General features: G+C 61.8%; 107 protein-coding genes and 1 tRNA gene (2 of these 108 running past the window's edge). 55 read left to right on the top strand and 53 right to left on the bottom strand.

The genetic code is table 11. The features are described 5' to 3' along the window. From PXK07_RS03930 to PXK07_RS03890, 9 genes are all read right to left on the bottom strand, one after another. A protein-coding gene (locus tag PXK07_RS03930; protein WP_274846883.1) for an acetoacetate--CoA ligase crosses the window boundary here: on the bottom strand, nucleotides 1–1510 show its 5' portion. 458 nt of this gene lie to the left of the window's left edge; only the first 1510 of its 1968 coding nucleotides appear in the window; its start codon is at nucleotides 1508–1510; the stop codon falls past the left edge of the window. Then, nucleotides 1507–2718, bottom strand: coding sequence for a serine hydrolase domain-containing protein (locus PXK07_RS03925; protein ID WP_274846882.1), 1212 nt, complete (start codon nucleotides 2716–2718; stop codon nucleotides 1507–1509). The genes PXK07_RS03930 and PXK07_RS03925 overlap by 4 nt, the downstream gene beginning before the upstream one ends. A gap of 45 nt (nucleotides 2719–2763) precedes the next feature. Next, nucleotides 2764–3561, bottom strand: coding sequence for an enoyl-CoA hydratase/isomerase family protein (locus PXK07_RS03920; RefSeq protein ID WP_274846881.1), 798 nt, complete (start codon nucleotides 3559–3561; stop codon nucleotides 2764–2766). A gap of 147 nt (nucleotides 3562–3708) precedes the next feature. Beyond that, on the bottom strand, nucleotides 3709–4740 hold the full coding sequence (locus PXK07_RS03915; protein ID WP_274846880.1) for a phosphotransferase family protein: 1032 nt from the start codon (nucleotides 4738–4740) through the stop codon (nucleotides 3709–3711). 11 nt (nucleotides 4741–4751) lie between these two features. After that, nucleotides 4752–5402, bottom strand: coding sequence for a histidine phosphatase family protein (locus PXK07_RS03910; protein WP_274846879.1), 651 nt, complete (start codon nucleotides 5400–5402; stop codon nucleotides 4752–4754). 3 nt (nucleotides 5403–5405) lie between these two features. Further along, nucleotides 5406–6416 (bottom strand): NAD(P)H-dependent flavin oxidoreductase, encoded by a 1011-nt coding sequence (locus PXK07_RS03905; RefSeq protein ID WP_274846878.1) that lies wholly within the window; start codon nucleotides 6414–6416, stop codon nucleotides 5406–5408. A 31-nt stretch (nucleotides 6417–6447) separates the two neighbouring features. Further along, nucleotides 6448–7263 (bottom strand): SDR family NAD(P)-dependent oxidoreductase, encoded by an 816-nt coding sequence (locus tag PXK07_RS03900; RefSeq protein WP_274846877.1) that lies wholly within the window; start codon nucleotides 7261–7263, stop codon nucleotides 6448–6450. A 12-nt stretch (nucleotides 7264–7275) separates the two neighbouring features. Next, on the bottom strand, nucleotides 7276–8391 hold the full coding sequence (locus tag PXK07_RS03895) for an acyl-CoA dehydrogenase family protein (protein WP_274846876.1): 1116 nt from the start codon (nucleotides 8389–8391) through the stop codon (nucleotides 7276–7278). A 5-nt stretch (nucleotides 8392–8396) separates the two neighbouring features. After that, complete coding sequence (locus PXK07_RS03890; protein WP_274846875.1) at nucleotides 8397–9572, bottom strand: acyl-CoA dehydrogenase family protein; 1176 nt, start codon at nucleotides 9570–9572, stop codon at nucleotides 8397–8399. A gap of 154 nt (nucleotides 9573–9726) precedes the next feature. Here PXK07_RS03890 and PXK07_RS03885 point away from each other — a divergent pair, with 154 nt between their 5' ends. The 3 genes from PXK07_RS03885 to PXK07_RS03875 all read left to right on the top strand — a co-directional run bounded on the left by PXK07_RS03885 (nucleotide 9727) and on the right by PXK07_RS03875 (nucleotide 12048). Continuing rightward, nucleotides 9727–10722 carry an NADPH:quinone oxidoreductase family protein gene (locus PXK07_RS03885; protein ID WP_274846874.1) on the top strand — a complete coding sequence of 332 codons (996 nt, stop codon included), beginning with the start codon at nucleotides 9727–9729 and terminating at the stop codon, nucleotides 10720–10722. Nucleotides 10723–10840: 118 nt separating this feature from the next. Then, a complete protein-coding gene (gene aroQ, locus PXK07_RS03880) occupies nucleotides 10841–11296 on the top strand; it encodes a type II 3-dehydroquinate dehydratase (RefSeq protein WP_274846873.1) in 456 nt (151 codons plus the stop codon). Then, nucleotides 11293–12048 carry an autoinducer binding domain-containing protein gene (locus PXK07_RS03875; protein WP_274846872.1) on the top strand — a complete coding sequence of 252 codons (756 nt, stop codon included), beginning with the start codon at nucleotides 11293–11295 and terminating at the stop codon, nucleotides 12046–12048. Before aroQ ends, PXK07_RS03875 begins: the two co-directional genes overlap by 4 nt. A 482-nt stretch (nucleotides 12049–12530) precedes the next feature. Here PXK07_RS03875 and tsf read toward each other — a convergent pair whose 3' ends face one another. The 5 genes from tsf to PXK07_RS03850 form a co-directional block, all read right to left on the bottom strand. Next, a complete protein-coding gene (gene tsf / locus PXK07_RS03870; RefSeq protein ID WP_274846871.1) occupies nucleotides 12531–13406 on the bottom strand; it encodes a translation elongation factor Ts in 876 nt (291 codons plus the stop codon). 77 nt (nucleotides 13407–13483) lie between these two features. Beyond that, a complete protein-coding gene (gene rpsB / locus PXK07_RS03865) occupies nucleotides 13484–14251 on the bottom strand; it encodes a 30S ribosomal protein S2 (protein WP_274846870.1) in 768 nt (255 codons plus the stop codon). A gap of 156 nt (nucleotides 14252–14407) precedes the next feature. Beyond that, the gene (locus PXK07_RS03860) at nucleotides 14408–15247 is read right to left on the bottom strand and encodes a lysophospholipid acyltransferase family protein (RefSeq protein WP_274846869.1); all 840 of its coding nucleotides are present in this window, start codon (nucleotides 15245–15247) and stop codon (nucleotides 14408–14410) included. A gap of 7 nt (nucleotides 15248–15254) precedes the next feature. After that, entirely contained in the window at nucleotides 15255–16013 is a 759-nt protein-coding gene (locus PXK07_RS03855) for a GNAT family N-acetyltransferase (protein ID WP_274846868.1), read from the bottom strand. 104 nt (nucleotides 16014–16117) lie between these two features. Next, nucleotides 16118–16300: a DUF3553 domain-containing protein gene (locus tag PXK07_RS03850; RefSeq protein ID WP_274846867.1), complete on the bottom strand. Its 183-nt coding sequence runs from the start codon at nucleotides 16298–16300 to the stop codon at nucleotides 16118–16120. 29 nt (nucleotides 16301–16329) lie between these two features. On the opposite strand from PXK07_RS03850, the gene PXK07_RS03845 reads away from it, so the two are divergent. Then, on the top strand, nucleotides 16330–16926 hold the full coding sequence (locus PXK07_RS03845) for a histidine phosphotransferase family protein (protein ID WP_274846866.1): 597 nt from the start codon (nucleotides 16330–16332) through the stop codon (nucleotides 16924–16926). Nucleotides 16927–16989: 63 nt separating this feature from the next. Here the strand turns inward: PXK07_RS03845 and PXK07_RS03840 are convergent, their stop codons facing one another. From PXK07_RS03840 to PXK07_RS03810, 7 genes are all read right to left on the bottom strand, one after another. Beyond that, entirely contained in the window at nucleotides 16990–18255 is a 1266-nt protein-coding gene (locus PXK07_RS03840) for a glutamate-5-semialdehyde dehydrogenase (protein ID WP_274846865.1), read from the bottom strand. A gap of 70 nt (nucleotides 18256–18325) precedes the next feature. Then, nucleotides 18326–19432: a glutamate 5-kinase gene (proB, locus tag PXK07_RS03835; protein WP_274846864.1), complete on the bottom strand. Its 1107-nt coding sequence runs from the start codon at nucleotides 19430–19432 to the stop codon at nucleotides 18326–18328. Then, entirely contained in the window at nucleotides 19420–20454 is a 1035-nt protein-coding gene (obgE, locus tag PXK07_RS03830) for a GTPase ObgE (RefSeq protein ID WP_274846863.1), read from the bottom strand. Before obgE ends, proB begins: the two co-directional genes overlap by 13 nt. Before the next feature lie 124 nt (nucleotides 20455–20578). Then, nucleotides 20579–21115 carry a GNAT family N-acetyltransferase gene (locus tag PXK07_RS03825; protein WP_274846862.1) on the bottom strand — a complete coding sequence of 179 codons (537 nt, stop codon included), beginning with the start codon at nucleotides 21113–21115 and terminating at the stop codon, nucleotides 20579–20581. A gap of 208 nt (nucleotides 21116–21323) precedes the next feature. Beyond that, nucleotides 21324–21593: a 50S ribosomal protein L27 gene (gene rpmA, locus PXK07_RS03820; protein ID WP_192966544.1), complete on the bottom strand. Its 270-nt coding sequence runs from the start codon at nucleotides 21591–21593 to the stop codon at nucleotides 21324–21326. Between the two features lie 11 nt (nucleotides 21594–21604). Continuing rightward, a complete protein-coding gene (gene rplU / locus PXK07_RS03815) occupies nucleotides 21605–22165 on the bottom strand; it encodes a 50S ribosomal protein L21 (protein WP_274846861.1) in 561 nt (186 codons plus the stop codon). Between the two features lie 259 nt (nucleotides 22166–22424). After that, nucleotides 22425–23276: a DUF2059 domain-containing protein gene (locus tag PXK07_RS03810; RefSeq protein ID WP_274846860.1), complete on the bottom strand. Its 852-nt coding sequence runs from the start codon at nucleotides 23274–23276 to the stop codon at nucleotides 22425–22427. A gap of 119 nt (nucleotides 23277–23395) precedes the next feature. On the opposite strand from PXK07_RS03810, the gene PXK07_RS03805 reads away from it, so the two are divergent. Beyond that, nucleotides 23396–23485 (top strand) — tRNA-Ser (locus PXK07_RS03805). A 358-nt stretch (nucleotides 23486–23843) separates the two neighbouring features. Here PXK07_RS03805 and PXK07_RS03800 read toward each other — a convergent pair. Both PXK07_RS03800 and PXK07_RS03795 read right to left on the bottom strand, forming a co-directional pair. Continuing rightward, on the bottom strand, nucleotides 23844–25967 hold the full coding sequence (locus tag PXK07_RS03800) for a TonB-dependent siderophore receptor (RefSeq protein ID WP_274846859.1): 2124 nt from the start codon (nucleotides 25965–25967) through the stop codon (nucleotides 23844–23846). A 94-nt stretch (nucleotides 25968–26061) separates the two neighbouring features. Continuing rightward, nucleotides 26062–26922, bottom strand: a complete 861-nt coding sequence (locus PXK07_RS03795; protein WP_274846858.1) for a helix-turn-helix domain-containing protein — start codon at nucleotides 26920–26922, stop codon at nucleotides 26062–26064. Between the two features lie 284 nt (nucleotides 26923–27206). Between PXK07_RS03795 and PXK07_RS03790 the strand changes: the two genes are divergently transcribed. The 14 genes from PXK07_RS03790 (at nucleotide 27207) to PXK07_RS03725 (ending at nucleotide 41899) form a co-directional block, all read left to right on the top strand. Continuing rightward, complete coding sequence (locus PXK07_RS03790; protein WP_274846857.1) at nucleotides 27207–28403, top strand: MFS transporter; 1197 nt, start codon at nucleotides 27207–27209, stop codon at nucleotides 28401–28403. A 358-nt stretch (nucleotides 28404–28761) separates the two neighbouring features. Continuing rightward, complete coding sequence (locus PXK07_RS03785) at nucleotides 28762–29697, top strand: ABC transporter substrate-binding protein (RefSeq protein ID WP_274846856.1); 936 nt, start codon at nucleotides 28762–28764, stop codon at nucleotides 29695–29697. Between the two features lies 1 nt (nucleotide 29698). After that, nucleotides 29699–30769: a FecCD family ABC transporter permease gene (locus tag PXK07_RS03780; RefSeq protein WP_446728349.1), complete on the top strand. Its 1071-nt coding sequence runs from the start codon at nucleotides 29699–29701 to the stop codon at nucleotides 30767–30769. Beyond that, on the top strand, nucleotides 30766–31782 hold the full coding sequence (locus PXK07_RS03775) for a FecCD family ABC transporter permease (protein ID WP_274846854.1): 1017 nt from the start codon (nucleotides 30766–30768) through the stop codon (nucleotides 31780–31782). Before PXK07_RS03780 ends, PXK07_RS03775 begins: the two co-directional genes overlap by 4 nt. Continuing rightward, nucleotides 31782–32585, top strand: a complete 804-nt coding sequence (locus tag PXK07_RS03770; RefSeq protein WP_274846853.1) for an ABC transporter ATP-binding protein — start codon at nucleotides 31782–31784, stop codon at nucleotides 32583–32585. The genes PXK07_RS03775 and PXK07_RS03770 overlap by 1 nt, the downstream gene beginning before the upstream one ends. A gap of 10 nt (nucleotides 32586–32595) precedes the next feature. Next, nucleotides 32596–33645: a siderophore-interacting protein gene (locus tag PXK07_RS03765; protein WP_274846852.1), complete on the top strand. Its 1050-nt coding sequence runs from the start codon at nucleotides 32596–32598 to the stop codon at nucleotides 33643–33645. Continuing rightward, complete coding sequence (locus PXK07_RS03760; RefSeq protein ID WP_274846851.1) at nucleotides 33642–34592, top strand: MotA/TolQ/ExbB proton channel family protein; 951 nt, start codon at nucleotides 33642–33644, stop codon at nucleotides 34590–34592. Before PXK07_RS03765 ends, PXK07_RS03760 begins: the two co-directional genes overlap by 4 nt. Before the next feature lie 4 nt (nucleotides 34593–34596). Next, complete coding sequence (locus PXK07_RS03755) at nucleotides 34597–34974, top strand: ExbD/TolR family protein (RefSeq protein ID WP_274846850.1); 378 nt, start codon at nucleotides 34597–34599, stop codon at nucleotides 34972–34974. A 9-nt stretch (nucleotides 34975–34983) separates the two neighbouring features. After that, nucleotides 34984–35367 (top strand): ExbD/TolR family protein, encoded by a 384-nt coding sequence (locus PXK07_RS03750; RefSeq protein ID WP_274846849.1) that lies wholly within the window; start codon nucleotides 34984–34986, stop codon nucleotides 35365–35367. A gap of 113 nt (nucleotides 35368–35480) precedes the next feature. After that, nucleotides 35481–36290, top strand: coding sequence for an energy transducer TonB (locus PXK07_RS03745; protein WP_342455856.1), 810 nt, complete (start codon nucleotides 35481–35483; stop codon nucleotides 36288–36290). 376 nt (nucleotides 36291–36666) lie between these two features. Beyond that, nucleotides 36667–38226 carry an ABC transporter substrate-binding protein gene (locus PXK07_RS03740; protein WP_274846848.1) on the top strand — a complete coding sequence of 520 codons (1560 nt, stop codon included), beginning with the start codon at nucleotides 36667–36669 and terminating at the stop codon, nucleotides 38224–38226. Between the two features lie 51 nt (nucleotides 38227–38277). Next, on the top strand, nucleotides 38278–39246 hold the full coding sequence (locus tag PXK07_RS03735; RefSeq protein ID WP_274846847.1) for an ABC transporter permease: 969 nt from the start codon (nucleotides 38278–38280) through the stop codon (nucleotides 39244–39246). Further along, nucleotides 39246–40181: an ABC transporter permease gene (locus tag PXK07_RS03730; RefSeq protein WP_274846846.1), complete on the top strand. Its 936-nt coding sequence runs from the start codon at nucleotides 39246–39248 to the stop codon at nucleotides 40179–40181. Before PXK07_RS03735 ends, PXK07_RS03730 begins: the two co-directional genes overlap by 1 nt. Then, a complete protein-coding gene (locus PXK07_RS03725; protein WP_274846845.1) occupies nucleotides 40178–41899 on the top strand; it encodes an ABC transporter ATP-binding protein in 1722 nt (573 codons plus the stop codon). Before PXK07_RS03730 ends, PXK07_RS03725 begins: the two co-directional genes overlap by 4 nt. Before the next feature lie 18 nt (nucleotides 41900–41917). Here the strand turns inward: PXK07_RS03725 and PXK07_RS03720 are convergent, their stop codons facing one another. The 8 genes from PXK07_RS03720 to PXK07_RS03685 form a co-directional block, all read right to left on the bottom strand. After that, nucleotides 41918–43138, bottom strand: coding sequence for a cysteine desulfurase (locus PXK07_RS03720; protein WP_274846844.1), 1221 nt, complete (start codon nucleotides 43136–43138; stop codon nucleotides 41918–41920). After that, on the bottom strand, nucleotides 43131–43715 hold the full coding sequence (locus PXK07_RS03715) for a YIP1 family protein (RefSeq protein WP_274846843.1): 585 nt from the start codon (nucleotides 43713–43715) through the stop codon (nucleotides 43131–43133). Before PXK07_RS03715 ends, PXK07_RS03720 begins: the two co-directional genes overlap by 8 nt. Continuing rightward, nucleotides 43712–44197, bottom strand: a complete 486-nt coding sequence (locus PXK07_RS03710; RefSeq protein ID WP_274846842.1) for a YIP1 family protein — start codon at nucleotides 44195–44197, stop codon at nucleotides 43712–43714. The genes PXK07_RS03715 and PXK07_RS03710 overlap by 4 nt, the downstream gene beginning before the upstream one ends. Beyond that, on the bottom strand, nucleotides 44197–45477 hold the full coding sequence (locus PXK07_RS03705; protein WP_274846841.1) for a SufB/SufD family protein: 1281 nt from the start codon (nucleotides 45475–45477) through the stop codon (nucleotides 44197–44199). The genes PXK07_RS03710 and PXK07_RS03705 overlap by 1 nt, the downstream gene beginning before the upstream one ends. Further along, nucleotides 45478–46233, bottom strand: a complete 756-nt coding sequence (gene sufC / locus PXK07_RS03700) for a Fe-S cluster assembly ATPase SufC (protein ID WP_274846840.1) — start codon at nucleotides 46231–46233, stop codon at nucleotides 45478–45480. It lies immediately after the preceding gene. Between the two features lie 128 nt (nucleotides 46234–46361). After that, nucleotides 46362–47882 (bottom strand): Fe-S cluster assembly protein SufB, encoded by a 1521-nt coding sequence (gene sufB / locus PXK07_RS03695; RefSeq protein WP_274846839.1) that lies wholly within the window; start codon nucleotides 47880–47882, stop codon nucleotides 46362–46364. Nucleotides 47883–47897: 15 nt separating this feature from the next. Next, complete coding sequence (locus PXK07_RS03690; protein WP_274846838.1) at nucleotides 47898–48941, bottom strand: cysteine desulfurase family protein; 1044 nt, start codon at nucleotides 48939–48941, stop codon at nucleotides 47898–47900. A gap of 70 nt (nucleotides 48942–49011) precedes the next feature. Continuing rightward, nucleotides 49012–49494 carry an Rrf2 family transcriptional regulator gene (locus PXK07_RS03685; RefSeq protein WP_274846837.1) on the bottom strand — a complete coding sequence of 161 codons (483 nt, stop codon included), beginning with the start codon at nucleotides 49492–49494 and terminating at the stop codon, nucleotides 49012–49014. A 189-nt stretch (nucleotides 49495–49683) separates the two neighbouring features. Here PXK07_RS03685 and PXK07_RS03680 point away from each other — a divergent pair, with 189 nt between their 5' ends. From PXK07_RS03680 to PXK07_RS03670, 3 genes are read left to right on the top strand one after another with little or no spacing between them, the layout of a single operon-like run. After that, nucleotides 49684–50337 carry an alpha/beta hydrolase gene (locus PXK07_RS03680; RefSeq protein WP_274846836.1) on the top strand — a complete coding sequence of 218 codons (654 nt, stop codon included), beginning with the start codon at nucleotides 49684–49686 and terminating at the stop codon, nucleotides 50335–50337. Next, on the top strand, nucleotides 50337–50594 hold the full coding sequence (locus PXK07_RS03675) for a hypothetical protein (RefSeq protein ID WP_274846835.1): 258 nt from the start codon (nucleotides 50337–50339) through the stop codon (nucleotides 50592–50594). Before PXK07_RS03680 ends, PXK07_RS03675 begins: the two co-directional genes overlap by 1 nt. Then, nucleotides 50591–51760, top strand: a complete 1170-nt coding sequence (locus tag PXK07_RS03670) for an HD domain-containing protein (RefSeq protein ID WP_274846834.1) — start codon at nucleotides 50591–50593, stop codon at nucleotides 51758–51760. The genes PXK07_RS03675 and PXK07_RS03670 overlap by 4 nt, the downstream gene beginning before the upstream one ends. 98 nt (nucleotides 51761–51858) lie before the next feature. Here PXK07_RS03670 and PXK07_RS03665 read toward each other — a convergent pair whose 3' ends face one another. Both PXK07_RS03665 and PXK07_RS03660 read right to left on the bottom strand, forming a co-directional pair. After that, a complete protein-coding gene (locus tag PXK07_RS03665; protein ID WP_274846833.1) occupies nucleotides 51859–53460 on the bottom strand; it encodes a methyl-accepting chemotaxis protein in 1602 nt (533 codons plus the stop codon). A gap of 27 nt (nucleotides 53461–53487) precedes the next feature. After that, entirely contained in the window at nucleotides 53488–53766 is a 279-nt protein-coding gene (locus PXK07_RS03660; protein WP_274846832.1) for a hypothetical protein, read from the bottom strand. A 285-nt stretch (nucleotides 53767–54051) separates the two neighbouring features. Here PXK07_RS03660 and PXK07_RS03655 point away from each other — a divergent pair, with 285 nt between their 5' ends. The 3 genes from PXK07_RS03655 to PXK07_RS03645 all read left to right on the top strand — a co-directional run bounded on the left by PXK07_RS03655 (nucleotide 54052) and on the right by PXK07_RS03645 (nucleotide 57012). Then, a complete protein-coding gene (locus PXK07_RS03655) occupies nucleotides 54052–54387 on the top strand; it encodes a DMT family transporter (RefSeq protein WP_274846831.1) in 336 nt (111 codons plus the stop codon). A 123-nt stretch (nucleotides 54388–54510) separates the two neighbouring features. After that, nucleotides 54511–56331, top strand: coding sequence for a translational GTPase TypA (typA, locus tag PXK07_RS03650; protein ID WP_274846830.1), 1821 nt, complete (start codon nucleotides 54511–54513; stop codon nucleotides 56329–56331). A 99-nt stretch (nucleotides 56332–56430) separates the two neighbouring features. Next, the gene (locus PXK07_RS03645; protein ID WP_274846829.1) at nucleotides 56431–57012 is read left to right on the top strand and encodes a VOC family protein; all 582 of its coding nucleotides are present in this window, start codon (nucleotides 56431–56433) and stop codon (nucleotides 57010–57012) included. A 66-nt stretch (nucleotides 57013–57078) separates the two neighbouring features. Here PXK07_RS03645 and PXK07_RS03640 read toward each other — a convergent pair whose 3' ends face one another. The 3 genes from PXK07_RS03640 to recA all read right to left on the bottom strand — a co-directional run bounded on the left by PXK07_RS03640 (nucleotide 57079) and on the right by recA (nucleotide 61232). Continuing rightward, on the bottom strand, nucleotides 57079–57366 hold the full coding sequence (locus PXK07_RS03640; protein ID WP_274846828.1) for a DUF1330 domain-containing protein: 288 nt from the start codon (nucleotides 57364–57366) through the stop codon (nucleotides 57079–57081). Nucleotides 57367–57368: 2 nt separating this feature from the next. Further along, complete coding sequence (gene alaS, locus PXK07_RS03635; protein ID WP_274846827.1) at nucleotides 57369–60020, bottom strand: alanine--tRNA ligase; 2652 nt, start codon at nucleotides 60018–60020, stop codon at nucleotides 57369–57371. Between the two features lie 144 nt (nucleotides 60021–60164). Further along, nucleotides 60165–61232: a recombinase RecA gene (gene recA, locus PXK07_RS03630; RefSeq protein ID WP_274846826.1), complete on the bottom strand. Its 1068-nt coding sequence runs from the start codon at nucleotides 61230–61232 to the stop codon at nucleotides 60165–60167. An 18-nt stretch (nucleotides 61233–61250) separates the two neighbouring features. On the opposite strand from recA, the gene PXK07_RS03625 reads away from it, so the two are divergent. Next, on the top strand, nucleotides 61251–62060 hold the full coding sequence (locus tag PXK07_RS03625) for a gamma-glutamyl kinase (protein ID WP_342456558.1): 810 nt from the start codon (nucleotides 61251–61253) through the stop codon (nucleotides 62058–62060). Between the two features lie 286 nt (nucleotides 62061–62346). On the opposite strand, the gene PXK07_RS03620 is transcribed toward PXK07_RS03625, so the two are convergent. The 3 genes from PXK07_RS03620 to guaB form a co-directional block, all read right to left on the bottom strand. Then, a complete protein-coding gene (locus PXK07_RS03620; RefSeq protein ID WP_274846825.1) occupies nucleotides 62347–64656 on the bottom strand; it encodes an ATP-binding protein in 2310 nt (769 codons plus the stop codon). A gap of 96 nt (nucleotides 64657–64752) precedes the next feature. Then, nucleotides 64753–65928, bottom strand: coding sequence for an RsmB/NOP family class I SAM-dependent RNA methyltransferase (locus PXK07_RS03615; protein WP_274846824.1), 1176 nt, complete (start codon nucleotides 65926–65928; stop codon nucleotides 64753–64755). A 37-nt stretch (nucleotides 65929–65965) separates the two neighbouring features. Further along, complete coding sequence (gene guaB / locus PXK07_RS03610) at nucleotides 65966–67414, bottom strand: IMP dehydrogenase (RefSeq protein ID WP_274846823.1); 1449 nt, start codon at nucleotides 67412–67414, stop codon at nucleotides 65966–65968. Nucleotides 67415–67679: 265 nt separating this feature from the next. Between guaB and PXK07_RS03605 the strand changes: the two genes are divergently transcribed. The 6 genes from PXK07_RS03605 to PXK07_RS03580 all read left to right on the top strand — a co-directional run bounded on the left by PXK07_RS03605 (nucleotide 67680) and on the right by PXK07_RS03580 (nucleotide 75215). Continuing rightward, nucleotides 67680–69728, top strand: coding sequence for an ASKHA domain-containing protein (locus PXK07_RS03605; RefSeq protein ID WP_274846822.1), 2049 nt, complete (start codon nucleotides 67680–67682; stop codon nucleotides 69726–69728). Between the two features lie 79 nt (nucleotides 69729–69807). Continuing rightward, nucleotides 69808–71019 carry a DUF2235 domain-containing protein gene (locus tag PXK07_RS03600; protein WP_274846821.1) on the top strand — a complete coding sequence of 404 codons (1212 nt, stop codon included), beginning with the start codon at nucleotides 69808–69810 and terminating at the stop codon, nucleotides 71017–71019. Between the two features lie 329 nt (nucleotides 71020–71348). Further along, nucleotides 71349–71702, top strand: a complete 354-nt coding sequence (locus PXK07_RS03595; protein ID WP_274846820.1) for a response regulator — start codon at nucleotides 71349–71351, stop codon at nucleotides 71700–71702. A gap of 161 nt (nucleotides 71703–71863) precedes the next feature. Further along, nucleotides 71864–72394, top strand: coding sequence for a response regulator (locus PXK07_RS03590; RefSeq protein ID WP_274846819.1), 531 nt, complete (start codon nucleotides 71864–71866; stop codon nucleotides 72392–72394). Next, nucleotides 72391–73251: a phosphate/phosphite/phosphonate ABC transporter substrate-binding protein gene (locus PXK07_RS03585; RefSeq protein ID WP_274846818.1), complete on the top strand. Its 861-nt coding sequence runs from the start codon at nucleotides 72391–72393 to the stop codon at nucleotides 73249–73251. Before PXK07_RS03590 ends, PXK07_RS03585 begins: the two co-directional genes overlap by 4 nt. Then, a complete protein-coding gene (locus PXK07_RS03580) occupies nucleotides 73236–75215 on the top strand; it encodes an ATP-binding protein (protein WP_274846817.1) in 1980 nt (659 codons plus the stop codon). Before PXK07_RS03585 ends, PXK07_RS03580 begins: the two co-directional genes overlap by 16 nt. A gap of 279 nt (nucleotides 75216–75494) precedes the next feature. Here the strand turns inward: PXK07_RS03580 and PXK07_RS03575 are convergent, their stop codons facing one another. The 3 genes from PXK07_RS03575 to PXK07_RS03565 are packed head-to-tail and all read right to left on the bottom strand — an operon-like array spanning nucleotide 75495 to nucleotide 77815. After that, nucleotides 75495–76556 (bottom strand): methyltetrahydrofolate cobalamin methyltransferase, encoded by a 1062-nt coding sequence (locus tag PXK07_RS03575; RefSeq protein WP_274846816.1) that lies wholly within the window; start codon nucleotides 76554–76556, stop codon nucleotides 75495–75497. Between the two features lie 3 nt (nucleotides 76557–76559). After that, nucleotides 76560–77492: a methylenetetrahydrofolate reductase gene (locus PXK07_RS03570; protein ID WP_274846815.1), complete on the bottom strand. Its 933-nt coding sequence runs from the start codon at nucleotides 77490–77492 to the stop codon at nucleotides 76560–76562. A 26-nt stretch (nucleotides 77493–77518) separates the two neighbouring features. Beyond that, on the bottom strand, nucleotides 77519–77815 hold the full coding sequence (locus PXK07_RS03565; RefSeq protein WP_274846814.1) for a virulence factor: 297 nt from the start codon (nucleotides 77813–77815) through the stop codon (nucleotides 77519–77521). A gap of 331 nt (nucleotides 77816–78146) precedes the next feature. Between PXK07_RS03565 and PXK07_RS03560 the strand changes: the two genes are divergently transcribed. Next, the gene (locus tag PXK07_RS03560) at nucleotides 78147–79259 is read left to right on the top strand and encodes a Ppx/GppA phosphatase family protein (protein ID WP_274846813.1); all 1113 of its coding nucleotides are present in this window, start codon (nucleotides 78147–78149) and stop codon (nucleotides 79257–79259) included. 82 nt (nucleotides 79260–79341) lie between these two features. Then, nucleotides 79342–80073 carry an RlmE family RNA methyltransferase gene (locus tag PXK07_RS03555; protein ID WP_274846812.1) on the top strand — a complete coding sequence of 244 codons (732 nt, stop codon included), beginning with the start codon at nucleotides 79342–79344 and terminating at the stop codon, nucleotides 80071–80073. Between the two features lie 35 nt (nucleotides 80074–80108). On the opposite strand, the gene PXK07_RS03550 is transcribed toward PXK07_RS03555, so the two are convergent. Next, nucleotides 80109–80276, bottom strand: a complete 168-nt coding sequence (locus tag PXK07_RS03550; RefSeq protein ID WP_274846811.1) for a hypothetical protein — start codon at nucleotides 80274–80276, stop codon at nucleotides 80109–80111. A 123-nt stretch (nucleotides 80277–80399) separates the two neighbouring features. Next, nucleotides 80400–81290 (bottom strand): YihY/virulence factor BrkB family protein, encoded by an 891-nt coding sequence (locus PXK07_RS03545; protein WP_274846810.1) that lies wholly within the window; start codon nucleotides 81288–81290, stop codon nucleotides 80400–80402. Between the two features lie 183 nt (nucleotides 81291–81473). Between PXK07_RS03545 and cls the strand changes: the two genes are divergently transcribed. From cls to PXK07_RS03525, 4 genes are all read left to right on the top strand, one after another. Next, nucleotides 81474–82892, top strand: coding sequence for a cardiolipin synthase (gene cls, locus PXK07_RS03540; RefSeq protein ID WP_342455854.1), 1419 nt, complete (start codon nucleotides 81474–81476; stop codon nucleotides 82890–82892). A gap of 111 nt (nucleotides 82893–83003) precedes the next feature. Further along, on the top strand, nucleotides 83004–83660 hold the full coding sequence (locus PXK07_RS03535) for an ABC transporter ATP-binding protein (RefSeq protein WP_274846809.1): 657 nt from the start codon (nucleotides 83004–83006) through the stop codon (nucleotides 83658–83660). After that, complete coding sequence (locus PXK07_RS03530; RefSeq protein ID WP_274846808.1) at nucleotides 83657–86089, top strand: FtsX-like permease family protein; 2433 nt, start codon at nucleotides 83657–83659, stop codon at nucleotides 86087–86089. Before PXK07_RS03535 ends, PXK07_RS03530 begins: the two co-directional genes overlap by 4 nt. Beyond that, nucleotides 86079–87155: a lipocalin-like domain-containing protein gene (locus PXK07_RS03525; protein ID WP_274846807.1), complete on the top strand. Its 1077-nt coding sequence runs from the start codon at nucleotides 86079–86081 to the stop codon at nucleotides 87153–87155. Before PXK07_RS03530 ends, PXK07_RS03525 begins: the two co-directional genes overlap by 11 nt. A gap of 72 nt (nucleotides 87156–87227) precedes the next feature. On the opposite strand, the gene PXK07_RS03520 is transcribed toward PXK07_RS03525, so the two are convergent. The 3 genes from PXK07_RS03520 to PXK07_RS03510 form a co-directional block, all read right to left on the bottom strand. Further along, nucleotides 87228–87659, bottom strand: coding sequence for a universal stress protein (locus tag PXK07_RS03520; RefSeq protein WP_274846806.1), 432 nt, complete (start codon nucleotides 87657–87659; stop codon nucleotides 87228–87230). Continuing rightward, nucleotides 87656–90265 carry a TRAP transporter permease gene (locus PXK07_RS03515; protein ID WP_274846805.1) on the bottom strand — a complete coding sequence of 870 codons (2610 nt, stop codon included), beginning with the start codon at nucleotides 90263–90265 and terminating at the stop codon, nucleotides 87656–87658. The genes PXK07_RS03520 and PXK07_RS03515 overlap by 4 nt, the downstream gene beginning before the upstream one ends. Before the next feature lie 130 nt (nucleotides 90266–90395). Further along, nucleotides 90396–91361 carry a TAXI family TRAP transporter solute-binding subunit gene (locus PXK07_RS03510; protein ID WP_274846804.1) on the bottom strand — a complete coding sequence of 322 codons (966 nt, stop codon included), beginning with the start codon at nucleotides 91359–91361 and terminating at the stop codon, nucleotides 90396–90398. 586 nt (nucleotides 91362–91947) lie between these two features. Between PXK07_RS03510 and PXK07_RS03505 the strand changes: the two genes are divergently transcribed. The 11 genes from PXK07_RS03505 to PXK07_RS03455 all read left to right on the top strand — a co-directional run bounded on the left by PXK07_RS03505 (nucleotide 91948) and on the right by PXK07_RS03455 (nucleotide 103255). Further along, on the top strand, nucleotides 91948–92238 hold the full coding sequence (locus PXK07_RS03505; protein WP_274846803.1) for a hypothetical protein: 291 nt from the start codon (nucleotides 91948–91950) through the stop codon (nucleotides 92236–92238). A gap of 172 nt (nucleotides 92239–92410) precedes the next feature. After that, nucleotides 92411–93520, top strand: coding sequence for an S-methyl-5-thioribose-1-phosphate isomerase (gene mtnA / locus PXK07_RS03500; protein ID WP_274846802.1), 1110 nt, complete (start codon nucleotides 92411–92413; stop codon nucleotides 93518–93520). Then, complete coding sequence (locus PXK07_RS03495) at nucleotides 93517–94182, top strand: class II aldolase/adducin family protein (protein ID WP_274846801.1); 666 nt, start codon at nucleotides 93517–93519, stop codon at nucleotides 94180–94182. Before mtnA ends, PXK07_RS03495 begins: the two co-directional genes overlap by 4 nt. A gap of 114 nt (nucleotides 94183–94296) precedes the next feature. After that, nucleotides 94297–95355 carry a dipeptidase gene (locus PXK07_RS03490; protein WP_274846800.1) on the top strand — a complete coding sequence of 353 codons (1059 nt, stop codon included), beginning with the start codon at nucleotides 94297–94299 and terminating at the stop codon, nucleotides 95353–95355. 50 nt (nucleotides 95356–95405) lie between these two features. Then, the gene (locus PXK07_RS03485) at nucleotides 95406–97001 is read left to right on the top strand and encodes an ABC transporter substrate-binding protein (protein WP_274846799.1); all 1596 of its coding nucleotides are present in this window, start codon (nucleotides 95406–95408) and stop codon (nucleotides 96999–97001) included. Beyond that, nucleotides 97002–98060, top strand: a complete 1059-nt coding sequence (locus tag PXK07_RS03480) for an ABC transporter permease (protein ID WP_274846798.1) — start codon at nucleotides 97002–97004, stop codon at nucleotides 98058–98060. Then, nucleotides 98057–98974 (top strand): ABC transporter permease, encoded by a 918-nt coding sequence (locus PXK07_RS03475; protein WP_274846797.1) that lies wholly within the window; start codon nucleotides 98057–98059, stop codon nucleotides 98972–98974. Before PXK07_RS03480 ends, PXK07_RS03475 begins: the two co-directional genes overlap by 4 nt. Then, nucleotides 98971–99828 carry an ABC transporter ATP-binding protein gene (locus PXK07_RS03470; RefSeq protein ID WP_274846796.1) on the top strand — a complete coding sequence of 286 codons (858 nt, stop codon included), beginning with the start codon at nucleotides 98971–98973 and terminating at the stop codon, nucleotides 99826–99828. The genes PXK07_RS03475 and PXK07_RS03470 overlap by 4 nt, the downstream gene beginning before the upstream one ends. Nucleotides 99829–99836: 8 nt before the next feature. Next, on the top strand, nucleotides 99837–100592 hold the full coding sequence (locus PXK07_RS03465) for an ABC transporter ATP-binding protein (RefSeq protein ID WP_274846889.1): 756 nt from the start codon (nucleotides 99837–99839) through the stop codon (nucleotides 100590–100592). Between the two features lie 16 nt (nucleotides 100593–100608). Further along, nucleotides 100609–101379 (top strand): N-acyl homoserine lactonase family protein, encoded by a 771-nt coding sequence (locus PXK07_RS03460; RefSeq protein ID WP_446728348.1) that lies wholly within the window; start codon nucleotides 100609–100611, stop codon nucleotides 101377–101379. 127 nt (nucleotides 101380–101506) lie between these two features. Then, the gene (locus PXK07_RS03455) at nucleotides 101507–103255 is read left to right on the top strand and encodes an alpha-amylase family glycosyl hydrolase (RefSeq protein WP_274846794.1); all 1749 of its coding nucleotides are present in this window, start codon (nucleotides 101507–101509) and stop codon (nucleotides 103253–103255) included. A 10-nt stretch (nucleotides 103256–103265) separates the two neighbouring features. On the opposite strand, the gene PXK07_RS03450 is transcribed toward PXK07_RS03455, so the two are convergent. From PXK07_RS03450 to PXK07_RS03440, 3 genes are read right to left on the bottom strand one after another with little or no spacing between them, the layout of a single operon-like run. Beyond that, on the bottom strand, nucleotides 103266–104486 hold the full coding sequence (locus PXK07_RS03450; protein ID WP_274846793.1) for a glycosyl transferase: 1221 nt from the start codon (nucleotides 104484–104486) through the stop codon (nucleotides 103266–103268). 9 nt (nucleotides 104487–104495) lie between these two features. After that, on the bottom strand, nucleotides 104496–105278 hold the full coding sequence (locus PXK07_RS03445; RefSeq protein ID WP_274846792.1) for an HAD-IIB family hydrolase: 783 nt from the start codon (nucleotides 105276–105278) through the stop codon (nucleotides 104496–104498). Then, nucleotides 105275–106246 (bottom strand): DUF808 domain-containing protein, encoded by a 972-nt coding sequence (locus tag PXK07_RS03440; protein ID WP_274846791.1) that lies wholly within the window; start codon nucleotides 106244–106246, stop codon nucleotides 105275–105277. Before PXK07_RS03440 ends, PXK07_RS03445 begins: the two co-directional genes overlap by 4 nt. Nucleotides 106247–106497: 251 nt before the next feature. Between PXK07_RS03440 and gap the strand changes: the two genes are divergently transcribed. Beyond that, nucleotides 106498–107499, top strand: a complete 1002-nt coding sequence (gene gap / locus PXK07_RS03435; RefSeq protein ID WP_274846790.1) for a type I glyceraldehyde-3-phosphate dehydrogenase — start codon at nucleotides 106498–106500, stop codon at nucleotides 107497–107499. A gap of 87 nt (nucleotides 107500–107586) precedes the next feature. Continuing rightward, a complete protein-coding gene (locus tag PXK07_RS03430; protein WP_274846789.1) occupies nucleotides 107587–107730 on the top strand; it encodes a hypothetical protein in 144 nt (47 codons plus the stop codon). A gap of 111 nt (nucleotides 107731–107841) precedes the next feature. Here PXK07_RS03430 and coaD read toward each other — a convergent pair whose 3' ends face one another. The 3 genes from coaD to PXK07_RS03415 form a co-directional block, all read right to left on the bottom strand. Then, a complete protein-coding gene (gene coaD / locus PXK07_RS03425; RefSeq protein WP_274846788.1) occupies nucleotides 107842–108336 on the bottom strand; it encodes a pantetheine-phosphate adenylyltransferase in 495 nt (164 codons plus the stop codon). Nucleotides 108337–108475: 139 nt separating this feature from the next. Continuing rightward, a complete protein-coding gene (locus PXK07_RS03420) occupies nucleotides 108476–108910 on the bottom strand; it encodes a CBS domain-containing protein (RefSeq protein WP_274846787.1) in 435 nt (144 codons plus the stop codon). 147 nt (nucleotides 108911–109057) lie between these two features. Then, a complete protein-coding gene (locus PXK07_RS03415) occupies nucleotides 109058–109954 on the bottom strand; it encodes a LysR family transcriptional regulator (RefSeq protein WP_274846786.1) in 897 nt (298 codons plus the stop codon). Between the two features lie 160 nt (nucleotides 109955–110114). Between PXK07_RS03415 and PXK07_RS03410 the strand changes: the two genes are divergently transcribed. The 4 genes from PXK07_RS03410 to PXK07_RS03395 form a co-directional block, all read left to right on the top strand. Next, nucleotides 110115–111614, top strand: coding sequence for a CoA-acylating methylmalonate-semialdehyde dehydrogenase (locus PXK07_RS03410; protein ID WP_274846785.1), 1500 nt, complete (start codon nucleotides 110115–110117; stop codon nucleotides 111612–111614). 212 nt (nucleotides 111615–111826) lie between these two features. Next, nucleotides 111827–112423, top strand: coding sequence for a L,D-transpeptidase (locus tag PXK07_RS03405; protein ID WP_274846784.1), 597 nt, complete (start codon nucleotides 111827–111829; stop codon nucleotides 112421–112423). A 163-nt stretch (nucleotides 112424–112586) separates the two neighbouring features. After that, nucleotides 112587–113732 (top strand): acyl-CoA dehydrogenase family protein, encoded by a 1146-nt coding sequence (locus PXK07_RS03400; RefSeq protein WP_274846783.1) that lies wholly within the window; start codon nucleotides 112587–112589, stop codon nucleotides 113730–113732. Nucleotides 113733–113740: 8 nt separating this feature from the next. Beyond that, on the top strand, nucleotides 113741–114777 hold the 5' portion of the coding sequence (locus tag PXK07_RS03395; RefSeq protein WP_274846782.1) for an enoyl-CoA hydratase/isomerase family protein. 4 nt of this gene lie beyond the right edge of the window; only the first 1037 of its 1041 coding nucleotides appear in the window; its start codon is at nucleotides 113741–113743; its stop codon lies beyond the right edge, outside the window.

Raw genomic sequence — 114777 nt, 5'->3', positions numbered from 1 at the left:
AATCCCCATGGCGCCAGATGCCCGGATAGGTGTCGAAATAGCTGGAGTGCAGCCGCGATCCGTCTTCATCTCCCCAGAAAAACAATGGCATAGAGGGCAAAGGTTCAGTACAGACCAGCTCACCCACAATGCCCGTGACCTCCTGTCCGGCTTCATCAAAGGCCCGCACCGCATTGCCCAGGGCGCGGCATTGCATTTCTCCGGCGCGCACCGGCAGCATGACATTGCCACAGACAAAGGCACCGCAAAGATCGGTACCACCCGAAATCGGTGCCAGCCAGATATCCTCTTTGATCTCCGAGTAGATCCAATCGTATCCATCAGAGGTCAGCGGCGATCCGGTGGTGCCGAGCGAGATCAGCGCCGAAAGATCAAGCTCCTTACCCGGCTTTATACCGGATTTGACGCAAGCCGTGATATAGGCGGCGCCGACCCCCAGATAGGTGAGCCGCTCGTCTGCGGCGCGGCGCCACAGATCCAGCATGTCCGGGTGATTGGGGGCACGGTCGTAGAGCATGGTGGTGGCACCCTGCCCCAAGGCCACGAATTGTGCGTTCCACATCACCCAGCCGGATGAGGTCATCCAGCAGAACCGGCTTTCATCGCTCAGATCCTGATGCAGGGATTGCTTCGCGCCCTCCAGAAGAATACCCCCGTGCCCGTGCACGATGGGTTTGGGATTGCCGGTGGTGCCAGAGGAATAGACCACCCAGAGCGGATGATCGAAGGAGACCGCGGTGAATTCCAGCGGCGCCTCGTCACCAATCAGGTCGCGCCAATGGGTGGCGTCCTCGGGCAGATCGCCAACAACCGGGAGAACGATCCGCTGCTCGACGCTGGGCAGGCCCTCTGCGATGACCGACAGCACCTCGCGGCGGTCGATGGTCTTGCCCGCATGAACGTAGCCGTCCTGATAGATCAGCACCTTGGGTTCGATCTGGCGGAATCGGTCAAGGATCGCCACATGCCCCATATCGGGCGCGCACAGAGACCAGATCGCCCCGAGGCTGGTGGCGGCGAGACAGGCGATCACCGCAGTTTCCGTATTGGGCAGAACCGCCGTGACGCGATCCCCCTGCCCGACCCCCATGGCGCGCAGGTGTTTGGCAACACTGGCCACCTGGGCCGCAAGTTCACCCCAGCTGAGCTCTGTTCGCCCAAAGGTTTCAGAATGCACCACAAGTGCCTGCGCATCAGGGGTTTTCTCGACCTGGCGCAGCATATGCCGTGCCCAGTTCAGCTGGGCGCCGGGGAACCACTCTGCATCCTCGACGCCGCGCTTACCAAGAACGCGCGTCGCCGGGGTGGTGAACTCTAGGTCAAAGAACGTGACCAGCGCGCTCCAGAAGGCGTCCAGATCCGTAACGCTCCACTCCCAAAGCGCGTTGTAATCCGAAAAGGACAGCGATCTATTTTCTTCCAGCCAGGTCTGGAACTGCGCCATGCGGCTTGCGGCGGCGCGTTCGGCACTGGGCTGCCAGAGGATTTCACGTTCGATCGTTTCGGTCATCGGCAGACGGCTCCATGAACAAGGGCTTTCAGCTCGGCACGCGACGGGTAAGAGCTGGAGGGGGACAGTTGCGTGAAGAAGACGACCGAGAGATCCAGCACCGGATCCACCCAGAAGAAGGTGGAGGCCATGCCGCCCCAGCTGAAATCCCCCACCGATCCCGGACAGCGCGCGCGGCCCGGATCCAGAACCACGGCACCGCCAAGACCAAATCCCATGCCCTCCATCGGCTGCTCGGCAAAGCTTTGCGGTCCCATCGAGGCGATATCGCCCGGCAGGTGGTTTCGCATCATGAAATCAGCCACTTGCGGACTGATGATAAAGCCGCCCTCGCAGGCGCCACGCTGGCGCAGCATTTCTGCGAACTTCATGTAGTCATCAATCGTGCCCACCAGACCGCCGCCGCCGGACATCATGTCGGCCGTCTCGAACGGGGATCCGCCATGAAGGTCGGTCAGCCGCAGGCTATCCCCGCCGGTCTTGGCGGAATTCAGCGCCATCGCATCGCCTGCAAGCGGTGTGTAGAGCGAGGCAAAGCGATCCCCGGTGCCGCGCGGCACCCGGAAAGCGGTTTCACTCATGCCGAGCGGCGTAAAGATCTCGCTTTGAAAGAAATCACCAAGGCTTTGACCGGACACCACTTCGACAACGCGCCCCAGCACATCGATGCTGACGGAATACTCCCAGCGTGTACCGGGCTGGAACGCCAGCGGATAGGCGGCCAGCTCCGCAGCCATCTTGGCCAGAGATCCCTGGTTCGGCTTGAACATCAGCTGACGCTCTTCCATCGCGGCGGGAAGAACACCGGGATTGAACGGGTAGCTCAATCCGCTGGTATGGGTCAGCAGCTCGTGCAGGGTCGGCGCGCGGCTTGGTTCGGTCTGATCGATGGAGGTCGCCCCCGGCACCAGCGCCCGCATATCGGCAAATTCGGGAATGAAGTCAGAGACCGGCGCATCAAGGTGAAACAGCCCCCGTTCCAGCAGCATCATCACGGCGAGCGAGGTCACCGGCTTGGTCATGGAATAGATCCGAGCCACCGTATCGCGGGTGAAGGGAAGAGACTCCTCGACATTGCGCAGGCCCGCCGCATTGAAGAACACCTCTTCGCCGCGCTCTTTTATCAGAACCGCGCTACCGGCATATTTTCGTTGATCGACATAGCGTTGCTGCCAAGCCTTCAGGCGCTCCAGCCGGTTGCGGTCCATCGATTTCTCCCTGTTTGCCACGTGTTTCGTCACGCGGGTCTTGGCTTAGCGATCTGCGCCGCTCAGCATTCTTTCCATGGCGGGTTTGGTTTCGTCATTGAACCATCCCCCCGCAGGCTCATTGGCCCCTGCGGCAATGGCCGCCTTGATCCGGTCAATGGTCTCACCACGCAATTGCATCTTGATCGCGGCATAGGCCTGCCCTGGCAGATCCGCCAGTTTGCGCGCCTCGCGCAGGCTGTAGATCTCAAGGTCTTCCATATCCTCAGCGATGATATCGACGATCCCATAGTTCCGCGCCGCGATAGGGCCGATCGGTTGCCCCGTCAGCATCAGCCGCCGCTGGGTGTTGGTATCCAGGGTTGCCTTGGCCACCTCCAGCGGTGCTACCGGGAAATCAACCCCGACGCGGATCTCGGCCAGACCGTAGGCCGATTTCGAATAGCCGATCCGCACATCGCTGCCGAGCACGAAGAACAAGCCGCCAGCAATCGCGGCGCCGCCAACGGCAGCCACAACCGGCTTGGGACAGGCATAGAGTGCCAGCACAGATTCATTCAGACCCCGAACCATTGCCTGCTGCTGGGCAAGGGTGAATTCCTTCGCCTCCTTCAGGTCAACCCCGGCAGAGAACACCTTGAACGGGCTCTTTAAAATGATCGCGCGCACCTCTGGGTCGCGGCCCAGACCGGCGATCATCTCGGCAAAATCCATCAGGAATTCTGCGCTCAGCGCGTTGACCGGCCCGCGCCCCAATTGCAATTCAACGATGCCATCCCCCAGGTCACTGGCGTTCAACCAAGTGTCCTGTCCGTCCGCGACCTGCCCCTCCGGCTGTGTCATGGGTACAATCCTCCCGATTGGCCGCAGAAGATCACGGCCAGCTTTCCGTTCCATAATGCTTGGCCTAGCCTTACGGGTCGAGTGTTAAGGCATACGTAAAACCACGCAACCCGACTGCCACGGCCAGCAATCCGACGCCAGATTGGTCTAGCGCTTCTGCAAGGCTGTCAATCCACTCTGCGCAAACACCGGCACAAAGTCCCCCAGCTTCATCGCTCTTTCCGGGTTAGATGCATTGCCGTCCAAGGCCCGCTTCAACACCCCCTGCAGAATGCCCGCCATGCGGAAGAAACTGAAGGACAGGTAGAAGCCGAAGTTGTCGATGCCCGGCAAGCCGCGGCGGCGACAATAGGCTTCGATGAAGGCCGCGTCCGAGGGAAGCCCAAGCGCCTTGCGATCGATCCCGGCAAGGCCGCGTCCCTCCTGACCCGGCGGCATCTGCCATTGCATGATCACCCCGGCCAGATCGGCATAGGGATGGCCGATGGTCGACAATTCCCAATCCAGCACGGCCAGGCATTTCGGAGCCTCGGCGCTGAAGATCATATTGTCGATCCGGTAATCGCCATGCACCAATCCCCGTTGACCATCGTCTGCGGGCATGCCCTCTTCCAGGGCGGTGATCAGCTCATCCATTTCCGGGATGCTGCGGGTTTCCGAGGCGCGGTATTGCTTGGTCCACCGACCCAGCTGACGTTCGAAGTAATTGCCGGGCGGGCCGTAATCCGACAGGCCGACACTGTCGATATCCACGTCATGCAGCGCGGCCAGCACCCGATTCATGTCATCGATCACCGCACCGCGCTCTGCCGGGGCCAGGTCGCCCATCACCGGATCGGTGAAGTTCCGCCCCGCCACATGGTCCATGATATAGAAGGACGAGCCGATGACCGCATCATCCTCACACAACAGGTGCATCTTCGCGACCGGAACCTCGGTGTCGGCCAGCGCCCTTTGCACCCGGAACTCCCGATCGACCGCATGGGCGGATTTCAGCAGCACCCCTGGCGGTTTGCGGCGCAATACGTAATTCCCGGCAGAGGTCTTCAGCAGGAAGGTCGGGTTGGATTGCCCGGTTGCGAATTTCTGCACCTCCACGGCGCCGTCAAACCCCGCAAGACGGTCACCGACGTAGGTTTTGATGGCCTCGATATCCAGTGTCTGGGTGTCGCTGCTCATGTCTTGCTCCTTCAGCTATAGCTCATCAATTCAGCACGCTTCGCATCATGAAAATGCGGCACTGCATTGAATTCATGCAAAAAGAACCGCTCTTTCGAGGAGATGAAGCGGGTCAGGGAGGTGTTCTTCACCTGCAGGTTCAAGGTGATCATCTGCGCATCCGGCACCTGCAAGGTGGCAGCAACGAGGCGCGCGATCACGCCGCCGGAACTGACCACCAGCACGCGCTCTGCCGCGGTGTCGGCGGCATGCTGGCGCGCATCCTCAACGCGGGCGGTGAAGTCTTTCCAGCTTTCGGATGCGCCAGTCACCCCGCCCTGCTGCCATTCGGCCAGGGTTTCGCGCAGGGCCCGAAAATGGCTCTTGCGATCGGTGATCACCTCATCCGGAGCCTTGCCGCCGTATCGTTGATGCAGCAGGTCGTGGAAGTCATATTCGTTCCATCCCGCGTGTTCTTCCGGCTCCAGGGAAAACCCCATTTCCTCCAGCGTCTGCTGTTGCCGGGCCAGGCTTCCCGTGATCGCCCGATCCGGATGCCAGCCCATCGCACGCAGTGTCTCCCCCAAGAGTTGCCCCTGCCTGCGCCCCAAGTCGCTCAGCTGATCGTAATTGTCGGCGCCAAACGACGCCTGCCCGTGGCGCACCACCAGTATTTCTGCCATGGCTCAGCCCGTGAACTCGGCCGCAAGGCTCGCGCCCGCTGCCCGGTATTCGCCATCGATCCGCGCCACCAAATCGGCCACAGAGCACACCTCGGTCACCGCGCCGATCCCCTGCCCCGATCCCCAGATTTCCTTCCAGGCCTTGGGTTTGGAGGAGCCGCTGCCAAAGTTCATGGAGGAGGCATCCGCGGTGGGCAGATTGTCGGGATCAAGCCCGGCGCGGCTGACGGATTCTTTCAGGTAGTTTCCCCAAACCCCTGTAAACAGGGAAGAATAGACAATATCTTCGGCACCGCCGTCGACGATCATCTGCTTGTATTCACTTTGGGCGTTGGCCTCATGCGTGGCAATGAACTGCGATCCCGCATAGCCGAAATCGGCTCCCATCGCCCGCGCTGCCAAAAGCGACTCTCCCGTCGCGATGGCACCCGACAGGGCAAGCGGGCCGTCAAACCAACTGCGGATCTCCCGGATCAGGGCCAGTGGCGACTGTTGGCCGGCATGGCCCCCGGCCCCCGCGGCCACGGCCACAAGACCATCGGCGCCCTTCTCGATGGCCTTCTTGGCGAAGCGGTTGTTGATCACATCATGCAGGACCACGCCGCCACAGGAATGCGCCGCCTCGTTGACCTCGGGACGCGCACCCAAGGAGGTGATCCAGACCGGTACCTTCCAGCGCGTGCAGATTTCCAGATCCCGCTCCAGACGGGTGTTGGAGCGATGCACGATCTGGTTGACCGCAAAAGGTGCGGCCGGTCGGTCGGGATTTTCCTGGTTGTGGCGGTCCAGCTCTTCGGTGATCTGTTTCAGCCAAGCCTCCAAGAGCGGCGGCTCACCTTCGCCTTCGCGGGCGTTCAGCGCCGGAAAGGCACCGATGATGCCCGCCTTGCATTGCGCGATTACCAGTTCCGGTACCGAGATGATGAAAAGCGGCGAGGCGATCAGAGGAATACGCAATCCACGCAGCGCCGCAGGCAGATGATCCTCGTTCCGGGACCAGGTTGTTTCGTTCATATTCAGCCCTCTAGGGTTCGATGTTCACGCTTCAGTCCATGGCGCTTTGAAACAGGTTGTGCCCCGACATCACATTGATGCCGCCGGAGACCGGGATCACGGCCCCTGTCACATAGGCCCCCCCGCGCCCGGACAGGAACAGCACCGCGCCGGCAATATCCTCTTCCCGGCCCACGCGACCCAGCGGCACATCACGGCCCACCTTTTCGCGTTTCTCCTCATCGCCGGTCGCAAAGGCGGTCATGCGCGACACAAAAGGTCCCGGCGCCAGGGCGTTGACCGTAACATGGCTACGCGCCAACTCCTTGGCCAGGATTTTCGACATATGGATCACCGCGGCCTTGGAGGCAGCATAGCTATAAGCGCCGTCGCCCATCGGGATTTCCCCCATGACCGAACCCACATTGATAACGCGGGCCGGGTCATCGGCATTCGACGAGGCGATCAGCATGGGCAACAGCTTTTGCGTCAGGTCGAAGACCCCTGCCACATTGACAGACATCACCTTTTCCCAGGCCTGATGCGGGAATTGTCCCAGCGGCGCGCCCCAGGTGATGCCGGAGTTGTTCATCAGGATATCCAGCTTTTCGGTGCGGGATTTGACCTCTGCCACCAGGGCGTCGATCCCTTCGGCATCGCCCACGTCTCCAGCAAAGCCTTCGGCCCGCCCCGGTGCATCCAGCGCATTCAGGTCTGCCGCAACCGCCTCGCAGACTTCACCCTTGCGAGAGGCGATCAACACGCGTGCGCCAGCCCGGACCATGGCTTCGGCGGCCATCCGGCCAATCCCCGTCGCCCCGCCCGTGACCAAGGCGGTTTTTCCTTCCAGTGAAAATAGTTCCTGCATTTTCCTCATCCCTCAAAAGCCGCGCATCCGCGCCACCTGTGCCGCGTGATACCCGTAGTCGCCCAACCATTCTGCGGCGACTCGGGCACGTTTCATGTAAAATCCCATATCATAGGCATCGGTCATCCCGATCCCGCCATGCATCTGCACCCCTTCGCGCACCGCCAATTGTGCCGTGTCGGTAGCCCGGGCCTTTGCCAGGGAGACCGCAAGGGTCGCATTGCCCGGATCCAGATCCAGCATACGCCCCACATGCAAGATCGCGGAAGAGGTCAGCTCCAACTCGCACCACAGGTGCGCCGCGCGATGCTGCAACGCCTGGAAGCTGGCAATCGGCACGCCGAATTGCTTGCGCTCTTTCAGATAGTCCGTGGTCATGCCAAAGGCCGCCTGCGCCAACCCTGTGGTTTCCGCCGCCAGCGCCGCCTGCCCGGCTTCCAGCCCGAAGCGCAGCAAACTGGCGCCATCGCCTGCGGCGCCCAGCAGTTCATCGCCCGAAAGTTCGACATTCTCAAAGGTCAGGTCGGCGGCATCGCGGCTGTCGATCATATCGGTCGAGCTCCGCGTCAGCCCCTCTCTGTCGGCGGCCAGATCGAACAGGCAGAGCCCGTCATCGCTTTGGGCCAGGACAAGGACACGATCCGCCGTGCCGCCATCGACGACAAAGCGTTTTTCGCCGTTCAGCACATAACCATTTCCGCGTTTTTCCGCTTTGAGTTCAATCCGGTCGGGGTTGAACTTCGCGCCCTCGTCCAGGGCCAGCGCATAGGTATGCGCGCCTTCGGCAATGGCTTTCAGCGCCGCCTGGCTGCGGCTGTCCTGCAGCTGGCGCAGCACGGATACGGCAATCACCGCGGTGCTCAGGAAGGGGCTGACGGTCAGTGTCTTCCCCATTTCCCGGGCCAGCACATGGGCCGCTGCATGGCCCATATCCACGCCGCCTGCAGCTTCGGGCACCAGGATCCCGGCCCAGCCGGCCGCAACCATTTCCTGCCACAGCGCATCGTCACGGGTTTGCCCTGCATCGCGCAGCGCGCGTAGGCGCGAGACCGGCGCGGAATTGTCCAACAGCGCCCGCGCGGCGTCTTGGAGCATGGTTTCTTCTTCGGTTTGAATGAGTTTTGCCATGGTCTTCATGCTCCGAGCCCAAGAATACGACGGGAAATGATCGACAGCATCACCTCGGAGGTCCCACCCTCGATCGAATTTGCCTTGGTGCGGAGCCAGGTTGGCGCGCGGCCATCCTCCCAATTCAGCGCCTCGCTGCCGGCAGCAGCCATCACCAGCTCCAGGCGGCGTTTGTTCAGCTCGGTTCCGGCATATTTCAGCATCGCTGACGCATCACCCACGCCCTGCCCGCCTTCGGCCTGATCCTTGTAGCGCTCCAGCGTCAGTTCCATCGCCAGCGCGTCGACTTCGGTGCGCATGGCATCGGCGCGCAGTACCGGATCGCTGAGCCCGGTTTCCGAGTTCGCCAGAACCGCGCCCAGGGCCCGGCCCGATCCCATCACCTGCCCGCCTGCGCTGATCATCTCGCGCTCATGGGTCAGCAAGTATTTTGCCACATCCCAACCGCGGTTCACCTCGCCAACGACCTGCTCCTTCGGGGCCTTCACATCGTCAAAGAACGTCTCGCAAAAGGGCGATGCGCCAGAAATCAGTCGGATCGGTCGGGTCGAGATACCTTCGCTGCGCATGTCCATGAGCACAAAGGAAATTCCCTTGTGCTTGGGCGCGTCGCGATCGGTGCGAAGCAGGGCAAAGATCCAATCTGCCTTGTCCGCGTAAGAGGTCCAGATCTTTTGCCCGTTGACCAGCCAATGATCGCCCTTGTCCTCGGCCCGGGTCTGAACGCCGGCCAGATCGGAACCCGCCCCCGGTTCGGAGTAGCCCTGGCACCAGCGGATCTCACCACGGGCGATCGGTGGCAGGAATTCCTGTTTCTGCGCTTCTGTGCCGAATTTCAGCAAGGCCGGGCCCAGCATCCAGATGCCAAAGCTGTTGAGCGGGGAGCGTGCGCCAATCGCCGCCATTTCTTCCTTCAGGATCTTCTCTTGATCGCGGGACAATCCGGCGCCACCATAGGCTTTGGGCCATGTCGGCACCGTCAGACCCACCGCGGCGCAGCGTTCCAGCCAGGTCCGCTGTCCTTCCGAGGAAAACACCCAGTTGCGCCCGCCCCAGCAGTTAGCGCCTTCGCCGCTGGCGCCATCGCGCATATCCGCAGGACAGTTATCCTCTAGCCACGCGCGGATTTTCTTGCGAAAATCAGGCGTATCGGCAAACTCAATGCCGGTATCTGTGGTCATCTTTCCCCCCATGTTCTCCCCCATTGACGCAACGTGGCGTCAATTGTTTCGCATAGCAGAATTGCATTTCGCTATTGCGTTGACAACGCTCGGCCGCAGAAGAAGACTTAACGTAATTTCAGCCCCAACAGGCGGCACGGAGAGGACAGACACCATGAAAGCAATGCTCAGCACCACACCTGGCGGACCGGAAACCCTGGCCTGGACCGAGCAACCGACGCCAAAACCTGCCAAGGGCCAAATGCTGATCGAGATCCATGCTGCGGGCGTCAACTACCCCGATACGTTGATCATCCAGGATCTCTACCAGGTGAAACCGCCGCGCCCCTTTGCGCCCGGTGGCGAGATTGCCGGCGTGGTTTCTGCACTCGGTGACGGGGTCGAGGGCTTCTCGGTCGGGGACCGGATCCTTGCCCTCACCGGCCACGGGGGCTTTGCCACGCATCTGTGTATCGACGCAGGCCGGGCGGTGAAGATCCCGGATTCGATGCCCTTTGAGGACGCCGCCTGTTTCATCTTTACCTATGGCACTTCTTATCACGCCCTGAAAGATCGTGCCCATATCAAGCCGGGTGAAAGCCTGCTGGTCCTGGGCGCTGCCGGCGGTGTCGGAATTGCTGCGATTGAATTGGGCAAGGCCATGGGCGCCGAGGTCATCGCGGCGGTCTCCTCGGACGACAAGGCCTCCTTTTGCCGCGAGAGCGGAGCCGACCAAACCCTGGTTTACAAGCGCAGCCTCGACAGGAATGAACAGAAAGAGTTCTCATCCCAGATCAAGGAGTTGTCCGGCAAAGATGGCGTTGATGTGATCTATGATTCCGTCGGCGGCGCCTATTCCGAACCGGCCCTGCGTGCCATGGCCTGGGAAGGGCGTTTCCTGGTCGTCGGCTTTCCGGCCGGCATTGCGCAGATCCCGATGAACCTGCCCCTGTTGAAGGGCTGTGACATCGTCGGCGTATTTTGGGGGGCATCGGTGTTTCGGGATCCGAAAGGGCATGCCGAAAACATGGCAGAACTGTTTGCAATGTACGACAGCGGCGCCATCAAGCCCCGCATCAGCCAGACCTTCCCGATGGAGGATGCGGCCCAGGCCCTCGAGCTGGTGCAGGACCGCAAGGCCCTTGGCAAGATCGTCCTGGTCAACAGTTGATTGCAAATCCGGGCAAAGGGCCAAGAAGCGACATTGTTCAAAAAGGAGTCTTTCGGGCGTCGCATTCTGCGCATTCTTCCTGTAGTTTCCGGCACATAAACCACACAGGAAATCCGCGATGCCCAGCATTCTGCTCTTGAATGGTCCAAACCTCAATCTGTTGGGCACCCGACAACCCGAAGTTTACGGGCATGAAACCCTTGCCATGGTCGAGCAGGGCTGCATCTCCCATGCTGAAAACAAATGGGGGATCAAGCTGGAATGCCTGCAGTCCAACCATGAAGGCGCCCTTTTGGACGCCATTCACGCGGCACGGGGGCGCCACGACGGCATTATCCTGAATGCGGGCGCCTATACCCATACCTCCATCGCCCTGATGGATGCGCTGTTTTCCGTTGAACTGCCTGCGGTTGAGGTTCATCTTTCAAACATCCATGCGCGGGAAGAGTTTCGGCATCGCTCCTATATCTCCCGCGCGGTGATTGGGCAGATCTGCGGATTTGGCAGCACCGGCTATCTACTGGCGATCGATGCGCTGGCCGAACGGTTTCAAACGGAGGCAAAGCCTGAATGAAGCTCTCGGAGTACCTGCATGTGGTGTGCGGCGCCAGATCCCTTGAGGAGTTATGGCATGCCCATGTCGCACAGATGGCCGAGTTCGAGTTTGACAGGCTGATCTACGGCTATACGCGCTACAAGACGGAAACCTCTCTCGGGGATCCCGATGACTTTGTCATCCTGTCCAATCACAGTTCCGAATATCTCAACGGGTTCCTGCACAAGGGGCTGTATTCCAGCGCCCCGATGCTGCGCTGGGCGCTTGAGAATGAAGGGGCGGGCAGCTGGCGGCTAATCCAGAAGATGCTCGAAGACGGCAAGCTGGGACCGGAGTCCGAACGCATGGTCGAGTTCAACAAGAAGATGAACATGCAAGCGGGCTATACGGTCAGCTTCTACTCCACCTCTGCCCGTTTCAAGGGGGCAATCTCCCTTGGTGCCCGTTGTGATCTGAGCCAGGACGATGTCGAAGCCATCTGGCAGGACCATGGCGAGGAAATCGTCCTGATGAACAATGTCGTCCATCTGAAAATCCTCACCCTGCCCTATGCGCCGCCCAACCGCGGGCTGACCAAACGCCAGAAAGAGGCGCTGCAATGGGTGGGCGACGGCAAGACCACCCAGGATATTGCCCTGTTGATGGGGCTGACCCCGGCGACCGTCGAAAAACACCTCCGTCTTGCACGCGATGCCCTGGCTGTCGAAACCACGGCCCAAGCCGTGCTCAAAGCCGCGCTGCAAAACCAGATGTACGTGATGGAGACCTGAGGATCCCGGCAGCCTGCCGGTGATTCCCGGATTTCTGCCCGCCGAAAACGGATCGCAAGACCGAATAGACGCCATTTAGCGTCAAATAGGTAAGGAATCCACTACTACCTTTATCGTATTGAAAACTGCACTCTACACCCGTTCCGTGAGTGGTGGCTTTAGCCTAGGAACTTTGGGAAACGATCCTTGTAATATCAGGGCTCTCTGACCTGTGTGGACACCGGCGTTTATAGTCAGCGCCGGTTTCCATGTTTTTGGGGTCCCATCCATCCCCATCAATGGGGCCCCATTCCCCCACCCTATCCCCGCAAGTGAAGATCACTGCCGAGCACACTGGTGTTTTGGCCTTCCAACCAAAGAACCGCATTCGGCCACCTGCTTCCGCCGCGCAGGCACACAAAGTCCAGCGCAGCGTGCCAGCGCAAAGGAAAAGGCCGACGGGTTGCCCCATCGGCCTTCGCATGTGCTTGATGCTTGAGCGATCAGCCCTGAGCAGCCTTTGCAACCTCGGCTGCGAAGTCTTCCTTCTCGACCTCGATGCCTTCGCCGACTTCGACGCGCACAAAACCGGTGACGGTTGCGCCCGCTTCCTTGGCTGCGGCTTCGACGGTCAGGTCCGGGTTCACCACGAACTGCTGGTTCAGCAGGGTGGATTCAGCCACGAATTTCTTCATACGGCCGACGATCATCTTCTCGATCACCTGCTCGGGCTTGCCGGATTCGCGAGCGATATCCATCTGAACCTGCTTTTCCTTCTCGACAACGGCCGGATCCAGGTCATCTTCGCTCAGCGCAGCGGGGTTCACCGCGGCGATGTGCATTGCGACCTGCTTGCCGAAGGCTTCGTCGCCGCCGGTCATCGCGACCAGAACGCCGATCTTGCCCATGCCGTCAGCGGCCGCGTTGTGCACATAGGACACAACGGTTTCGCCTTCGATCTTGGCCATGCGGCGCAGGGTCATGTTCTCACCGATGGTGGCGATCTTGTCGGTCAGGGTATCGGCAACGGATTTGCCGCCCAGGTCGGCTGCGTTCAGACCGTCAACGTCCGCGACGTTCAGGGCTGCCTTGGCGATGCCGGCAACCATGGTCTGGAATTCGCCGTTCTTGGCAACGAAGTCGGTTTCCGAGTTCACCTCGACCGCGACGCCGGTGCCACCTTCGACAACAACGGCCACCAGGCCTTCTGCGGCGGTACGGCCGGATTTCTTGGCCGCCTTGGCCAGACCCTTGGTGCGCAGCCAGTCAACGGCCGCTTCCATGTCGCCATTGGTTTCGGTCAGCGCTTTTTTGGCGTCCATCATGCCGGCGCCGGTGGAGTCGCGCAGTTCTTTTACGAGTGCAGCTGTGATTGCCATCTTTGGCTCTCCTCAAATCGAAACGGATTGGGGCAGGAGATACCCTGCCCCTGATGTCAAATCTATGACAGGTGGGATCAGGCTTCGGCTTCCTCGGAAACGGCTTCCTCTTCCGGAGCCTCTTCCAGGGCGCCCAGATCCACACCAGCCGCGCCCAGCTGGGCGGTCATGCCGTCCAGAGCTGCACGGGCAACCAGGTCGCAGTACAGAGCGATGGCGCGCGATGCGTCGTCGTTGCCGGGGATGATGAAGTCAACGCCATCGGGCGAGCAGTTGGTGTCGACAACAGCCACAACCGGAATACCCAGTTTCTTGGCTTCGGCGATGGCCAGGGCTTCTTTTTTTACGTCGATGACGAAGAGCAGATCCGGCACGCCGCCCATTTCGCGGATCCCGCCGAGCGAGGCCTGCAGTTTGGTCTGGTCGCGTTCCATGCCCAGGCGCTCTTTCTTGGTGAGGCCTTCTGCACCGGATTCCATGCGCTCGTCGATTTCCTTCAGACGGTTGATCGACTGGGAAACGGTTTTCCAGTTGGTGAGCGTGCCGCCCAGCCAGCGGTGGTTCATGTAGTACTGAGCCGACTTTTCAGCCGCTTCCGCGATCGGCTGTGCCGCCTGGCGCTTGGTGCCGACGAACAGGATGCGGCCGCCCTTGGCGACGGTGTCACGAACGACCTGCAGCGCCTGGTCCAGCATCGGAACGGTCTGGGTCAGGTCCATGATGTGGATGCCGTTGCGCGCGCCATAGATGAAGGGCGACATGCGCGGGTTCCAACGCTGAGTCTGGTGGCCGAAGTGAACGCCAGCTTCGAGCAGCTGACGCATGGTGAACTCGGGAAGAGCCATGCTATTCTATCCTTTTCCGGTTTTATCCTCGGCGGGGGTCTCAGAGCGGATGCTCCAACCGGCGGTCTGTCAGGGATGTCTCCCCTGAATCAGACCAAACCCCGCCTGCGGGTTCGATGGCGCGCGTATAGGACACCTGTGGGCCCGGGGCAAGGGCTATTTTGCCGCCGTCCGGCGCAACATCTCATGCCCCTGACGCACCGCGTCTTCGCAATGGGCGGCCAGGGCCTTGCGACTGGGGAAATCGCGCACCCGGACGGGCGGATGATAAAGCAGCTCCACCCGCCCCTGGCGCAGGGCGGCAAGGGTTTTCAGCAGATGCGGGCCGAATTCCATATCGCCCCACCAGCCATAAAACCGCTCCTCCTGGCCTTTGGGCGCAAAGAAAACCACCGAAACGGGCTGAACATGCATGAAGTCATGCAAATGGTCATTGAAGAAGGCTGCAAACAGCGTGGTCTTGAAAGGCAGTACCCGCAGCCCATCGGTCGAGGTGCCTTCGGGGAAGAACAACAGCTTATGCCCCGCCTTCAGGCGTTCTTCGAACAGGAGTGTCTGTTTGCGGGCCTGTCTGGGGTCGCGGTCGATAAAAACCGTTCCCGTGGCCCGGGCCAGCCAGCCGATGCCCGGCCATCCCGCAACTTCGGATTTTGATACGAAATAGATCCGCTTGCGCGCATTGAGCGCGAAGATATCCAGCCAGGAGGTGTGGTTTGCAACCACGGCACCGCGTTCCCGCATCAGTTCACCCCGGGTGGAAAATCCGATCCCAAGCACGCGGAAGGCGTTGCGACAGACGACTTGGGTGATGAAGGGCGTCACCGGCCGGTGCAGCCCGCATAGGGGCTGTTCGACCAGCCGCACCAGAAGCAGGATCACCAATCCGCCAAAGACCAGGGTGCCCAGAACAAGCACCCGGATCACCACCAGCCCCCATCCCAAGGCACCGATACGGATCGGCTCGGGGTCTTCCTCACTATGCCAAACGGGGGTCATCCTGTGCTCATTCCCCATTGGGTCCTGCGTAGATCCGCTTTTGGCGGGCATTCATCCGCTTGGTATCCAGGATCAGGCAGACATCGGTGGTGTTGAAACTGTGATCCACAAAGGCCCCGTCACCGACAAAACCGCCAAGCCTGAGATAGGCCTTGATCAGCGCAGGCACCTCGACCATGGCCTTGCGCCGGTCCAGCGACGCAGGCGCGCGCAGGTCCATGCGCTGATACGCCCTGGAGCGCACCCGCAACTCCGTCGGCGCCAGGTGTTTTTCATGTAGCAGCGACAGGGGCGCGGCCAGCGCCTCGACATTGGTTCCCGGAAAACTCGCAACGCCGAACAGCACCTCGATCTCACGTTCGGCGACATATTGCGCCAGCCCGTTCCAAAGATGGTACATGCCTGCCCCGCCGCGATAGTCTGGATGCAGACAAGACCGCCCCAATTCCAACAGCTTGCGTCCGGACGATTTCAGCGGTTCCAGATCGTATTCGCCTTCGGAATAGAACTGTCCAACCTCTGCCGCGCGATCACTGGTCAACAGACGGTAGACGCCAACCACCTCGCCCGTCGCCCGGTCACTCAGAAGCATATGATCGAAATGCGCATCGAACCGGTCCTGCTCCAGCCGGGCGTCGTGATCGACCATCTCGCCATCGCCGCCCAGTTCCTCGACAAAAACCTGGTAGCGCAGGGCCTGTGCCGCGCGCAGATCGTCGGCGGTTTCCGCCAGACGGACAGAGAAGTCATGGGAAGGGTCGGGCATCAGATTTCTCTGCAGTCAAGTCTGCTGCGGGCATAGCTTATCCGGCTTGAAACAGGCAAGAGATTAACAAAACTGAAAAGGCTTTATTAACAATTCGTAAACCATTATGGCTCAAACACCGGAACAAGGGGCACCTGGCTGCTGGCGAAGACAAGCTTGCCCTGGTCCCGAAAGTTCACGGTGATTTTGCCTGCGGCATTGGACTGGACCTGGCCCAGCCCCCACTCGGGGTGGTCTGGATGTTTCACCAACATGCCCGGCGACAGGATTGCATTGAGGTCGGTCATGAGAATTGGCCCAATTCGGAGGATATTACATGGCTGTAGATAACGAAGATCTGCCCGCATTGATAGGGTCACGGATCTGCCACGATCTGATCAGCCCGATCGGCGCCATCAACAACGGTTTGGAGCTTCTGGGCATGTCCGGTGAAGTCTCCGGCCCCGAGATGGAGCTGATTTCGGACAGTGTCACCAATGCCAATGCCCGCATCCGCTTTTTCCGTATCGCCTTTGGCGCCGCTGGTGATCAACAGATGGGCCGGGCCGAGGTGGTTTCGGTGCTGGATGACATCAGCAAGGGCGGTCGGCTTGCCTTTCAATGGGCGCCGCTTGATGGCGCCAGCCGCAGCGAGGTGCGCATGGCGTTCCTGGCCGCACTCTGCCTCGAAAGCGCCCTGCCCTATGGCGGCACCGTTGCCATCCTCTGTGCAGACGGGCAATGGACCGTGATCGGCGAGGGCCGGAAGGTCAATATGGACGAGGCCCTCTGGGCGCGGCTGACGGACAAGACTGCCGATGTCGAAATCACCCCGGCGCAGGTTCAGTTCGCGCTGCTGCCGCAGGCTGCCGCACAGGCAGGCCGGACCATCACGGTTGATCCGATGTTGGAAAAGATCTCGATCCACTTCTAAGCGCACCGACAACGCCAAAGCAAAACGCCACCCATCCGGGTGGCGTTTTTCATTTCCCTGTCCTTATGCGCGGACGGTTCCGTCGCCGCGCACCAGGTATTTGAAACTGGTCAGCTGCGCCGCCCCCACCGGACCACGGGCGTGCATCTTGCCGGTGGCAATGCCGATCTCGGCGCCCATGCCAAATTCCCCGCCATCGGCAAACTGGGTAGAGGCATTGTGCATCAGGATGGCGCTGTCCAATTCGGCAAAGAACTGCGCGACCGCCGCCTCATCCTCCGTCAGGATACAATCGGTATGCTGGGAGTGATGGGCGCGAATGAAGCCGATTGCCTCGTCGATATCCGAAACCTGACGCGCAGCGATGATGGCATCAAGGTATTCCTTGCCCCAATCCTCTTCCGTGGCGGCGACCATACCATCGGGGCCCGGCAGCCCGTCCTGAGCGTGGATTTCAACGCCGACCTGGGCCAACGCCGTCAACACATCCTTGCCGATGGTTTCGGCAATATCGCGGTGGATCAACAGACATTCGGCGGCGCCGCAGATCCCGGTGCGGCGGGTCTTGGCATTCAGCACCACATCCAGCGCCTTTTGCGGATCGGCCGCCTTGTCGATGTAGATATGCACGATGCCTTCCAGGTGGGCAAAGACCGGCACCCGCGCCTCGCGCTGGACCAAGCCCACCAGCCCCTTGCCACCACGCGGCACGATCACATCCACGTAGTCGGTCATGGTCAGCAGTTCCTGCACCGCGGCGCGATCCCGCGTCGGCACCAGTTGCACCGCGGTTTCGGGAAGGCCTGCGGCCTTCAGCCCCTCGACCAGGCAGGCATGGATGGCGCGTGCGGAATGGAAGCTTTCCGAGCCGCCGCGCAGGATCACCGCATTGCCGGACTTGAGGCAGAGCGCGCCGGCATCGGCCGTCACATTGGGGCGGCTTTCGTAGATCACGCCGATCACGCCAAGCGGCGTGCGCACCCGCTGAATGCGCAGCCCCGAGGGCTGCGTCCATTCGTCCAGAACCGCGCCGACAGGATCCTCCTGCCCAGCCACGGCGCGCAGGCCATCGACGATCCCCTGGATGCGCGCCTCGTCCAGCATCAGCCGGTCCATCATTGCAGGTGACAGGCCCTTGTCGCGGCCATAGTCCATGTCCCTGGCGTTGGCAGCGATAATCTCCGCCCGCTGCGCCCAGACCGCATCTGCCGCCGCCAGCAGCGCCTTTTCCTTGCGCTCAGCGCTGGCGGTGGCCAATTCGGCGGCTGCCAGTTTTGCATTCTTGCCAAGCTCAGCCATGAGAGCCTGGATATCTGTATTGTCTTTCATCGATCTTGCCTTTGACACCCTCGCGCAGATCCTACTGCGAACTCCGAGGGAAATTCCATAAAGAAGCGGATCAGAAGGCGATGTCGTCCCGGTGGATCAGCGCGGCGCGGCCCGGATAGCCAAGCGTCGCCTCGATCTCTGCCGACTGGCGCCCCTGGATGGCGCGGGCCTCGTCACCGGTATAGCGCGACAGCCCCTGCCCCAGTTTACGCCCGTCTGGGCCAAGGATAGCCAGGGGCTCACCCCGGCCAAAATCTCCTTCGACATAGCGCACCCCGGCGGGCAGCAGGCTGTTGCCGTTCATCAGCGCATGGGCGGCGCCGGCATCCACGGTGATCACGCCGCGGGTCTTCATTGCCCCGATCCAGCGCTTGCGCGCCGCCTGCGGATCGCCCTGTGCTGTGAACCAGGTGCAAGGCGCGCCATCTTCCAGCGTTTTCAGCGGGTTCAGAGCGGAACCTTCCGTGATCACCATGGCGCAACCGGCTGCGGTTGCCATCTTGGCGGCCATCAGCTTGGTGATCATGCCGCCCTTGGACAGGCCCGAGACACCTTCGCCCGCCATGGCTTCAATCTCGGGGGTGATGTCATCAATGCGCTCGAACCGCTTCGCCGTGAGGTCCACCGCCGGATTGGCGCTGTAGAACCCATCCACATCCGATAGCAGCACCAGCGTATCGGCGCCGACGGTCACCGCCATCTGTGCCGCCAGCCGGTCATTGTCGCCATAGCGGATCTCATCCGTGGCAATGGTGTCGTTTTCATTGACGATGGGCACCGCGCCAAGGCCGATCAGGGTTTCCAGCGTGGCACGGGAATTGAGGTAACGGCGCCGATCCGCGCTGTCTTCCAGCGTCACCAGAACCTGCGCGGTGGTGATACCATGCGGTGCCAGCGCCTCTTCATAGGCGCGGGCCAGGCGGATCTGTCCGACTGCGGCGGCCGCCTGGGATTGTTCCAGCGGCAATTCCGTGCGCGGCAGGCCCAGAACGCCCCGCCCCAGCGCAATCGAGCCGGAGGAGACGATCACCACATCCTTGCCTTTCGCTTTGAGCCAGGCGACGTCATTGGCCAGGGAATGCAGCCAACCGGCGCGCAGCTGCCCGGACTTGCGATCTACCAGCAGGGCCGAGCCGATCTTGATGACGACCCGACGCGCATCGCTCAGGGCCGCCACGTCTCTTCCTCCTCCTGGGGTTTCAGGCGCAGGCGATCCTCGTCGATCTGGCTGCGCAGGGCGCGCAGTACCTCGGTCAGACCTTCCCGGCTGACCCCGGACATCAGGAAGACCGGCCCACCGACGGCTTCTTCGAGGGCGGCCTTGGCCTCGGCCCGCTCTTCGTCATCCAGCGCGTCCACCTTGTTCAGCGCGGTGATGCGGGGCTTGTCGGCAAGTTCGCCGCCATAGGCCTCCAGCTCGCCGATGATGGTGTGATAATCCTCGACCAGCGTATCGGATGTGCCATCCACCAAATGCAGCAGCACGGCGCAGCGCTCCACATGGCCAAGGAAGCGATCCCCGATCCCGCGCCCTTCATGAGCGCCCTCGATCAGGCCCGGAATATCGGCCACCACGAATTCGGCATTATCAACGCCGACGACGCCCAGGTTGGGGTGCAGCGTCGTAAAGGGATAATCGGCAATCTTCGGCCGCGCGTTGGAGGTCGCCGACAGGAAGGTGGATTTGCCCGCATTGGGCAAGCCCAAAAGCCCTGCATCCGCGATCAACTTCAGGCGCAGCCAGATGGTGCGATCGACGCCGTCCTGGCCCGGGTTGGCCCGGCGCGGCGCCTGGTTCACCGATGTCTTGAAGTGCAGGTTGCCAAAGCCGCCATTGCCGCCCTTGGCCAGCAATACCCGCTGGCCCAGTTCGGTCATGTCGGCCAGAACCGTCTCTTCGTCCTCATCCAGGATCTCGGTGCCGACGGGAACCCGCAGGATGATGTCGTCGCCGTCCTTGCCGGTGCGCTGGCGCCCCATGCCGGACTGGCCGTTCTTGGCAAAGAAGTGCTGCTGGTAGCGGAAGTCGATCAGGGTATTGAGCCCATCCACGGCCTCGGCCCAGACCGAGCCGCCCTTGCCGCCGTCACCGCCATCGGGGCCACCGTATTCGATGTATTTCTCGCGCCGAAAGCTGATGCAGCCATTTCCCCCGGCGCCGGAGCGGATATAGACCTTTGCCAGATCGAGGAATTTCATGTGAGCTCCTTAACGCGGCGCCCCGTTCTGCGGCCCCGCAGCTTCATTTCCCGGGCAAGCGGCACCTGTTTGCGCCGCCTGCATGTCATGCCAGTGCCTTACCCCATTGTCAGGGGGCCGCCAATCACTGTTTGCGGCTGTAGGTCCAGGTCGGAACCGTCGCATCGCGGGCGACGCAGAAGGTTTCCGCATCCCCCAGATATTCAAAGCCGCAGTGGATCAGCACCCGGGCCGATGCCGGGTTGTCCTGAAACACCGAGGCAAACATTGCAGCACTGCCCAAGGGATTCGCCTTGACCAGGGCCTCCAGCGCTTCCGAGGCAAGCCCGGTGTTCCAGAAGGCCGGGGCGACCCAATAGGCCACCTCGGCCTGGTCGCGATCCATCCGCTTGAGTCCGATCACGCCCTTCAGTTCATCGCCGCCGGACGGCGTGCCATCGATGGCCCAGATCTCTTCCTCGCGGTCTGCGCCCATGGCACGGGTGACATAGGCCTCTGCCGCGCCGGGCGGCAAGGGATGCGGAATCCAAGAGGTCATCCGCGCCACACGTTCATCTCCCGCATAATGGGCAATCAGGCCTTCGTCCGATTTGCGCAGCGGACGCAGCAGAAAACGCTCCGTCTCGATGATGGGGTACTGGCTCATCTGATCCAAACTCATCCCGCCTTCCTCCTCAAATAACTTCGACCAACCAGCCCCTGATGCCACGGCCGGGAAAACACCTAGATAGGTACGGATCCCCGAACTGCCAGATGATGGTCGTCTCTCTCCCCTCAAAACAGCTTCAGCAGCGTGCCGCAAAAACTGAAAAGGGGACCGGCAGTATCGCCGATCCCCCTAAATATTTCTTTGCCACGTCGGGTTCGGCTTACTCAGCGGCCTCCGCCACTGGGAGAACCGATACAAAGGTGCGGCCCTTGAGGCCCTTGTGGAAGGTCACAGCACCGTCGGTGGTTGCAAAGATGGTGTGATCCTTGCCCAGACCAACGCCTTCGCCCGGCCAGAACTTGGTGCCGCGCTGACGTACGATGATGTTGCCTGCGATGGCCGCCTGGCCACCATAGAGTTTCACGCCAAGGCGGCGACCGGCTGAGTCGCGGCCGTTACGTGAGGAACCGCCAGCTTTCTTATGTGCCATTGTCTATCTCCTTAGCCTTTGGCCAGCTCTTTGGCCTGCTCAACCCATTCGGGCTTCACTTTGATGGCGTCGATAGCAGCAATGTCGTCTGCCGACAAGGCCGCGATCTGAGCAAAGCTGGTGATGCCTGCGTCGTTCAGCTTCTTGGCGGCGGCAGGGCCAACGCCGGTCAGCTGGGTCAGATCGTCTGCGGAAGCAGCAGCCGGAGCAGCTTTGGGAGCAGCTTTGGCAGCGGCTTTCGGAGCAGCTTTGGTTGCGCCCGACGCCAGGATCTCGGTGATTTTGATCAGGGTCAGTTTCTGACGGTGACCCTTGGTGCGCTTGGAGGAGTGCTTACGACGACGCTTCACGAAGTGAATGAGTTTTTCGCCTTTGATCTGGTCGATCACCTCTGCCTTCACGGCAGCGCCATCTACCAGCGGAGCACCGACCACGGGGGCGTCGCCACCGAGCATCAGGACTTCGTCGAACTGGATTGTTTCGCCGGCATCTGCAGCAAGTTTCTCAACGCGGAGCACGTCGCCCGCCTGAACCTTGTACTGCTTGCCGCCAGTCTTGAGGACCGCAAACATATGCGTCTTTCCTTTTTCAACCGCGTCCTTTGGCCCCTGCATCAAACAGGTGTTTTTGGCTGTCGGCCCATTGGCCGGGTGCCGCCTCGAACAGCGCGACCCTCGAAGGGGCCGTTATGACAAAATAACCCCGGCGCAGAGAGTCCGAGCCGGGATGGGCGCTATTTAAACAATACCGCCCCTATGTCAACCACTGATTGCCACTTGTGATCTTGGCGCAGGACGCAGACCAGTTACCCCCGCGCCGCCCCCGAGGTGGTCAAAGCTCTTCGCCCTGCCCCAGATCCTGCATCCGGAAGGCCAATTCCTCGAACCGGTTGGCGGTGATTTCATATTGCACCGCGTTCAGCAGCTCGTAGACCTGCTGCATCAGGGGCGTTTCCAGCGCCCGCACATAGGCGTCGACCTCTGCGTCTGTGAACCCCTGATAGGTATAGGCCGAGGCCGCCATGGCAGAGGCGTTGAGCGCCATGCGCATGCTGGGCGCCTGATCGCGCTGCCAGGCCCGCAAGCCTTCCGCGTCCAGTTGCAGATCGATCACCCCGGCGGCGCTGGCTGCCATGATAAAGCGGAACTGGATCTGCTGAACCGCCTTCACCCCGGTGTCCGCGGCATCAATCGCCTGGTTCATGCGCTGCAACAAGGCAATCCGGTCGCTGCCCTCACGGACGAGGTCCGCAATGATCCGTTGCCCGGCGATCTGCTTGACCTCGTCATCCTCGATCATGTGAGAGGCGTTTTCGGCGGCGACCAGACGCTGCCCCAGGGCGCTGCCATAAAAGGCCTCCGCATGGGCCAGCGCGGTATCCTCCAGGGTGTCCACCAGGATATCCAGTGCCAGATCCCGCATCCGCTCGGTGTCAAAGACCTGATCCGCCATCCGGGCCCAGCCGACGCCAAAATCCCCCGCCTCAAGCCCCAGCATCTGCGGTGCGCCGCTGGCCGACAGGGCAATACTGTCAAGCGCGACGTCAAAACCGGTCACCTCGAGAAAGCTCATCACACGGGATCGATCCGCGGCCTGGGCCGGGGCTGCCGGAAACAGCAGGCTGGCAACGATGAGAAACGCAGTCAGAGCGGCACTGAACGGAGGGAGGCGAAGGATTGTCATAGCATCAAACCTAGGTGAAATTACCTGACAAGCAATGAAAAAGAGGGTTTCTGGCGAGAAGTTGAAAATCCCCCTTGCGCCCGTCAAAATTCACTATTAAACCGCCGCTCACCCCCCGCGGAGAGGTGCCGGAGTGGTCGAACGGGGCGGTCTCGAAAACCGTTGTCCCTTCACGGGGACCCAGGGTTCGAATCCCTGTCTCTCCGCCATTATTCCCCTGAGATCGCCATAAAAACCGTCCCAGAACCAGGGGATGACACATCTGTTGTCGTGACTTGCTTTCGGGGTATCCGGGTAATCACCTCAATTCATGGCTGCCAATTTGCCTATCCTGGACTGTCGCCTGCGCTCCCTTGGGACGGCATCCATGCTCTTTACACGGCTGACAACACTCCACAGAACATGAAAAGGGGCCCCGCAATTGTGGGACCCCTTTCCATTTTGGCCCGGCAAATCCGACAGCCATCTGCTTTCGGCATGCATGATAGCAAGCGTGGCTTCCGGTCCGCCCAACGTCACACCGCCAGGGAGAGACCGGGGCAATCGCCCCGGTCCTTATCGCTGCATTCAGAAGGCCTTGGTCAGAGAGAAGTTGATCTCTCTTCCACTGCCGTAGGAGCAGACATAGACCGTCTGGCACCCAGTCACATGCCGCGTGTCCGCCAGGTTGGTGATCGCCAGATTGCCGACAAAACCATCGCCGAATTCATAAGAGGCGCCAATGTCGTATAGCGTGTAGCCCGATACCTTCAACGTGTTCACATCGTCCGCGAAACTTGACCCGCGGTGGCGTGCGCCCGCCTCGATCCTGACACCGTTTGCGAATTCATAGGCGGCAACCAGGGCGGCCTGGACTGTCGGGGTCAAGGTCGGTGTCTTTCCGATCAGCCCGGCATTTGTATCCGCGGTGACCTCAACATCTGTCCAACTCACCTGGCCTCGCAGCGTAAAACCGTTGCCAAATTCGTAGCCGCCTTCCAGTTCCAGCCCCTGCGAACGCACTTCTCCCAGTTGCGAGTAGTTGCCCCAGGTGCCCGTTTGAACGTTCTTGCGATCGATCTGGAACAGGGCCGCAGCCAGGTGAAACGGCCCGCCATCCGGCAACCACTTCAGCCCCGCTTCCCATTGGTCGCCGCTTTCCGGCTTGGTGATGCCATCGGCGGGCGACAGGATGATCGGATTGAAGAAGCTCGAATAGGTCAGGTAGGGCGTCAGACCGTTGTCGAATTCATATGCAATCGCCGCCCGCCCAGAGGTCTCGCTGTCTTCCCGGGTGAACGCGCCGGTGCCGACGCGCTCGGTCTCGACCCAGTCATGACGCAGGTTGAAGGTACTGATGAAACCGCCGCCGAACTTGATCTGATCCTGAAAATAGAGACCCAGCTGGTTCTGCGTCGTCTCTGCATCCTGATATGGTGCCCCCAGGACCGGCGTGCCGGGCGCGGTCGGGTTGACCACCGTGTTTGACCCGAAGCCTGACTGCTGGATCTCGTCGATCACATAGCGCCGCGCATCAAGGCCAAAGAGCAGATCGTGAGACGCCCCAGCGGCCTCGACCGTGCCATAGTAGCGCAGATCGGCCTGGGCGGTTGTCGTTTCGGTTTCATGGTGAAAGGCAATCAGGCTCAGCGTGCCTGCCGCATCCTGCGGAACGGTGGCGTAGCCCGTGTAACCGAAGGGGTAGTAATAGCTTTCCTCAAGATCGGCACGTCCCACCCGACCGATCCCGGTGAAGGTGAAGCCATTGTCGAACTGATGCTCCACGATTGCTGAAACGGTTCCCTGCTTGCGCTCGTAACTGTCCCAATCGGGATCCGAGAAGTTGGCATCGGGATCGATAAATCCGAATTCCACCGTCTGCTGCACCGTGCCGTAGTAGGGCAGGAAGGTCGATCCGTTGTGCTTTTCACTGGCGCGATGGAAGTTGCCCAGAAGCGTGATTTCCGTGCCGCCATCGGTGGTGAACTTGTAAGACGGCGCCAGGGTGCCACGCAGGCCTTCGTTCAGGTCATCGTACTTGTCTCCGCCCTCGATCCGCCCAGTCACCCGGTAGGCGCTGCTCTCGCCCACATCCTCGCCAAAATCGAAGGCCACCCAACCGGCCCCCGCATCGTTCAGACCAAAGGTCAGCTCGCCCACATGGCCGCCGGGCCGCTTGGACACATAGTTCACCAGACCGCCGGGGTTGGATCCCCCATATAGCGCCGAGGCCGCGCCCCGCAGCACCTCAACCCGCTCCAGCGTATACGGATCGATGTAGAAAGACCCGAATGCAAAGGACAGGTTCTGCGCGTTGTCGATATAGGTTCCGGTCTGATCCGCCTGGAAACCACGGATGCGCAGCCAGTCATAATCATTGTCGCTCCCATAGACATCCGTGGTCACACCAGCGGTATAGCGCAGCGCCTCGGATACACTCTGGGCGCCAAAGGCCTCGATCTGTTCGCGCCCAAGGACCGAAACCGCCTGCGGAACTTCGTTCAATTGCAGTGGCACCTTGGAACCGGTGGCTGTCGGCGGGTTGGTCTCGCCTTTTGCGACAGGCCCGTTCGAATCCTCGAAGCTTTCCAGCGTCAGCGTGCCGAGGTCGACGGTCTGCGCCCATCCCGGCAAGGCCGTCCCGCACATCAACACCGCCGTGGTGGTCAGCGTCTTCCACCGAGTTTCCCTTGTTCGTTTTTGCAAAGCCATTGTCGCGCCTTTCCTCATCAGTCCAACCCCGAGCAGCCAAACAAAGGCCCCTCAGGGGAGCCGCCCGGACCATTCTCCAGTCCGATAAAAAAAGTCAGGTATTCTTGTCTTGGATGTTCGTTCCCAGAAGTCCCGTCCGCTGTTCGATCATCCAATGACTCGGCGAGAGCCCGGTCACCGATTTGAACACGCGGTTGAAATGCGGCTGATCCGAAAACCCGCAGACCACGGCCACTTCGGCAAAGGGCAGTCCCTGCCGCATCATCCGCTCGGCCTGATCACAGCGCAGCTCCAGCACCCAGGCATAGGGCGCCTTGCCCATTTCGGCCCGAAAGTGCCGGTTGAAACTGGTGCGCGACATGCCTGCGACCTCGGCCAGATCATCGACGGATAGACGGTCGCGCAGGTTCTCCGCGGCATGACGCTGCACGGCCTCCAGCCACCTGATCCCTGTCGCTGCAGTGTCGGCGCCGGGGTCGGCGTGATGCAAGAGCTCCAACAGGATCAGCTGTGCCAGCCTTTCGGCATGCCCCGGGGCCCGGTTCGGCTCCCGGCATTCGCGGGCCAGGATTTCACCCAAGGCCGCCAGGGGCCCCAGTTCGGGCAACAGGATCGGCTTTGTGATCGCCCCGGCCTGCGCTGACAAGGCGAGCAACTGCGCCCGACTGAGGTGGATATCCAGATGCGTCATGTCACCCGGGGTAGCCACATGGGACCAGATCTGCACCCCAGCCGGGATGAAACAGGCGGCACACAGTGGCCCCACGGCATCCTTGCGATCCGACAGTGCCAACCGGACGCCATCCAGCAACAGCACCACGCGCGGGTGCATCGAGACATAGCGCCCCTTCGCCCCGGCCCGCGCCGATACCAGCCACAGGTCGACGGTCATCCGGTCGAACCCGAGGTTGGAGAGCGGATCGACCAGGTCGAATCCTTCAACGGAAGCATACATGCGCGGGTGAAACCCCATAACAACAGTTACCTTTTTGCGGTTGGATGATCGGACCAGATGGGTGGGTCAGTTCTTGACCGGCCTGCTCGTGGATGAGAATTCCCCCGAGCGTTTTACTCGGGAATACGGGTCCCGGTGTCAGGAGTCGATATGTTGCGTGCCATCTTGGTCTTTTTCCTGTGCTTTTGCGGTGGATTTTCCACAGCGGCGCCTTTGCGGGACGCGGTCGGTCAGGAAGCCAGCGCCCGCCTGCCGCAGATGCGAAGCCCGACGGTGCTACCGGAATGATCCGCATGTCTCCCGACCGGCGCGTGATTGCAGCAGGGCTGGCCTCCCTGTCGCTGGGCAATGCTGTGCTTCTGCCGGTGCTTGTACCGCTGACCCTGGCGATCGGCCTGTCCGAAACAGAGGCAGGCTTGGTCCTGTCCCTCTCGGCCCTGGTCGTGCTCTTCGCAGCCCCCTTTTGGGGGGCGCGCGTCGATCGCATCGGGCCGCGTTCGGTCTTCCTGATGGGCGTGGCAGGCGGCGCAGTGTCCATTATTGGCGTCGGGCTTGCCCTTTATCTGGGCCAGACGCGCGTGCTGGCGCCACAGGGCACCTTTGCCCTGCTTCTGTGCGCGCGGATGATCTATGGCGCCTGCGCCTGCGCCGCGCTCCCGGCTGCGGTCGGCCACCTGGCAGCAACCAGCAGCAACGAGACCCGCACCCGCGCCCTTGCACTCCCCGGAAGCGCCTTCACGCTCGGCTCGCTCGGAGGGGCGGCGCTGGTTCTGCCGGTCACCTATCTGGCTGGGCCGATTGCCCCGCTTTTCCTTGCGGGCGGGTTGGGGGTGGCCGTGTTATTGACACGGGGCGCCCTGCCCTCGTCTCCGCCCGCGACCGCGGCTTTACCCGAAGAGCCAGCCAAGCGGTTTGACCCCGAGCTTCTGCCCCTGCTCGCAGCCACCCTATGCGGGCTTGGCGCCGCCAGTGCCGTCTACAGCATGCTGCCACTGCTGCTGCAAACACGGGGAGAACTGTCAACCGAAGCCGCCGTGCAGGCCGCCGCTCTGTCAGGTGCGCTTTGCACCACCGCCTCGCTTCTTGGAATTCGCTTGGCCGCGCGGGCGCGTCTCGGCCCATCAACACTGACCCGGAGTGGAGCGCTTCTTACCGCTGTCGGCACCCTGGCCGCCTTCTGGGCCGCCACCCTCGTTTTGACCTATGTTGCCATGGCGGTTCTTTCCCTCGGGCTTGGCCTGATCACCCCCAGCCTGCAGGCCATGGTATCGCTCCGGGCCAAACAGCAGGGGCGTTCTGCGGGACAACTCTCAGCCGCGACGGGCGCCGCCTGGATCATCGGCCCTGCCGCAGGGCTGGCCGGCTATCAGGCGCTCGAAACGGACATCCTTCCACTGCTCACGATCGGGTTCTTGCCCCTCGTGGCCCTGCCGCTTGCGCAGCGCAAGGGACAGGCAACCAAGGCATGCAGCCCGAAATAGACTGTGTTTATGATATGGATAAAGATCAAAGACCTGCTGTCGGACCGATCCGATTGTGCTGCCCGCCTTACTTGACAAAAACAATCAATCAAAATAGCCCTCTCCAAGCGTTCCCCGGAGCGTCATCCAGCAAGACGCGCAAAGCCGGAGAGTTATTTCGGCCACCGTCCAGCCAAACCCGCAGACCCACAGAGATTGCCTGCCCTTGGCATACAGATGGCTGGAGATGATCGTGACGCAGGCGCCGCTGGCAAGACAGGCCCTCATTCCTGGGGCCGACCGGACCTCATCCCTCATCGCTCAGAGGCTGCACGCGGCTCTGATGTTGGCGGTCGCGCTTCTTGTGCTCTGGCCCCCTATGGCCCGTACGGATCCCTTCCCGGTAGAAATCACGCATCGTTTCGGGACAGCCAGCATTCCCGCAAAACCCCGGCGCATCGTCTCGCTCAGCTATATCGGACACGATTTCCTGCTTGCCCTGGGAGAAACGCCCTATGCGCTGCGCAAATGGTACGGCAATGATCCCTATGGCGTCTGGCCCTGGGGACATGCAGCCCTGGGAGATGCCCGGCCGGTGGTGATGCAGGGCCAGATCGACATCGAACGGATCGCGGCGATGGAGCCGGATCTGATCACCGCGCAATGGTCCGGCATCACCAAGCGGGAATATGCGCTGTTGTCGCGTATCGCGCCCACGATCGCGCCACGCGCCGAATACGGCGATTTCGGCAGCCCCTGGCCCGAAATGCTGCGCACCCTTGGCCGCGCCACCGGAACCCTTGCCAAGGCCGAAAGCATTATCACCCGGATCGAAACCCGCTTTGCCAAGATCCGCGCGGCACATCCCGCGTGGTCCGGGGCCACCGGCGTCATGGTCTGGATCGGTGAGATCGGCGCGTGCAGAGAGAGCGATATCCGTGGCCAGTTCATGCAGGCGCTCGGGTTTCACGCCCCGGAGGCGCTCGATCGCATTGCCGGGACGCCGATCTACGCGCGGGTGCCCGGCGAGGATCTTGCCGCCATCGATGTGGATGCGCTGATCTGGCTCGATAGCGCCACATCTGTCGACACGCTGGCCCGGATACCACTGCGCCACACGCTGCGCGCCCATCAGCAGGGGCGTGAAATCTATGCAGATCAGATGCTTGCCTCGGCGCTCTCCCACTCCAGCCCGCTGAGCCTCGACTATGCGCTGGACCGGCTTGTCCCGGAGCTGGAAGCGGCGATGGACGGCACGCCTGCGACCCCGGTTCCAAGCCTCGCCCGGATCGGCCTATTGCCGGGAGAACATTAAGATGACCCGCGCGACCCCCGGTGCCGTGGCGGCTGTACAGCCTGCTACGGATCTCCCTCCCCTTTCACGCCCCCATCCACGATCTCATCCACGATCCTTGTGGTTTGCCGGGTCCATTCTGCTGGTGATCGCTCTGGCGGTGATGTCGCTGCGTTTTGGCATCCGGGCGACCCACTGGTCGGAGATCTGGATGGCTCTGACCGCATATGACGGCGATATTGCAGAGCATATCGTGGTGCAGACCATGCGGCTCCCCCGGCTCTGCGCCGCCCTGCTGACCGGCGCCGCGCTGGGCACCGCCGGAGCCTTGATCCAGGCGCTCAGCCGTAATCCCCTGGCCGACCCCGGGCTTCTTGGCGTCAACGGAGGCGCGGCCCTGGGGGTTGTTCTCTGTATTCTTGTTCTCAACACGAGCGATCCCGCCGATTTCATCTGGGCGGCCCTGGCGGGCGGGTTCATCGCAGCCGGTCTGGTCTATTTCGTGGGGGGCGGCAGCCGCGCCAGCGTCCTGCGCCTGATCCTTGCAGGGGCCGCGGTCAGCGCGCTGTTCATGGCCCTGACCCGCGGGCTGCTTCTGGCCAGCCAGCAGGCGCTTGACGTCTATCGGTTCTGGGTGCTTGGCGGTTTCGACGGCATTCAGGCAGAGATGATTTACCCGCTACTGCCCTTCCTGGGCCTTGGCGCGGTGCTGGCGGCTGCGGCCACATATGGTCTCAATGCGCTCAGCCTTGGTGAGGAGATTGCCAGGGGACTGGGTGTGCGCACCGGGCTTGCCCGGCTGACCGCCGGTCTGGCCATCGTGGTGTTGTGCGGCGCATCGGTTGCCCTGGCCGGGCCGATTGCATTTGTCGGCTTGATCGTCCCGCATCTGGCGCGCTGGATCGCCGGTCCCGGCCTCGGGTGGACGGTGTTGTTTTCCAGCTCGTTGGGCGCCTGCCTGCTGCTGGCTGCGGATCTGCTGGGTCGTTTGCCTCTTTTTGGTGGCAATATGCAGGCAGGGGTGATGACTGCATTGATCGGCGGCCCGATGCTGATCTGGCTGGTGCGCCGCCATGGGGTCGGCACGCTATGATCTGGACCCTCCGCATCTCCTCGCTGTCGCTGCGGATCTCGCGCCGGGCCGCATGGATCGGCCTCGGCCTGTTTGCCTTGCTGGCAACCTTCAGCATCCTGGCCTTGAACCTCGGCAGCTATCCTTTGACCATGGCAGAGGCGCTGCGGGTGCTGACCGGAGGTGGCAGTGATTTGCAGCGCCTGATCCTGCTGGAAAACCGCCTGCCACGGGTGGTGACAGCCCTGGGTGTGGGCATGGCCTTTGGCCTGTCCGGCGCCATCTTCCAGGCAATGATGCGCAACCCGCTGGCGTCTCCGGATGTGATCGGCTTCACCGCAGGCGCCGGGTTCGGAGCGCTTTCGGCCATGGTGCTGACCGAGGCCATGATCCTGCCGGGCGCCATTATCGGAGCCTTGCTGGCCGCGATCCTGGTGACGGCGCTGGCCTGGAAGAACGGCCTGTCGCCCGCCCGACTGATCCTGACCGGCATTGGCGCCAGCCTGGCACTGAGCGCCGGAACCGATCTGCTGATGAGCCGCATGGAGATCCAGAACGCCGCCGCCATGGCGCAATGGCTGACCGGATCGCTCAATGCACGCGATTGGAGCGATGCCGCATGGGTCTGGGGCGGTCTGGCACTCTTGGCACCGATGCTGTTCTGGCTGCACCTGCCGCTGCAACGGATGGCGATGGAGGATGCCATCGCCCAGGGCCTCGGGCTTGCCCTGACCCCGCTACGCCTGGCCCTGACCGCAGTTGGGCTGTTGCTGGCCGCCCTGGCCGTGAGCTGCGCGGGCCCCCTGCCCTTTGTCGCCTTTGCCGCAGGCCCCATCGCCCGGCGCATGGTCGCGGATGGCAGGCCCGCCCTGCTGGGAGCCGCTGCCACGGGGGCGCTGATCACGCTCCTTGCCGATACCGCCGCGCGCCTGGTGCCGGTGATCCAACTGCCAACCGGTGTCTTCACCGCCCTGATCGGAGCCCTGGTGCTGATCTGGTTACTGCTGGCCCAATTCCGCAAAGGACAGTTTTGATGCCTGATACCGCCCCCGCCCTGGCCGCGGCCCGCCTGCAGGCCAAGGATCTGAGTGCCAGCTATTCAAGCCGCGCCCCGATCCTGGAAGATCTCAGCGTGGCCATTCCCGACCGGGAGCTGACGGTGATCGTCGGCCCCAATGCCTGCGGTAAATCCACCCTGCTAAAAACCCTTGCCCGCCTGCAGCCTGCGACCAGGGGTCAGGTGGTGCTGGATGGCAAGGCGATCCACCGCCAGCCCAGCCGATCCGTTGCCAGGCGCCTGGCGATCCTGCCGCAAACCGCCACCGCGCCCGAGGGGCTGACGGTGCGCGATCTGGTGGCACGGGGCCGCACCCCCTATCAGTCGGCCCTGCGCCAATGGTCCCATCAGGATGCAACGGCCGTGGCCGAGGCGCTTGAGCTGACCGATATGACCCAGCACGCAGAACGGCCGCTGGACACGCTCTCTGGGGGGCAACGACAGCGCGCTTGGATCGCCATGGCACTGGCGCAGGACACCGATATCCTGCTGCTGGACGAACCCACCACCTATCTGGACCTGCCACATCAGATCGAGCTTCTGAAACTGATCGCGCGGTTGAACCGGGACACCGGTCGCACCGTTGCCATGGTCCTGCATGATATCAACCTGGCGGCCCGCTTTGCCACTTGCGTCATCGCGCTGAAGGACGGCAAGGTCCACCGTCAGGGCGCCGCGCAAGAGGTGATCACCGAGGATATCATGCGATCCGTCTTTGGACTGGCCTGCCGGATCATTCCCGATCCCGTCCATGGCACGCCACATGTGATCCCCGAATAGCAAGGCAGAAATGACCATCAGCGAACCCTATCCGATTTCTGCCCAGGCCGAGATTTCAGATCTGGCCTTTGCCGGGCTGCGCGACGCGCTGATTTCCATGGCGCAGGATCATGGCCTTCCGACCCAAACCAGCGGCGACGATGCGCTCACGGTCGAGGTCCCGGCCTTCGGGCAATACCGGTTTTCCGCCAGGGCGCGCGGTGTTGCAATTCAGGTGACTGCGGCCCTGCCGGATCGGCTTCACATGCTGAAGGAAGGCATTACCGAGCACCTGAAGGAGGTGGATGCCGCGGCCGCCCTGGCGCTGCGGTGGTCGGATGCGGGCAGCAGCGGCGTGCTGCCGCCCAACGTGCATTTCACCACCGTCGAATCCATCACCCCCTTGGGCGCCGATTACCTGCGGGTCCGGGTCCGCACCAAGGGCCTCAAAAGCTTTCGGGACGATGCCATCCATTTTCGCCTGTTGCTGCCTCCGGCAGGTTGCACGGAACCGGACTGGCCCAGGGTGGATGAAAACGGCGCAACCATATGGCCAAAGGGCGAGAAGGCGCTGCACCGGCCGGTCTATACGACCCGACGGATCGATCACCACACGGGCATCATGGAGTTCGACATCTTCCTCCATGAAGGCGGGCGCGCCACGGCCTGGGCGCAACAGGCCAACCCGGGCGACAGACTGGCGATCGCCGGACCAGGCGGCGGCGGTATTCCCGACACCTCGAACATCCTGATGTTTGCCGATGAGACCGCCCTGCCCGCCGTGGCGCGGATCCTGGAAACCCTGCCGCAGCACAGCCAGGGTCAGGTCACCTTATTGACCAAGGGCGGCGATCGGGGCTATCCGATCAGCGCACCTCAGGGGATTTCGCTCAGCTGGATCGACCGGGGGGACGAACAGGGCCTCATGGCACGGGCCCTATCGGCGCATCGGAGCAACCCTGAGAGCTATTTGTGGTTTGCTTGTGAAAAGTCGGAGGTGCAGAAACTGCGGGCAGCATTGAGCGACAGCAAGCCTGCACCCGGAACGAGCTATATCGCAGCATATTGGAGCACATCATGAGCGCGCATTTTTCGGTTGGCTCGATCCTCTTGCCCCTCCTTGCCCTGACAGCTCCCTGCGCCCTGGCACAGGGTGCGCCATCGGCACCGGTGCCTGAGATTGCCACCACAGCCCCCGGTTCAGCTCAGCCTGACGCCACCACAACCGTCGCTCCAACCACCGTGACCGCCGCCCCCGCTGCACCGCAGACGACCGCGCCGATTCCTGCAGCTTCAGAGCACGAGGCCCTTGACCCGCTTGAGGAGCCTAGTGCCGAACCTCAGCGGATCCCGGCGGATTGGCCGTTGCCGGAGCGGCTGCGCGATGCCAGCGAAGCGGCGCTGAAATTCCTCCATGATGGCGGCCCGTCGATCTGGGCCATCGCCGCCCTGTCGGTGATGACCTTGGCGCTGATCCTGTGGAAGTTCTGGCGCCTGGCCCTGATCGGTGCCTGGTCCCGCGGCAAGGCCATCCAGGCAATCGTCGCATATGAACAGGGCCAGGCCGACAGGGCGCTCACCATCGTCCAGGGGCGCATGGGGATCCGCTCGAAGGTGGTCACGGCCGCGCTGGAAGCCCTGGACCGCCTGCCTGAAGACCGCGCCCGCGAGGAAACCGCTCGGGTCGCCAAGCTGCACCTTGGCAGCGCGGCAACCGGGCTGGGCGCGCTGGAACTGATCGCCACCATCGCGCCGCTTCTGGGTCTTCTTGGCACCGTGCTTGGCATGATCGCGGCCTTTCAGGCGCTGCAGGCGGCAGGATCCAAGGCGGATCCCGCCCTGCTGGCCGGTGGCATCTGGGAGGCCCTGCTGACCACGGCGGCCGGCATGGCGGTGGCAATCCCCGCTTCTGCCGCCCTGACCTGGTTCGAAGCAGTCATCGGACGCATGCGCCGCGATATCGAGGACAGCGCCACCCGCCTGTTCGTGGCAGCTTCTCCGGACAAACCGACCCAGGCCCCCGAGTAACCCGATGGCCTTCACCGATCCTCCACGCCCCCGGCGCAAGCCAAGCCTCACGCCGATGATCGACGTGGTCTTTCTACTGCTGGTCTTCTTCATGCTGGCCTCGCGCTTTGGCGTGGACGCGGTCATCGACCTGCCGCTGGCGGGCGCGGGCGGGAGCTACTCCGGCCCGCCGCGGCTGATCGGGATCGGCCCTGACAGCCTGGATATCAACGGCGTGCCGGTCGCAGATGACAGGCTGACCTCGGCAATCGCTCCGCTGATGAGCAAACCTGACGACCTGTTGATCCTGCGGGGGCGGGATGGCGCCGATGTTCAGCGCATCACCGATATCACCCGACTGCTGTCGCGGGCTGGCCATACCGCCTTTGTACTGGTGGAATAGGAGGCGTCGATGGATCTGAGTGAACCGCCACGCCGCCCGGCCCGGGAATCCATCGTTCCGATGATCAATGTGGTGTTTCTGCTGTTGATCTTCTTCCTGATGACCTCCCGGCTGGCCGATCCCGAACCCTTTGACGTGACCCCGCCCGAGGCGGATTTGGAGACCGAAGCACAAGCCGAGCCGGTACTGTTTGTCGATGCCACGGGGCGCATGCATTTTGATGGTCACGAAGGCCCTGACGCACTTGCACATCTTGCCAGCCTCAGCGCGGATGCGCCCATCGTTCAGCTGCGCGCCGATGCCAAGCTGGAGGCAAAGGCGCTGGCCGCCATCCTGCGCAACCTGGCGGAGGCTGGCCTCAGCCGCGCCGAGCTGGTGGTAGGTGCGCCGTGAAACGCACCGGCGAATTCATCGCATTCGGCGGGATTGCCGCACTTATGCATGTGGCGTTCTTTGCAATCGCGCCCCGCTCCGGGTCTCAATCCAGCGGTGCGGGCGGGAACACGATGGTGACACTCCAGGCCGCAGATCCGACCATTGCCGACCTGGTGAAAACCTGGCAGCGACCGGTCCAGACCAGGCCGCAGCTGGACACGCGGCTTGAAGACCCCACCGCGGCAACATTGGCGCCGACCGTGCCCCAGTTCGAACTGGCAACGGCACCGCGGGCGGCCATTGAGACAAGGCTGCGCGAGCCTGAGGTAGATGAAACCCTGGCCGTGGATACATCCACAGCCCCGCCCCCACCCGAGCCAGAGCCAGAGCCCGCCCCCGAGCCAAAACCAGAACCAGAGCCGGTACCAGACCCGGCACCAGAACCCGAGCCTGTTCCGGAACCGCAGCCCGCACCCGAACCGACCCCCGCCAAGCCTGCAAAACCTGCGCCCAAACCCGAGCCCGCGCCCGCAGATGCGCGTAAGGCGGAACAGAACTCTGCCGGGGTCGCGGGGCAGCGCGCGGCAGGCTCGGGCGCCTCCGCTCAGGCGGGCCGCTCCGGTGGATCCGACGTCGCAACGGGCAACGCCGGTCAAAGCGCAAAGCTGAAATCGATCTGGGGCGCCAAGATCCGCGCGCGCATCGAGCGGCGCAAGCGATACCCCGCAGGCGCCCGTGGTCAGGGTCGTGTGGTCGTTCAGCTGGTGGTGTCCCGAACCGGCCAGTTGATCAGCCACAGAGTCACAAAATCCTCCGGAACGCCCGCTTTCGACAAGGCGGCCCTGCAGGCCATCACCCGCGCAGGCAAGTTTCCCAGCGCACCGAAAAAGCTGCAGGTGTCGCAGATGACCTTCAATCTGCAGATGACCTTCTCGAAATAGGCTTCGGCTTTGGCCCCTACGGCGCGCGTCTCTCCGCACCCAAAATCGACAATATATCAACGGTTATTCATCAGGTTGGATTAGACCTGCGCTGATCTCCCGGTGCCGAACAACCCTAGCCCGCCGCTAGATCGATCGCCCACTTCTCGCTGACCGGGCAGATCAGGCCCACTGCCCAACAGGTGGTCAAAAGACTGCCCCCGCACCGGGATCTGTAGCGCAAGACACGCGCAGCACTGGATCAGGCTTGATCCGTTCCACGATTGGCGCCAACATGGTTCACCATGAAGCCCTCTGAAAGGATAGCGTCACGTTCCAATGTCTGAGCTCACCACCGGGACAGGTCGGGAGCTTGTTTTTAAACAGGGAGAAAATAATGCACTTCAAAAAAATGTTTACGGTCTCGCTGCTGGCGATGGCCGCTGCCAGCCCGGCGCTGGCGGAAAACGTCCTGCGTTGGACCAGCCAGGGCGACGCCCTGACCATGGATCCCCATTCGCAGAACGAAGGCCCGACCATCGCAATGAACGGTCAGATCTATGAATCGCTCGTCACCCGCGATGCGGCGATGAACCTGCAGCCGGAACTGGCCGAAAGCTGGGAAGCCGGAGCCGATGGCTGGACCTTCAAGCTGCGCCAGGGCGTCAAGTTCCATGATGGTGCGGATTTCACCGCCGAGGACGTGGTGTTTTCCTTCGAGCGCGCCAAGCACGAGGCCTCCGACTACAAGGAGCAGGCCAAGAACGTGACCGCGGTCGAGGTGATTGACGATTACACCGTCAAGCTGACCACCGACGGGCCGAACCCGATCCTGCCCAACCAGCTGACCTCCATCTACATGATGGACAAGGGCTGGGCCGAGGCGAACAACGTGACCGCCCCGCAGGACTTCAAGGCCAAGGAAGAAACCTATGCGGTGCGCAATGCCAATGGCACCGGTCCCTTCACCCTGGTGAGCCGCGCGCCCGATGAGTTGACGGTGCTGGCCCGCAATGGCGACTGGTGGGGCGAAGGCCTGTTCCCCGGCAATATCGACAAGATCGAATACCGCCCGATTGCAAACGCCGCCACCCGCGTTGCCGCGCTTCTGTCGGGTGAAGTCGACTTTGTTCTGGACCCGCCGCTGCAGGATCTGAAACGGATCGAGGCAGCCGACGGTCTGGGTGTCTCCACCGTGGCGCAGATCCGTTCGATCTTCTTTGGCATGGATCAGGGCGTGGACCAGCTGCGCAGCTCCAACGTCGAAGGAAATCCGTTCAAGGACAAGCGGGTACGCGAAGCCTTTAACCTGGCGATCGACAAGGCCGCAATCCAGCGCGTGGTGATGGAGGGGCTCTCCTTCCCGACCGGCATGATCACCCCGCCGGGTGTTCTGGGCAACACGCCTGACAACGATGCCTCCTACGGGTTTGATCCCGAAAAGGCGAAATCGCTGCTGGTCGAAGCGGGCTATCCCGATGGGTTCTCGATCCAGCTTGACTGCCCGAACAACCGCTACAACAACGACGAGAAGATCTGTCAGGCCGCGGTTGCCATGCTGGCCAAGGTTGGCGTCAAGGTGAACCTGGACGCGATCCCGAAGGCGCAGCACTTCCCGAAGATCCAGAAGCGTGAATCCGATTTCTACATGCTGGGTTGGGGCGTGCCGACGCTGGACAGCCACTATGTCTTCTCCTACCTCTTGGACGGCAAAGGATCCTGGAACGCAACCGGCTACAACAATGCCCGCGTGAACGAGATCACCAGCGCCATCACCACCGAGATCGACATCGACAAGCGCACCGCGCTGATCGGTGAGGCCTGGGATCTGGTGAAGGCCGACATTCCTTACGTTCCGATCCATCACCAGGTTCTGGCCTGGGGCATCTCCGACAAGGTCGAAATCCCGATCTCGGCGGATGACGCCTTCCGCCCGCGCTTTGCCGTGATGAAGTAACTTGAGCCTTGGGGCGGGCATCCTGTCCGCCCCAGATGCTCTGGGGGATCAATGACCACTTTCATTCTCAAACGTCTGGCCCAGTCATTGCTTGTCATGGCTGTGGTTTCGGCCATCAGTTTTTCCTTGTTCAACTTCGTCGGCGATCCGGTCAACAACATGGTTGGCCAGGACGCGACACGTGAACAGCGGATCGAAATCCGCCAGCAACTGGGATTGGATGATCCGATCCTGACCCAGTACACCCGCTTCATGGGCAATATCCTGAGCGGCGATTTCGGCCTCAGCTACCGGATCAAGCGCCCGGTGGACGAGCTGATCCTGGAACGCCTTCCCGCCACGCTTGAACTGGTTTTTGTCAGCGCAATCATAGCCTTGGCCGTTGGTATTACACTGGGCGTCTATACCGGGATCCGGCGCAAATCCTGGGTCAGCCGGGTGATCCTGTCCACCTCTCTCATCGGGGTGAGCCTGCCGACCTTCATCATCGGTATCGCGCTGATCTATGTCTTTGCGGTGCACCTGCGCTGGCTGCCGTCCTCAGGGCGCAGCGGCACGGTTGATCTGGGTTGGTGGAAAACCTCGCTGCTGACCGTCGACGGCTGGCGGGCCATCCTTTTGCCCGCGATCACCCTGTCGCTGTTCCAGCTGACGCTGATCCTGCGTCTGGTGCGGGCCGAGATGATGGAGGTGATGCGCACCGATTTCATCAAATTCGCCCGCGCCCGCGGCCTGGCCGAACGCGCGATCAACTTCCGCCACGCCCTACGCAACACGCTGGTGCCGGTGATCACCATCATTGGTCTCAACATCGGCGGGCTGATTGCCTTTTCCGTGATCACCGAAACCGTGTTCCAATGGCCCGGCACCGGGTTGATGTTCATCCAGGCCGTTGATTTCGTGGATGTTCCGATCATGGCCGCCTATCTGGTCTTTGTCGCGCTGCTCTTTGTTCTGATCAATCTGATCGTCGATATCCTCTATTTCGTCGTCGATCCTCGAATTCGCCTGGGGTCCTGATGAGCCTTCCAACCGACCGCCCGGCCACGCGCTGGGAACGCTTCAAGGACAATGACATCGTCTGGTCCTTTTTCCATTCACCCGGAGCGGTGATCGCAGCCGTGGTCACCCTCCTGATGATCTTGGCCTGCGTCTTTGCTCCAGTGCTTGCGCCGTTTGATCCGTTCGATCCGGCCCAGATCTCGCTCTGGGATGGCAAGCTTCCCCCGGCCTGGGTCGAGGGCGGGCAGCCCCAGTACCTCTTGGGCACCGACAACCAGGGCCGCGACATGCTGTCGACCATCCTGTACGGTGGGCGGCTGTCGATTATCGTCGGCCTTGCTGCGGTGTGCCTTGGCATGGTTCTGGGCGTTACGCTTGGGGTCGTCTCCGGCTATGTCGGCGGCATGACCGATGCCATCATCATGCGCATCGCGGATGTTCAGCTGACTATTCCCGGAATTCTTTTGGCGATTCTGATCAATGGCATAGGCCGTGCAGTTCTACCTCTGGAGCTGCGGGATGACTTTGCCATCTACGTGGTGATCGTCGCCATTGGCCTGACCGACTGGCCGCAGTTTGCCCGTGTGGCGCGCGGAGCCACGCTGGTGGAGGCGAACAAGGAATATGTGCAGGCCGCACGTATCATCGGCCTGCCCCGCTGGCTGATCATGATCCGCCACATCTTCCCCAACACATTGCGCCCCGTCCTGGTGATTGCCACCATCGGCCTTGCGCTGGCGATCATTTCCGAGGCAACCCTGTCCTTCCTCGGCCAGGGCATTCCGCCAACCACCCCGTCGCTTGGCACGCTGATCCGGGTGGGCAATGAATACCTGTTCTCCGGCCTCTGGTGGATCACCTTCTTCCCTGCAATCGCACTTGTTGTCCTGGTCTTCGCAGTAAACCTGCTGGGAGACTGGATGCGGGATGCCCTCAATCCGAAGCTACGATGACTGAACTGTTGAAAATCGAAGGGCTCGATGTCGAGTTCCCCACCCGTCGCGGAACCGTCAAGGCGGCGCGCAATGTGTCGCTGACCGTGAACCCGGGCGAAGTTGTCGGTCTGGTCGGCGAATCCGGGGCCGGGAAATCCACCATCGGCAATGCCATCATCGACCTTTTGGAAACGCCGGGACGCGTTGCCGGCGGCTCGATCCTGTTCCAGGGCGAAGAGCTGCGCGGGCGTGACGAGGATGAGATGCGCACGATCCGGGGCGACCGGATCGGTATGATCTTTCAGGATCCGCAGACCTCGCTCAACCCGCTGATGACCATCGGCGCGCAGCTGGTTGAAACCATTGAAAAAACCACTGGCCTGACAGGTGCAGATGCCGAAGCCCGTGCCGAAGAACTGCTGGCTCAGGTTGGTATCACCGAGGCCAAGGCGCGGCTCAAGGCCTATCCGCACCAATTCTCGGGCGGCATGCGCCAAAGGGTGGTGATTGCCTTGGCGCTGGCTGGTGACCCCGATCTGATCATCGCGGATGAACCGACCACGGCGCTGGATGTTTCGATCCAGGCGCAGATCCTGGATCTCTTGAAACGCCTATGCCGTGAGCGAAACCTCGGGGTCATAATTGTCACCCATGACATTGGCGTTATTGCAAATATCGCGGATCGCGTGGTGGTGATGTACCGCGGTGAAGTGGTGGAAACCGGCGATGTGGCGCAGATCCTCGGCGCCCCCAATCACGAATATACCAAGTCGCTGATTGCCGCCGTGCCCCGCGCGGATCGCAAGCTGGAGCGCTTTACCTCGGTCGATTACATCGAAGGCGACGCCAAGCCCTTTAGCCGTATCGACGTGCAGAACCACTGGCTGGGCCAGGCCCGCAGTGACCGCCAGGCAAAGGCAGCCGTTGAGGTCGACAACCTCAACCTCTCCTTCGTGCTGCAAAAGTCACTGCTCAAACGCAATCGGCGTATGTTGCAGGCGGTGGATGATGCCACGTTTTCGGTGGCTGCAGGCGAAACCTTTGGGATCGTTGGCGAATCCGGATCAGGAAAATCCACCATCGCGCGGATGATCGCGGGGCTGTACCAGCCGGATTCCGGGCAGATCCGAGTCTTTGGCGAGGATGTCAGCACCCGCCCCGCCAGCGCCACGGCCCGGCAGGCACGCCGCGCCTTGCAGATGATTTTCCAGGACCCCTATTCCTCGCTCAATGCGCGGATGCGGGTGATGGACATCGTGGCAGAGCCGATCCGCTATCATCGCCTGACGGGCAGTGAAAGCGAAACACGCCAAGTGGTCAGTGACCTTTTGGATCACGTGGGCCTCGGCGCGGCAGCAGGGTTGAAGTATCCGCATGAATTCTCGGGCGGTCAGCGGCAGCGGATTTCGATTGCCCGCGCGCTAGCCTCTCGGCCGCGCATCCTGATCTGCGACGAGCCGACATCGGCGCTGGATGTCTCGGTTCAGGCAACAATCCTAAACCTTTTGAAGGACTTGCAGGAAGAACTGGGGCTCACGATGATCTTCATCAGCCACGATCTGCCGGTGATCCGTCAGATGTGCGACCGTATCGCCGTTATGCGCCACGGCCAGATCTGCGAGATTGCCGAGGCCGAGACCCTGTTCGAGGCGCCAACCCATGACTATTCGCGTCACCTGCTGGATCTGATGCCGCGCATGGATCTGCTTGGCACCGATCGTGCGGTGCCCGCCTGACAGAAGGCGGAACTGGCCTCAGGCAAACAGCTCGTGGGCCAGTTCCAATGCGTCGATCAGCGTGTCGACCTCTTCCTTGGTGTTGTAGAGGCCAAAGGACGCCCGGCAGGTTGCGGCCACACCAAGATGATCCATCAACGGGGCGGCACAGTGCTGACCCGCCCGCACCGCGACGCCTTTCTTGTCAAGAATGGTCGAAATATCATGGGCATGGGCGGCACTGTTCATGGTGAAGCTGAAGATCGCCGCACGATCCGGGGCGTGACCTTGAATGTTGAGCCAGTTCAGCCCCTTGAAACGCTCCATCGCATATTGGCACAGGCTGCGCTCATGCGCGGCGATATTCTCCATGCCGATATCCATCATGTATTCCAGCGCCACGCCAAGACCGATGGTCTGCACGATCCCCGGCGTTCCGGCTTCGAATTTCATCGGCGGATCATTGTAGATCACCGTGTCGCGCGTGACTTCCTTGATCATGTCACCGCCACCAATGAAGGGGCGCATCTCGGCCATGCGTTCAGGTTTGATATAGATCGCGCCCGATCCCGAGGGGCCATATAGCTTGTGGCCGGTAATGGCGTAGAAATCGCAGCCGATATCCTGCACATCCACCGGCATATGCACCGCACCTTGCGAGCCATCCACCAGCACCGGCACCCCCTTGGCATGCGCCCCCCTGGTGATTGCCTTTACATCAACAATCGTCCCCAGAACGTTGGAACATTGGGTGACTGCAACCAGCTTGGTCTTGGGGCCGATGGCATCGATCACCGCCTGCGGATCAAGGCTGCCATCGGGCGCCGTCTCCACCCATTTCAGCACCGCCCCCTGCCGTTCGCGCAGGAAATGCCAGGGTACGATATTGGCGTGGTGCTCCATCACCGAGAGCACGATTTCGTCCCCCGGTTCGAACCGCGGCATGGCCCAGCTATAGGCCACCAGGTTGATCCCCTCGGTGGTGCCCGAATTCAGGACAATCGTGTCTTCGTCGCCCGCGTTCAGAAACCGCCCGATCACGCCCCGCACAGATTCATACTTCTCGGTCGCAAGGTTCGAAAGATAGTGCAAGCCCCTGTGAACATTTGCATATTCCTCGGAGTAGACGCGTGTGATGGCGTCAATCACCACCGCAGGCTTTTGCGCCGAAGCGCCATTGTCCAGATAGGTCAGCGGCTTGCCGTTCACCTGCCGCGACAGGATCGGGAATTCGGAGCGGATCTTTTCGACATCATACATATGCGGGCAGTCCCAGGTTTTCCGGGCCAAAGAGACCCAAAACAAATGTCAGTGTAAAGAGGGCCAGAAGGCTTGCCATCAAAAGCACCCCAAAGGCACGCCAAAGCGAGTTGAAACGATGTGCGGCGTTCACGAAATGGAGCAGCACAAAAAACAGGTACAGGTTCACAACAAGGCTGAACAGGCCGCCCAGCCCCGGTGACAGGATCGTGACCAGGATCAAGCCCGCCTGAATGCCGACGCGCACGATCTGCAACCAGATCATCACAGCAAGGAGATCGGCAAAGGCACCCTTCCCGCCAATGAACCGCCCGCAAACCGTAACGGCAACGGACACGCCCAGGATAAGCCCCGCCGACAGCGCCACATAGGTCACCGAGGACAAGCGCAGCATCGCGAATTCCGGCGGCAGCGGAAACAGGACGGTCATTATCCCGTAAGCGAGCGCATTCAGAACCGCAGCCAGGAAAAGCCCGGTCCAGATCGCCTCTCGCGGCCAGGCGCGCGACAGCAACAGATGCGCGGCCTGGGCCGGGCTGCGCAGTGTCAACAGGCCAAGGCTTAGCACGCTGTTCATATGCGCGCCCAGTAGGCCGCGACCATGCCGGACAACCAGAACCACAGGACAACCGCAAGCCAGAGAATCCCGACACTGGTGAGCGCAGGACCCGGACCGATGAAACCGGCCACCAATCCGTGCAACAGCAACAGCGGGCTGGAGGCCAGAAGCGTCCAGAACAGGACCAGCCGCGCCCGGTAGGACTCTCCGCTTCCGCCAAACAGCCGCGCTAGCAGGTGTGTACCCCAGGACAGAACATATAGCGCCAGCGGCGCGATGAAGATCAGCCCCAAAAGCGCACCACCCAGCAGCATGTTCAGCTCCTGGCCGGTCAGATGCGCCTCACGCGACAGGCGCGGCATCTGCGCGATAAAGGCGATCGCACAGCCGAACATCAGGAAGGCCAGCAGGCGATCCTCGCGCGGCCCCATCGACAGGAGCCGCGCAATCACCAGGCGCGGCCCCCTGTAGGTCGCCACGATATCGGTGGTCACCGCCATCAGCGACGCCGGGCCAGCCAGCCTTCAAGGCGCGTGACGATGGCGGCAGCGATCTCTTCATCCTCGATCTCTTCCACCGCTTCAGCAAGGAAGGCCAGGGTCAGAAGATCGGTCGCATCGCCTTCCGGCACCCCGCGCGAGCGCAGGTAGAACAGCGCATCCTCGTCGATCGCACCAGAGGTGGAGCCATGCGAGCAGGCCACGTCATCGGCGTAGATTTCCAGTTCCGGCTTGGCCAGGAACTGGCTGTCATCATCCAGCAGCAGAGACTGGGAAATCTGATACCCGTCAGTCTTTTGCGCGCCTTCCTTCACCAGGATCTTGCCCTGGAAAACGCCGGTGGCGCCATTGCGCAGCACCTTCTTGAAGACCTGACGGCTTTCGCAGTTCACCGCATCATGTGTGACAAAGACCGTATCATCATGGTGGAAGTCACCATCGCCAGCACAGGCGCCCGCGATATGGGCAATCGCATCATCGCCGGTCAGCTCGATCACCGCCTCGTTGCGGGTCAGAACCCCATTCACCGTCAGGGTGAAGCTTTTGAACTCGGACTCTGTGCCAAGGCGCGCAAACAGATGCGTCGCCGCGCGGCGCTCATGGTCGCGCCCCTGCGCCCGCACCAGATGCAGCTTGCCGGTGTCGGCAATGTCGATCTCCATGCATTTGTTGAAGCGCGACGCCGCCGGACCATTTTCCAGAATGGTTGCCTCTGCCCCTGCGTCCACACGGATCACATGGTGCAGAATGGCATCGGAGCCCTCATCGGAATGACGGTAGATCATGTTGATCGGCTTCGACGGTTTGCCGGTCACATGGATCGCCAGCCCATCCTGGGCAAAAGCGGTGTTGAGTGCCGCCAGCGGACGCGCCACAGGGGACTGACCGCGCGCTTCAAGAACGCCATACAAGTCCTTGGCCCAATGGATATCCTTGTCGCAGATATCAGAGATCCGCTCGATGGTGACCCCTTCGAGGGACAGATCGTCGGACTCTTCCGGCGCAAAGACACCATCCACAAAGACCACCTTCAGACGGTCGAATTCGTCGAACATCGGTGCTTCGTCGGTGTCAAAGATTGCAGCCTTCGGTGCCTCAACCTGGGTCAGCGTATCGGGGCGGGTGTATTTCCAATACTCGTCCCGCCGCCCCGGCAGGCCCAGGGTCTGCACGCGCGACAAGGCCGCCCGGCGCGCATCCTCAAGACAGCCGCCCGTGGGCAGGGTCAGCGCGGCCAGCCGCGCGTCGGTCGCGGTTTGCTTTACCTCCGGAAGCGCCATTTACGCCACCTCGGCCAGGATGTCGGCATAGCCGTTGTTTTCCACCTCAAGCGCCAGCTCGGGGCCGCCGGTTTTCACGATGCGACCGTTGGCCATGATGTGCACCACGTCCGGTTTGATGTGGTCCAACAGGCGCTGGTAGTGGGTGATCACCAGGAAACCGCGGCCTTCGTCGCGCAGGGCGTTGACGCCTTCGGCCACCAGTTTCATTGCGTCCACGTCCAGGCCCGAGTCGGTCTCGTCCAGGATGCACATCTTCGGCTCCAGCATGGCCATCTGGAGGATTTCGTTGCGCTTTTTCTCGCCGCCCGAGAAGCCGACATTGACGGGGCGCTTCAGCATGTCGGCGTCGATCTTCAGGGTCTTGGCCTTGGCACGCACCACTTTCAGGAAGTCAGCAGCCGACAGTTCCTCTTCGCCACGGGCCTTGCGCTGTGCGTTCACGGCGGTGCGCAGGAAGGTCATGTTGCCAACGCCGGGGATTTCCACCGGGTATTGGAAGGCGAGGAACATGCCAGCGGCGGCGCGCTCTTCCGGCTCCAGATCCAAGAGATCCTCACCATCCAGGGTCGCGGTGCCATCGGTCACCTCATAGCCGTCCTTACCAGAGAGGACATAGGAGAGGGTCGATTTGCCCGACCCGTTCGGTCCCATGATCGCATGCACCTTGCCGGCCTCAACCGTGAGATCCACACCTTTGAGGATCTGCTTGTCCTCTTCTTCAAGTTTCACGTGCAGGTTTTTGATTTCCAGCATGATTTCCTCGTTTCAATCTTATTGGGACAGCCTGTGTCCCGTTGTTCCAAGCCGGGCGCTCCCGGAAAATTATTACACTTGCCGGGTGCCTCCACTGGCTGTGGAGACACGCGGCATCAGTCAGGCGATTAGCCCACGGAGCCTTCAAGCGAGATCGCAACCAGCTGCTGCGCCTCCATGGCGAATTCCATCGGCAGGGCCTGCAACACGTCCTTACAGAAGCCGTTCACCACCAGGGCGACCGCCTCTTCCTCGTCCATGCCGCGCTGGCGGCAGTAGAACAGCTGATCGTCGTCCACCTTGGATGTGGTTGCCTCATGCTCAACCCGCGAGGAATTGTTCTTCACTTCGATGTAAGGCACCGTATGGGCGCCGCATTTGTCACCGATCAGCAGACTGTCGCACTGGGTGTAGTTGCGCGAATTCTTCGCCTTTGGGTGCATCGACACCAGCCCGCGATAGGTGTTCTGCGCCTTGCCAGCCGAGATCCCCTTGGAGACGATGCGGGACTTGGTGTTCTTGCCCAGATGCACCATCTTGGTGCCGGTATCGGCCTGCTGCATGTTGTTGGCGATGGCGATCGAGTAGAACTCACCCTGGCTTTCCTCGCCGCGCAGGATGCAGGACGGGTATTTCCAGGTTACGGCAGAGCCTGTTTCAACCTGGGTCCACATCACCTTGGCACGGTCGCCACGGCAATCGGCACGTTTGGTGACGAAGTTATAGATGCCGCCCTTGCCTTCCTCATCGCCCGGATACCAGTTTTGCACGGTGGAGTATTTCACCTCCGCGTCTTCTTCGATGATGATTTCGACCACGGCGGCATGCAGCTGCGCGACATCGCGCTGCGGAGCCGTACAGCCCTCCAAGTAGCTGACGTAGCTTCCTTTATCGGCAATGATCAGGGTGCGTTCGAACTGGCCGGTGTTCTCCGCATTGATGCGGAAATAGGTGCTGAGCTCCATCGGGCAGCGCACGCCGGGCGGCACGTAGACAAAGGAGCCGTCAGAGAACACGGCGGAGTTCAGCGTGGCATAGAAGTTGTCGGAGACCGGCACAACCGAGCCCAGGTATTTCTTCACGAGTTCGGGGTGTTCGCGGATTGCTTCAGAGATGGAACAGAAGATGACGCCTGCTTCCTGCAGTTCCTTCTGGAAGGTGGTGCCGACGGAAACGGAGTCGAAGACCGCATCCACGGCCACCTTGCGGCCTTCGACGGGGGCGTTCTCAGCACCCTCGACGCCTGCCAGAATCATCTGCTCTTTCAGGGGGATACCCAGCTTCTCGTATGTCGCCAGCAGCTTGGGGTCGACCTCATCCAGGGATTTCGGCTTCACCTCCATCGATTTGGGGCGGGCATAGTAATACTGATCCTGGAAGTCGATCTTGGGATAGCTGACCATGGCCCAGTTGGGCTCTTCCATCTGCTGCCAGCGTTCGAATGCGGCCAGACGCCATTCGGTCATCCATTCCGGCTCTTCGTTCTTTTCCGAGATCAGCCGAACGATATCCGGGTTCACGCCCTTGGGGGCATATTCCATCTCGATATCGGTTTCCCAGCCGTATTTATATGTACTGACCTCCGCCACCGCATCCACGGTTTCCTGGTCAACACCTTCCTTGACTTGGGTCTGGTCCAAAGCGGCCATGATCTTCTCCTGCAGTCACGCCGCGCGGGCGCGATGTTTCTCGTGTTTTTGCAGCCACGCCTCGGCAAAGCGCAGCACATCGTCTTCGGTTGTCTCCAGCCCCAGCGACACGCGAATGGCGCCCTGGGCGGTTGTCTCGTCATATCCCATTGCGGTCAGCACCGCGCTGGCGCGCACCTTGCCGCTGGAACAGGCGCTGCCTGCACTGATGGCAAATCCAGCCAGGTCCATCTGCATCACCTGCGTTTCGCCCTTCCAGCCCGGCGTGGCAAAACAAGAGGTATTGGGCAGGCGGTTCGCGTCCTTCCCGACAAAAATAGTTTCCGGAGCGCCGGCTGCAAGCGCATTTTCTAGAATATTTCTAAGTTCTGCGACCCGGTCCCATTTTCCATCCGCCAAATCCCGCTGCGCCGCCGTGGCCGCCGCCGCGAATCCGGCAATGCCAATGACATTTTCGGTGCCGGAGCGGCGGCCCATTTCCTGCCCGCCGCCCTTGATCTGCGCCGCCAGATCGGTGCCGCGCTTCAGAACGACCGCCCCGCAGCCCTTGGGGCCACCCAGCTTATGCGCCGAGATCAGCGCCATTTCGGCGCCCAGCCAGTTGAAGGCCACCGGCAGCTTGCCAAATCCCTGCGTCGCATCGGTGACCGCCAGCCCCTCTGGCAGGCTTTGCACCACGCCGGTTTCGGAATTGGCCAGTTGCAGGGTTGTTTGCCCAGGCTCAGAAACCGATACCTCCCCATCGGCCGAAACGGAAAGATCATCTTTGATCCAGGCCCTTACCGCATCATGCTCAACCGCAGCGCCATGCAGGTCGCGCCCCGCCAACGCAAGCGAGGCCCCCTCGGTCGAGCCGGAGGTAAAGACGATATCGGCGCCATCGGCCCCAAAGGCTTCGGCGATCTGTGCCCGGCTGCGTTCGATCAGGGATTTTGCCGCGCGCCCCTCTGCATGGACAGAGGACGGATTGCCACAAAGATCCATCGCCGCGATCATCGCCTCCCGCGCCTCGGCGCGCAGCGGAGTGGTCGCGTTATGATCCAGATAAACCCGTTTCATAGACTCATGTTTTCCCATCGATCACTAGAAATACCCGCTGCAGCCCGTGGCCGTGCACCTGGGCAGGGCGTCACGCCTCTGCCCGCTGGTCCCCTTCGGCGTCCACCACCGCAAACAGATTCGGCACCGCCGGACAGGGCGCCAGCTCGTTTGCGATCACATCCGACAGCCGCGTCTGATGCAGGAATACATAGACCTGCGCGCTGAGGCTCTGCCACAAGCGATTGGTCAGCGATTGCGCCCTTGAGCCCGAGGCGGCACCGGAAGCGCCTGCCCCCTTGTGCATGGCATCCACGGTCTCATCCACCGCCGACAGCACATCGACCACCCGGATTTCCGAGGTCGGCTTGGCAAGGCGATAGCCCCCACCCGGCCCGCGCACCGAAGACACCAGCTCGGCCCGGCGCAGCTTGACAAACAGCTGTTCAAGATAGGGCAGCGAGATATCCTGACGCTTGGAAATATCGCTCAGCACCACCAGCGAACCCTCTGGCTGCAAGGCAATATCCGCTAGGGCCACCATGGCGTATCGCCCCTTGGTCGATAGCTTCATCTTCTTTTACCCCAATTGGCCGCGAAAACGGCGAAAACATTGACCTTGACAGCTGCAACGCATATCTGGGCTGGACAGCGCGCGTGGCACAGGCCACCGCAGCAATTAGAACAGTTCTAAGGTGCCCAAGGGAATTCGTCAAGTTTCCCGATCCGGCTCCCACGGAATAAGAGTAGGAACGAACCGCACATGCCCGAGGTCATTTTTCCCGGACCCGAAGGCCGCCTGGAAGGCCGCTATCACCCGCAGAAAGAAAAAGACGCCCCGATCGCGATCGTCCTTCATCCTCATCCGCAGTTCGGCGGCACGATGAACAACAAGGTTGTCTATAACCTGCACTACGCCTTTTACAACATGGGCTTTACCGTTTTGCGGTTCAACTTCCGTGGGGTCGGCCGCAGCCAGGGCGAATATGATCAGGGCGTCGGAGAGCTGTCCGATGCAGCCTCGGCGCTGGATTACCTGCAGTCGATGAACAACAACTCCAAGCATTGCTGGGTCGCGGGCTTTTCCTTTGGCGCCTGGATCGGCATGCAGCTGCTGATGCGGCGTCCGGAAATCACCGGCTTCATCTCGGTGGCGCCGCCTGCCAACATGTATGATTTCTCCTTCCTGGCGCCCTGCCCCTCTTCGGGGCTGATCATCAACGGCACCGCCGACCGCGTGGCACCGCCCGCCGATACGGTCAACCTGGTGAACAAGCTGCATGAACAAAAGGGCATCACCATCACCCATACCGAGGTGGAAGGTGCGGATCACTTCTTCCAGGAACCGCATATGGACACGCTGATCGGCAATGTGAACGACTACGTCAAGCGCCGCCTGACCGAGAACACCCGCTGATGAGCACGATCGAGACGCTGGCGCAGAAACTGGCCATCGACACCCTCAAGATCCAGGATGCGATCGACGAGGACAGGCTTTATGTCGAAGTCGGTCAGGTGCTTGGCGCAGCGTCTCAATCGCTGGAAGAGGCCTATCTGACAGAGGTGCGCGTGCGCCTGGCAGAACGCAAGGCGCGCGATTTCCTGAACCAGAAGATCGCGGCCCTCCAGGCCGAGGCCGAAGCCCGGCACTCCACAACGGGCGGCGGTCAGTGAGCGCACGGCTGGACGCCCAGTTTGCCTTTCTACGCGAGGCCGAAAAGCTGCGCCGGATCGAACGGCAAAACCTGATCCTGGATGGATCGCGCCCGGAGAATTCAGCCGAACACAGCTGGCACTTGGCGCTCTATGCCTTGACCCTGGCGCCGCTCGCCGATCCGGCCGTGAATGTCGACCGGGTCATCCAGATGCTTCTGCTGCACGATCTGGTCGAGATCGATGTCGGCGACCACCCGATTGCAGGTGATGTCGACTGGAAGGCCGTCACGGCAGCCGAAGACACCGCAGCCAGACGGCTGTTTGCCCTGCTGCCAAGCGATCAGGGCACCGCGCTACTGGACCTGTGGCGGGAGTTTGAGGCCGGCGAAACACTTGATGCCCGCTTTGCCAAACATCTGGATCATTGCCAGCCGATCTTTCAGACGCTGCACTGTCGGCAGGTGCCGGAGTTCCACCTCGACATTGTCCGCGACAACCTGGAAACCGGCCGCGCGACCGGCTTGAAGACGGGATTTCCGAAAGCCTACCACCATGCCCAGAGCCTGCTGGGACAGGCCGGGAGCGAGAGTTGCCCGAGCTTCACGCAAAGGCTTGGGTTTCTGAACGAAGCGGATGCGCTCAAGCAGGTGCTGCGGGCATCGCGGCTGGGCGATGGCAGCCGCCGGGAGAATTCAGCCGAACACAGTTGGCATATCATGCTGCACGGCTGGATCCTTGCCGAACATGCCTCGCATGATATCGATCTGTCGCGGGTCATGCGTATGCTGCTCCTGCATGATCTCGTGGAAATCGACGCAGGCGACACGCCCATTCATGGCACGCAGGATCCTGCCACCCTTGCCGCGCTGGCCGACCGGGAAGCCGCTGCCGCCCGGCGTCTGTTTCACCTGCTGCCGCAACCGCAAGCCGGGGACTTCCACGCCCTGTGGACGGAGTTCGAAGAGGCCGCCAGCCCGGATGCCATCTTTGCCAAGTCCATCGACCGCGTGCAGCCGCTGTTTCTGAACCTGTTGAACGGCGGGGGGACCTGGGTGGAATATGACGTGAACTTCGGCCAGCTTGAACAGCGTGTGGGTGTCAAGATTGCGCGCGGTGCCGCCGATGTCTGGACCCATGTGCGCGGCCACGTGCTGCCCTGGTTTGAAACCGCCGGGCGCATCTGACTCCCCCACCCCGAACACCGAACCCGGCCCAAACGAAAAGAGGCGCCGCCTGTCGCGCCGCCTCTGCCGGAGAAGTCAAGTCTCGCTTCGGGTCCGGATCACCCCGCCAGCCGGAGATGGTCGCCATCCTCATGGCCGAACCCGTCGGAAGAGCCCTGACCGTCCAGCTGGAACTGAGACAGGGTGCCTGCCAGTTCGCGTGCCTTGCTGTCCATGGTCATGCTCATGGCGGTCATTTCCTCGACCATGGCCGCATTGGTCTGGGTCGCCCCATCCAGCGTGCTGAGCGCGGTTGCCATTTCCGACAGGGCCGAGGCCTGATCGGCGGAGGTTCCGGAGATTTCCTCGATCAGCTTGCTGGTCTCGGAAACCTGCGCCACGATGTCCTGCAGCGCGCCACCGGCACGGTTCACCAGCTGCGATCCCTCTTTCACCTGCACCGCGCTGGTGCCGATCAGGGACTTCACCTCGTTGGCCGCATCCGCAGTGCGCTGCGCCAGCGCGCGCACCTCGGCGGCCACCACGGCAAAGCCACGACCGCTTTCACCGGCCCGGGCCGCTTCGACCCCGGCGTTCAGCGCCAAGAGGTTGGTCTGGAACGAGATGTCCTCGATGACGTTGATGATGGTCGAAATCTCGTTGGAGGATTTCTCGATATGGCCCATCGCCTCCACTGCAGCGCTCATCAGATCGCCATTTTCAACCGCACCATTGTAGGCACCGCGGGCGTTCTCGGCGGCCTTGTTGGAATCGGTTGCGCTTTTCTTCACGGATTCGCTCAATTCTTGCAGGGCCGAGGTGGTTTCGGTCAGGGTAGCCGCCTGGGATTCGGTCCGTGCCGACAGGCTTTGTACCGCTTCCGAAACCGACTGTGCGTTTTCGCGGAACTCTCCGGAGATCGACATGGCGGTGCCCAGACCTGCATTCAGGCTATCGGCAAGCGCGTTGAAATTTGTGCGCATCGTTTCGTATTCCTGCGGGAAGTCGCTGGTGATACGGCTGCTGAGGTTGCCGGAGGCCATGGTCTGCAGGCTGGTGTCGAACACATGCACGATCATTTCCGTGTCCCGCTTGCTGCGCATGGCTTCTTCCTGCGCCTCTTCGGCCTTGGCCGCCTCTTGCTGCAGCGCCTCCTGCTGCGCTTCCAGCGCCAGATCAGCCTGTTTGCGCTGATAGATGCTGAGAAGCAGAATGCCCGCCTCGACCAGCACGATCACCGCATGCATCACGGTCCGCGACAGGCTCTCGATCACACCGCCGCCGGGATAGACCAGGCTGGGCATCAACAGGCTGAAAGACAGGTGATGCACCGCGATCAAAGCGGTGGCGAACAGCACCGCCCCCATGTTGTGCAGCGTGGCGACAACCGCCAGCAAGGCAAAGAACAGCATATGGCTGTCCAGCTGCCATGGATGGCCGCTGAAGGCCGTCGTGAACAGCACGCTGTGCCCGATCAGGCAGAAGGCGATGATGTAATCCCGAGAGCTCTCCGGAAGCTGCTTGGAGGCAAAGGAGAGCACCCCAAGAACCGCGCTCAGCGCCGCAATCATCCACCAGGACACCGCCCCATCGACAAAATATGCCACCAGCGCCGGAACCGGCACCAGAGCCATACTGGTCAATCGTTGAAATTGTCGCCCGGCCCCCTGAATGATGGTGGGTCCATCGGATTTTGACAGTTTTTCCTTCAGTGTCCGCATGCCACTGCGTCCTCTCGCTTTACACAACTATCCCGCGCAGATCTGCGCGATCATCTTTCCATCCAGCACCAACCAGGCGCCATTTGATTTCAGCCGCAGCGCATCTGCGGTATCATTCAGGACCGTCAGCGCGCCAAAAGGTGCCCGTTCCGGGGATATCTCCCGCAATCCGCTGCGGGAAATGACCTCTGCGGCTGCAACGGTCCAAGGAGCCGAGACCACCAGGACTGGCTCTCCGACCCGCAGGTCCTGGGGGCTGGCCAGAACCAGGAGCGGCGATAGCCCGACCGCAACAAATGCGATCATTCCAAAAAACACCTGACGCATGACCGACCCTTTCAATGGTGTCATACGTCATGAGCTGTTCATATTCGGTTACCGATTTCGCTAAACTTGTACGCAGGCGAAGAAAAACCTCTTTACGCAGAGACGAGCGCCCCGCCTTTCGCCTGTTGTCGGCGATCGCCACAGGTATTTCACCGGGCCTTGGGCGCGGCCGCTCACATTTCGCGCTGGTCGATGCCTTGCTACTCGGCTAGGCAAACATCACGAGATATTCCACGTCATCCCTTTGCAACCCGGAGGCTCAGAATGCAGCTTCACTATATCTACCTGATCGTTGCCGTCGCTGCAGAGACCATTGGCACCACGGCGCTGCAGGCCAGCCAGCAGTTCAGCCGGTTGGTGCCCTCGCTCATCGTGCTGGTGGCCTATGGGTTTTCCTTTTACATGCTGGGCCTTACCCTCAAGGTCATGCCGGTCGGCATCGTCTATGCGATCTGGTCGGGCCTTGGCATCGTGCTTATCGCCGTGATTGGCCTCGTGGTCTTCGGACAAAGACTGGATCTGCCTGCCGTTCTGGGCATGGCGCTGATCCTGATCGGCATTATGGTCATTCATCTTTACTCGAAATCCTCCGGCCACTGAGCCCCCCAAAAGCAGGGGGGCGCTGCATTGCAGCGCCGATTGCACCGGGAAGGCCGATTTTTGCTGGCCTTCCTGCCAGTATCGGGCTAAGCGCTGCGCAACTTCCTTACAAAGGCTGACGTCATGGACCTGCGCAACATTGCGATCATTGCACACGTGGACCACGGGAAAACGACCCTGGTGGACGAGCTGCTCAAACAATCCGGCGCCTTCCGCGAAAACCAGGCTGTGGCGGAACGCGCCATGGACAGCAACGATCTGGAACGCGAACGGGGCATCACCATCTTTGCCAAACCGACCTCGGTCGAATGGAAAGGCACCCGGATCAATATCGTCGACACCCCCGGCCACGCCGATTTCGGCGGCGAGGTGGAGCGGATCCTGTCGATGGTCGACGGTGTTGTCCTGCTGGTGGATGCCGCCGAAGGCCCGATGCCGCAGACCAAATTCGTGACCTCCAAGGCGCTGGCCCTGGGTCTGCGCCCCATCGTGGTGCTGAACAAGGTGGACAAGCCCGACGCCGAGCCTGACCGCGCGCTGGACGAATGTTTCGACCTCTTTGCCTCGCTCGATGCGACCGAGGATCAGCTCGACTTCCCGCATATGTATGCCTCGGGCCGCAATGGCTGGGCCGACGCCGAACTGGACGGCCCCCGCAAGGACCTGCACGCGCTGTTCAATCTGATCGTGAACCACGTGCCCGAGCCTGCCCAGATCAAGCGTCAGGGCGAAGATTTCCGCATGCTGGCCACCACCCTGGGCTCTGACCCCTTCGTCGGGCGCCTGCTGACCGGCCGCGTCGAATCCGGCACCTTGAAGGTGGGCGCCACCGTGCAGGCCCTGACCCGCGTGGGCCAGAAGATCGAACAATTCCGCGTCACCCGCATCCAGGCCTTCCGTGGCCTGGCCCAGCAGGACATCGACGAAGCCCAGGCGGGCGACATCGTTTCCATCGCGGGCATGGCCAAGGCCACCGTGGCCGATACCATCTGTGCCCTCGCCGTGGATGAGCCGCTGGATGCCCAGCCCATCGATCCGCCGACCATCACCGTGACCTTCGGCATCAACGACAGCCCGCTGGCAGGCCGTGACGGCAAGAAGGTGCAGTCGCGCGTGATCCGTGACCGCCTGATGAAAGAGGCCGAAAGCAACGTCGCCATCAAGATCGCCGACACCCCCGGCGGTGAGGCCTTCGAGGTCTCGGGCCGTGGCGAACTGCAGATGGGCGTGTTGATCGAGAACATGCGCCGCGAGGGATTCGAGCTGTCGATCTCCCGCCCGCAGGTGATCATGCGCGAAGAAGACGGCCAGAAGATGGAGCCCATCGAGGAAGCCACCATCGACGTGGATGACGAATACTCTGGCGCCGTGATCGAGAAGCTGACCGGTGCCCGCAAGGGTGAGCTGGTCGAGATGAAACCGGCCGGTGCCGGCAAGACCCGGATCATTGCCCATGTGCCCTCGCGCGGTCTCATCGGCTATCACGGCGAATTCCTGACCGATACTCGCGGCACCGGCGTACTGAACCGCGTCTTCCACGGCTGGGCACCGCACAAGGGTCCGATCCCGGGCCGCCGCGCCGGTGTTCTGATCTCGATGGAGAACGGCCAATCCGTGGCCTACGCCCTGTGGAACCTCGAAGATCGCGGCAAGATGTTCATCGGCGCCCAGGTCGATGTCTATACCGGCATGATCATCGGTGAGCATTCCCGCGACAACGACCTGGAAGTGAACCCGCTGAAGGGCAAGAAGCTGACCAACGTGCGTGCCTCCGGCACCGACGAAGCCGTGCGCCTGACCACGCCGGTGACGCTGTCGCTGGAAGAAGCAATCGCCTATATCAACGACGACGAGCTGGTGGAAGTGACGCCGAACTCGATCCGCCTGCGCAAGCGCTACCTCGACCCGCACGAGCGCAAGCGGATGTCGAAGGCAAATGGCTGATCCTGACGGATCATCACATTCACGAGGCCGCCCCCCGGGGCGGCCTTTTTCTATTGCACATCCATGTTAGGGTCTCCTTCAAACGAAAGGAGACACGGCATGCGCAAGATCCAGGTTCAGGGCGTTCATCACATCACGCTGACCGGTGCCGACAGGCAGACATCCATCGATTTCTGGGAAGGGCTTTTGGGCATGCCCTTTGTGTTTGACCAGCCTAATCTGGACAACCCGGACGAAGGCCACCTTTACTTCGATCCGGGCGACGGGCGGCTGATCACCGTCTTCACCAATGAGACCCGCAGCCCCGACCGGCGCCGCACGCCCACAGAACCCGGCTGCGTGCATCACCTGGCCTTCAACGTCAGCAAGGCGACCTTTTCCCAGATCGAAAACCGCCTGACGGAACGTGGGATCGGTCATTCCGGCAACAAGGACCGGGGCTTCATGGATTCGATTTATTTCAAGGATCCCATGGGGCTGCTGATCGAGCTGGCCTGCTACAAGTTCGAACCGCCCGTCGGCTGCACCCATGCGGATGTGATGATCGAAGCCCACAAACTGCGCGTCGCGCGGGGCGACTACAACATCCAGGAGGTCCATCTGGCGGACGCGATCGAGCTGCTGGTGGAGCGGCGTCAAAACAGCCTGTCGGAGGACAGAAACCCCCGCAACCCATACTAAAAAAACGAAAAAGAGCGCGAGGCTGCCCCCGCGCTCTTTTTCATTCTGCATCTTGTGACCGGCGCGTTACTCGGAGGTCTCGACCACCATCAGCTCGCGCTCGGATGCACCACGGGCGTGATCCAGTGCCTCCTGGTATTCAGGGCTGTTGTAGCAGTCCACGGCTGCCTCAACGCTGGGAAATTTCGCGACCACGTTGCGCGGGCGTTCCTTGCCTTCCAACTGCACGAACTTGCCGCCACGGGCGATGAACTCACCGCCATGTTTGGCAATCGCAGGCCCCGCCAGTTCGGCGTATTTGCCATAGGCCTCCGCATCGGTGACCGTGACGTGAGCAATCCAGAGTGCGCCCATGATTATCCCTCCAACAGTTTTTCTGCCGCTGCGATAGCCGCTTCGGCCCCGGCGAAATCCTTGCCACCGCCCTGCGCCATGTCGGGACGGCCGCCGCCGCCCTTGCCACCCAAGGCGGGCACGGCAGCCTTCAAGACGTCCACGGCAGAGATCTGACCGGTCAGATCATCGGTGACGCCTGCCGCCACAGCAACCTTGCCATCATCGTTGGCAATCAGCAGGATCACGCCCGAGCCGAGTTTCTGCTTATGCGCATCGATCAGACCGCGCAGGTCCTTACCGGAAACGCCTTCCAGCGCCTGGCCCAGGAAGGTCTTGCCGCCGATTTCCTTGGTCTCGACGCCGCCCGCAGCGCCGCCACCCATGGCAACCTGCTGTTTCAACTGAGAGATTTCGTTCTGCAGCGCCTTGCGCTCATCCATCAGAGCCTTGATGCGATCCATCACATCGGCAGGCTGCGCCTTCAGCATGGCGGCAACCTCGGCCATGCGCCCGGCCTCAGCCTCAAGGTATTCAGAAGCCGCTGCGCCCGTCAGCGCCTCGATCCGGCGCACCCCGGCCGAGGACGCGCTGTCGCCAAGGATCACGAAAGTGCCGATATCGCCGGTCTGCTTCACATGGGTGCCGCCGCAGAGCTCGATCGAGTAAGTTTCCTTGTCGTGGCCCTTGCCGGTTGCGGCACGGCCCATGGAGACCACACGAACCTCATCGCCATACTTCTCCCCGAACAGCGCCTGGGCACCAAGGGCGCGAGCGTCATCCGGTGTCATGATCCGGGTCTCGACCGGCGTGTTCTGCCGGATGAAGGCATTCACATCGGCGGAGACCTTGGTGAGTTCCTCGGCGCTCAGCGCCTTGCCGTGGCTGAAGTCGAACCGCAGGCGATCTTCGGCATTGAGCGACCCGCGCTGCGCCACGTGATCGCCAAGTGCTTCGCGCAGGGCCTCGTGCAAGAGGTGCGTGGCCGAGTGGTTGGCACGGATGGCACTGCGGCGGGAATGATCCACTTCCAGCTGGGCCGGCGCATTCACCGTCACGATGCCGTCAACAACTTCGGCAAAGTGGATGAAGACATCGGCAGCCTTCTTGGTATCGGTGACGCGCAGGCGCCCGCCTTCGACACGGATTTCGCCACTGTCGCCGACCTGGCCACCGGATTCGGCGTAAAACGGGGTCTGGTTCAGAACCACCTGAACCGTATCGCCCTTACCCGCCTCGCGCACGATGGCGCCATCCTTGACGATGGCAACGATCTGGCCTTCGGCGCTCTCGGTTTCATAGCCCAGGAACTCGCTCGTGCCGTGCTCATCGGCGATATCGAACCACAGGGTGCTGTCGGCACTTTCGCCCGAGCCGGACCAGGCCGCGCGTGCCTTGGCCTTTTGCTCTGCCATGGCGGCATCAAAGCCGTCGGTATCCACCTCGCGGCCCTTTTCGCGCAGGGCGTCCTGGGTCAGATCCAACGGGAAGCCGTAGGTGTCATAGAGTTTGAAAGCTGCGGCCCCTGGCAGAGCTGCACCCTCGTCCAGATCCGCCAGCTCCTCATCCAGCAGCTTGAGGCCGCGATCCAGGGTCTGTTTGAAGCGGTTTTCTTCCAGATGCAGCGTTTCCTGGATCAGCGCCTGCGCGCGGCCAAGTTCGGGATAGGCCGCGCCCATCTGTTGGACCAGCGCGGGCACCAGCTGGTGCATCACCGGATCCTTGGCCCCCAGAAGATGCGCATGGCGCATGGCGCGGCGCATGATGCGGCGCAGCACGTAGCCACGGCCGTCGTTTGAGGGCATCACGCCATCGGCAATCAGGAAGGAGGTGGAGCGCAGATGGTCGGCGATCACCCGGTGATGGACGTTCTGATCGCCGTAGGGATCGACGTTGGTCACATCCGCCGAGGCCTCGATCAGCGCCTTGAACAGATCCGTATCATAGTTGTCATGGCTGCCCTGCAGCAGTGCGCCGATCCGTTCCAATCCCATGCCGGTGTCGATGGACTGCATGTCCAGCGCCTTCATTGAGCCGTCTTCGAACTGTTCGTTCTGCATGAAAACGACGTTCCAGATCTCGATGAAGCGGTCACCGTCCTCATCGGCGCTGCCCGGAGGGCCACCCCAGATGTGATCGCCGTGATCATAGAAGATCTCGGTGCAGGGGCCGCAGGGGCCGGTCGGCCCCATCTGCCAGAAGTTGTCGGAGGTATCGATGCGGATGATCCGATCCTCGGGCACGCCGACCTTCTTCCAGATCTCGAATGCCTCGTCATCGGTGTGATAGACAGTGGTCAGAAGACGGCTCTTGTCGATGCCGAATTCCTTGGTGATCAACTCCCAGGCAAAGGGGATCGCTTCGGTCTTGAAGTAATCGCCAAAGGAGAAGTTCCCCAGCATTTCAAAGAAGGTATGGTGGCGCGCGGTATAACCAACATTGTCGAGGTCATTGTGCTTGCCGCCGGCCCGCACGCATTTCTGCGCTGTGGTGGCGCGTTTGTAGTCGCGGTGCTCCAGCCCGGTGAAGAGGTTCTTGAACTGAACCATGCCTGAGTTGGTGAACATCAGGGTGGGATCGTTGCGCGGCACCAGCGGGCTGGAGGACACGATCTCGTGGCCCTGCTTGGCAAAGTAGTTCAGGAATGTGGATCGGATGTCGTTCAGCGTCGCCATGTGCGGGATCCCTTTTCGGGCTTTGTCAGGGTTTCAGGCAGGTTTAGCCCCCCGCGCGGGCACTGTCCACTGCCCAGAAAGCGAAAAAGGGTGCGGCCAATCCCGCACCCTTTTGCTGTCACTCACGATCCTGGTTGAAGCGCTTTACGCCTCCAGGATGTCGTCATCGGCAGCGCCGTCAGGGCGATCGAAGTCCAAACCATGCGCTGCGCGGATCTTGTCTTCGATGTCATAGGCAATTTCGGAATGCTCGCGCAGGAACTGCTTGGCGTTTTCACGCCCCTGCCCGATCCGCTCATCCCCGTAGGAGAACCAGGCACCGGACTTGTTCACCACGCCGGCCGCAACGCCTAGGTCCAGCAATTCCCCCATCTTGGAGATGCCTTCACCATACATGATGTCGAATTCCACCTGTTTGAAGGGCGGCGCCACCTTGTTCTTCACCACTTTGACGCGGGTGGCGTTACCGACCACCTCGTCCCGGTCCTTGATCGAGCCGATGCGGCGAATGTCGAGGCGCACCGAGGAATAGAATTTCAGCGCGTTGCCGCCGGTTGTGGTTTCCGGAGAGCCAAACATCACGCCGATCTTCATGCGAATCTGGTTGATGAAGATCACCATGCATTTGGAGCGGCTGATCGATCCGGTGAGCTTGCGCATGGCCTGGCTCATCAGACGGGCCTGCACGCCAACACTGGAATCGCCCATGTCGCCTTCGAGTTCGGATTTCGGCGTCAGCGCCGCAACCGAATCCACAATCACCATATTGACCGCGCCCGAACGCACCAGCGTATCTGTGATTTCCAGCGCCTGTTCGCCCGTGTCGGGCTGCGAAATCAGCAATTCGTCAAGATCGACGCCCAGCTTGGCCGCATATTGCGGATCCAGCGCATGTTCGGCGTCCACAAAGGCGCAGACCCCGCCCTTTTTCTGTTGTTCTGCAACACAGTGCAGCGTCAGCGTGGTCTTACCCGAACTTTCCGGACCGTAGATTTCGATGATACGGCCCATGGGCAGACCACCGATACCAAGGGCGATATCCAGCCCCAATGAACCGGTCGAACTCGCCTCGATCTCCTGGATGGCATTGCCGTCCCCCAGCTTCATGATCGAACCCTTGCCGAACTGCCGCTCAATCTGGGCCAGCGCGCTGTCCAGCGCCTTCTGCTTGTCACCGCTCACTTTGTTTTTCATGGTCAAAAGATCCGCCATAGTCCCTTGTCACCTTCTATGTGTCATACCCTTGGGGTCGCGGCAATCACTTGCTTTGTTCGCCTCTTGTTCTTTATGGGGGCAAAACGAGAACACTTCAACCACAATATTCCACATTGCGCCATTTACAACCGAGGCGAGCACTGCTACGACTCGTCTTTAGGATGTTTTCGAAAGGGTGGATACGCGTTGCTGGTGTTTCACGACGAAAGATTGGTTCTTCTGTCGGTTCCCAAAACCGGAACCACCGCCTATCAGGCTGCTTTGCGGGACCGGGCCGATATCGTGGTTGCGGATCCGCCTGAGCTGAAACACGCCACGGTTATTCGCTATTCACGCTGGTTTCGTCCCATGTTCGAACGGGTCTGTGGCACGGAAATGGAGCTGATGGCGGTGGTCCGTGAACCGATCAGCTGGCTTGGCAGTTGGTACAGGTTTCGCCAGCGCCCCTTCATGGATGGCAAGCCGAACTCAACCAAGGGCATTTCCTTTGACAATTTTGTAAGCAGCTATTGCACCGGGAAACCGGCAGCCTTTGCCGATGTTGGCAGCCAGGCAAAATTCCTTGAGCCGCGGACCAACGGCAGCGCCGTGACGCATCTGTTCCGCTATGAAGATCAACCTGCCATCCAGGACTTTCTGGAGGACCGGCTGGGGATGAAGCTGGAGTTGGAAATCCTGAACGCCAGCCCCCCGATGGAGCTGACTCTCACTCCCAGGACAGAACGCATCCTGCGACGCAAACATGCGGCGGACTTTGACCTGCACGCAAGTATCGGCCACCAAGCAGAAATGCCTCTTCTCAGGTCTGCCGGAGGCCGGGGATAGGCGCCGCCCCTTTTCGGCTGCATCATGGATTTGACTAGCCGGATCCAAAGAAAATCGGCCTGATGATCTGTGTTGCTGCCGCATCAGTGCTGCCCCATCCCAAAAACGGTAGGGGAGAATGGCCGCACGTCCGGCAGGTCTGGCGGGAGCCAAATCCCAGTTTCTGTTGTGTCTTGGCGAACTTCGGATGGAACCGCTCACAGAAACCCATTCTATGCGACGCGTGTAAACTCCGGGATATATCAACGGCCTGGAAACCCTGGCGAAGGAGCACTGGGCTCTTCGCCTAGTGCAGTTGCGCATGAACCGTTTCGGTCAACTGGCTGAGCGAGAAGGGCTTGGGCAGGAAGACAGAGTTCGGCACATCCGGTTCGGAATCGCCAAAGGCCCCCTCCGCATAGCCCGAGACAAAGACCACGCGCGTATCGGGGCGATCCTTCAGGGCTTCACGCACCCAGCTTGGCCCATCCATGCCCGGCATCACCACATCGGTCACGAAGACATCCACCGTCAGGCCGGGATCCTCAAGCGTGCGCAGGGCATCTTCGGCGGATTCCGCCTCCAGCACCGTGTAGCCGCGCATCCGCAAGGCCCGCGAGGCGAAGGCCCGCACCGGCGCCTCGTCCTCCACCAGCAGGACCACGCCCTCGCCGTGTTGTGCCGCGGGGGCGTCCTCTTTCTGCGGAACGGCTGCGGGCGCTTCCACGGCCTCCTGCTTGTGCACCGGGAAATAGAGCGTGAAGCGTGTCCCCTGCCCCTTGACCGAGTCGATGAAGATAAAGCCACCGGTCTGTTTGATGATGCCATAGGCGGTCGACAGGCCAAGACCGGTGCCTTCGCCAGTGCGCTTGGTGGTGTAGAAGGGTTCAAATACCTTCTGGATCTTGTCCGGATCGATACCGACACCTTCGTCGGACACCTTGATCGTCACCCAGTCACCTGCCGGAACCGTGGCCCGGTCGCGTTCCAGCGGCGCATCCAGCGTCACCGCCTCGGTCTCCACCCGGATTTCACCACCATTGGGCATGGCATCGCGGGCGTTCACCACCAGGTTCATCAAGACCTGCTCCAGCTGCCGCTTATCGGCCCGGATCGAGCGCATCACCGGATCATGGCTCAGCGTCAGCGTCACCTTTTCGCCCACCAGGCGGTTCAGCAGATGGGTCAGGTCCGACAGGGTATCGCGGACATCCAGGATCTCGGGCTGCAGCGTCTGCTTGCGGGAAAACGCCAGAAGCTGGCTGACCAAGGAGGCCGCGCGATTGGCATTCTCATGAATCTGGATCAGATCGCCATAGTCCTGATCGCCTTGATCGTGGCGCAGCAGCAGCAGATCGCAGTGGCCGGAAATCGCCGTCAGCAGGTTGTTGAAGTCATGGGCGACCCCGCCTGCCAGCTGGCCAATCGCCTGCATCTTCTGGCTTTGCACGAATTGCGCTTCCAGCGTCTTCAATTCGGTCGCGTCATTGAGGACGGCAATCAGAACCGGCGTGCCCTCTTCGAAGGTACGGGTCAGCGTCACCTGCACGAAGACCTCCTTGTCGCGGCGCGACAGGCGCAGGAATTCGGATTTGTTCGAGGCAAGACCGTCCGCCGTATCGCGCAGCCAATCGGCCATGGGGCGCCCCAGCCCTTCCATCAGCTGGCCCAGTTTTAGATTGTCGCGCGTCTCCACCCCCAGAAGCCGCACCGCCATCTTGTTGAGCGACAGGATATCGCCCGAGGGCGCCACCTTGAGGAAGGGCACCGGCATCTCCTCCAGCCCCGGTGTGCCGCCGCCCAGACCGGCGGGATCGACCTCCATCAGGTAGAGTTCGCTGCGCCCCTGCGTGCTGTTGCGCTCGCTCACGACCACCTCGACCGGGCCGCTCTGGGTCACAATCGTATTGATCTGGCCGGGATTGATGGGCAGCGTATTGAACAGCCGTTCGGTGGATTTCACCCGCTCGCCGATCAGTTTGCGGGCCGCTTCGTTCATGAACAGCACCGCGCCCGAACGCCCCACGGTGATCATCGGGATGGGCACCGCCTCGGAGGCCCGCCCGCCGCCTGCGCGCTCGGCGATATCCTCGATCCGCCACAGGAAGCTGCCACCCTGCATCTGATGCACCGCAAGGCGCACGTGACCGCGTCGCGTCACGATGTCTTCGCGGGCAGCGCCCAGCTTGGCGGCCTGGCTTTGCAGACGGAACAGGACCGCGGTGGGATTGGCCAGGACCGAGCGCAGGGTGCCGCCCAGCGTTTCCTGCTTGCCTTCCTGGAACCGTTTCAGGGCGGCTTCGTTGCAGGCATGAATGCGGCCCTCGTCATCGGCCACAAAGGTTGGTGTTGCGTCCTTTTCGATAAAGCCGGTCAGAAGATCCGCCGCCATGGCGCGCGCGTTGAGCCGCATGCGCGTCTGAAACACCATCAACAGCGCCACCGCCACCAGGGTCAGCGCCACCGCCAGAAGCCCACGCGACACCCAATCAGGTATGGTCAGCACCCAAGGCGCCAGCAACAGGCCCATCGCCAGCACCACCACCAGAGCCAAGCGTTTTGTTTCCGGGGAAGAGACCCGCAATGAAGGGACGGAGGAAGTGGGGCGACCTGTCATTGCGGCTCCGTGAAAAAGACAAGATGCCGCCTATACGCGGCCATCAAGGTTAAGGCCACGTTAACAGCCTCGTGACCCTCATTGCAGCGATACTTATCAATCCGGCTTTGTTCGCGTCAACAGAGCTGCATAAAACCCGTCGGTTCCGTCCTGAACCTGCCAGGATCGCTCTTGCAGCACCTGCCAGCCCGGAGTGCGTGCCAGGAAGGCGTCCACCTGGTCACGGTTCTCTTCCTTCAGCATCGAACAGGTCGCATAGGCAAGCATCCCTCCCGGAGCAACCAGGGCGGCCGCCTCATCCAGAATGCCGGCCTGCAGGCCACGGATCTCCTTCAGCCGCTCTGGCGTCAGGCGCCACTTCCCTTCCGGGGCGCGGCGCCAGGAGCCGGATCCCGAACAGGGCGCATCGCATAGCACCAGATCGAACGGCGCCATGGCGGCAATCTTATCGCTCGTCACGCAGTCGATCCGCGCCCCTGCCCGTTCAGCCCGCGCCGGAATATCCTTCATCCGCCCCGGATCCACGTCATGGGCCACCAGCCGGATCTGTGCCTTGGCCGCCATGGCGAGGCTTTTGCCGCCGCCGCCCGCACAGTAATCCAGCGCGGCCATGCCGTCCTGCAGGGGCAATAGATCGACCACCGCCTGGCTGGCCGCATCCTGCAGTTCGACCACACCGTTTTGATAGGCTGCGGCATTGCGCAGCTTGCGCGCACCCTCTGTCACCTGCAGCGCCGTGGGGGACGCCCCATGCGGCTGCGCCACAATCCCCTCTGCCGCAAGGGCGGCGATTGCCTCTTTGACCGAGGATTTGCACAGGTTCACCCGCAGATGCACAGGCGCCCTTTGGCGCAGGGCACGTGCCGCCGCCTCGGCGTGCTCGCCAAGGCTGGCGCTGAAGGAGGGCCAAAGCCAATCGGGGATGTCCAAGGCTTCTGCCGGGGAGCCAAAGGGCTGCGGCTCTTGCCGTTCCTGATCGCTCAGCGGCCCTGGGGCATGGCCTTGGCCGGTGAACATCGTGTCAGGGTCAATCCCGGCCTCGCGCAAAGCCCCCAGGATCAAGCCACGCCCGGAGTGCGTCCCGCCCAGCACAGCATGAGAGCGCATGGAGCGCAGCGCAGAAAACACGTGATCGCGCACCGCTGCCCGATCCTTGGACCCGGCAAAGCGGCTACGTCGCCCCCAGCCGGTCAGCGCCTTTTCCGCAGGCGCGCCTTCGATCACCTGATCCAGGATCTCGATCGCGGCCTGCAGGCGGGCGGCAGGGGTCATGCCCCTGCCCCGATGCGGAGCGGCTCAGCCATAGTAATCACCCGATCCGGTAGTTCGGGCTTTCGCGGGTGATCTGCACGTCGTGCACATGGCTTTCCTTCAGGCCCGCGCCGGTGATCTTCACGAATTGGCAGTTGTGGCGCATATGCTCCACCGTGGCGCAGCCCGTATAACCCATGGCCGCGCGCAGACCGCCGACCAGCTGGTGGATCACGGCACTGGCCGACCCCTTATAAGGCACCTGGCCTTCGATGCCTTCGGGCACCAGCTTGTCGCTGGCGGCATCCTTTTGGAAATAGCGGTCGGCAGAGCCACGCGCCATGGCGCCAAGGCTGCCCATGCCGCGATAGGATTTGAAGGACCGCCCCTGATAGAGGATCACCTCGCCCGGGCTTTCATCGGTGCCCGCAATCATCGAGCCGACCATGGCGCAGGAGGCGCCGGCGGCAATCGCCTTGGCAAAATCGCCCGAGAACTTGATGCCACCATCGGCAATCACCGGGGTGTCACCGGCAGCGCCGGCACAATCCATGATCGCGGTCAGCTGCGGCACGCCGACACCGGCCACCATGCGCGTCGTGCAGATCGAACCCGGCCCGATCCCGACCTTGACCGCATCGGCCCCCGCGTCGATCAGGGCACGTGTGGCTTCGGCGGTGGCAACATTGCCGGCAATCACCTGCACCTGGTTGGACAGCGCCTTGATCCGCTTCACCGCTTCGATCACCCCGGCCGAGTGACCATGGGCGGTATCGACGACGACGACATCCACGCCCGCGTCAATCAGCGCCTCGGAACGTTCGAAACCGGAATCCCCGACCGAGCTGGCCGCCGCAACGCGAAGACGTCCCAGATCGTCCTTGCAGGCGGTGGGGTTCAGAACCGCCTGTTCGGTGTCTTTCAGGGTCAGAAGGCCGGTCAGCTTGCCGTCCTTGTCGGTGATCAGCAGCTTTTCGATCCGGCGCGATTTCATCAGCGATTTCGCCTCTTCGCGGTCGGCGGGCTCTTGCAGGATCGCCAGCTTCTCCGAGGTCATCATCACCGAGACCGGCGTCTTGTCATCGCTGGCAAAGCGCATGTCGCGGTTGGTCACGATACCGACCACCCGGCCGTTGTTGTCCACCACCGGAAAGCCGGTGACGCTGTAGCGTTCCTGCAAAGCCTTGGCATCGGCCAGGGTCTGATCTGCGGTCAGGGTGATCGGGTTGTAGACGATCCCGCTTTCAAAGCGCTTCACCCGGCGCACCTGGCGGGCCTGCTCGGCCGCATCAAGGTTCTTGTGAATAACGCCCATGCCACCGGCCTGGGCCATGGCAATCGCCATGCGATCCTCGGTCACCGTATCCATCGCCGAGCTGAGCAGCGGGATGTTCAGTGAGATCGAGCGCGTCACGCGCGTGCGCGTATCCGCCGTGCTGGGCAGCACTTCGGACGCCCCCGGAACCAGAAGAACATCATCAAAAGTGAGAGCCTCACGAATCTGCATTTGTCATCCCCATGCAAAACCCCGTTTGGCGGTGACCCTATGGCACAGAAGCGCAGGATGGAAAAGAGGCCGCGACAATTATTCCTGCCCCCGCTTGCGGCGTGCTGCCGACTGCCAGCGGAAAACTCGGGGCTAGTGGTTCAAAACAACCACAATATCTTTGCACCATGCCGGTGCCGGATCGTGAAATGACGCGACCTGCCTGTCCTGCGGCGCAAAACGCCCTATGCTGCGCATCACAAGCATACCCCAAAAAGGCACAGGCATGGCTGACGATCCTCTTGTTGTGTTTACCCCCTCCGGCAAACGGGGGCGGTTCCCGGTCGGCACCCCGGTTCTGACCGCCGCGCGGCAGCTGGGGGTCGATCTTGATTCCGTCTGCGGCGGCCGCGGCATTTGTTCGAAATGCCAGATCACGCCGTCTTATGGCGAATTCTCCAAATTCGGCATCACGGTTGCAGACGACGCCCTCAGCGCCTGGAACAAGGTGGAACAACGCTACAAGGACAAGCGCGGGCTGATCGACGGGCGCCGCCTTGGCTGCCAGGCCCAGATCGAGGGCGATGTGGTCATCGATGTGCCGCCCGAAAGCCAGGTTCACCGCCAGGTGGTGCGCAAACGGGCCGAGGCGCGCGATATCGTCATGAACCCGTCGACCCGCCTGTTCTATGTCGAGGTGGAAGAGCCCGACATGCACAAACCCTCGGGCGATCTGGAGCGCCTGACAGAGGCGCTGCGGGTACAGTGGGAGCTCGAAGGCGTGCAATGCGACCTGCACATCCTGCAACAGATGCAGCCGATCCTGCGCAAAGGCGCCTGGAAGGTCACCGTCGCCGTGCATCTTGGCGATGCCACCACCCCGCCCCTCATCATGCAGATCTGGCCCGGCCTTTACGAAGGTGCGCTCTATGGGCTGGCTGTGGACCTTGGCTCCACTACCATCGCAGCCCATCTGTGCGATCTGAAAACCGGAGAGGTCGTCGCCTCCTCTGGTATCATGAACCCGCAGATCCGCTTTGGCGAAGACCTGATGAGCCGTGTGAGCTACGCCATGATGAACAAGGGCGGCGATCAGGAGATGACCCGCGCAGTGCGCGAAGGGATGCGGCAGCTGTTCACCCAGATCGCCGAAGAGGCCGAGACCACGACCGATCTGATCGTAGATGCGGTCTTTGTCTGCAACCCGGTGATGCATCACCTGTTCCTTGGCATCGACCCGTTCGAGCTGGGCCAGGCGCCCTTTGCGCTGGCCACCTCCAACGCCCTGTCCCTGCGCGCCAGCGAGCTGGAGCTGAACCTCCATCCGGCAGCACGGGTCTACCTTTTGCCCTGTATCGCGGGCCATGTGGGCGCCGATGCCGCCGCCGTCGCCCTGTCCGAGGCCCCCGACAAATCCGAAGACCTGGTGCTGGTGGTCGATGTGGGCACCAATGCGGAAATCCTCTTGGGCAACAAGGAGAAGGTACTGGCCTGTTCCTCCCCAACCGGACCCGCGTTTGAGGGCGCGCAGATTTCCAGCGGCCAGCGCGCGGCGCCCGGCGCCATCGAGCGGGTCGAAATAGATCCCGAAACCAAGGAGCCGCGGTTTCGGGTGATCGGATCGGACCTGTGGTCGGATGAGCCAGGCTTTGCCGAGGCGATCGCCACCACCGGGATCACCGGCATCTGCGGCTCGGGCATTATCGAGGCGATTGCCGAGATGCGCCTTGCGGGTGTGCTGGATGCCTCGGGGCTGATCGGCTCGGCCGCGCAGACCGGATCCAGCCGCTGCATTCAGGATGGGCGTACCAATGCCTATGTTCTGTGGGATGGCTCCGCCGATGGCGGACCCACCATTACCGTCACCAACCCGGACATTCGCGCCATCCAGATGGCCAAGGCGGCGCTCTATTCCGGTGCACGGCTGCTGATGGACAAGTTCGGCGTCGATACAGTGGACCGGGTGGTTCTGGCCGGCGCCTTTGGCGCGCATATCTCCGCCAAACACGCGATGGTGCTGGGCATGATCCCCGACTGCCCGCTGGAGAAAGTCACCAGTGCCGGCAATGCCGCGGGCACCGGCGCACGAATTGCCCTTTTGAACACCAAAGCCCGGCGCGAGATCGAAGAGACCGTGCGCCGGATCGAAAAGGTGGAAACCGCGGTCGAGCCGAGGTTCCAGGAGCATTTCGTCAATGCCTCTGCCATTCCGAATTCGGCGGAGCCTTTCCCGATCCTCGAAAGCATCGTCACCCTGCCCCAGGTCAATTTCAACACCGGCGGCGGCGATGGCGCCGCAGACGGCGGTCGCAGGCGCAGACGCAAGCGGGGCTGATCGCCCACCTCAACCAAAGATTGCGACACCCTCGCCTTCTCAGCTAGGCTTCCCATAGTTTTTATTGGGAAGCCTATTCATGTCGCGCAAACTGATTATCTGCCTCGATGGCACCGGCAATGAAGTCGAAAAGAATGAAAGCAACATTCTGCGGCTTTATAAGTGTCTGAAACACGATGAAAATCAGCTGATCTACTATGAGCCCGGCGTCGGCACCCTGTCGACCCGCCCCTTTGCCCGGACCCTGTTTGCCAAGACACGTCTGGTGATGGGGCTTGCCTTTGGCCTTGGCCTTCATGCCAACGTGCTGCACGCCCACGCCTTCCTGTGCGAGAATTACCGCGAAGGCGACAAGCTCTATTTCTTTGGCTATTCACGCGGCGCCTACACGGCGCGGGTGCTGGCCGGGTTCATCAATGACTTCGGCCTTGTCGCCCCGCATGAGCTGCATCTGATCGGCCCCGTGTTCAAGGCCTGGCGCAAACTGCGCCAGGACGGCCCGCGCGAACAATTCGCTCCCCTGCGCATTTCCGAGCAGTTTTTCCATATCCGCCGTGCGCCCATCCGTTTTCTGGGGCTGTGGGATACGGTCAGTTCGATGATCCGCTTCAAGATCGGCGGCGGCAGCCTGATCGAGTTTGGCACCCATTCCAGTGTCGATGAGAACCCCTCGGTCGAGGCGGTGCGCCATGTGCTGTCCATTGACGAGACTCGCCGTTTCTTTCGCCACCAGCCCTGGACGGAGGGGCAGCTCTACTACGGGAACCGGTTCAAAACCCGCAAGGAACCGCCGCCGCAGGATGTCAAACAGGTCTGGTTTCCGGGCACCCATACCGACATGGCCGGCAGCGTTCCCGAGGCCGAGGCAGGCCTGTCGAAACTGACGATGGAATGGATGCGGACCGAGCTGGACGGATTGGGCGTCGACAGCCTGGTCTTTCGCCAAACCTTCTACGACCGCTATGTGCGCGGCGTCGAGGACAAGGTCACCGAGCGCATGAAACTCGACATCTCCAAACCCAGTGCCACGGCGAAGCTGCATAGCCAAATGCAGCTCAGAAAGGGCTGGCCGATCCTCGAGATATTTCCCGGCCTTACCTCCCGCAGCACCTGGCCCGATCAAAAGGGCTGGCTGGGCTATTACATCCCTTGGGGGCAGTACCGCCATATTCCAGAAGATGCGGTGATCGATCCATCCTTCTTCGAGCGCCGTAGCGACCCCGAGCTGCGATACGATCCGCCGAACCTGAAGGGCCGAGACAGCCCTGAGCCGCCGGAAACCGGGCCGTAATCGTGGATTGACCCGACCCGATGATTTCTTCGGGCAGGTTATCTGCCAAGATCACATTGCGCTGAGGTCACATCCCCGTCCGTTTGGCGCGGTACGCGGGTTTTGCCAGCCGGAAAGGTTGGTCTTCCGGGATCTTGGCGCCGCGATGCAGGGCCTCAAAGCAGCGCTTTGGGGAGCTCCCCTGTGCCAATGCCCTCGTTTTCCGCGCTGATTGAGCAGTCGTCGTGGTCGGCTCTGCTAGCCGATTTTGTACCGCGCCCCTCCCAAAGACTTACCTGATTGAAGGATCCGCATGTTAGGCTGGTCGCTGGTTGTTATGGAGTAGTGTTATGACCCATGTTCTGATTGTTGATGATGAGCCGCTTCTGCGGGAGGAACTCCAGGAGGCGCTTGAGCTTGAGGATATGGAGGTATCCGTCGCAGAGTCGGTCGCCGGCGCGCTGAAACACTGCGCGCAAACGGCCTTTGATGTCGTTGTCACCGACCTCAAGATGCCAAATGCCGGCGGCCTTGAGTTGTTGCGTCAGCTCAGCCAGGACGGGTACATGGCCGCCATGTTCGTCGTCAGCGGCCACGGCGCAGAATCGTCACGCGAAGAGGCCATGTCCCTGGGTGCGCTTGCCTGTTTCGCCAAGCCGATCGATCCCGACGACTTGATCGAAGCCATCAACGACGCCGTTTGAGGCCTGCCGTAGGTATGGCGCGCCACCCATCCGTACTTTCCGCCTATCCTTTCGGTTATATTAAATAATTTCATAGGGATAGGAACTCAGAAACAGCATTGTGTGCAATTGCATACTTGGCTCACAGTGAGACGGAAACGTTAACTTGGATGGAGTTGTAGATGACTTTGAGTACACAATACGAAACCACTGCCGGCCTCACTGTTCTTGTTGTGGATGATGACAAGGACGCATTGGAAGAGCTGCAGGATATTGTCGATCTCGAAGGCTGGAGTGCAATCATTGCGGATAGCGTCGACATGGCGCTGGAAGTGTTGGAGTGGTATCCCCACATTTCCGTTGTGGTGACGGACGTTCACTTCGTCGATCCCTCGGGCGACACCTCCAACGGCTTTCAGCTGATGTCGCGGGCCAAGGCCCGGTTCCCGGAACGCGAGTTGAGCTTCGTCGTCCTGAGCGGCGATCCCTCGGCGCAGAAGTCTACGGCACAGACAGGTGCGGTCGACTTTCTGTCCAAACCGCTGGATCCCGATCAACTGATCGCAGCGGTGCGTATCGGGGCTGAAAAAGCCGGCACCAAATCCGCCCCCCCGGCCTGGGCGGAAACCGGCGAGGATCTGCTCAAGAAGGTGCAGCGCATCACCCGGGAAGTTCACGCCGCCAATGTCCAGTCTACCGGAGATGTCGCATGAAGGTGCTTTTTGCCTCGATTGCCGCCCTTTCCATGGCCCTCACCACCCCGGCACAGGCCGGGGAGGTACCCGGAGGAAACGAAGTCACCTTTGGCATCGTGCCACAGCAGTCGGCCAGCCGCCTGGCCCGGATGTGGGGGCCCTTTCTGGAGGAGTTGAGCCAGCAAACCGGCACCACCTTCCGCTTTCGCACCACGAAGGACATCCCGACATTCGAGGCCTGCCTGGCTGCGGGAGCCTTTGACTACGCCTATATGAACCCGATGCACTATGCGATCTTTTCAAGCGAAGCCTCCTATCGTGCAATCGCCCACCAGGAAGGCAAGCGGCTGAAAGGCGTGATGGTCGCGCGGGTGGATTCCGAATTTTCCGAAATCGCCAGCCTGGATGGTCAGAACATCGCCTTCCCGTCGCCCGGTGCCTTTGGGGCCAGCATTCTCAACCGCGCGTCATTGCAGCGGGTCAACGTGAGCTACACGCCGTCCTATGTCAAATCCCATGACAGCGTATACCGGGCCGTGGCCGCGGGGCTCATGGCGGCAGGCGGCGGTGTGACCCGGACCTGGAACGCGCTTGATCCCGATGTGCGCGCCCAGCTCCAGATCATTCACGAAACCGAAGGGTTCACACCGCATGCCATCGCCGTCCACGAGGGCATCGATCCGGCGCAGATCGACAAGGTGCAAGCGGCCCTTCTGAGCATGTCTGCCTCGCACCCGGATCTGGTCAAGGGCATCGGCATGAAGGGGTTTGTCGCGGCAGCAGATTCCGATTGGGATGACGTCCGGGCTCTGGGCATGGACAGAGAGGAGACGGGTATCAAGCATGAAGGAGATATCGCATGTCCTTCCGGCTGAAAACCATCTTCGGAATCGCCCTGATCGAACTCACGGTCATGGCGGTTCTCATCGGGATCAACCAATTCGCCCTTGGTGGGTATGCGGCCACGCAGCTGTACCAGCGGGCAGAGGCCACAACCCGTGTCTTTGCCAATACCGTGGCCGACGCGGTGATCGCGACCGACCTGGCAACCCTGGATGCCACCATCGACACAGCCGTCTCCAGCGAGGATCTGACCTATCTGCGCGTCAGGAGCCTGTCGGGCATGGTGCTGTCACAAGGCGGTGCCGAGGAGGCACTTGAAGCGCCCTTTGTTCGCGACGCGAGCTTTGACGATGCCCGCAGCGACCACGTGATCGACATCGATCTGCCCATCCAGGTGGCGGGTACCAGGTTCGGAACCATCGAGCTTGGCCTGTCGACCCTGGCCGTTGAAAAGGAACTGGCGCAGGCCCTCTACTGGAACATCCTGATCGCGGTGATCGGCATGTCCTTGGTTGCGGTCTTCGGCTTTGGCCTGGGCACGATCCTCACTCGGCAATTGCGCTGGCTGCGCCAGGGCGCCCTGGATGTTGCCCGCGGCAATCTGGACAGCCAGATCGAGGTCAAGGGGCGGGACGAGTTGGCCGATACGGCCAAGTGCTTCAATTACATGGCGCAGACCCTGTCTCGCGACCGCCGGATCCTGCAGGATCAGCAGGACGAACTCTTGGCCAAACGCGCGCGCGTGGAGGTTCTGGTCGGATGCCTGCGCGACATTTCCCAGCATCGCGAAACCATCGAGGTGCCCGACACCGACCGGCCGGATGAAATCGGGGACATGGCGCGCGCAACGGTCGTGTTCCAGAATGCGATGCAGGCGATCGAACAGGCCCGGCGCGAACAACAGCAGCTGATCTCTGCCTTCGACCAGGTTGAAGAACAGGTCGCCATTTTCGGAGAAGACGGGCAGGTCATGTTCCTGAATGCAGCCTTCCGTTCTTTCAACAAAGACATTCTTGCGGCCTTGCCCGATGATTTTACCCTGCGCAGCTTTCTGGAAACCGGGCTGGAGCAGTCGGCCTTCCCCGGCGTCGAGGAACCCGCAAAATGGGTGGAGGAGCAAATCGGCCGCACCCATGGTGTGCCGCGTGAGATCCGCCGCGATCCGGACCGGATCCTTCTGACCGTGCAATCCTATGTCAAGGGAATCGGCATCGTGATTTCGGCCCAGGACATTACCGACTTACGGCATTCGGAACATCAACTGATCCACGCCTCCAAATTGGCAACCCTGGGTGAAATGGCCACCGGTGTTGCACATGAGTTGAACCAGCCTCTTGGTGTGATCCGCATGGCCTCCACGACCTGCGTCAAACGTATCGACAAGGACAAGGCGGATCTTGAGTATCTGCGCGGCAAACTGGTTCGCATCGGAGAGCAGACCGCCCGGGCCTCGCAGATCATCAACCACATGCGGATTTTCGGCCGCAAGGCAGAGGGCGTCAGCCATCCCTTCGACCTGCGCGACAGCCTGCAGGAGATGTCGGCCCTGGCCCGCACGCAATTGCACACCCTTGATATCTCGCTGAAGCTGAACCTGCCTGAGACATCGGCAATCGTTCTTGGGGAAAAGGTCATTTTTGAGCAGGTTCTTCTCAACCTGATCAGCAACGCGCGCGATGCCATCGAAGCCAGCGAGGCGGGCAAGGGTGAGATCTCGATCACCGCAGACTTTGCCACCGATCAAGGCCATGTGATCGAGGTCCGCGACACCGGCGGCGGCATTCCCGAAGATATCCTGGACAAGCTGTTTGAACCCTTCTTCACCACCAAGGGGCCCGGCAAGGGCACTGGACTGGGGCTTTCGATCAGCTTTGGCACGATCCGCGACATGTCCGGCATGATCTCTGCCACCAACGAAGACGGCGGTGCCTGTTTCAGAATTACCCTGCCAGACGCCGGGGAAGAGCTGCAAACGGTCGATTTGCCCGCCGCCTGAGGTCCGGCACGGCGACAGAACGCGCTCCGGATCATGGTCGCACAGAATGTCTCTGCGCGCCTCAAGATGAACTGGGCTTTCCACAATACCCCCGGTCCGGCCAAGAAACCTGGCAAAGCTTTCAGTCCTTCTGCGCTATCCAAAGGGGACTGCGCCCTCTCGGCAGAGGCACCCGATTTTGCATAGGTGAGGCTGGGCGCGGGCCTAAGTGACGGCACCCGCAAATAGCAAAAGGCCGGGGGTGATCCCGGCCTTTCACTGTCCTTCTTCTCACCTCAATCAGGCGCGGCGGCGGCGGCCTCCGGCGCGGCCACCTCGGCCACGGCCCTCTTCACCGGCTTTCGCAGGCGCCTTGTTGGCAGCGATCCAGGCGCCACCGTGGGGGTCGTTGTTGGTCAGAAGGTTGGCGGCACGGATCGCCTCCATCTCCTTGCCCGCACGCGGCTGGGTGGAGCCGAGGCCGAACAGGGTGACGAAGGTCTCGTCATCGATACCTTCAGGCAGGATGATGCCGGCGGCAGTCACCTGTTCCTTCTTCTCCGCAATCGCCTTCTGCGTCACCGGCAGGGCCACCGGGTTCATGATCGCAGAGGTCATGCCCGCCCCCATCGCCATCGGCAGGAAGGCGTTGTTGATGCCATGGCGGTTGGGCAGACCGAAGGAGATATTGGAGGCCCCGCAGGTGGTGTTCACCCCCAGTTCCTCGCGCAGGCGGCGCACCAGGGCAAAGACCTGCAAGCCGGCGGTCGCCATGGCGCCGATGGGCATCACCAGCGGATCCACCACGATGTCATGGGCAGGAATGCCGAAATCGGCGGCGCGTTCGACGATCTTCTTGGCCACGGCAAAGCGCACATCGGGATCTTCGGAAATCCCGGTGTCATCGTTGGAGATCGCCACGACCGGAACGTTGTATTTCTTCACCAGCGGCAGCACCAGTTCCAGCCGCTCTTCCTCGCCGGTGACGGAGTTCAGCAGGGGCCGCCCCTCAGCCGCCTCAAGACCTGCCTCCAGCGCGCCGGGCACCGATGAGTCGATGCACAGCGGCACATCGACCAGCCCCTGCACCAGTTCGACAATCTTGCTCATCAGCGGCGGTTCGGTCTCATTCGGGTTGGGGTTCGAGTTGTAGACGACGCCCGCATTGATATCGAGGATATCGGCCCCGGCCGCGACCTGCGCCAGGGCGTCCTTTTCCACGGTGGAGAAATCGCCCGCTTCCAGCTCGGCCGCCAGTTTCTTGCGCCCCGTGGGGTTGATCCGCTCGCCGATCACGCAGAACGGCTCATCAAATCCCAGGACAGCGGTTTTTGTTTTTGATTCAACGACAGTACGGGTCATGTCTTATCCTTGGGAGTTGACCGGCCGCGCCGCGGCGCCGCCATTGTTGATGGCCCAGGTGGCATTGGTCTTGATACCGCCCAGCGGGAAGAAGTGCACATTGGTGATGTTGAAATCGGGATTGGCGGCCTTGTGCGCGGCCAGTTCTGCGATCACATCGGTGGGCTCGTAGGGCAAGAGCAGCTTGGAGACATCCATCGCCCGTTTCTGCAGCACCTTCAGCGAGGGGCCGACACCGCAGGCAATGGCGAATTTGATCAGGGTCTGCAGCTTGGCGGGGCCCGCGATACCGATATGGATCGGCAGATCGACGCCCGCCTCTTTCAGCCCGTCGGCCCAGGCGATGATCGGCTTTGCGTCAAAGGCAAACTGGGTGGCCAGCGCCATCTTGGCATCGGTGCGCTCGGCGAACTTCTGCTTCCACAGAAGCGCCTCCATCACGTTCTTCACGGATCCGTCAGGGTCGATATCCTTGTTGCCCTCGGGGTGGCCCGCCACATGCAGGTTGGTGAAACCCGCCTTGTCGAAAAGACCCGTTTCCAGCAGTTGCATCGAGCTGTCGAAGGCGCCGTGCGGCTCTGCCACGCCACCGGCCAGCAGCAGCGCCTGTTTCACATCCGCCTCACCCTGGTAGCGCGCGATCCAGTCGGCCAGCGTGGCCTCATCCTTGATGATGCGGGCCGGGAAATGCGGCATCACCGGGTAGCCTTCGGCATGGAGCCGCTTGGCGGTTTCCACCATATCCTCGATCGGGGTGCCTTCGATATGGGCGATGTAAACGCGGGTGCCCGCAGGCAGAAGATCGCGAAAATCCTCGACCTTGGCAGCGGTGCGCGGCATCACCTCGATCGAATAGCCCTCAAGGAAGGCCTCCACGTGCGGTATGACCGGCTGCGGGCTGTCGGCCTCGCGTTTCCTGAAATTCAACAAAGCCATTGCGGCCTCCCATAGTGCTGTCAGGCTCATGCCCATCCATCATTGGCAATCAGGGCCTTCAGCCGGTCCTGATCGTACTCCTGCTCCAGACGTGTCGCCTCGGCCTCTGCAACCTCCTGCGGCTCGCCCTCCACCGCATAAGCCTCTGCCTTGCGCCATTCTGCCAGATAGGCGTCAGCGTCCTTGGCGTTGACCTTCATCGCGGCACGGTCGATGGCCTGTTCGAAGCGTTCTTCCAACTGGCGCTTGGCCCCACGGCGCCCCTTGCCGACGATGACCTGCGCCGGAATATCGCGCCAGTAGACGATGGTTACATCCGGCATGTCGGCTCCTTCCTTTTCGCCTGTTCAACTGTGTTTCTAGATCGCCATCAGGAAACGCGGGCGCCGAATTTCGACAACACTTGGGGTGTGAGCGACGTTTTGACACGACTTGCCCGGATTGTGCGCCCGGCATAACTGTACTCGCCTCCCCGGGCACCGTTTCTTTGTGCCCTGCCGGGTTTTTCCCCGCAGCAGTCACAGGCCTGTGCAATAGCCGGGCTCCGGCGCATGAATACCGGTTGGGCTTTGTGATCACAGGCGCCACTCCCCTTGCGTCTTTGGGGCGGCGGACATATTCTAATTGCAACACGATAATCGGAGGGCGTGAATCATGGCGCCCAGGCGTTCCAAAGGTGCGGGCGCGTTTCCCAAGGTGGTCGAAACCCCTGTACCAGCCCGTCCGGATCCGGATGCGCTTTATGCTGCGCTGGATCTTGGCACTAACAGTTGCCGCATGCTGATTGCCCAGCCCAAGGGCAGCGGTTTTCATGTGGTGGACAGCTTTTCCAAGTCGGTTCAACTGGGAACCGGGCTTGAACGCACCGGGCGCCTGTCCCGGTCGTCGATGGCGCGCACCATCCAGGCGCTGAGGATCTGTCAGCAAAAGCTCAAACGCAACAAGGTGCGCCGGATGCGGCTGGTCACCACCGAGGCCTGCCGCCGCGCCAAGAACGCGCGCGAGTTCATCCGCCAGGTGAAACGCGAAACGGGCCTTACCCTTGAAATCATCCAGCCCGAGGAAGAAGCGCGGCTTGCGGTGATTTCCTGTGCGCCGCTGGTCTCCACCAAGACCGAGCAGCTCTTGGTCGTGGACATTGGCGGCGGCTCCACCGAATTGGTCTGGATCGATATCTCCTCGGTTCCGCGCCGCGACCGACCCGCCGCCATCATGCGGCTTCACGCGGGGTTCCACGCTGCTGAAAGCCCCTTTCCCGCGGCCAAGGTGGTGGATTGGATCTCGGTACCCCTGGGCGTTGCGACCCTGCGCGATCAGTTCAACGATGTTGAGGATGACGCCGCCCGCTTTGCCCTGATGAGCTGGTATTTCGAGGAACATCTGGCCGATTTCGCCCCCTATAAGGACGAGCAGGCCCGCGAAGGGTTCCAGATCGTCGGCACCTCCGGCACAGTGACCACCGTGGCGGCCTCGCATCTGGGGCTGAAGCGCTATGACCGCACCAAGGTAGACGGGCTGCGGATGACCAGCGATCAGATCGACAAGGTGATCCGCGGTTATCTGGAACTGGGTCCACAGGGGCGACGTAGCGATCCCCGCATCGGCGAGGACCGGCAGGCCCTGATCATGTCCGGCTCTGCCATCCTGCAGGCGCTGTTGCGCTGCTGGCCCACCGATCGGCTGTCGGTGGCGGACCGGGGACTGCGCGAAGGGCTGCTTTATGCGCAGATGAGCGCGGATGGCGTGCTGGAAGACGGGCCGTTCTGAGCGCACGGGCATTTGAGTTTCCCGTTTCGATCTGGCATGGAGCCCGCAGACGGCGCCCGCACTGACAAAGATGGTAGGTAACATGGCTAAGACCCCTTCAGGAAAATCCCCCACCGGCAAGAACACCTCGGGCCGGGGTCAGCGCGACCTGAAGGTGAAGGTCAAGACCGCGCGCGGGCGCAAGCTGTCCTCCACCCGCTGGCTGCAGCGGCAGCTCAATGACCCTTATGTGAAACGCGCCCAGGCCGAAGGCTATCGCGGGCGCGCCGCCTACAAGATCATGGAGCTCGACGACAAGTTCCGCTTCCTGGTGCCGGGTGCCCGGGTTGTGGATCTGGGCTGTGCGCCGGGCGGCTGGGCGCAGGTTGCCGTGAAACGCATCAATGCACTGGGCGAAAAGCAGGGCAAGGCGGTGGGCCGCATCATCGGCGTTGACCTGCAAGAGGTTGAACCGCTGGCGGGGGCCGAGTTCCACCAGCTCGATTTCATGGATGAAGGCGCCGACGATCAGGTCAAGGAATGGCTTGGCGGCATGGCCGATGTGGTGATGTCGGACATGGCGGCGGCCAGTTCCGGCCACAAGCAGACCGATCACCTGAAGATCATGGCCCTGTGTGAAGCGGCGGCCTATTTCGCCTTTGATGTGCTGGAACAGGGCGGCACCTTCGTGGCCAAGGTGCTGGCGGGCGGCGCCGAGGGCGATCTGCAGAAGCTCTTGAAGCAGAAGTTCACCAAGGTCGCCAATGTCAAACCGCCCTCCTCACGGTCGGACAGTTCCGAGAAATTCGTGATCGCAACCGGCTATCGGGGCTGATCGGCGTAGGATTGCCCCAATGACGCGGTTGCACCTTACGCAGCAGGCCTGTGGGACGCATCCAAAGACATCAGCGCCACTTCCCGCCACAGGCTGGTGTCGAGCCGCTCACCGTCACACTGGCGCGAGATGATCACGCCGCGCGATGCAGCCCTTTGTGCACCGACGGGCGCCGCGAACAGTTTGAACAGAGCTTTCAGCATCCCATGTCTCCTCTCACGTCTTGAGTTGAGACAGGGGTATGCGGCCAATGCGCCCGGCCAATGACCAAATTATGGCACCGCCGCCTTATTGTTTCGAAATGCGAAACAAAGGGACGTCACGCATCAGTCAACATAGCCATGCTCTTCCGCCTCGACGCCCTCGGTGCCCGGTTTTGCCATCAAGGCATGATTGAACTCCGCCCCCAGAATCAGGATGGCGGCATTGACATAGAGAAAGATCATCGCGGCCATCGCCCCGGCCAGCCCTGCATAGGTGGCCGAATACTGGGCAAAGGATCCCACATAGATGGCAAAGCCGACCCCCGCCGCCCACCAGAGCACCAAGGTCAGCAGCGCACCGGGCAGGATTTGCGCCAGCCGGTGGCGCTGCCCCGGCAGCACGACATGGCACAGCAGCACCGCCACCAGCGGCACCAGCAGCAACAGAACGCCATGCAGCCCCTGATCCCAGCCCCGGCCAACATCCGGAACCGGCAACAGATCCGCCACATAGCGCAGATAGAGCGGCAGGATCACCTCGAACAGCGCGGTCGCCAACACCCCTGCCCCGCCCAGAATCACCAGGCCAAGGCAGATCAGCCGCGCCTGCCAATAGGGGCGCGGATCGGTGTCCCCATAGGCATTGACCAGGGCAACCCGCACCGCATCCACCCCATTGGAGGCAAAGTAGAGCGTCAACAGCCCCCCGAGGGTGGCCAGCCCCGTGCTGGAACTGTCCAGCACCGCGTATAGCTCCCGCAGGATCGGGCCAGAGACCTCTTCAGGCCAGCTCCCAAAGACCGGATCGAGCAGATCCCCGATCGAGACATCCTGCCCCAGAACCGACGCCAGCGCCCCGGACAGTGCCACAGTGAACAGCACGAAGGGAAACAGCGCCAGCATCATCGACATGGCGATATGGCTGCTCATCACCCAACCGTTCTTGCGGTTGAAAGATGACAGCGCCGCAAGGACGGCCGAGAACACGGTCGCGGGAATGGCAAGATGTTTCATGTCTGCAGGCTTTCACAGCTGCCACCGGATGACCAGTGTCGCAAGGGCACGGCACCCCGTTCTATTCGCCACCGCGCCGCTTTCGTCACGACACTTGCGGCGGGACAGTCCGGTTTATCTGGCATGCGCGGCCCTGGGCCGCCATACTCCGGCCTGCAGGAAGGTGATTGAGGAACTTGAACGTTGACATTCTGGGTCATTGTCAGCACCGCTGCCCTCGTTTCGATGTGGGGGCTGGCAGCCCTGGCCGCGCTCAATGCGGCCCGCACCGCCCGCACGCCGCAGGGTGCCATCGGCTGGGTGGTCTTCTTGCTGTCCTCGCCGCCGCTGGCCCTGCCCGCCTATCTGCTGTTCGGCCACCACCGGTTCGAGAAATACCGTACCGCCTGGCAATCCGCCCAGGATGAGGTACAGAGCCTGCAGAGCATGGCCGACCTGCGCAGCCCGGGACCTGTCGCGACCCCGATTGCGATCGCCCCGTTCCAAGCGGTCTCCGGCTTTCAAGTCTGCGGCGGCAATGGTTTTGAACTGCTGGCCGATGGCGAAACCGCCTTTGAGGAGATGTTTCGCACCATCGACGCGGCGCGGGACTACCTGCTGATCCAGTTCTATATCGTGCGCGACGATACCCTTGGCAAACGGTTGAAACAGCATCTGATCGCGGCCGCCGAGCGCGGCGTCGCGGTTTGGTTCCTGGCCGATCCGATCGGCAGCCACCGGCTGAGCAGATCCTATCTGGCTGATCTGGAGCGGGCCGGTGTCAATCTGATGGATCGCAGCAGCCAGCGCAGCGCCAAATACCGGATCACGCTCAACTTTCGCAATCACCGCAAGACCCTGGTGGCGGACGGGCGCGTTGCCTTTACTGGCGGCTTGAACGTGGGCGATGAATACCTCGGCCTCAGCAAGACCTTCGGCCCCTGGCGCGACACCCATGTCAAGCTGACCGGTCCCGTGGTGCAGCAATTGCAGCTCACCTATGCGCAGGATTGGCACTGGCTGACGGAGGAGCCGATCCTTGATCTTCTAACCTGGCAGCCAGAGATGTCACCCGAAGACCGCGCCGCGCTGATCGTGCCCACCGGGCCGGGCGACACCACCGAGACCGGGTCGATGATGTTCTTCTCCGCCATTGCCGCAGCGCAGCAAAGGGTCTGGATTGCCTCCCCCTATTTCGTGCCGGACTTTGACGTGATCGCCGCGCTGAAACATGCGGCACTGCGGGGTATCGATGTGCGCATCCTGGTTCCCGAGGGGGTAGACCACTACCTCCCCTGGCTGGCGTCCTTCGCCTATTTCGACGATCTGCGCCGTGTCGGGGTAAAGGTGCTGCACTACACGGATGGGTTCATGCATCAAAAGGTCTTCGTGATCGATGAAACCCTGGCCGCCGTCGGCACCACCAATATGGACAACCGGTCCTTCCGGCTGAACTTCGAAACCATGGCCCTGTTCTTTGATCAGGATGCAGCCCGGCGCGTGGCCGCGATGCTGGAGAATGACTTTGCCAAGTCCCGGCCACTTGAACGCGCCCTGGCGGAGCAGCCCTGGCCCCTGCGCCTGTTTGCGCCTGTCGCCCGGCTGCTGGCCCCGGTCCTTTAGAAATCGCACCTGGATCAAAGGGAACTGATCCTCCCCCCTGTTCCTTGACGCCCGCCCCGCTACATGGGGAAATACAATGCACAGTGCAGAATAAGACGAGCAGCCCCGGGTATGGTCCTCAAAATCTCCGACGTCACAAAATCCTATACCAGCGGCGCCACTGAAATGCCGATCCTGCGCGGTGTCTCGCTGGAGTTGGAAGCCGGGACAAGCCTTGCCCTGACCGGCGACAGCGGATCTGGCAAAAGCACGCTCTTGCATCTCGCCGCTGCACTGGAGGACTTCGACAGCGGCGAGATCAGCGTTTCGGGCACTCTCCTGTCCGGGCTGGATGAGGCAGGCCGCGCGGCGCTGCGGCGTCGCCAGGTCTCTCTTGTGTTTCAGCAGTTCAATCTCATTCCTTCGCTCAGCGTCGGCAGCAATCTGAGCCTGCATGCGCGCCTTGGCCAATGCCGTGACCGCACCTGGGAGCAGCAACTGGTTGACCGGCTGGGCCTTGCGCCCCTGCTGGACCGCTTTCCCGAACAGCTGTCGGGCGGGCAGCAACAGCGCGTGGCCATCGGTCGCGCCATGGCCCTGCGCCCTGCCCTGCTGCTGGCGGATGAGCCCACCGGCAACCTGGATGAAACCTCCAGCGAGGCGGTTCTGGGCCTGATGCTGGACCTGCTGCGCGACAGCCGGACCGCCCTCTTCATGGTGACCCATTCGCGCGCCATCGCTGACCGGCTGGATCGCCAGATGCGGTTGAGCAACGGGCTGGTGGCATGATCTGGGCGGCCTTTTCGGCGCTCCTGTCCCATTGGCGGCGCCATCCCTTCCAGCTCTTGGCGATTGTCGCGGGGCTGGCGCTGTCCACCGGCCTGTGGTCTGCGGTTCAGGCAATCAACGCCGAGGCCCGCGCCTCCTATGCCCGTGCGGCCGCGCAACTGGGCCAGGCCCAGGCGGATCATCTGGTGGCCGAGGATGGCGACATCCCGCTGCAAACCTATGTTGCCCTGCGCCGCGCCGGGTGGCAGGTGGCGCCGGTTGTCGAAGGCCGTCTGCGCCTGGGCGCACAGTGGCTTGACCTGATGGGAATCGACCTTCTGAACCCGCCGCCGCTGCCCCTGTTTCTGGACGATCAAGAGCGCCCTGCGGCAGAGGCCCCGGGCGATATTGCCCAATCGCTGCTGCCCCCCGGCCAGATCTTCCTGCATCCGGAAATGGCCGCGGACATCGGACAGCCCGCCGATGGCCCGGGGATCATCGCCTCTGCCGCAGTTCCGCGCGGAGTGGCCATTGCCGACATCGCCCTGGCCAGCCGCCTGCTGCAGCGACCCGACGGGCTGAGCAGGCTGATCCTGCTGTCGCCTGAGGCACAGGACCTGCCGCCCATCGACAGCATCGCCCCGGGATTGCGCCGGATCGCCGCCAGGGAGGCCGCCGGGGCGACCGAACGGCTGACAGACAGTTTCCACCTCAACCTCACGGCCTTTGGCTTGCTCTCCTTTGCGGTGGGGCTCTTCATCGTCCAGGGCAGCGTCGGGCTGGCGTTGGAACAACGGCGAGGGCTGTTTCGTACCCTGCGCAGCCTTGGAGTGCCGCTGTCGACACTGGTGGCGCTGCTGGCCGCCGAACTGGTGCTGATCGCCCTCTGCGCCGCCCTAGCGGGGCTGGTCCTTGGCTATGCCGTGGCGGCTGCACTGCTGCCGGATGTGAGCGCCACCCTGTCCGGTCTCTATGGCGCCTCGGTCGAGGGCAGCCTCACCCTGCGCCCGGGCTGGATCCTGTCGGGGCTGATCATGGCGCTGGCAGGCAGCCTCGTGGCCGGAGCACGGGCGATCCACAGGCTATGGCGGTTGCCCATCCTGCGCGCCCCCGCCACCGGCGCCCGCGGGCAGCAGGCCCGGCGCGGATTTCACCTCGCGGCGCTTGCGGGTCTGGGGTTGCTCGTGGCGGCGGCCGCCACGCTCGCCTTGTTCGAGGGGCTGCTGGCGGGTTTCGCCTTTCTCGGCGGGTTGATGCTGGGGGTGGCCCTGCTGCTGCCCATGCTGCTCTCAACGATGCTGACACTCGGCGCAAAGACCGCGCGCGGCGCGGTCAGCGAATGGCTCTGGGCAGACACCCGTGCGCAATTGCCCGGCCTGTCACTGGCGCTGATGGCCCTGCTGCTGGCGCTGGCGGCCAATGTCGGCGTCGGCACCATGGTCTCAAGCTTCCGCCTGACCTTCACCGGCTGGCTGGATCAGCGGCTCGCGGCAGAGATCTATGTGACCGTTGACAGTGACGACACAGGTGCCGCCTTCAGCCGCTGGATTGCCGCGCAGCCCGGCGCACGGGCGCTGCCGATCCGCTGGCACGAACTGCGCCATCGCAACGCGCCCCTGCGCATCTACGGGATCCTGGACGATGCCACCTACCGGCGGCACTGGCCGCTGCTGGAGGCAATGCCCGGCGTCTGGGACCGTGTCGCCGATGGCTCCGGTGTTTTGATCAATGAACAGCTGGCCCGCCGCCATGGCTATGAGCCTGGCGACATCCTGATCCTGTCCCCCGCGTGGCAGATGACGGTTGCGGGAATCTACTCTGATTACGGCAATCCAAACGGTCAGGCGATTGTCGCGATGCCGATGCTTCTTGCCCAGGTTCCGCCCCCGCCGAACCGCCAGTTCGGGATACGGACACCCGCGGACGAGACCGAGACACTCATGCTGCGCATGCGGGATGAATTCGGCCTGCCCCGCGACAGTATCGCCGATCAGGCAAGTATCAAGGCGCGCTCCCTTGCCGTTTTTGAACGCACCTTCGTGGTGACCGAGGCGCTCAATGTTCTGACCCTGGGCGTTGCCGGTTTTGCCATGCTGACCAGCCTACTGACCCTTTGGGGGCAGCGCCTGCCCCATCTTGCACCGATCTGGGCGATGGGCGTGACCCGGGCGCGGCTGGCGCGGCTCGATATCCTGCGCAGCCTGCTTCTGGCCGGTCTGACCGCCTGCCTTGCCTTGCCGCTGGGGCTGGCCCTGGCATGGACCCTGCTTGCGGTGATCAATGTCGAGGCCTTTGGCTGGAAGTTACCGATGTTCCTGTTCCCGCTGGACTGGCTGCGCCTGTTCCTGCTGGCGCTATTGGCCGCAGCACTGGCCGCCCTGATCCCGGCCCGCAGGCTTGCACGACTGTCGCCATCCGACCTGCTGAAAGTCTTTGCCAATGAGAAATAGCCTCTCCCTTCTGCATCTGCTCCGGGCAGCTCTCGCAGCACTCCTGCTTGCGCCGGTGCCCGCGCTGGCCCAGGGGTTTGCGGGGCTTGGCACCGATGCGGCCGGGTTTGCGGTTCCTGAACACGGCACGGTACTCACGTTTCCGCGCGATCACGGGCCACATCCCGAATACCGCATCGAATGGTGGTATCTGACGGCCAACCTCAAGAGCGAGGACGGGCGGGACTATGGGATCCAATGGACCCTGTTTCGCTCTGCCCTTGCGCCGGAGGAGAGACCCGGCTGGGACAGCCCCCAGATCTGGATGGGTCACGCCGCCCTGACGACGGAAGAGGCGCATTATCATTCGGAGCGGCTGGCGCGTGGCGGCATCGGTCAGGCCGGGGTCACAGCCGATCCCTTTGCCGCCTGGATCGATGACTGGCAGATGCAGGCGCTAGGCGATGGCATCGACAGGCTGGACCTTTCCGCCAATGGTCCGGAGTTTTCCTATCGGCTGCACTTGCAGGCCAAAGGACCGCTGGTTCTGCATGGGGAGGATGGCTACTCGGTGAAATCCGCCAGCGGTCAGGCCAGTTATTACTATTCCCAGCCCCGCTACCGGGTGGAGGGTACGGTGAACCTGCCATCCGGCCCGGTTCAGGTCACCGGACAGGCCTGGCTCGATCGCGAATGGTCCAGCCAGCCGCTGGAGGCCGATCAAACCGGATGGGACTGGTTTTCCCTGTCCTTTGACACCGGCGACAAACTGATGGGGTTCATCTTGCGCGGCGGCACAGGCGATTTCACCTCTGGCACCTGGATCGATCCGTCTGGCACGGCAACACCGCTGCCCCCCGGCACCTTTGCGGCCGCGCCTTTGGCGTTCAGCAAGGTGGCGGGCCGCTCCATTCCCACCCGCTGGCAGGTTTCACTGCCGGAGCGGGGACTTACTGCCACCGTCGAGGCCCTGAACCCGCAAGCCTGGATGGGCACGTCCTTTCCCTATTGGGAGGGGCCGGTACGGATCAGCGGCAGTCACCATGGCCTGGGGTATCTGGAAATGACCGGCTACGCGCCCGAATGATCCCGAAAATGAAACAGAGGCGCCCGCAAAAGGCGCCTCTGTGATTTGATATTGGCCGATGCCATTGCGCCGCTAGCGCACGACGAAGACCGAACACTCCGAATGGCGGATCACTCGCGCCGCATTGGGGCCAAGGAGGTAATCCTTGAGATCCGGCTTGTGGGCGCCGATCACGATCAGGTCGCTTCCCGCCTTCTCCGCCACATTCAGGATCTCCTGATAGGCGGTGCCGGTGGCGACCACATGACGGACCTTTTCGTTGCGCTCCGCCCCCAGCACCTCTTCGCAGAGCTGCCGGAGATGGGCGGATGTGTCCCGCACCGCCTTGTCGTGGTGATGCTCTTCGAAAAAGCCCGAGACCCAGCTTTCGCCAAAATCCGGGAGGACGTTCACCACATCAAGCTGCGCATCGTCCAGTTCGGCCAGACGCGCGGCCTGTTCCAGAACCTTGCGGTCCAGCGCCGCATCGCCCAGTTCAAGCGCACAGAGAACGGATTTGCTCATGCCGGTACTCCTTCCTTGCTGGCCCGGCCCCGCTGCATCAGGGCAACCAGGGCCAGAAGCAGCAGTGCGGGGATAAAGATCAACTCCTTGGGCATCTGATCCTGCGGCGCCTGGATCGCGGTCACCTGCACCGGATCGTCACCGTAGAAGTCGAAACTGCCCAGGGTCTCTTCTGCCGGGGTGCCGAACCCTGGCGCGTCCAGCTTCATCAGCCCGTCTTCGGGGATCAGCACCAGACCGATGCCTTCGGCCATGGCAAGGCCATCACCCGACCCATCCGACGGGATCACCAGCGTGGTGGAGGCGGCACCGCCGGTGTCGAAATCCGGGCCTTCGATGCGCAAACGGATATCCTGCCCTTCGTGCGATGCAGACAGCGCCTCGACCAGTTCGCTCGGCGGCACCGCGGCAAAGGGCGGCATGATCTGGTTCATGAAGAAGTCAGGACGGAACAGGGCAAAGGCCACCAGCACCAACAGCACGCTTTCATAGATGCGGCTGCGGGTCAGGAAATATCCCATGGTTCCGGCGGTGAAGACCAGGATCGCAATGGTCGCCGAGATGGCTACCAATATGCCTTGTGTCCATGTCACATCGATCAACAACAGGTCGGTGTTGAAGATGAACACGAAAGGCAGCGCCACGGTGCGCAAGGAGTAGAAGAAGGCAACAAACCCTGTGCGGATCGCATCGCCGCCGGACACGGCAGCCGCCGCAAAGCTGGCTAGGCCCACGGGTGGCGTCACATCGGCCATGATGCCGAAGTAGAACACGAAGAGATGAACAGCGATCAAGGGAACGATCAGCCCCGATTGCGCGCCAAGTTCCACCACGACCCCGGCCATCAGCGAGCTGACAACGATGTAGTTCGCCGTGGTCGGCAGCCCCATGCCAAGGACCAGCGACAGAAGGCCGACCATGATCAGCATCAGGATCAGGTTGCCGCCCGACAGGAACTCCACCAGTTCGGACATCACCTGACCAACGCCGGTCAGCGTCACGGTGCCGACGATCACGCCCGCCGTGGCGGTCGCCAGAGCGATACCGATCATGTTGCGCGCACCGTCAATCATCCCGTGCCACAGATCGCTGACGCCCTCCATGAAGTTGAGTGCAAGGTTCGCCTGGCCGCGGAACAGCGCCTTGAGCGGTTTCTGCGTCAGCAGGATCACGAACAGGAGCGCCGTCGCCCAGAAGGCCGAGAGACCCGGCGATTTCTGTTCGATCATCAGGAAGTAAACCAGCACGATGATCGGCAGCAGATAATGCAGGCCGGCCTTGTAGATCTTGCCCACATCCGGCAGGTCCACGGTTTCCGCGCTGGGATCGTCCGGCACCAAGTCCTCGACCCCGGCGGCGAGTTTCAGCAGCACGACATAGGCTGCAACCACCAAGAGCGACAGGGTAATGCCGGATGCCTCGGGCATCAACGACACGATCCAGCCGACCGGATATTGCACCCCGTAGCAGAGCGCCGCAAATCCCGCGAAGAAGGCGGCCATGCCGCCGATGGTACGGCCCATGGAGACAACACGGTTGCCGAGGGTCGGCATGTTCCGCTTCACCGCCTCAAGGTGCACGATATAGACCAGCGCGACATATGAGATGGCGGCCGGCAGGAAGGCATGGGTGATGACCTCCACGTAGGAAATCCCCACATATTCCACCATCAAGAAGGCCGCAGCCCCCATCACCGGCGGCATGATCTGCCCGTTGACAGACGAGGCAACCTCGACCGATCCGGCCTGTTCATTGGTAAAGCCCACCCGTTTCATCAACGGGATGGTGAAGGTGCCGGTCGTTACAACGTTGGCAATGGAAGAGCCCGAGATCAGACCCGTCGCGGCAGAGCCGACGACGGCCGCCTTGGCCGGCCCACCGCGCAGGTGTCCCAGGGCGCCGAAGGCCATCTTGATGAAGTAGTTGCCGGCCCCGGCCTTATCCAGCAGGGCGCCGAACAGCACGAAGAGGAAGACGAACTTGGTCGAAACCCCCAGCGCGATGCCAAAGACGCCCTCGGAGGTGATCCACATATGGCTCATCGCCTTTTTCAGGCTGGCGCCCTTCCAGCGAATGACCTCGGGCACCACCTCGGAAGAGCCGAAGAACACGTAAAGCAGGAAGATCGTCGCGATGATCGCCATCGCCGGGCCAAGCGCGCGGCGCGCGGCCTCGAACAGCAGCACCAGACCGGCCAGTGCGAACCACTTGTCCATGTCGTCGGCAAGCCCGCCGGAATCGACGATTTTCTGATAGAAGATATAGCCATAAAGCGCGATCCCCGTGCCCACCACCGCATAGATCCAATCCTGGATCGGGATGTACCCGCGCGGGCTGGTCTTCAGCGCCGGATAGGCGGCGTAGGCCAGGAAAATGGCGAAGGCCAGATGGATCTGGCGGGAATTGTTCACAACGCTGCCCGGCAGGATGACGTTGGACAATGGTGAGGCCAGAATGACCTGAAAGACCGACCATGTTACCGCAACGATGGCAAGGAACAGCCCCACAGACCCAATCGGGTTGCGCGCGCCCGCATCCGAGGATGCAACCAGTTCCTGCAGTTCTTCTTCGGTAAGCGGTCGATTTCCTTGCGCATCGGATGTCATGGATAATCTCCCCTGCGGAGGCCCTGATGCAGGCTCCGCCTATTGTGATTGGCGCCCTTGCAGATGAAATACCCTGTCGGCGCAGAAGAGGGGCAAACGCGCTGCCCCTCCCGATCGCAAAGGGCGGATCTTATTCGATCCAGCCTTTTTCGCGGTAGTATTTCGCCGCACCGTCATGCAGCGGGGCCGACAGGCCGTCCGCGATCATCTCTTCCGGCTTCAGGTTGGCAAAGGCCGGGTGCAGCTTCTTGAAGGCATCGAAGTTTTCAAACACCGACTTCACGACCGCATAGACCGCATCTTCGGAGACATCGGTGGAGGAGACGAAGGTCGCGCCTACACCAAAGGTCTGGGTGTCTGCATCCGAGCCGCGATACATGCCGCCGGGGATGGTGGCGGTGCGGTAGAAGGCATTGTCCGCAACCAGTTTTTCAACCGCGGGGCCATCGACGGTGACCAGGACCGAGTCACAGGCAGTGGTGGCTTCTTGGATCGAACCGGAGGGGTGGCCCACGGTATAGACCATCGCATCGATCTGATTGTCACAGAGCGCTGCGGACTGTTCCGCCGCCTTCAGCTCGGTCGCGAGGGCAAAGTCTTCCATGCCCCAGCCCTTGGCCGCCATCAGCACTTCCATGGTGCCACGCTGGCCGGAACCGGGGTTGCCGATGTTGACGCGCTTGCCCTTCAGGTCATCGAAGTTGGTCACGCCTGCATCGGCGCGTGCAACCACGGTAAAGGGTTCCGGGTGGACGGAGAAGACCGCGCGCAGCCCTTCGAAGGGGCCTTTTTCCTCGAATTTGGAGGTGCCGTGATAGGCATGGTACTGCCAGTCCGACTGGGCCACGCCGAACTGCAGCTCGCCTTCGCGGATGGTGTTGATGTTATAGACAGAACCACCGGTGGATTCGACGGCGCATTTGAAGCCGTGCTCCTTGCGGTCCTTGTTGACCAGACGGCAGATCGCGCCACCGGTCGGATAGTAAACGCCTGTCACACCGCCGGTCCCGATGGTGATGAACTCCTGGGCGTAAGCTGCTGGTGCCATAAAGGCCGCAGCCACAAATGCGCCGACGGAAAGCTTTGCGTGTTTCATGATGTCGTTTCTCCCATTGTCTTCCGTATGGTCTTCCGTTTGACTCCGCACTGCTTGGTGCAGTACTCGGCTCTCTTTTCAATCCGGAACCGTTGCAACCGATCCTGATCGGCGCCGCTGTGGGCGCAACCAAAAGACCCGTTTGCGCGAGACACTGTCCAGCCTTTCAGTTGACCGCTTTACCTGTCAACTCTGCCTTTTCGGGAAAGGGTTGAAATCACCGCATTCCCGCATATCTGACGCTTGAAGCCTTATTTTCCCCGCGTGAAACCGATTGGCCCGGATTCGCGAAACTGTGGCAGAATGTCGCAGTTGATTGCAAGCCCCATTCGTAGCCCGGCCCCGACTTGCCGTCCGCACTTACCCGCGGACCGCGTCCCGGCATCACGGCCCGGCGCAAGGACAGCGGGCGTTCCGACAGGCCTGCGATCCAGCCCCAGCGCCGCTGTGGCGAGCGCGCAAATACGGCACAAAATCGTAACATCTCAGCCTTTGAATGCGTGACAATCCCCGGTTTCAGGCGATACTTGGCAAACCGGGTGTTCCTCCCGCCCCGGCCCGCATTCAGCCCAAGGATCCTGACGCTATGATCCGTCTCAGTGACATCGTCAAAAACGGCCCCGAGATATCCGATTTCTGGGCGCTGGAGCGCTGTGTCTCGATGGCTGCGCGAACGCTGCCGCCGGCGCGCGCCTCGTCTCTCGCCGCAGGAGAACCTGCCTCACAGCAGGGCGGGTCAATTCTGATGGGCGATACCGAGGTCGCCTTCCTGAACTGCGATATCGTGCCGGAATTCCGCGACACCCCGCGCAAGTGGCAAATCATCCTGATTGCAGCATTCGAGCGTGGGCAGCGGGCCAGGGCCAGCCTGTCTTAGCCACAATATTGCAGGCGGCAAAGCCGCCCTCCCCATGGATTGAATGGCCCGCGTCACTACACTCAGGCGCGATGGACCCAATTGCTGTGCTTCAAAGCTCCGCCTCTCTTGCAGGCGTGCTGCTTTTCCGCGACAACTTGCGGGGTAGAACCGCAATTGGAGTGAAACGCAGGTGAAGGTCGACGGCACCCCATATCGGTCCCTGTGGTGGGACAAGACGCAAGGCGCATTGCAGATCATCGATCAGCGTTGGCTGCCGCATGATTTCCGCATTCAACAGCTCGACACGCTGGCAGAATACTGCGAGGCGATCACCGGCATGCATGTGCGCGGCGCACCATTGATCGGTGCGACAGCCGCCTATGGCATGGCCCTTGCAGCACGGCTGGATCCGAGCGACACGGCCTTGGACCAGGCCTGGGAGCGCCTGCATGCCACCCGCCCGACCGCCATCAACCTGCGCTGGGCGCTGGACCGCTGCCGTGCGGCTCTGCTTGCCTTGCCAGAGGCCGCGCGCGCTGATGCTGCCCTGCAACTGGCCCATGACATCGCCGATGAGGATGTGGAAATCAACCGCAGCATCGGCCTTCATGGCTTTGAAATCATTAAAGAGATTGCATCACGCAAACCTGCGGGAGAACCGGTACGCCTGCTGACCCATTGCAATGCCGGATGGATCGCCACGGTGGATTGGGGCACCGCCACCAGCCCGATGTATCACGCCCATGATGCGGGCATTCCGATCCATGTCTGGGTCGATGAAACCCGCCCCCGCAACCAGGGGGCCCTGACCGCCTGGGAGTTGGGCAGCCACGGAATCCCCCACAGCTATATCACCGACAACGCCGGTGGCCACCTGATGCAGCATGGTGAGGTCGACATGGTCATCGTCGGCACCGACCGGACCACCCGCAGCGGCGATGTCTGCAACAAGATCGGTACCTACCTCAAGGCGCTGGCGGCAAAGGACAACGGGGTCCCCTTCTACGTCGCGCTGCCCTCGCCCACCATCGACTGGACCGTGTCCGATGGCGTGGCCGAGATCCCGATCGAAGAACGTGCGGGCCAGGAGGTCAGCCATGTGCAAGGCACCCTGCCCGAGGGCGGCATCGGCACGGTTCAGGTGACCCCCAAGGGCTGCCCCGTGGGCAACCCGGCCTTCGATGTGACCCCCAGCCGCCTGGTCACCGGATTGATCACCGAACGCGGGGTCTGCGAGGCCAGCGAGGCGGGACTTGCCGCGCTGTTTCCGGACTTGGCCAGCCCGACGGGCGCCGCATGACGAAGCCCCCCTATGCAGATCGCCCTGCCCTGCGTCAGGCCATCATCGACGCTTGCCTGTCGATGGAGCGCCAGCAGATCAACCAGGGCACCTCGGGCAATATCTCGGTCCGCGTGGGTGATGCCATGCTGATCACCCCTTCGGGGGTCGATTACGCCAAGATGACGCCTCAGATGATCGTCTCGATGCCTCTGGATGGCAGCGCGCCGGAGGCGGGCCAGATGAGACCCTCGTCCGAGTGGCGCTTTCACCGCGACATCCTGCGGAGCAAGCCAAAGGTGAACGCCGTGGTACATGCGCATCCGGTCCATTGTACCGCCCTTGCCATGAACCGGACAGAGATCCCGGCCTGCCACTATATGGTAGCGGCCTTTGGTGGCGATACGGTGCCAGTAGCGGAGTATGCCCTGTTTGGCACCTCAGAACTCTCCGATACCGTATTGGAGTCCCTCCATAATCGCGCGGCCTGCCTGATGGCGAACCATGGCGCCGTGGTGATCGGCGATACGCTGGAGCGCGCCCTGTGGCGCATGGTGGAACTGGAAACCCTCGCCAAGGGATATATCACCAGCCTGTCCATCGGCCAGCCGCATATTCTGACCGATGCAGACATGGCCGAGGTGAAGGCCGCCTTTGCGGATTACGGGCTGAGGGATGTCTAATCCTTGACCACGCCTGCCCGCTGCGGTCGATTTTGTCTGGACATTTGCCGTCGTCGGCTCAAGGCTATCGGTTATTGAATCCAATATATCCGAACCAGACGCCACAGGTAATTCATGAAGACGCCCCTCGTTTTTGACGGCCACAACGACCTTTTGCTGCGCATTCACAGTGGCAACGTGCCCTTCGGACAGGATGGTTTCCAAGGCGACGGTGGCCATCAGATTGACCTGGCAAAGGCCAAGGCAGGCGGATTTGGCGGCGGTTTCTTCGCGATCTATGTGCCGAATGAAACGTCATCCATGGATGACGAAGAGATGAACAAGCCCGCCTACGACCTGCCCCTGCCAGAGCCGGTGAACTGGGCCGAGGCCGCCCGGGTGGCCATGTCCCAGGCGGCGATCCTGATCCGGCTGGAACGTGAAGGCGCGCTGCGCATCTGCCGGACCACCGCCGAGATCCGCGCCGCGATGGAGGCCGGGATCCTGGCCGCGGTCATGCACATGGAGGGCGCCGAGGCCATCGACCCGGAGTTCAACACGCTGGATGTGCTTTACGAGGCGGGCTTGCGCTCTCTGGGGCCGGTGTGGAGCAGGCCAACCATCTATGGCCACGGGGTGCCGTTCCGCTTCCCCTCCACCGGCGACACGGGCGACGGCCTGACCGCGAATGGCATCCGTTTGATCAAGAAATGCAACGACTTGCGGATCCTTGTTGATCTGTCCCACCTCAATGAGGCCGGGTTCTGGGACGTGGCGAAACACAGCGACGCGCCGCTGGTTGCCACCCATTCCAATGCCCACGCCCTCAGCACTCATAGCCGAAACCTGACCGACCGGCAGTTGCACGCCGTCCGCGACAGCGACGGCATGGTCGGCCTGAACTTTGCGGTGGCCTTCCTGCGTGCAGACGGGCGGATGGATGATGACACGCCTATTGACCGGATGATCGAACATCTGGACTATCTGATGGAGCACTTGGGGGAAGACCGGGTTGGATTGGGCTCCGATTTCGACGGCGCCGCTGTTCCAGCCGAGATCCGCACGGTGGCCGGCCTGCCCGCATTGCGCGCTGCCATGGCGGCGCGCGGCTATGGTGCGGAGCTGATTACGAAACTCTGTCACGGCAACTGGCTGCGCGTTCTGGATCAAACCTGGGGCACTGCCAGCGCCTGACCGGGCCGCCGCAAGGCACAACAATAACTTTAACAACAGGGAGTACTACCATGACTATTATGACTCGTCTTATGGGATCGGCCGCTTTGGGGCTGGCGCTGGGGCTGACCACCCTGCCCGCCATGGCAGCAACCCCGGACAACATGCTGGTGATCGCCAACCGCATCGATGACATCACCACCCTGGACCCGGCGCAAAGCTTTGAATTTGCAGGCTCCGACGTGCTGCGCAATGTCTATGGCAAGCTGGTTAATTTCGACCCCAGGAACCTGGAGGCAGGCTATCAGCCCGATCTGGCCGAAAGCTGGAGCGTCTCGGAAGATGGCCGCACCATCACCTTCACCATGCGCGACGGCGTGAAATTCGCCTCCGGCAACCCGGTCCGGGCCGAGGACGTGGCCTTTTCGCTGAAGCGCGTCGTGCTGTTGAACAAGACGCCCTCTTTCATCATCACCCAGTTCGGTTTCACGCCTGAAAACATCGACGAGACCATCAAGGTCGAGGGCAACACGGTATCAATCACCACGGACAAACGCTATGCGACCTCCTTCGTGCTGAACTGCCTGACCGCCACCATCGGCGGCATCGTCGATGAAAAGACCGTGATGGCCAACGAGGTGGACGGTGATCTGGGCAACACCTGGCTGGCGACCAATTCCGCAGGCTCCGGCCCCTACACGCTGACCAGTTGGAAGCCGAAGGAAAGCGTCACCCTGACCGCCAACCCGAATTTCTATGGCGACAAGCCCGCCATGCAGCGGGTCATCGTGCGCCACGTTCAGGAAAGCGCCACCCAGCGCCTGATGCTGGAGCGCGGTGATATCGATGTGGCCCGTGACCTGAACCCGTCCGACGTGGAAGGGGTGCGCGCCGCCGAGGGCGTCAAGATCCTGGAAGAGATGCGCGGTCGCCTGATGTATATCGCGATGAACCAGAAGCACCCGCAGCTGTCCAAGCCGCAGGTCCGTCAGGCGCTGAAATACCTGATCGACTACGAGGGCATGGAAAACAGCTTCCTCAAGGGCGCCTATGTGGCCCATCAGAACTTCCTGCCAAAGACCTACCTGGGTGCGGTCAACGAAAACCCCTTCTCGCTCAATATCGACAAGGCCAAGGCGCTGCTGGCCGAGGCGGGTGTTGACGGCATGGAGCTGACCGTGGGCGTGCGCGAGGCGCAGGAACGGCTGGAAATCGGCCAGTCGCTGCAAAACACCTTTGCCCAGGCCGGGATCAAGCTGAACCTCGAGGTGGGCACCGGCAAGCAGGTTCTGGGCAAGTATCGCGCGCGCGAGCTGGACATCTACCTTGGCGCCTGGGGTCCGGATTACCCCGATCCGCACACCAACGCGGGCACCTTTGCCTTCAACCCCGACAACTCGGATGCGGCCAATGCCACCGGGCTTCTGGCCTGGCGCAACGCCTGGGATACCGATGGGCTGACCGACAAGACCCTGGCAGCCGTGGTCGAAGGCGACACCGCGAAACGCGCCGACATGTACCACCAGATCCAGGCCGAGTTCCGCGACAAGTCACCTTTCGCGGTGATGTTCCAGAAGGTGGAACAGGCCGGTGTTGCGGATAATGTCGAGGGCCTCAGCCTGGGCGGCGCCATCACGGCCGTGTCCTACTGGACCGTGACCAAGTAAATGAGCACCTCCAATGCTTTCGTGAAGAGGCAGCCGCGGCTGCCTCTTCCACCGTGGCTGCGCGGGCTGGTCGTCACGCTCTTGTCGATTTCCGTGACCATGCTGGGGCTTCTGTTCGTCACCTTCGTGATCGGACGGGTGATGCCGATTGACCCGGTTCTGGCCGTTGTGGGCGAGCGGGCGACCGAAGACCAGTACAACGCTGTCTTTCTGGAACTCGGCCTCGACAAGCCGCTGATCGTACAGTTTTTCTACTACGTCTGGGACGTGGTGCGCGGTGATTTTGGCACCTCGCTTCTGACCGCGCGGCCCGTGGCCGACGACATTGCCCGCGTCTTCCCGGCCACCTTTGAACTCGCCACAATCGGGATCCTCTTTGGCTGCCTTCTGGGTGTGCCGCTGGGCGTCATCGCCGCCGTGCGCCGGGGCAGCTGGATCGACCAGATCGCCCGTGTGGTGGCGCTGGTGGGCTATTCCATGCCGATCTTCTGGCTGGGTCTGATGGGTCTGTTGTTGTTCTACGGCATCCTTGGCTGGGTTGGCGGCCCCGGACGGCAAGGTATCTTCTACGAGGATATGATCCCCAGCGTGACCGGCATGATCCTTTTGGATTCCGCCATCGCCGGGGATTGGGGCGCCTTCTGGGATGCCTTTTCCCATATCGTGCTGCCGGCCTCGATCCTGGGATACTACAGCCTGGCCTATATCAGCCGCATGACGCGCTCCTTCATGCTGGAGCAGCTGTCGGCGGAATATGTCACCACCGCTCGCGTCAAGGGGATGAGCGAATGGGCCGTCATTTGGCGTCATGCCTTCCGCAATATCCGGGTGCAGCTGATCACCGTGATCGCGCTGAGCTACGCAAACCTGCTGGAAGGCTCGGTCCTGACCGAGATCATCTTCTCATGGCCCGGGATCGGCAGCTATATCACCACGGCGCTGCTGTCGGCGGATATGAACGCGGTTCTGGGTGGAACCGTTGTCGTTGGGCTGGTCTTCATCTGCCTCAACGTGTTTTCCGACCTTCTTTATAAAATCTTCGATCCGAGGTCCAAATGAGCCAAGACACCGGAACGCTGCGCGACTGGCTCCTGTCAGAAACGCCCACTTCGCGCAGGCAGGCTCGCTGGGCCGCCGCCTACAAGGGCTGGCTGACTTTGCGCGCCAATCACATGGCCATGGCGGGGCTGGCAATCATCGTGCTGCTGGTCGCGCTGGCGCTGTTCGCACCCTGGATCGCGCCGCATGATCCATTTGTGCAGGACCTTGGAAACCGCCTGCAACCTCTTGGCAGTGAAGGACATATCCTTGGCACCGATTCCTTGGGCCGCGATATTCTCAGCCGCCTGATCTGGGGCGCGCGGATCACTCTTTATATCGTTGCCCTGGTGGCCCTGATCGCGCCCATTGCGGGCCTGCTGGTGGGCACCGTGTCGGGCTACGCCGGGGGCTGGGTCGATGTGATCCTGATGCGGATCACCGATATCTTCCTCGCCTTTCCCCGCCTGGTGCTGGCGCTGGCCTTTGTCGCGGCCCTTGGGGCCGGGATCGAGAACGCGGTGCTGGCGATCAGCCTCACGGCATGGCCGCCCTACGCGCGCATGGCGCGGGCGGAAACGCTGACGATCCGTTCCTCGGATTACATCAGCGCCATCCGCCTGCAGGGCGCAGGCCCCTTGCGGATCATCGTGAAACACATCTGGCCCCTGTGCATATCCTCGCTGATCGTGCGGGTGACCCTGGATATGGCCGGCATCATCCTGGCCGCAGCGGGCCTTGGCTTCCTTGGTCTGGGCGCCCAGCCCCCAAGCCCGGAATGGGGCGCGATGATTTCCGAAGGGCGCCGGTTCATCCTGGATCACTGGTGGGTCGCCACCATGCCCGGCCTTGCCATTTTCACCGTCTCGCTTGCCTTCAACCTGCTTGGTGACGGCTTGCGCGACGTGCTTGACCCGAAGGACAGCCCGCAATGACGCCGCTATTGGACATCAAGAACCTCTGGGTCAAATTCCCCACCCGCACCGGCGTTGTCGAGGCCGTGCGCGGTATCTCCTTTTCCCTGGGGCGCGAACGGCTGGGCATCGTCGGTGAAAGCGGCTCGGGTAAATCCATGACAGGCCGCGCCATCCTGCGGCTGATCCGGCCACCGGGGATCATCGAGGCCGATCACATTTCACTACATGATCAGGATCTTCTGAGCCTGAGCGAAGCCAAGATGCGCGCCATTCGCGGGCAGAAGATCTCGATGGTGATGCAGGATCCGAAATTCTCGTTGAACCCGGTGATGACGATTGGCGCGCAGCTGATCGAGGCCCACCGCCTGCATTCGAAATCCTCCCGCGCCGAGGCCCGCACCAAGGCGATCGAGATGCTGGAGGCCGTGTCGATCCGTGACCCCGAGCGGGTGATGAAGGCCTACCCGCATGAAATGTCCGGTGGCATGGGACAGCGCATCATGATCGCGATGATGCTGATCCCGAACCCGGAGATCCTGATCGCGGACGAACCCACCTCGGCGCTGGATGTCTCGGTCCAGGGGCAGGTCCTGTCGATCATGGACCGGCTGGTCAAGGAACGCGGCATGGGGCTGATCTTCATCAGCCACGACCTGAATCTCGTGTCGCAATTCTGCGACCGGGTTCTGATCATGTATGCCGGGCGCATTGTCGAGGTCTGCGATGCCGACAAGCTGCACCAGGCGCAGCACCCCTATACCCGCGGGCTGCTTGGCTCCCTGCCGCGCTTTGATACACCGCGCGCACGGCTGGACGTGTTGCAACGCGATCCGGCCTGGCGCGAGGCCCCCAGCGTGGAAGCCCGCCCATGACCCAGCCCATGACCCCGGCTTTGCAGATCGACGGGCTGAACGTCTATTTCGGCGCCCCTCACGAGAGTTTTCATGCAGTAAAGAACGCCTCCTTTACCGTTGAAAAGGGAGCGAGTTTTGGCCTGGTCGGCGAAAGCGGGTCGGGAAAATCAACCATCCTGAAGGCGTTGACCGGATTGGCGCCCCAGTGGGAGGGCACCATGCGTGTTGCCGGGCAACAGCTGGGCGCCAAGCGCGATCGCCGGTTTTACCGATCCGTTCAGATGGTGTTCCAGGACCCCTATGCCTCGCTGCATCCGCGCCAATCGGTGGATCAGGTCCTGTCGGAAACGCTCTACTTGCACGGCGCCTCCAACATCGACGACCGGGTCAACCGGCTGCTGGAGGATGTGGGGCTTGGATCGGCCTTCCGGTTCCGCTATCCGCATCAGCTGTCGGGCGGCCAACGCCAGCGGGTGGCCATCGCCCGCGCCCTGGCGCCCGAGCCGGAAATCCTGCTGCTGGATGAGCCGACCTCGGCATTGGACGTTTCCGTTCAGGCGGAAATCCTGAACCTTTTGAGCGATTTGCGCGCCGAACATCACCTGACCTATGTGATGGTGTCCCACGATCTGGCCGTGGTGGCCCATATGTGTGATCAGGCGGCGGTGATGCAGAATGGGGAAATCGTCGAGATCCTCAGCATCGATGCCATGCGCAACGGCGATGCGCGCTCTGACTACACACGCCAGCTGCTCGCGGCTTCGGCCAACCGGGTGGCGTGACCGCAGGATGGCGGGCGTGATCGAACACCTGCCCCCTGAGGGACTGCTCACCGGGAATCCCAAGCGCCTGTTCATGCTGGATTTTGGTCTGTTTCGTGTGCACTCGAACGGGCGCAAGATCGGGATCTGCGGTTTCCTGGTTCAAACGGAGGCGGGCGAAAACGTGCTGATCGATTCCGGCTTTCCCGCCAAATACGCCGCGGATCCGGAACAGGCCACCGCAGAGGATCGCCTGCATACCTTCGGAGAGGTTCTGACCTGCACGCCCCAGAACCTGCCACAGGTCCAGTTGGCACGTGCTGGCGTGACGGGGGATGACATCGACTACTTCGTGCTCACCCATACGCATATTGATCATATCGGCGGCCTCTTTGATTTCCCGCAGGCCCCGATCATTCTTGCAAAACCCGAAAGAGATCTGCCACGCCCGCTATACTGGAGCGAGGTTCGACCCTGGGATTGGCCAGACCGCCGCTACCTGACCCTGGAGAGCGACAGTGCGATCGGTCCCGGGTTTGATCTGCTCATGGCCCCCGGCCACACGCCGGGCCAGATTGCAGTTCTGCTGGATCTACCCCAAACCGGCTCCGTTTTGTTGACCTCGGATGCCATTTCCCGCCCCGATGAGATCGCCGAAGGCTTCGACAGTGCACCAGATCCGATTGCTGCCCAGGCCAGCGCCCGGCGTATATTGGAGCTTGCCCACGGTCGAGACGCCATGGTCATCTACGGTCATTGCCCGGCGCAGTGGCCGCAGTTGAAAAAGGCTCCTCAATTCTACGACTAGGCGCTGCTGGCGAGCCCATATAACAGCGCCTGCGGTGCTGAAAAAATGGACGGTGCTCCTCAATTTGCCCGCCGGATTTGCAGGATGGGATTGGCCCCACAAAGCCTCGCGTGTTTGACTGCAGGACATGACACAGCCGACCCAATCCTTTCACCGCGCCCTGACCGCGCGTATCGCACGGATCTATCCCGACATCGACGCCGAAGCCTTTGCGCGCGCGATCAACCAGGCCTTCTGGCCCGATCCCGGCAAAAGACGCAAACGCGGGCGAACACCCGGAAACCGGATGTGGAGCGAAGAGGACGCGCTGGTCATCACCTATGGCAACTCCCTGGCGGATGGGCAGCACAAGCCCCTGGACCTGCTCAATGATTTCCTGCGCCGCTATTGCAAGGGCTGGCTGAACAGCGTCCATATCCTGCCCTTCTTTCCCTTCACCTCTGACGATGGCTTTGCGGTTTCCGATTTCCGTAGCGTCAATCCGCAATTGGGCGATTGGACCGACATCAACCGGATCGCGGATGAGTTCACCCTGATGTCGGATCTGGTGCTGAACCATGTCTCCAGCCAGGGCGCCTGGTTCAACGCCTACCGGCAGGGGCAAGCGCCCTATGACAGGTTCTTTTTCGAAGCCAGCCCCGAGGATGATCTGAGCGCCGTGGTGCGCCCGCGCACGACGCCCTTGTTGCAACAGGTCGAAACCGCGATGGGGGAACGCCATGTCTGGTGCACCTTTTCCCATGACCAGATCGATCTCGATTTCCGCAACCCCGAGGTTCTGCTGGAATTCCTGCGCATCATCCGGCTGCATCTGGACAATGGGGTGCGGATGATCCGGCTCGATGCGGTGGCCTTCATCTGGAAGGAGGTCGGCACCCCCTCGATCCACCTGCGCCAGACCCATGAGATCATCAAGCTGATGCGCATGCTGTGCGACAATACGGCGGAAAAGGTGGTGCTGATCACCGAGACCAATGTGCCCAAGACCGAAAACCTCAGCTATTTCGGCGCCCGGGACGAGGCGCATATGATCTACAACTTCCCACTGCCGCCCCTGATCCTTCATGCCATGCTATCGGGTGAAGCGCGCCATCTGGTGGAATGGCAAAAGGCGATGCCGCCCGCCCCCCTGGGCTGTGCCTATTTCAACTTTACCGCCAGCCATGACGGAATCGGCATGCGCCCCGCCGAAGGGTTGCTGAGCGCCGAGGAACAGCAGCGCATGATCGACACCGTGCGCCAATCGGGCGGGCTGGTCTCGATGCGCGCCCTGCCCGACGGCGGCGAATCCCCATATGAACTGAACACCACCTTCTACGAGGCGCTGACCGAAACCTTCGACGGGCCGGACGCCTATCACTTTGAGCGGTTCATATGCTCACAATCCATCGTGATGGCGCTGGAGGGCATTCCCGCCTTCTACATCCACTCCCTGCTGGCCACCCCGAACGATCACGCCTCGGTCAAAAAGCGCGGCATGAACCGGGCCATCAACCGCCATCGCTGGGACTATGGCGACCTGCGCATGCTGCTGGAGGATGAGGACAGCCTGCAGGCCCGCGTGTTGGCAACCCTGAGACACCGGCTGGAGCTGCGCAAGAAACAGAGCGCCTTTCACCCCAACGCCACGCAATTCACCCTCAATTCAGGCGATGCGCGGGTCTTTGCCCTGTGGCGGCAAAGCCTGGATCGCAGCCAGTCGATCTTTGCGCTGCATAACGTCAGCAAGGAGACGGTGGCGCTGCCCTCTCATCACCTGAACCTGATCGAGGAAGACTCCTGGGTGGATATCCTTTCAGGCGATCACGTGGCGATGATGGATGGCACCATCACCCTTGCGCCCTATCAGTGCCGCTGGATCACCAACCTGCACTGACACCTACAAGTCACTGATATTCATCGATATCAGCGGCTGCAGCCGCCTGCATGTCACGCAGGAAGGCGGGGTCAGCCGCATGCACCCGGCTCCAGGTGGGGATGAAGGGAGTTTCATGCGGGTTATCGAGAAAGAACTGCCCCGCCCGCATGATGTTCTCGGCAAAAAGCTCGATCGAGCGTTCCTCGCTGTGCCGATCGATGCTGAGCCCGTTCATCTTGGCATCGGCGTAATAGGCTTCAAGCAGATCCAGCGCACTGCGGTAATAGGTGGCCTTGAGCGTGCGGAAGATATTGGTGGTGAATACGGTGCCATCGGCGGCCAGCTTGCGGAAGATCGCCTTGCAGATATCCACCGACATCCGGTTCAGGCCTGCCTGCGCATCCTCGGGGCTGAGGTCCTGATGCTTGTGATCGTAGGAATCCGCGATCTCCACCTGGCAGACCGCCTTGGGCGCAAGGTTGCGCCAGGCCTCGGACAAGACGCCAATCTCCAAACCCCAATCGGACGGGATCCTGAGATCCGGCAGGATGCTGGTCCGCATGGCGAATTCCCCCGACAGCGGATAGCGAAAACTGCGCAGGTAATCGATGTAATCGCGATCCCCGATCACCCGTTTCAGCGCGATCAGCAAGGGGCTGACCAGAAGCCGCGTCACCCGCCCGTTCAGCCGGTCCTGCCCCACACGTGCGTAAAACCCCTTGGCCACCTGATAGGGAAAGCTGGGGTTGGCCACCGGATAGACCAGGCGCGCCAATAGCTCGTTGGTGTAGGTCAGGATATCGCAGTCATGGATCGCCATCACCGCGCTGTCTTCGCAGCTCATCAGATAGCCGATGGAGGACCAGACATTCTTGCCCTTGCCCTGTTCGCTGGGGGCAAGCCCCATCTCTTCCAGCCGGGCGCCAAGCGCCTTCATCCGCGGGCTGTCATTCCAGATCACCACATGGTTCTGGTTCAAATCCTTGAAGAAGGCCTGCGCATGGCGAAACTGCGCCTCATCGGCGCGATCAAGGCCGACAACAATACGGTGAAGGTAGCGCACCTTGGCAAGTTCCGAGACGATTTTCGGCATCGCCTCGGTTTCCAGCTCCGAGTAGAGACACGGCAGGATCAAGGAGATTTTTCGCGACTGGGCAAATGTTTCCAGCTCGTAGTTCATTTCATCCAAAGACCGGGTGCGCAGGTTATGCAGCGTCGTGATGTTCCCGTTCTGATGAAAATCTACCATGCCTGCCTCTCATCTGCGCAAATTCAGCCTGTCTAGCAGCTCCATCATGGCCCGGTTCCAACCCGAAGGCCCAGCCTCTATCGTGCGCAGGACACGGCCTTCTGCCTCATTTTTCAGCACCGGCAGGGATTTGCTATATTTATTGGCAATGATGACACCGAAATCGGCCTTCTCCAGCATTTCAACGTCATTGGGCGCATCGCCCAGGGCAACCGTGTGGCGCGGGCGATAGCGCGCGATGATCTCTTCCATCCGGTCTGCCTTGGTGCCACCGAAAGAGAGCGTCAGAAACCGCCCGCCATAGCGGGCCGTGACACCCAACTCACCAAGCGCCGCTTGAAACCGCTGCCGCTCTGTCTCCGATCCACTCCAGAGCCCAGGTTCCGAAAACATGCGCTGCTCCGCCCGCGCGGCCTGCTCTGACGACAGACCGGTAACGTCGATGATCTCTGCCACCGACATGTCCCCGAAGCCGCGAAACTGCTGACGCAGATCTGCGGGGGTCTGGTCCAATGCCACCCTCAGGCATTCATACTTGGGCGGCGTCTCTTCCCCCAAGATACCGGCGCCGTTCTCGACAATCGCCGGATAGTCAGACAGCCCCATTTCCCGTTGCAGAACAGTGATTTCCGCTGCGGTCTTGCTGCTGGCTAGAACGACCGGCGCGCCGACTTCGGCCAGACGCGTCAAGGCAGGCACAGCCGCCTGCCAGGAATAGCTGTCATGATCCAGCAGGGTTCCATCCAGATCGGAAAAAACCACAAGAGGCGGGGTCAGCGGCTTGGCGGTCAATGGGACGACGTCTTTCCCGTCACCGCGCTGACCAGCGGGGCGATGATGCGGGTTGCAACCGGGATCAGGATCATGCCCAGGGCCACCCCAAACACGCCATCCATACCCGCCTTGGCCAGCCATTCGACAAAGCCAGTCCAGGCGTCCGGCACCGCATGGCCGATGGCATAGGCCCAGTCATGGATGTGATGACCCAGCCAGCCAAATCCCAGCTCCTCCATCCCGTGAATGACGATAGATCCGCCCACCCACAGCATCGCGGCAGTGCCCACGATGGTCAGCAGTTTCATGAAACCCGGCATCGCATGGACCAATCCACGCCCCAGCGCACGGGTCAGCCCCAGCCGCGCGTTTTGCGCCAGGTAGAGCCCGACATCATCCGCCTTCACGATCAGCGCGACCGATCCATAGACCGCAACGGTGATACCCAGACCCACGGTGGCCAGGGTCGCCGCCTCCATCCAGATAGTGCTGTCCGGGATCGCCGCCAGGGCGATGGTCATGATCTCTGCCGACAGGATGAAATCGGTCTTGATCGCACCGGCCGCCTTTTGCTCTTCCAGATGGGCCGGATCGCCCGGCTCATCCTCGGGGAAGACGTGGCTTGTATCATGGGGCACCAGGGCATGGTAGATCTTCTCGGCGCCCTCGAAACACAGGTAGGCGCCCCCCAGCATCAGCAGCGGCGAAATCAGCCAGGGCGCAAAGTTTGCCAGCAACAACCCGATGGGCAGCAGGATCAAAAGCTTGTTCTTGATCGAGCCCTTGGTGATCTTCCAGATGATCGGCAGTTCCCGTTCGGCGGCAAAGCCATGCACATATTTGGGGGTGACCGCCGCATCATCGATCACCGCCCCCGCAGCCTTGGCCCCGGCCTTGGCCGCCTGGGCCGCAACATCATCGACAGACGCCGCCGCCACCTTGGCAATGCCTGCCACATCATCCAGCAATGCCAGTAAACCGCTCATCGGGATTCCTCATTGTTACACACCAATTTGACCGCAGCCTAACCGATCCGGTCCCACAGGCAAGGTGAACCAGTCACCGATGCGGCAGCGCGGCAATGGGAGGCCATCGTTATCGCCACCGGCACAAAACCGTTACCGCCACCGGAAAGGTTTTGCGCTAACACGCTGTCATTTCGCCCTTTTTGCCCCTTTAGGGATTTAACGAACCCGTCTATATCCGGCGCAAGTTTTGCTCGCCAGGAGAGATACCAATGACCATCAAAGTCGGGATCAACGGTTTTGGCCGTATCGGACGCTGCACCCTTTCGCACATCGCGGCATCCGGCCGTGACGATATCGAAGTGATCAAGGTGAACGCCACCGGCCCGCTGGAAACCGCAGCGCATCTGATCAAATACGACTCGGTGCATGGCCGCTTCCCCGGCGAGGTGACCATCGGCGACGGCACCATGAATCTCGGCCGTGGCGACATGAAGATGTTCTCCACCTACGACATGGGTGAGCTGGACTGGGAGGGCTGCGATGTCGTCCTGGAATGCACCGGCAAGTTCAACGACGGCGAAAAGGCCAAGGCGCACCTGGAGCGCGGCGCGGGCAAGGTCCTGCTGTCGGCCCCCGGCAAGAACGTCGACAAGACCATCGTCTTTGGCGTCAACGACGACCAGCTGACCGCCGCGGATCGCATGGTGTCGAACGGCTCCTGCACCACCAACTGCCTGGCGCCCATCGCCAAGGTCCTGGACGAAGGTGTCGGCATCGAAAGCGGCATCATGACCACGATCCACGCCTATACCGGTGACCAGCCGACCCTGGACCGCCGCCACAAGGATCTCTACCGCGCCCGCGCGGCCGCCATGTCGATGATCCCCACCTCCACCGGCGCCGCCAAGGCCCTGGGTGAGGTTCTGCCGAACCTCAAGGGCCGTCTTGATGGCTCTGCCATCCGCGTCCCCACCCCCAATGTCTCGGCCGTGGATCTCACCTTCCGCGCCGCCAAGGAGGTGACCGCAGAGGAAATCAACGCGCTGGTCGCCGAGGCCTCCAAAGGCCGCATGGCGGGCGTTCTGGGCTATGAGCCTGCCCCGCTGGTTTCCACCGACTTCAACCACTCCAGCGAAAGCTCGATCTTCGCACCGGACCAGACCCGCGTGGTCGAGGGCCGCATGGTGCGCGTGCTGTGCTGGTACGACAACGAATGGGGCTTCTCGGTGCGCATGGCCGATGTCGCCACCGCGATGGGCCGCCTCACCTGAGGCACGCCTCCTAAATCGTGACAAGCCTTGAGGTTTTGCGCCCGCTCAGGTTATCTGGGCGGGCGTTTTTCTAGGAACAGATCAGAGATGACAAACCAAATCGCCATCGTGCTGGGACTGATCCTGATTGCCGCTGTTTCAGTGGACATCACCCTCTTTGGCGACACCCATCTGGTCTTCCTTGGCAAAAAGCTGTTCGAGCTGATCCACTGGGTCGCCTTCTGGCGCTAGTTCGGCCTGGCAGCACCAATGGCACGCTTGCCGTGCTGATACAGCAAAGCCGGGCACAGGGCCCGGCTTTTCCGCTTAACAACCGTCCGATTAACAGCCGATGGTTTGGCCTCACTTTCCGAGCCGCTTGCGCAGCTCTTCATTGACCAGGGGGGTTACGAATTTCGACACATCCCCATCCAGCCGCGCGATTTCCTTCACCAGCTTGGAGGCAATCGCCTGATGCCGCGCCTCGGCCATCAGAAAGACGGTTTCAACCGAGCTGTCCAGCGCCCGGTTCATGCCCACCATCTGGAATTCATACTCAAAATCCGCAACCGCGCGCAGACCGCGCACGATGATCTGCGCACCCACATCACGGGCGCAGTCGATCAGCAGGTTTTCAAAGGGATGAGCGATGATTTCCGTGCCTGTCTGCTCGGACAGTTTGGCGCATTCCGCCTCGATCATGGCAACGCGCTCTTCCAGGGAGAACAGCGGTCCCTTGTCACGGTTGATGGCAACGCCAATCACCAGCTTATCCACCAGCGCGCTTGCGCGACGGATAATGTCGATATGCCCCAAAGTGATTGGGTCGAATGTGCCTGGGTACAAGCCTACACGCATGGGGCCCCTCCTGCCGCCTCAGAACTCGGGCGCACGCAAACATATTTGCGCCGCCCAAGGCAAGAGGGGGAAAATACGGAAAGCCCCGTTCCGGCGCGTCAAATGCGCCCGCCCCGGATTTCGCGGCGGGCCTTCGGGGTCAATGCCCCATGATCATGCCTTCCAGGGCATCCTTTTCCATGGCGACCTCGGCCAGCTTGGCCTTGACCACATCACCAAGGGAGATCAGCCCGACCATCTTGCCCTCTTCGATCACCGGCATGTGCCGAAAGCGCCCGTCGGTCATCTGTTGCAGGACCTCTTCCACATTGGAATGGCTGGTGCAGGTGACAAGTTTGCTGGTCATGTAGTCCTTGACCTGGCAGCTCAGGCAGCCGGATCCGCTTTTGCCCAGCTCCCGCACGATATCGCGCTCTGACAGGATCCCCAGCGCGGTCTCATCGTCCGAAGAGACCACAACCGTGCCGATCCCCTTCTCCGCCAACAGCTTGGCCGCATCCGCTACCGGCGCATCCGGAGAGATGGTGACCACCCCGGCCTTTGCCTTGGATTTCAATATCGATTGAACCAGCATGAACCCTCCAACTTGTAATTTTATTGCGTAATTTCCAGCGTTGCCGCAATAGAGATGCAAGTCAAGAAAATGTCCGGTGCTGAACAGGTTGATTGCTGCGATTGACGGAGCCGATCTGCCCGGAGCCGCGCTGTCAGGTCAGGGCTGTCAGGTCAGGGCCTCCAGGCGGGCCACCTCTTCGCGGATCCCCTTTGACAGGGCTTCGGCAAACCGGTTCAACCGCTCGCTGCGCTGGTCCCCCTGATGACGCACCAGGTAGAAACTGCGCTTGAGGCTGATCTTGTCGGTCAGAACCTTGCGCAGCACCCGGTGCGCGGGCAGCGAGAAATCATGCGCAACGCACAGCGCGGTGCCTTCGGCGGCGAGTTTGATCTGCACCGAAACCGAATTGGAGGCCAGCGCCACCCGTTCGATCCCCAGGTCGCTGAGATAATCCAATTCGCGGTCAAAGATCATGTCCGGGATATAGCCAATCATGCGATGGCCCTTCAGATCCTCCAGAGCCTCCAGCGGCGGGTGATTGCGCAGATAATGGCGCGATCCCACCAGGTGCAATTTATAGTCGGTGATCTTCTGCACCAGAAGCTGACCGGCCGTGGGCGCACTGACGGTGACCGCCATGTCGGCTTCGCGGCGCGACAGGTTGATCACCCGCGGCAGGGCGACGATCTGGATATCAAGGTCGGGATTTTCCTCGCCGATCGCAGCGCAGACCTGCGGCAGGATGTAATTGGCGCTGCCGTCCGGGGCACCGATGCGGATCTGTCCGGACAATGTATCGCTGGGGCCGCTCAGCGCCTCCTGGCCTGCACGCATGGCCTGTTCGGCGGCTTCGGCATGGGCCAGCAGCCGGTCGCCTGAGGCCGATAAGGCATAGCCCTGCGGCGATTTCACAAAAAGCGGTGTATCCAGCGCGGCCTCGAACCTTGCAATGCGGCGTCCCACCGTGGCCGGATCCATCTTCAAAACCCGCCCGGCGCCGGACAGGCTCGCCTCCCGCGCCACCGCCAGAAAGACTTTCATATCATCCCATTGCGGGTCCATGCCGGGTTCCTCCTCGACTATCTTTACCGTTCACCGGGATCTGCCTAGGGATCACCGATGGCCGGACTTGCGTTCCTGCAAAGCCTCTTTGAAATCTTTCCTCTTTTCCAGTGTTTTTTGCAAGCCTAGGATGCCGCCGAACTCTATTGGGAGGACTCCGATGCAAGAACTCACTCATTATATCAACGGCGAACACGTCAAAGGCACATCCGGCCGCTTTGCCGATGTCTTCAACCCGGCGACCGGCGAAGTGCAGGCCAAGGTGCCGCTCGCGTCCAAGGAAGAAATGGACCAGGCCGTTGCCATCGCAGCGCAGGTGCAGCCCGCCTGGGCCGCCGTCAACCCGCAGCGCCGCGCCCGCGTGCTGATGAAGTTCGTCGACCTTCTGAACCGCGACATGGACAAGCTGGCCGAGGCGCTGAGCCGCGAGCACGGCAAGACCCTGCCCGACGCTGCCGGTGACGTGCAGCGTGGCCTGGAAGTGGTGGAATACTGCATCGGCGCGCCGCAGATGCTGAAGGGTGAGTTCACCGACAGCGCCGGCCCCGGCATCGACATGTACTCCATGCGTCAGGCCCTGGGCGTGACCGCGGGAATCACCCCGTTCAACTTCCCGGCCATGATCCCGATGTGGATGTTCGCGCCCGCCATCGCCTGCGGTAACGCCTTCATCCTGAAGCCCTCCGAGCGTGACCCCTCCGTGCCGCTGATGCTGGCCGAGCTGATGGAAGAAGCCGGTCTGCCCAAGGGCATCCTGCAGGTCGTCAACGGCGACAAGGAAGCGGTGGACGCGATTCTCTACAACGACACCATCCAGTCGGTTGGCTTCGTGGGCTCCACCCCGATCGCCGAATATATCTACGGCACCGGCTGCTCGCAGGGTAAGCGCGTTCAGTGCTTCGGCGGCGCCAAGAACCACATGATCATCATGCCCGACGCGGATCTGGACCAGGCCGCAGACGCGCTGATCGGTGCAGGCTACGGCGCGGCAGGCGAACGCTGCATGGCGATCTCGGTCGCGGTTCCGGTGGGTGAAGAAACCGCCGACCGCCTGATCGAAAAGCTGGTGCCGCGCATCGAAAAGCTGAAGGTCGGACCCTATACCGCTGGCAACGATGTGGATTACGGCCCGGTCGTGACCGCCGCCGCCAAGGAAAACATCCTGCGCCTGGTGGAAACCGGTGTGGAGCAAGGTGCGAAACTGGTCGTCGATGGCCGGAACTTCAACCTGCAAGGCTATGAAGACGGCTTCTTTGTCGGCCCGCATCTGTTCGACAACGTGACCACCGACATGGACATCTACAAGAAAGAGATCTTTGGTCCGGTCCTGTCCACCGTGCGTGCAAAGACCTATGAAGAGGCCCTCGGCTATGCCATGGACCACGAATATGGCAACGGCACCGCGATCTTCACCCGCGATGGCGACACCGCGCGCGATTTCGCCAACCGTATCAACATCGGCATGATCGGCATCAACGTTCCGATCCCGGTGCCGCTGGCCTATCACACCTTTGGTGGCTGGAAGAAATCCGCATTCGGCGACCTGAACCAGCACGGTCCCGATGCGTTCAAGTTCTACACCCGCACCAAGACCATCACCTCGCGCTGGCCCTCGGGCATCCGCGAAGGTGGCGAGTTCAACTTCAAGCCGATGGACTAAGATCCACTCAACTCATGACATTGAAAGCCCCGGCCATGCGCCGGGGCTTTTTGCCTTTTTCGCTTGGGGCCACGTCAAGGGGCTTGCAACTCCGAGGGCCTGTAAACACATCTACGTGAGACGGCCCGAAATCACCGCAGGCCCTCTGGCCAAATTCACACAACCGAATATGTTCCAAACAACAATGAGCAGAACATATCACAGGAGGCCCCATGGCACCCCGGATCACACGTCGCGCAACTCTGCTTGGCCTGGCAGGTACATTGGCCAGCCCCGCGATCTTGCGGGCGCAATCGACAGATGCTTTTCCCACCGATGAGGCGCCGATCCGCGACACGGAATCCGTAAAGCGTAATATCTCGGCCTTTGCCCAGCAGAACTGGCAGGATCATTTTGAAGAGTTGGGCGTCGGTTGCCTGCTTGCCGATGTGACCTCCCGCGCGGTGCACTATTGGGGCGGCGATGGTGAAACCTACCGACTGTTCCCCTCATCCGTGCCGATGAGCGAAGATCTGACCAAACGCGGCTACACAGAAGTGGTGCGTAAGGCCAAGAACCCAAGATGGACGCCGACGCCGAACATGCGCGAACGCGATCCGAGCCTGCCTGCCTTCATGAATGGCGGCCCCGGCAACCCCCTGGGCACACGCGCCATGTATCTGACCTGGCCCGCCTATCTGGTGCATGGCACCCATGACACCCGCAAGATCGGTCGGCAAAGTTCGTCCGGCTGTATCGGGCTATATAACCAGCACGTCGAGGAACTCTACGAGATGGTTCAGATCGGCACACAGGTGCGCATCCTCTAGACCGTCTTCCCCGGTTTCCGTCGGCTTATTCCGCCGCTCAGGCTGTCTCGGGCAAGCTCATTCTTGCAGAATGAATTTGCACGGGCGCAGCTTGCCTGCGGGACCCTCTCCCTGTAGAAATTAACAAGCGTTCAATTCAGGAAACCTTAGGGAGGAAACCGCCGTGGATTTCGCTTTGACAGAAGAGCAGACCGCCATTTTCGATATGGCCTATGGTTTCGGGCAGGACAATATCGCCCCCTTTGCCCGCCAGTGGGAGGCAGAAGGCACCATCCCCAAGGATCTGTGGCCCAAGGTGGGTGAGCTGGGTTTCGGCGGTCTCTATGTCAGCGAAGACGGCGGCGGTTCGGGCCTGACCCGGCTGGATGCAACGCTGGTGTTCGAAGCCCTGTCGATGGCCTGCCCCTCGGTTGCGGCCTTCCTGTCGATCCACAACATGTGCGCCAAAATGCTGGACACCTTTGCCAGCGATGAGTTGAAGGCGCGGGTGATGCCCGACGTTCTGACATTGAACACGGTGCTGTCCTACTGCCTGACCGAACCGGGATCCGGCTCGGATGCGGCGGCGCTGAAGACCCGCGCCGAGCGTAGCAATGAAGGCTACACCCTCAATGGCACCAAGGCCTTCATCTCGGGCGGCGGCTATTCGGATGCCTATGTCTGCATGGTGCGCACCGGCGAGGATGGCCCCAAGGGGATTTCCACCGTCTATGTCGAGGATGGCGCCGCGGGCCTGTCCTTTGGCGGGCTTGAAGACAAGATGGGCTGGAAAAGCCAGCCCACCGCGCAGGTGCAATTCGACGATTGCAAAATCCCCGCGAACAACCTGGTCGGTGAAGAGGGCCAGGGCTTCAAATACGCCATGATGGGCCTGGACGGCGGCCGTTTGAACATCGCCTCCTGCTCGCTGGGCGCGGCGCAGACCGCGCTGAACATGACCCTGCAATACATGAGCGAGCGCAAGGCCTTCGGCAAATCCATCGACCAGTTCCAGGGCCTCCAGTTCCGCCTTGCGGATATGGAGATCGAACTGCAAGCCGCGCGTACCTTCCTGCGCCAGGCCGCCTGGAAGCTGGATCAGGGCGCGCCGGATGCCACCAAATTCTGCGCCATGGCCAAGAAGTTCGTGACCGAGGCCGGATCGAAAGTGGTCGATCAGTGCCTGCAGCTGCATGGCGGCTACGGCTACCTGGCGGATTACGGCATCGAGAAACTGGTCCGCGACCTGCGGGTGCACCAGATCCTGGAAGGCACCAACGAGATCATGCGCGTGATCGTTGCCCGCCACATGCTGTCTGAAAACCGCTGAGGCCCCAGATGAGCGATATCGACATTCGCGTGACCGGCTCAGCTGGCCGGATCACGCTGACCCGTGAAAAGGCGCTCAACGCCCTGTCCTATGACATGTGCATGGCGATTGATGCCGCGCTGAAAGACTGGGCCAAGGACGATGCCGTCAAACTGGTGGTGATCGACGCCGCAGGCGACAAGGCCTTCTGCGCGGGCGGTGACATTGCCGAGCTTTACGCCACCGGCAAGGCGGGCGATTACGGCTATGGTCGCACCTTCTGGCGGGACGAGTACCGTCTGAATGCGCGCATTTTCGAATATCCGAAACCCGTGGTCAGCTTCCTGCAGGGCTTCACCATGGGGGGCGGCGTCGGCATCGGTTGTCACGGCACCCATAGGATCGTCTGCGAAAGCAGCCAGATCTCCATGCCCGAAGCCGGGATCGGTCTGATCCCCGATGTGGGCGGCACCCTGATCCTGGCACTGGCCCCCGGTCGCCTGGGCGAATACCTGGGCCTGACCGCAGGCCGGATGAAGGCGGCAGACGCCATCTATGCGGGTTTCGCCGATCACTACATCCCGAAAGAGAAATGGCCCGGGCTGATCGCAGCGCTGGAGCAGGACGGCAATCCCGACATCCTGGCAGAGGCCGCAGAAACCGCCCCCGAGGGCACGCTGGAACCCATGCAGGATGATATCGACCGGCTGTTTTCCGGAGAGACGCTCGGCGATATCCTGACCGACCTGAACATGGCGCAGTCGGAGTTTTCCAAGGGCGCGCAAAAGGCCCTTCTGCGTAATTCGCCGCTCTCCATGGCCTGTACGGCGGAAATCCTGCACCGGTTGCGCGGCGCCACGCTCAGCATCCAGCGGGCGCTGGATCTGGAATATCGTTTCACCTACCGGTCGATGGAAAAGGGCGACTTCCTGGAAGGGATCCGCGCCCAGATCATTGACAAGGACCGCCAGCCCAAGTGGCAATATGCGGATCGTATCGTGCCCGCCGTGGCCGTCAGCCAGATGCTGATGCCGCTCGGCGCGGATACACTGACATTTGAGGAGGA

Source organism: Phaeobacter sp. QD34_24 (assembly GCF_028890115.1).
GTDB lineage: Bacteria > Pseudomonadota > Alphaproteobacteria > Rhodobacterales > Rhodobacteraceae > Phycobacter.
This window is presented reverse-complemented; position numbering and strand designations above follow the sequence as displayed.

Coding starts and splice junctions, on each gene's coding strand:
- PXK07_RS03530 (WP_274846808.1), top strand. CDS start 83,657: ATGATCTGGGCGGCCTTTTCGGCGCTCCTGTCCCATTGGCGGCGCCAT.
- PXK07_RS03900 (WP_274846877.1), bottom strand. CDS start 7,263: ATGCAGGAACTATTTTCACTGGAAGGAAAAACCGCCTTGGTCACGGGC.
- PXK07_RS03795 (WP_274846858.1), bottom strand. CDS start 26,922: ATGTATGCTTCCGTTGAAGGATTCGACCTGGTCGATCCGCTCTCCAAC.
- PXK07_RS03405 (WP_274846784.1), top strand. CDS start 111,827: ATGGCACCCCGGATCACACGTCGCGCAACTCTGCTTGGCCTGGCAGGT.
- sufB (WP_274846839.1), bottom strand. CDS start 47,882: ATGGCCGCTTTGGACCAGACCCAAGTCAAGGAAGGTGTTGACCAGGAA.
- coaD (WP_274846788.1), bottom strand. CDS start 108,336: ATGCGTGTAGGCTTGTACCCAGGCACATTCGACCCAATCACTTTGGGG.
- PXK07_RS03825 (WP_274846862.1), bottom strand. CDS start 21,115: ATGAGTTTGGATCAGATGAGCCAGTACCCCATCATCGAGACGGAGCGT.
- PXK07_RS03715 (WP_274846843.1), bottom strand. CDS start 43,715: ATGAACAGCGTGCTAAGCCTTGGCCTGTTGACACTGCGCAGCCCGGCC.
- PXK07_RS03585 (WP_274846818.1), top strand. CDS start 72,391: ATGAAGGTGCTTTTTGCCTCGATTGCCGCCCTTTCCATGGCCCTCACC.
- PXK07_RS03490 (WP_274846800.1), top strand. CDS start 94,297: ATGAAGACGCCCCTCGTTTTTGACGGCCACAACGACCTTTTGCTGCGC.
- PXK07_RS03740 (WP_274846848.1), top strand. CDS start 36,667: ATGCACTTCAAAAAAATGTTTACGGTCTCGCTGCTGGCGATGGCCGCT.
- PXK07_RS03675 (WP_274846835.1), top strand. CDS start 50,337: ATGAGCACGATCGAGACGCTGGCGCAGAAACTGGCCATCGACACCCTC.
- PXK07_RS03450 (WP_274846793.1), bottom strand. CDS start 104,486: ATGGTAGATTTTCATCAGAACGGGAACATCACGACGCTGCATAACCTG.
- PXK07_RS03620 (WP_274846825.1), bottom strand. CDS start 64,656: ATGACAGGTCGCCCCACTTCCTCCGTCCCTTCATTGCGGGTCTCTTCC.
- rpsB (WP_274846870.1), bottom strand. CDS start 14,251: ATGGCTCTTCCCGAGTTCACCATGCGTCAGCTGCTCGAAGCTGGCGTT.
- alaS (WP_274846827.1), bottom strand. CDS start 60,020: ATGGCGACGCTGAACGACATCCGATCCACATTCCTGAACTACTTTGCC.
- PXK07_RS03625 (WP_342456558.1), top strand. CDS start 61,251: ATGTGTCATACCCTTGGGGTCGCGGCAATCACTTGCTTTGTTCGCCTC.
- PXK07_RS03465 (WP_274846889.1), top strand. CDS start 99,837: ATGACCCCGGCTTTGCAGATCGACGGGCTGAACGTCTATTTCGGCGCC.
- PXK07_RS03840 (WP_274846865.1), bottom strand. CDS start 18,255: ATGAAAGACAATACAGATATCCAGGCTCTCATGGCTGAGCTTGGCAAG.
- PXK07_RS03580 (WP_274846817.1), top strand. CDS start 73,236: ATGTCCTTCCGGCTGAAAACCATCTTCGGAATCGCCCTGATCGAACTC.
- PXK07_RS03760 (WP_274846851.1), top strand. CDS start 33,642: ATGAGCGCGCATTTTTCGGTTGGCTCGATCCTCTTGCCCCTCCTTGCC.
- PXK07_RS03430 (WP_274846789.1), top strand. CDS start 107,587: ATGACAAACCAAATCGCCATCGTGCTGGGACTGATCCTGATTGCCGCT.
- PXK07_RS03755 (WP_274846850.1), top strand. CDS start 34,597: ATGGCCTTCACCGATCCTCCACGCCCCCGGCGCAAGCCAAGCCTCACG.
- PXK07_RS03440 (WP_274846791.1), bottom strand. CDS start 106,246: ATGAGCGGTTTACTGGCATTGCTGGATGATGTGGCAGGCATTGCCAAG.
- PXK07_RS03615 (WP_274846824.1), bottom strand. CDS start 65,928: ATGACCCCTGCCGCCCGCCTGCAGGCCGCGATCGAGATCCTGGATCAG.
- PXK07_RS03485 (WP_274846799.1), top strand. CDS start 95,406: ATGACTATTATGACTCGTCTTATGGGATCGGCCGCTTTGGGGCTGGCG.
- PXK07_RS03415 (WP_274846786.1), bottom strand. CDS start 109,954: ATGGACCCGCAATGGGATGATATGAAAGTCTTTCTGGCGGTGGCGCGG.
- PXK07_RS03665 (WP_274846833.1), bottom strand. CDS start 53,460: ATGCGGACACTGAAGGAAAAACTGTCAAAATCCGATGGACCCACCATC.
- PXK07_RS03535 (WP_274846809.1), top strand. CDS start 83,004: ATGGTCCTCAAAATCTCCGACGTCACAAAATCCTATACCAGCGGCGCC.
- PXK07_RS03735 (WP_274846847.1), top strand. CDS start 38,278: ATGACCACTTTCATTCTCAAACGTCTGGCCCAGTCATTGCTTGTCATG.
- PXK07_RS03515 (WP_274846805.1), bottom strand. CDS start 90,265: ATGACATCCGATGCGCAAGGAAATCGACCGCTTACCGAAGAAGAACTG.
- PXK07_RS03655 (WP_274846831.1), top strand. CDS start 54,052: ATGCAGCTTCACTATATCTACCTGATCGTTGCCGTCGCTGCAGAGACC.
- PXK07_RS03420 (WP_274846787.1), bottom strand. CDS start 108,910: ATGCTGGTTCAATCGATATTGAAATCCAAGGCAAAGGCCGGGGTGGTC.
- PXK07_RS03595 (WP_274846820.1), top strand. CDS start 71,349: ATGACCCATGTTCTGATTGTTGATGATGAGCCGCTTCTGCGGGAGGAA.
- PXK07_RS03645 (WP_274846829.1), top strand. CDS start 56,431: ATGCGCAAGATCCAGGTTCAGGGCGTTCATCACATCACGCTGACCGGT.
- PXK07_RS03875 (WP_274846872.1), top strand. CDS start 11,293: ATGAAGCTCTCGGAGTACCTGCATGTGGTGTGCGGCGCCAGATCCCTT.
- PXK07_RS03725 (WP_274846845.1), top strand. CDS start 40,178: ATGACTGAACTGTTGAAAATCGAAGGGCTCGATGTCGAGTTCCCCACC.
- gap (WP_274846790.1), top strand. CDS start 106,498: ATGACCATCAAAGTCGGGATCAACGGTTTTGGCCGTATCGGACGCTGC.
- PXK07_RS03920 (WP_274846881.1), bottom strand. CDS start 3,561: ATGACACAGCCGGAGGGGCAGGTCGCGGACGGACAGGACACTTGGTTG.
- PXK07_RS03455 (WP_274846794.1), top strand. CDS start 101,507: ATGACACAGCCGACCCAATCCTTTCACCGCGCCCTGACCGCGCGTATC.
- PXK07_RS03885 (WP_274846874.1), top strand. CDS start 9,727: ATGAAAGCAATGCTCAGCACCACACCTGGCGGACCGGAAACCCTGGCC.
- PXK07_RS03890 (WP_274846875.1), bottom strand. CDS start 9,572: ATGACCACAGATACCGGCATTGAGTTTGCCGATACGCCTGATTTTCGC.
- PXK07_RS03800 (WP_274846859.1), bottom strand. CDS start 25,967: ATGGCTTTGCAAAAACGAACAAGGGAAACTCGGTGGAAGACGCTGACC.
- PXK07_RS03570 (WP_274846815.1), bottom strand. CDS start 77,492: ATGGCTTTGTTGAATTTCAGGAAACGCGAGGCCGACAGCCCGCAGCCG.
- typA (WP_274846830.1), top strand. CDS start 54,511: ATGGACCTGCGCAACATTGCGATCATTGCACACGTGGACCACGGGAAA.
- PXK07_RS03410 (WP_274846785.1), top strand. CDS start 110,115: ATGCAAGAACTCACTCATTATATCAACGGCGAACACGTCAAAGGCACA.
- PXK07_RS03770 (WP_274846853.1), top strand. CDS start 31,782: ATGCCTGATACCGCCCCCGCCCTGGCCGCGGCCCGCCTGCAGGCCAAG.
- PXK07_RS03560 (WP_274846813.1), top strand. CDS start 78,147: ATGGCGCCCAGGCGTTCCAAAGGTGCGGGCGCGTTTCCCAAGGTGGTC.
- PXK07_RS03480 (WP_274846798.1), top strand. CDS start 97,002: ATGAGCACCTCCAATGCTTTCGTGAAGAGGCAGCCGCGGCTGCCTCTT.
- PXK07_RS03765 (WP_274846852.1), top strand. CDS start 32,596: ATGACCATCAGCGAACCCTATCCGATTTCTGCCCAGGCCGAGATTTCA.
- guaB (WP_274846823.1), bottom strand. CDS start 67,414: ATGCAGATTCGTGAGGCTCTCACTTTTGATGATGTTCTTCTGGTTCCG.
- PXK07_RS03905 (WP_274846878.1), bottom strand. CDS start 6,416: ATGAACGAAACAACCTGGTCCCGGAACGAGGATCATCTGCCTGCGGCG.
- PXK07_RS03925 (WP_274846882.1), bottom strand. CDS start 2,718: ATGGACCGCAACCGGCTGGAGCGCCTGAAGGCTTGGCAGCAACGCTAT.
- PXK07_RS03470 (WP_274846796.1), top strand. CDS start 98,971: ATGACGCCGCTATTGGACATCAAGAACCTCTGGGTCAAATTCCCCACC.
- PXK07_RS03680 (WP_274846836.1), top strand. CDS start 49,684: ATGCCCGAGGTCATTTTTCCCGGACCCGAAGGCCGCCTGGAAGGCCGC.
- PXK07_RS03790 (WP_274846857.1), top strand. CDS start 27,207: ATGATCCGCATGTCTCCCGACCGGCGCGTGATTGCAGCAGGGCTGGCC.
- tsf (WP_274846871.1), bottom strand. CDS start 13,406: ATGGCAATCACAGCTGCACTCGTAAAAGAACTGCGCGACTCCACCGGC.
- PXK07_RS03555 (WP_274846812.1), top strand. CDS start 79,342: ATGGCTAAGACCCCTTCAGGAAAATCCCCCACCGGCAAGAACACCTCG.
- PXK07_RS03845 (WP_274846866.1), top strand. CDS start 16,330: ATGGCTGTAGATAACGAAGATCTGCCCGCATTGATAGGGTCACGGATC.
- PXK07_RS03550 (WP_274846811.1), bottom strand. CDS start 80,276: ATGCTGAAAGCTCTGTTCAAACTGTTCGCGGCGCCCGTCGGTGCACAA.
- PXK07_RS03505 (WP_274846803.1), top strand. CDS start 91,948: ATGATCCGTCTCAGTGACATCGTCAAAAACGGCCCCGAGATATCCGAT.
- PXK07_RS03600 (WP_274846821.1), top strand. CDS start 69,808: ATGTCGCGCAAACTGATTATCTGCCTCGATGGCACCGGCAATGAAGTC.
- PXK07_RS03915 (WP_274846880.1), bottom strand. CDS start 4,740: ATGAGCAGCGACACCCAGACACTGGATATCGAGGCCATCAAAACCTAC.
- PXK07_RS03710 (WP_274846842.1), bottom strand. CDS start 44,197: ATGGCGGTGACCACCGATATCGTGGCGACCTACAGGGGGCCGCGCCTG.
- PXK07_RS03690 (WP_274846838.1), bottom strand. CDS start 48,941: ATGAAACGGGTTTATCTGGATCATAACGCGACCACTCCGCTGCGCGCC.
- PXK07_RS03510 (WP_274846804.1), bottom strand. CDS start 91,361: ATGAAACACGCAAAGCTTTCCGTCGGCGCATTTGTGGCTGCGGCCTTT.
- PXK07_RS03660 (WP_274846832.1), bottom strand. CDS start 53,766: ATGATCGCATTTGTTGCGGTCGGGCTATCGCCGCTCCTGGTTCTGGCC.
- rpmA (WP_192966544.1), bottom strand. CDS start 21,593: ATGGCACATAAGAAAGCTGGCGGTTCCTCACGTAACGGCCGCGACTCA.
- aroQ (WP_274846873.1), top strand. CDS start 10,841: ATGCCCAGCATTCTGCTCTTGAATGGTCCAAACCTCAATCTGTTGGGC.
- PXK07_RS03605 (WP_274846822.1), top strand. CDS start 67,680: ATGGCTGACGATCCTCTTGTTGTGTTTACCCCCTCCGGCAAACGGGGG.
- PXK07_RS03730 (WP_274846846.1), top strand. CDS start 39,246: ATGAGCCTTCCAACCGACCGCCCGGCCACGCGCTGGGAACGCTTCAAG.
- PXK07_RS03520 (WP_274846806.1), bottom strand. CDS start 87,659: ATGAGCAAATCCGTTCTCTGTGCGCTTGAACTGGGCGATGCGGCGCTG.
- PXK07_RS03565 (WP_274846814.1), bottom strand. CDS start 77,815: ATGCCGGATGTAACCATCGTCTACTGGCGCGATATTCCGGCGCAGGTC.
- rplU (WP_274846861.1), bottom strand. CDS start 22,165: ATGTTTGCGGTCCTCAAGACTGGCGGCAAGCAGTACAAGGTTCAGGCG.
- obgE (WP_274846863.1), bottom strand. CDS start 20,454: ATGAAATTCCTCGATCTGGCAAAGGTCTATATCCGCTCCGGCGCCGGG.
- PXK07_RS03750 (WP_274846849.1), top strand. CDS start 34,984: ATGGATCTGAGTGAACCGCCACGCCGCCCGGCCCGGGAATCCATCGTT.
- PXK07_RS03640 (WP_274846828.1), bottom strand. CDS start 57,366: ATGGGCGCACTCTGGATTGCTCACGTCACGGTCACCGATGCGGAGGCC.
- PXK07_RS03860 (WP_274846869.1), bottom strand. CDS start 15,247: ATGACCCCCGTTTGGCATAGTGAGGAAGACCCCGAGCCGATCCGTATC.
- PXK07_RS03895 (WP_274846876.1), bottom strand. CDS start 8,391: ATGGCAAAACTCATTCAAACCGAAGAAGAAACCATGCTCCAAGACGCC.
- PXK07_RS03475 (WP_274846797.1), top strand. CDS start 98,057: ATGAGCCAAGACACCGGAACGCTGCGCGACTGGCTCCTGTCAGAAACG.
- sufC (WP_274846840.1), bottom strand. CDS start 46,233: ATGCTGGAAATCAAAAACCTGCACGTGAAACTTGAAGAAGAGGACAAG.
- PXK07_RS03705 (WP_274846841.1), bottom strand. CDS start 45,477: ATGGCGCTTCCGGAGGTAAAGCAAACCGCGACCGACGCGCGGCTGGCC.
- PXK07_RS03910 (WP_274846879.1), bottom strand. CDS start 5,402: ATGGCAGAAATACTGGTGGTGCGCCACGGGCAGGCGTCGTTTGGCGCC.
- PXK07_RS03855 (WP_274846868.1), bottom strand. CDS start 16,013: ATGCCCGACCCTTCCCATGACTTCTCTGTCCGTCTGGCGGAAACCGCC.
- PXK07_RS03495 (WP_274846801.1), top strand. CDS start 93,517: ATGACGAAGCCCCCCTATGCAGATCGCCCTGCCCTGCGTCAGGCCATC.
- PXK07_RS03780 (WP_446728349.1), top strand. CDS start 29,699: ATGACCCGCGCGACCCCCGGTGCCGTGGCGGCTGTACAGCCTGCTACG.
- PXK07_RS03545 (WP_274846810.1), bottom strand. CDS start 81,290: ATGAAACATCTTGCCATTCCCGCGACCGTGTTCTCGGCCGTCCTTGCG.
- PXK07_RS03525 (WP_274846807.1), top strand. CDS start 86,079: ATGAGAAATAGCCTCTCCCTTCTGCATCTGCTCCGGGCAGCTCTCGCA.
- PXK07_RS03685 (WP_274846837.1), bottom strand. CDS start 49,494: ATGAAGCTATCGACCAAGGGGCGATACGCCATGGTGGCCCTAGCGGAT.
- recA (WP_274846826.1), bottom strand. CDS start 61,232: ATGGCGGATCTTTTGACCATGAAAAACAAAGTGAGCGGTGACAAGCAG.
- PXK07_RS03775 (WP_274846854.1), top strand. CDS start 30,766: ATGATCTGGACCCTCCGCATCTCCTCGCTGTCGCTGCGGATCTCGCGC.
- PXK07_RS03745 (WP_342455856.1), top strand. CDS start 35,481: ATGGTGACACTCCAGGCCGCAGATCCGACCATTGCCGACCTGGTGAAA.
- PXK07_RS03575 (WP_274846816.1), bottom strand. CDS start 76,556: ATGACCCGTACTGTCGTTGAATCAAAAACAAAAACCGCTGTCCTGGGA.
- PXK07_RS03810 (WP_274846860.1), bottom strand. CDS start 23,276: ATGACAATCCTTCGCCTCCCTCCGTTCAGTGCCGCTCTGACTGCGTTT.
- PXK07_RS03720 (WP_274846844.1), bottom strand. CDS start 43,138: ATGTATGATGTCGAAAAGATCCGCTCCGAATTCCCGATCCTGTCGCGG.
- PXK07_RS03850 (WP_274846867.1), bottom strand. CDS start 16,300: ATGACCGACCTCAATGCAATCCTGTCGCCGGGCATGTTGGTGAAACAT.
- PXK07_RS03785 (WP_274846856.1), top strand. CDS start 28,762: ATGGCCCGTACGGATCCCTTCCCGGTAGAAATCACGCATCGTTTCGGG.
- PXK07_RS03590 (WP_274846819.1), top strand. CDS start 71,864: ATGACTTTGAGTACACAATACGAAACCACTGCCGGCCTCACTGTTCTT.